Genomic DNA, 107774 nt, shown 5'->3' with positions numbered 1-107774 from the left:
AAATCTGCCGGCACTGCCTTCGATGGTTCGAATCCGTCTCCCTCCACCATATTCTCCTTAATTGGAAAATCGAAAAGCCAACTCATTGAGTTGGCTTTTTTCGTTTCTGCCGTTCCATATCTCTCAACGTAACTTCGCTTCTAAACATTAGAACACTGCAATACTGATCTTATAGCAAGGTAGTTGATACCCTTGAGTCTACCGATGAATCAATCACTCCAAACTTCTTTATGACGCTTACAAACCAAATAAGCTGCGCAGCCTAAGCAGTTTGTAGAAACCGGTTCTTCGCAATCATCCACTATTTTTTGTTTCTGCTGCTATGAAAGATCAGGCTCTAATATGGGTTCAAAAAACCTCGTCATATCAACTAACTCCTCGGTTTCATTTAGTTACGTAACTAATTAGAAATATTAAAAGTGAGTAACTTGCATTGAGGTTAGCCCACCTTATTCCCAATCCTTCCCTAACTAGAACTCTTCTAGACACTTGCAGACTCAAACGACCAGACACAAACGACCAGACACAAAAAAGCCCCTACAGATTTCTCTGCAGGGGCTTTCAATAATCAAAGTACTGGTTTGCTAACGTCTTCTGTTAGCCATGCCAGAGATTAACCTTGAATACCAACAATCAACCAAGGTGCGTTGTCGGTTGTTAGATCACGCTCTAAGTGCCAGATATCAGTGATGTCTTCTTCGATACCTTCCTCAGAATCACGGTAGCGACCGCTAAACTGTAGGCTTAGCTGTGCTTTGCTGCCGTCATGGTCTGCACGAACGATTTCAGCATCAACGTACATTACGTCTGTGTGCTGATCGCCGTCTAGCTTGCTACGCTCAGCTTTTAGGTCTTCGAAAAGGCTTGGAGACACGTACTCTTCAATCGTGCTTAGCTCGTTGTGGTTCCATGCACCTTGCAGTGTACGGTAGTGCTCACGAGAGCCGTTGATGAATGCCGCTTGATCAAAACCCGGTGGGTAGTTATGTGGAACATCGCTTTGCGCACCAAAACCAAAGCCACCAGCAGTGCCTTGTGATTGAGGTTGTGCTTGCTCGAAGTTATGAACATTTGGCTGTTGCGTTGGTTGTTCAAACTTATTTTGTCCCATACCGCCGAATGCTGGCTGTTGGCCTCGTGCATTCTGCTGATTCATCGAACCCTGCTTCGCGCCAAGCATGCCACGTAGGAACTTAAACGCTAGGAAAGCAATCAGACCCATAATCAGAATATCCATGAACTGGATACCTTCAAATGCGCCACCGAAGAATGCTGCTAGTAGACCACCTGCAAGTAAACCGCCTAGCAGACCGCCCATAAGGCCTTTCTTGCTAGAGTTAGCCGCTGTGTTCTTACCGGCTTGATCTTGTCGGATTGAATTCGTGTTCTGTTGTTGCTGTTTGGGTGCAGGAGCCGTTTTGAAACTCTTACCAAAAGACTTGCCACCACCAAACTTTTTCGCTTCCGCGATTGGTGTCACCGCGACTGATACCATCAGAATCGCGATTAGTGAGAAAAATCGTTTCATTATTATCCTTTATAGGTTTCTTTATCTTTCGACACCTTAATCATACTCGTTAACAAAGCACAATGAAATATTCACTGTGTTTACACATGTTTCATAATATTGCGGCGATTAGTTGATTACTAAACTAGCGAAGGGATTGACGGCACTCAGGGGCAGCATTAAAATATTGAACGATGTTCATTTACTAGAAACTACTCATGGCACGCAGAAACGACCACACTCGAGAACAATTGATCCAGCTGACTTTAAATACAGTGACAGACTTTTTAGAGCAGCACTCCTATCACGAGTTGAGCCTACGAAAAATCGCGAACATGATTGGTTATGTACCAAGTACCCTGGTAAATGTATTCGGTAACTACAATCTTTTGCTTCTTCATGTCGTAGCCAAAACGCTAGATGAACTCGCCGCTGAATCTGCAGCTGCCGTTGAACAATCAAGCAATGCGCAACAAGCGTTATTTAATCTTGCTTACTGCTACCATGACTTTGCGCAAAAGCACCCACACCGGTGGCAGCTTATCTTTGAGCACAACATGAACGGTGAAAACCTACCTGAATGGCAATCCAACCGTATCGATAAGATGACGGGCATGCTCGAGCAATTGTTAATCGCAATTGCACCTGAACATACGGAAAGCGAAGTTGTTAAAGCGAGCCGCGTATTATGGTCTGGCGTGCACGGAATTACACTTCTCAGTGTTGACGATAAGTTTTTCGCATCTGAGCCTATCGATGGTAAAGAGTTGATTAATAACCTAGTCTCAAACTACTTAACCAACTGGTAAGCATTCAAGGAAAGACAATGAACAACAGCAGCCAATCTTCGCTGTTAACGCAAAAAAGGTTCCTACCCTACTTTATTACCCAGTTTCTGGGAGCCTTTAACGACAACATCTTCAAAAATGTTCTATTGCTGTTTGTTGCTTTCGCAAGCGTAGACACACTACCTATCTCCAGCAACCTATTCATAAACTTGGCGGCTGGCTTATTTATTCTGCCCTTCTTCCTTTTCTCTGCTTTGGCTGGCGTACTGGCTGACAAATACGAAAAATCTTGGTTTATCCGTAAAGTGAAGCTGCTTGAAGTGGTGATAATGTCGCTGGGTGCGATTGGTTTTATCTACGAAAGCTACGGGATCTTACTTCTACTTCTGTTTCTAATGGGAACACAGAGTGCCTTCTTTGGACCAGTAAAATACGCCCTACTACCCCAGCAACTAGAAACTAAAGAACTCGTTTCAGGTAACGCTTTAGTTGAGACTGGTACATTCCTAGCCATTCTAATTGGTACTTTGGGTGCCGGTATTATTGCATCGGAAGAGAGCGCGAAGTTGGTTGCAGCAATTTGTATAGTGTCATTTGCTGTACTTGGCTATGTATCAAGCTGCTTTATTCCTGAAGCACCAAGCAATGCGCCAGATCTTAAAGTGAAATGGCAGCCAATCAAGCTAACCAAAGCAACACTCGCGATTGCCAAAAAAGACCGACCAACGTTCCAGGCTTTAATGTCTATCAGTTGGTTTTGGTTCCTTGGCGCGACCTACTTAACACAATTCCCAAACTTCACTAAGCTGCATTTGAATGGCACTGAGAGTTCGGTTGCCTTTTTGATGGCGCTATTCTCTGTAGGCATTGCCATTGGCTCTCTAGCCTGTGACAAGCTTTCAAATCACCGAATTGAGATCGGCATTGTGCCAATGGGCAGTTTAGGGATTTCAATCTTTGGTTTTTTGATGGCGACATCCATCCCTGAGTCTTTGCCCGAGTTTGGCTCTTTCCAGCAATTTGTGACTTACTCAGAGCTACGGCCGCTGTTTGCTTATCTACTGCTACTTGGTATCTCTGGTGGTATCTTTATTGTGCCGCTTTATTCACTGATGCAGCTACGCGCGAAACCAGACGAGCGTGCTCAAGTGATTGCAGGGCTAAATATCTACAACTCGCTGTTCATGGTGGGCAGCGCAGTGATGGGCATCATATGCTTAAGCGTGCTTGAATTATCCATTCCACAGCTGTTTGTACTACTGGCTCTGTTGAATACCTTCGTGATGCTTTACCTGTTCTATCAGGTACCCATTTACGCCTTCCGCTTCTTCACTTGGGTCGTCACTCACACCATGTACCGTGTTAAGCACAAGAATCTGCACAACCTACCTGAAAGCGGTGGAGCGTTGATTGTTTGTAACCACGTCAGCTATATGGATGCACTGCTACTCAGCGCGGTTTGCCCTCGCCTGATTCGTTTTGTCATGGAAGAAGACTATGCCAAGCTTCCGCCATTAAGACGCTTCTTGAAAAGAGCTGGAGTCATTCCTATCTCATCCACCAACCGCCGCTCGATTCGCAACGCTTTCAACGAGGTTGAACAAGCACTGCATGAAGGTCATATCGTGTGTATCTTCCCGGAAGGTAAACTCACCTCAGATGGCGAGGTTGCAGAATTCATGCGTGGTATGGAGCTGATTATCCGACGCTCTCCCGTACCAGTCATTCCAATGGCTCTCAAAGGGTTATGGGGCAGCTACTTCAGTCGCTATAAAGGCCGAGCATGCAAAGGGTTGCCAACTCGTTTCTGGACAAAGCTAGAGATCGAAACAGGTGAGCCAATTTCACCGGCCGATGCCTCTTGTGAAACTCTGCGTCAGGCCGTTGCTGATCTGCGTGGCTCTCAAAGATAATTAACATAAAATAAGTCCAAATGCCCCTCCTGAACAGACGTTTAGTTTTTCTTAACGTTTGTTCAATTCATTTAGACTTACTTATCATCAAGTTAAGCGTATAGTCTTCGCTACGCTGCCATAACCAGAAACGATAAAAACAATATAATGAAAATGAATAAGTCCATTCCATTTTATCTCGCTGCTCTATTTTGCTTAACCCCATGGGTAAGTTCACCTACCGCGCTGGTTGTCGGTTTTCTGCTTGCAAGCTTAGGCTTAGTGCCTGAAAACGTAGAGGTTGGCAAAATCACTAAAAAGCTACTGGCCTACTCAATTGTCGGCTTGGGCTTTGGCATTCAGTTTGAGAAAGCACTAGCGGTGACTGGAGACGGTATTGGTTTGATCATTACCACTATCATCGGCACATTGGTTATTGGCTGGTTCTTAGCAAAACGTATGGGGCTGGACCGTACTACCGGTTACCTGATTTCTTCTGGTACTGCCATTTGTGGTGGTAGTGCGATTGCAGCGGTCGCTCCAGCAATCAAAGCAGAAGACGAACAGATTGGTTTAGCATTGGCTACCGTCTTTGTATTGAACTCTGTAGCACTGTTCTTATTCCCGATGATTGGTCATGCGCTTGAATTGAGCCAACAAACGTTCGGTACCTGGGCAGCTATCGCGATTCACGATACTTCTTCAGTTGTTGGTGCAGCATCTGCATATGGTGAAGAAGCACTGACAACCGCGACCACACTTAAGCTCGCTCGTGCACTGTGGATCATCCCAATCGCGTTGGTCAGCGCAATGATCTTCAAGAGTGATCAAAAGAAGATTACCGTGCCTTACTTCATTTTCTTCTACTGCGCGGCTATCGCAGTCAGCGACTTATTGCCACAGTTTGAAGTGGTATACCAAGGCATCTTTGACGTGTCTAAGCGTGCATTAGTTGTGTGTCTATTCTTGATTGGCTGCGGTATCTCTGTAGAAAAACTGAAAGCGGCGGGACCAAAGCCATTGATGTTTGGTATTACGATGTGGGTGATGATCTCTATAGGTTCATTAACGTGGTTGACCCTCGCATAACCTCTAGGGAGTTAAATCTCTAACAAGATCACTAAGCTCGAAGATCGAAACAGGAAATAAAAAGGCAAAGCTCATATGGGCTTTGCCTTTATCGTTTTTGAAACCTTTTAACCAAATCACTATTCAAACAGGGGCTTATCACTCTTCTTGCTCTCTCTTTTCATTAAAACCAATACCACAACTAACACAAATGCAGTAAGTTCAGCTAGCGAACGCGTCAGCCCTGACGATGTGATGGCTTGGCCTATCTGCAGTAATACTGCAATGATGAGGGCAATTTTCATAATAAGACCTTATTCTATAATCCGTTATTTATATGGCTTATTATGATGGATGGTTATAAAGATAATAAATTCTGTTTTGAACTATCTAATTGCTAAATTAACTAACCTAGTTCAATTGCCCTTCTAACCACTTGATAAATGTCCTAACTTTAGGCCGCTTTTCGGTACCGAGCGGGCAGATAAGATCATACCCTTTATCTGTCTCCATGCTTGGGTAAGGCGTAATAAGCTCCCCCGTCTCAATGTATTGCTTCACAAAGTGATAGCGCCCCATCGCAACGCCAATATTGAACAAAGCACTCTTAACGCCCATATCTCGGTGACTCACACAATAAAACTGCTCGAACAGATTTACATCCAAGTTGTTGTGCTTAATCCAGCGCTGCCAAACGTCGGAGCCTAACACATGAATAAAATTAATCCTATGAAGCGAATCCAAACCATCATCAAAGATCTTGTGCTCTGCGGCATAACTCGGCGTACAAACCGGAATGTACTTTTCACCAAAAAGGCGTTGTCGGTGCATATCTTTAAGATCTTCCGCACCGTAATAGATCGCTATATCAAGGTGATTTTGGTGAAAGTCTTGTTCCTCTTGCGAGAAGATATTGAGATTAAATTTAGGGTATCTTTTTTTAAAGTCTGCGAGCCTAGGCAACAACCAGCTGTTAGCAAACGCTGGGCTAGTACCGATATTGATCTGCCCATAGAGATCGGTGTTGGTAATGTCTTCAATCTCACCAAAAATCGAGCTTAACGACTTAGACAAAGTTCGTTGAAAGCGCTGACCTTCTTCGGTCAACTCAAGCTTACGTGTGCCTCGCACAAACAAGTTAAAGCCAAGCTCACCTTCTAACACCTTAATACGATGACTCACCGCTCCTTGTGTTAAATGAAGCTTTTTAGCAACCAGCGTAAAGCTCATTTTCTCTGCTGCGACATTAAAGGTATGAAGATTTCTAAGTAAAGACTGATGGTTTGCCATAAGCACTCATGCATTAAAATTTTTAAATCATAGTACTACCCGTTTCGTTTGTTTGCATTAAGAAATAAGTTTCTAATAGCCGCAGTTACTTAAAATACTGCATTGAACAATATTTGGTTGCAAATAGTGGTGAGCAGAAACATTAAAAAATTAATTTAAAAACTTAGGGGCACGTATGAATATACTTGGGTATATGCAAAAAGTAGGTAAGGCATTGATGGTTCCCGTAGCCACACTGCCAGCTGCCGCAATCCTCATGGGTATTGGCTACTGGTTGGATCCTGTTGGATGGGGTTCGGAAAGTATTTTGGCCGCATTCTTGATCAAATCTGGCGGTGCAATCATTGATAACATGGCAGTTCTCTTTGCTGTCGGTGTCGCATTTGGCTTAAGCCGAGACAAAAATGGCTCCGCGGCGCTATCTGGTTTCGTGATGTTCCTTGTCGTCACCACATTGCTAAACCCAGACTCAGTCGCACAGTTGCTTAATGTTGAGGCAAGTGAAGTGCCAGCGGCTTTTGGAAAAATCAGTAACCAGTTTGTCGGTATCATCGTGGGTATCATCTCAGCTGAGATCTAAACCGCTACTCGACCGTTGAGCTGCCTCAGGCTCTCGCATTCTTCAGCGGTAAACGCTTAGTTCCTATCCTGACTTCGGTTGCAGGTATGGCGCTTTCATTTGCTCTTCTCTACATCTGGCCTGCAGTTTACGACGCACTTATCGTGCTAGGCATCAAGCTAGAGAGCATGGGCGCAGTCGGTGCGGGTCTATTTGGTTTCTTCAACCGCTTGTTCCTATCCGTAGGTATGCACCACGCACTTTACCCAGTGTTCTGGTTCGACGTTGTTGGTATTAACGACATTCCAAACTTCTTGGGCGGCGCGCAATCTATTGCTAACGGCACTGGTATCCCTGGTAAAACGGGTATGTACCAAGCGGGCTTTTTCCCAATCATGATGTTTGGTCTACCGGCAGCAGCATTGGCGATGTACCACTGCTCTGATGCGAAAAATAAGAACCAAGTATTCGCTATCATGCTTGCTGCGGCTATGGCTTCATTCTTCACAGGTATCACAGAGCCGCTAGAGTTCAGCTTCATGTTCCTTGCTCCGGTACTGTTCCTACTGCACGCTGTGCTAACAGGTCTATCACTTTACATTGCGGCAAGCATGGAGTGGATGGCAGGCTTCGGATTCTCAGCAGGATTTGTTGACCTGGTACTGTCTAGCCAAAACCCACTAGCTGTGAACTGGTACATGCTATTGGTGCAAGGTGTTGTGTTCTTCGCGCTATACTACTGCATCTTCCGCTTCGCTATCATCAAATTCAACCTACGTACTCCAGGTCGTGGTGAAGAGATGGAAGCTGAAGGCGAGACTGCTTCTCCAGAAGCACTCGTGAACCTAACTAACAACTACATTGAAGCGATTGGCGGTGTGGACAACATCCTAGAAGTTGATAACTGCATCACTCGCCTACGCCTAACGGTAAAAGACTCTTCAATCGCCGACAGTGACAAACTGAAGAAACTAGGAGCAGCAGGTGTGGTTCCGGTGGGTAAAGGTGGACTGCAAGTTATCATTGGCTTAGGAAAAGTGGATAAGGTCGCAGAACAAATGAAAAAGGCCCTCGCTTAACGCGGCACCTTTAATGACAAGATAAGATAGTAAGAATTTGTGATGGCTTCACCACCATCACAACCCCCTGAAGCGCAATTACGACTAGTCACCGTGTATTGCGCTTCGTTTTATTTAGAATGAAGCTCTTGTAACCACTGCGCCAACCCTGCTCTAGATACCTTGATACCTAATTGTTCTTGCTCTGGCATACGGTAGTAGTCGATAGGGAACTTAAATCGCTCCAGACTTCCTTGTAGCTGTTCGGCAAACCACACTTTGGTTGGCATTTCATCACAGTCAATAATCGCAACGGGTCTAAAGCCAAATTCACTGTCTTCAACGGGTATGATAAAAGCTTGCTTAACCTCAGGCAGCTGACTAAGTGCTCTCTCAATTTCTTCACAGTGAATATTCTCACCGCCAGAAATAAACTGATTATCGGCTCTGCCAATAATCGACACTTGCTCACCATCCCATTGCCCAAGATCTTTACTATCAAACCAGCCATTCTCATCCATTAATGGGGTTAAAGTACCTTGATAGTAGTAACCAGAAGCGAGGGTATTGCCTCCAATATAGATACGTTGGTTTTCAATTTTCAATTGACGATGATTCAGCAAAAAACCGGCAGTGCTGCTCGCATCAACAGGCTTTGCAGTCACCGTTGAGGCCGCTTCCGTCATGCCATAACCAAGCCAAGTCTCAATCCCCATTTGCTGAGCTTCAAGACCAAGCGCTTCTGGAATATGGCTCCCACCTAACAGCACATGAGTTAAAGTAAGTGCTTGCTTACTCTTTGATATCCTATGTAACTGAGTAGCGACCAACGAAGCATGACTACAGCCCTTGATATCGGATTCAAGCTGACCAATGCCCATTTTTATACAGCCACCAGCAACGAGCCAACGATGAACAATCGCCAGCCCCGACACATGGTACATAGGTAAACTCAGTAGCCAAGTATCACTGCCTTTAAATTGGAAGGCATCCAGTAATCCGGAAGCTGAATATAGGTGCTGCTCAAGTGTGTGAGCCACCGCTTTAGGGTTTCCGGTAGAACCTGAAGTAAATACGATACTCGCGAGGTTTTGAGGACTGAAACAGGAAAGTTCTAACGTTGCTGCTAGTTTGTCATCAACATTCAGTTTTTTATCAACATTCAAATCACTCAAACAAGGCAATGTAAGTAACGGAGTGTTTGGTTCAGCAAGGTTTGATTGATTTAAACCACTGCTCTCTAGCAACCATAAATAACGTCTAGCCGACGGCTTATAAAGCGATTCAAGCTTTTGCGTTAAGCGAGCTGAAGGTTGAGGCATGGTGAATGCGCAAAGCACGCCTAGGTTCAGTGCCGCTAGATAAACGGGGATCACTTCGACTTGGTTCTTACCAACAATGGTCAACACATCGCCTTCCGAGAGGCCCTGTTCAGATAACTGTTGTTGGTAATCACTCACTAACGCCACAACTTGCAGCCAAGTATAAGCGCAGTTTGGAGTAACGAATGCTGCTTGATGTGGGTTCTGCTGCGCCCACTGTACCCAGAGCGGGTGATGGTTAGATTGTGGGCGCATCATAAGATAACCAAGTTAAAGATTGAAAACTGATTGAGCCAACCGAACAATCGGGCTATGAAGACCAAATCAGCTGCTGCTGTTCAAGAGTCGCAACAGGAAGTTGGCAACCTGGCCATGGCACTTCAAGCTGTTGTTGATACAAACCAATCGTATCAAGCCCCGGCACTTCATTAGGCAAGTACTGCTGTGCCAATCGCGCAATCTGAGTTAAGCCAAGGCTCGACTCAATACTTGAGCTTAGAACAGGCTTAATACCAAGTTGCTGTGCACGCTCAATAATTGCCACACAACGCTCTACCGAGCCGATTAAGGTTGGTTTAATTACCACAGCCTTAACGCCAGTTAAATCACTTAAATCAAACTCAGGATTGCGCACCGCCTCTTGCAGTGTTTCGTCCCAAGCAATTGCTACGCCATGGTCGATGGCAAAGGCCAAGCTATCTTCTGGCTTTTGGCAAGGCTCTTCAATAAAGCTAATGCGCTGACGAAGTGACGGCGAAATGTATTTAATGAACTGCTTCGCTTTTTCAGGCTTCCACGCTCGGTTAGCATCAAGCCTTAGCGTTAAATCAGGAATCGACTCTAGGAATAAGCTAACTAGCATGCCATCACGGATCGCTTCGTAAAGGCCAACTTTGACTTTAGCGACCTTCTCACCTTCCATCTCATTAAGCACTGGGATCAGTTCATCTGGATCACCGGTACATAGAGGCGCAGCTTGGTAGTTGCCTTCCGCATTGAGATCGCCTCGAAGCTCCATCAACGCCATCGAAAAACCAAACGCCACTGACGGATAAAGCTCATCGAATGGGGTGTTAGGTTTGTTATGACTCCAAAGCTCTAGCTCGTTTTGCAATTGAATACCGGCTTGATCGGCATCTTCTTGGCTAAAGCCCGGTAAAGGTGCGACTTCGCCAAAACCAGACTTACCATCACACTCAAGATGGATAATGTAGCCAACACGTTCGTTCAACTTATTATCACGCAGCACCACGCCACTATCCATAGGTAATTGATAACGATACAGTTTAGCGTGACGCTGGGAATTCATTGAATTCATAAGGTTTCCTAAAAAACGGGAGCATTAAAACAAAACGAGCCGCTATTTAGCGACTCATTCTGAAGAGGATAAAACTATGGGTTACGCGGGAATTTGTCGAAATCAGGTCGACGTTTATCGTTAAACGCATTGCGGCCTTCTTGGCCTTCCTCTGTCATGTAGAACATCATGGTTGCATTGCCTGCTAGCTCTTGCAGACCTGCTTGGCCATCACAGTCAGCATTCAACGCTGCTTTTAGACAACGTAGCGCCATTGGGCTGTGTTGCAGAACTTCACGACACCAACGAACGGTTTCTTTTTCTAGATCAGCGACAGGCACAACCGTGTTCACCAAGCCCATATCCAATGCTTCTTGAGCATCGTAGAAACGGCACAGGAACCAGATTTCACGCGCTTTCTTCTGACCAACGATACGAGCCATATAAGAAGCACCCCAACCGCCGTCGAACGAACCTACTTTAGGACCAGTCTGACCAAATTGAGCGTTGTCTGCTGCAATAGTAAGGTCAGCCATCATATGAAGCACGTGACCACCACCTACAGCCCAGCCAGATACCGCTGCGATTACTGGTTTAGGACAAGTACGGATTTGGCGTTGGAAATCAAGCACGTTTAGGTGGTGTGTACCTGAATCATCTTGATAGCCGCCGTAGTCACCACGAATACTTTGGTCACCACCAGAACAGAACGCCTTCTCACCAAGACCCGTCAAAATGATTACGCCAACTTTCTCGTCATAACGAGCATCGGCCAGTGCATTGATCATCTCTTTTACGGTTTGTGGACGAAACGCATTGTGCACTTGAGGGCGAGCAATCGTGATTTTCGCAATACCGTCATCAGACTTGTGGTATTGAATATCTTCATATTGACTGCTTTCATCGCGCCAGTTAACGGCTGCGTAAAGTTCTTCTTCTGTGATGCCTACTGTTTTAGCCATGGTGATTCCCATTGTTCTATTAGAGAGCGCGACTAGCGTAGAGTCGCGATGGTGTTGCTCTGCTTTCTATAGCGCTTGATACGAGAGACTCGCTCAGTCAGTTCATCAACGACTAGCGATACATTGGATAATCAAGTTTGAAAACATTTCTGGTTGTTCAAAATGAACATTATGACCAGCGTAATCAACCTGACTATATTCAAAGCCACTATTCTCAGCTAGCTCCATGAATTTACGATCTTTTTCACCACACACATAATGCAATTGATGCTCATGAGATTTTAATGTGGCACGTAAATCCGGTTGCTTAGCTAACGAAGTAGATAACAACATATTTGCTACGGATACTCCAAGGTTACCACTACGCTTTATGACCAAAGTTTGTCTTTGCTCATGATTTAGTGAAGAAAAGACGCTTTGTTGATACCAATCGTCTAAAACATCTTCAATCGACTGCTGCGCGAAGCGAACGGCCCATTGCGTATCATGTACTAACCTTTGTGCTCTTTCTTCATCACACTCCAAGCCAAAGTTGCCACCTTCGATGATGACTTTCTCTAGGTTAAGAGTTTCAAAGCAAGGGCTTGTCACCCCATACATTGCAAGTCTTCCCCCCATAGAATACCCAATCACCACGATAGGATAATCGGCAGGAAGATCGTTCGCTGCCAATTGATAAGTGATGCACTGAACTATCTTGGTACAGCAATGATCAAAGCCTACAGGGTCGATAAAGCGGCTTTGTCCGTGTCCGGGCAAATCTATGCAAAGACGAGGAAAATCTTCGAGGAAGGGGTGGCATGCACTCCAATCATCCCCGCTTCCGAGTAAACCATGTAAAAAAACAAGCAAAGGTTTGTCAGAAGGTACTTGTGCAGCTGGGTAGTAATTGGAGTAAAGCATGTAAAGTCCTTAGGCTAATGCCTCGGTGAGCATTGAGCTGAATTGCTTCAGCAAAGTAGACGCTTGTTCGGGAGGCGTCTTAACTTCCACGAGCAAAGTACCTTGACCTTGTTCGAAATGTTTTTCGATGAGCGTTTGATAACAGTTAAGGGTTTCAGGGGCAGCATAATCGAGCTTGAATTGTGCGGCGGCATGCTCAAAGCTGAAACCATGAGGCATCTGATAAAGTGACTGTTTTTGTTGCTCAGGTACCGGCAACAAATCAAAAATCGCCCCACCATCGTTATTAGTAACCACAATAACCATTGGCGTTGTATTATGAGTGAGTAGCGCCAGCGAATTGAGGTCATACAACAAAGAGGTGTCGCCAATCAGCATCATCAAAGGATTCTGGTTAGCTTTTATCACGCCCGCAGCCGTTGCCACCAAGCCATCAATGCCCGACGCACCTCGGTTGCTGTACACTTGAGTCGCAGATATTGATGACAACATATCCACCAGCCTTACCATCAAGCTATTTCCCACAAATAACCCTCTGCCTTTAAGTCTAGACGACAAGTCAACGGCGACGCTCAACTCTGTAAGTTGATCATTATTAGAGATTTGTGCCAATGCCAACTGTTGAACTGTGTTCGCGACTTCCGCCAAAGGTGCCGCCCAACCAGCATGTTCTCCCAACAGCGTCGGTAGATGCTGCTCTGATAACCAATATTCGATATCAGCGACGATGTGAGTTTGAGACAGATGATCTTGATTAATACGATGCGCATCTGGTGAAACAACGATGTACTGCGATGAACAAAATGTAGCAGCTTGCCCTTTTACCCAGTGGTTAAGACGCTTAGAAACGATGCGCTCACCAAACTGGATAATAAAGTCACACTGGCTAAGCTGTGCTTTGGCTGTGTCACTTTGCAACCATAAATCATAGTGCTTCCAGTCACTGCTGACACCCGATTGAGGGTCACAGAGAACTGGCCAGCCCAAAGCTGACGCAAACTGCTTGGCTTTAATTGCAGCTTCATTCTCGATAGAACCAATAATCACCGCGCCTTTACGAGCGACATAATCACTTGCTGAAACAGGCTGAGCGTTTAAATGGCTCGGTAAATAAGTGTTCGAGTAAAGGCTGGTTGAAGCTCTCCAAGCTGCCACGCTCTTTGTATAATCCGCATACATCTCAGCGCTATTAGCGGAATAAAGAGGTTCTGGGAACGGACAGTTGATATGAATAGCCCCACCGACGCTGCGCTGTTTCGCCAGTGCGTTATCAACCGACGTCAAAAGCCAATTCAAAGAAACTTGTGTCGTTGGGCTTGGAAGGTTTAGTGCCGTTTCAACGTGAGACGAAAAGATACCCTGCTGCTGAATCGCTTGGTTAGCACCACAGTCGACTAAATCAATCGGTCGATCAGAGGTAAGCAAGATTAGCTTTTCTCGCGTTAATCCAGATTCAGCGGTCGCTGGTAGAAGGTTAGCTACGGCAGTTCCAGACGTAACAATCACCGCAACTGGCTTGTTGCTCGCTTTAGCTAAGCCTAAAGCCAGGAAGCCAAGCCCACGCTCATCAAAATGCGTGTGTAAGGTTAGCTTAGAGTTAGCTTCGGCTTCGAGTGTTAATGGTGTTGAACGAGAGCCTGGAGCGATGCAAACATGTTCAACACCGCTGCGGACAAGCTCTTCAAGTAATGTGTTACACCAAACTCTGTTTAATACAGCTTGGTCGTGACTCATGATGCCACACCCAATGGTGGGTGATCAGAGATTAGGCTAAGCAAGGTCGACATCTTCTTATTCAGTTCTTGCCACTCATTTTCAGCTACCGATCCAGGCACGATCCCAGCACCTGCAAATAGCTGTACTTGATCGTTTACAACCAATGCACTTCGAATCGCCACACAGAATTCCGCTCGTTGATGACTGATGTAACCGACAGAGCCGGCATACCAGCCTCTAGCAAACGGTTCGTGTTCAAGAATGAAGTCCATTGCTTCTTTACGCGGTAGTCCTGCTACTGCTGCTGTAGGTTGTAAAGCGGCAAGCAACTGAACGCCATTAACGCCGTTATTAAGCTGCGCGTGAATATTGCGTTTTAGGTGCTGCACCTTACGCAGACGAACCAGACGCGCTTCTTTCTCTACGTGTACGGATTGTGAATGAGGCGTTAGACGCTCAATGATATCGTCGACCACATATTGGTTCTCATTGAGGTTTTTAGTGTCTTGAGAAAGCCAATTGGCTAGCTCCATATCCTCGGTCGCGTTTTCACCACGACCAATGGTGCCAGCGAGCGCTTCGGTATCAAGCTCGGTGCCATGACGGCTGTATAAGCGCTCTGGCGTCGAACCAATGAAACTGTGTTTCGAATCCAGTACCAACATAAAGTGAAAACTATGGTGGTTTTGCAGGTAACTAGCCTTAAGGAATTGAGCCGCACAAATAGGTGCATCAAGTTGTAGCGTGGTTTTTCGCGCTAAAACCACTTTCTTGTACTCTTCGTCGCTAATGCCTTTCAGTACTTTCTCAACCAACCCGCCCCACTGTTCTCTTTCTGGAACGTGGTTTATCTGTTCAATATGGGCAGACAAAGGCGCCAATATCGCGGCTTCTACGGATAGCTTATTCAAAGCATTAATAGAAACAACACGATCAGGGGACAAGTTAACCGCCAGCGACCAAGTGTCGTCAAAGCGGATCAATTCAATCTGAGGTAGAAAGAAGAAAGATTCCATGCAGCGGCGATTTTTTTCAGTGTGGCCGTCAAATGAACGTCCACCCCAGATTCGTTGGTCTTCACCTAGAATCGCATACGCGGGTGCTGGATCTGAAAATGTGTGTAACTGGCCAAGCGCAACCACCTCTTCACGAGTGTCGCGTGACTGCCAGTAGAACTTAGGAAAAAGCGGTTGAGCATGAAGCCATTCGATAAATGCAAACGATGGTTTTTGCGTGAGAACTTCAACACAACGAACTTCGCTTGCTTGGGCATTTTGTACTCGCTCAATCAAAGCGGAGATAGTTTGCTGGAAATGTGACAAATCGACCTCGTTCACATCTAAATTCTTATTATATTAGTTTGATACTTTATGGGTAGCACCCACTTAGATCAAGAATGTCCGATATCTTTTCAACATCCCTGTGACTTTAAGCGAGCCCCTCTATCATTTTAGACAATAACCATAAAAGCGATGAATTAAAACTTAGAAAAGGGTGACAACAAAAAGACCAAACGTGACACTGAAATGCGACATTCATCAGATTTTTATTCTATCAAACGTCATTTTGCGGTACTTTAATAAAGTATTTAAATTAATTTCAGGAAATCGGCAATGCAAAATATCGGGATGTCGTCAAAACTCAACAGCGTATGCTACGAAATCAGGGGGCCTGTACTCAAACATGCTAAGCGCATGGAAGAAGAAGGGCATAAAATACTAAAGCTTAATATTGGTAATCCCGCCCCATTTGGTTTTGACGCCCCTGATGAAATCCTTGTTGACGTAATCCGTAACCTGCCGACATCTCAAGGTTACTGCGACTCAAAAGGTATCTATTCAGCCCGTAAAGCGGTTGTTCAACACTACCAGAAAAAAGGCCTACGTAATCTTGACGTAGAAGACGTTTACATTGGTAACGGTGCTTCAGAGCTTATCGTTATGTCTATGCAAGCGCTACTGGATAATGGTGATGAAATCTTAGTTCCCGCTCCAGACTACCCACTATGGACAGCGTCTGTTGCACTTTCTGGTGGTACTCCGGTTCACTACATGTGTGATGAAGATGCAGACTGGTACCCAGATCTGGATGATATGCGCGCAAAGATCTCACCGAAGACTCGCGGCATCGTTCTTATCAACCCGAACAACCCTACAGGTGCGGTTTACAGCCGTGATTTCCTACTGCAAGTTGTCGAGATTGCACGTGAACACGGCCTAATCATCTTCGCTGATGAGATTTACGACAAAGTCCTTTACGACGGTGCTGTACATACCTCTGTTGCAACGTTAGCTGAAGACGTACTGATGGTAACGTTCAACGGCCTATCTAAAGCTTACCGTGTTTGTGGTTTCCGTGGTGGTTGGATGTTCTTGACCGGCCCTAAACACTTAGCCAAAGGTTATGTTGAAGGTTTAGAAATGCTTGCATCTATGCGTTTGTGTGCCAACGTACCAATGCAGCACGCTATCCAAACGGCATTGGGTGGCTATCAGAGTATCAATGAACTGATTCTGCCAGGCGGCCGTCTGCTTGAGCAACGTGACCGAGCATGGGAACTGATTAACAAGATCCCTGGCGTATCTTGTGTGAAGCCAAAGGGCGCGATGTACCTGTTCCCGAAGATCGACACCGAGATGTACAACATTAAAGACGATCAGAAGTTCGTACTCGATTTCCTTAAGCAAGAAAAAGTACTGTTAGTACAAGGCACTGGCTTCAACTGGCCTAAGCCTGACCACTTCCGTATTGTGACTTTGCCACATATTGAAGACCTTGAAGTGGCAATTGGTCGCCTAGAGCGCTTCTTGCAGACTTACAATCAAGACGACCTCATCGAAGGTTAATGAGCACAAGAAAGATGGCTACAATTTGCTGTTTTAAAAGACTTTAACTTGTATTCATTCACTTCTATGCTTAAAAGGCTCCAGTTTAGGAGCCTTTTTTGTATCCGCTGTCTCGTGCAGTTTGTGGCAAACAAAAAGTACGAGTGGAGCACTCTCTAGATAGGACATTTATGAAACAGAGCCATTTCTTCGCCCATCTCGCACGCATGAAGCTTATCCAACGCTGGCCTCTGATGCGCTCCGTCTCAAGCGAGAACATTTCAGAACACAGCCTACAGGTCGCTTTCGTCGCCCATGCCTTGGCGCTTATCAAAAACAAAAAGTTTGATAGCAAACTCAACCCAGAACACATTGCCCTAATCGGGATGTACCATGACACCAGTGAAGTACTGACTGGGGATCTGCCTACACCCGTCAAATACTACAACCCAGATATCGCTCAAGAGTATAAGAAGATAGAAGCAGCTGCAGAGCAAAGGCTACTTTCGATGCTGCCAGAAGAGTTTCAAGATGATTTCGCCCCCTTCTTAATATCCGGCACTGCCAGTAAAGAAGAGCAGAACATCGTAAAACAAGCCGATACTATCTGTGCGTATCTAAAATGTTTAGAAGAGCTCAGCGCTGGCAACCATGAGTATGAGCAAGCCAAACGTCGGCTAGAAGAAACTCTCGCACAGCGAAAAAGCCCGGAAATGGACTACTTTCTCACCACCTTTGCCCCAAGCTTTGAATTATCACTAGACGAGATAAGCTAGCCAGGTATAAGTTGCTTGTAATTAAATAAAATCAATTTGATAGGTGATATTTTGAATTCTCAACTCGAATCCTCTTTTGTACTCGAACAAGAGTGGCAACATCGAAATGACGATGAACACAAAATAAGACGTGATGATCACCGCAGCCCCTATCAGCGAGACCGAGCACGCGTACTGCACTCTGCCGCTTTCCGTCGCCTACAAGCTAAAACTCAAGTGCACGGCACCACGGTTAATGACTTTCACCGCACGCGCTTAACTCATTCGCTAGAAGCAGCGCAGCTTGGCACTGGTATTGTCGCGCAGCTCAAGAAAAAGCAACCTGAGTTTCGAGACCTTCTGCCTTCAGATAGCCTAATTGATTCTTTATGTTTGGCTCACGATATCGGCCACCCGCCATACGGGCATGGCGGTGAAGTTGCACTCAACTATATGATGCGCGGACACGGCGGCTTTGAAGGCAATGCGCAAACCTTTCGCATTGTCACCCAGCTAGAACCTTACACAGAGCACCACGGGATGAACCTGTCTCGACGTACCCTGTTAGGGCTAATCAAGTACCCTTCACTACTCAGTGAAGTGAAGGCAAAAGAACAACCTGAACCCGTTAAGCACCAGCGACAACTTCGTGCCAAAGACTGGATGCCAGCGAAAGGTATCTACGATCATGACGAAGAGTTATTCAACTGGGTACTTGAACCACTCTCAGCGAACGACCAACAGCTTCTCAAACAGAAAAGAAAGTCGCACACAGAGCCACTAGAGCATAACAAGACTAAGTATAAGTCACTCGACTGTTCCATCATGGAGCTTGCCGATGACATCGCTTATGGCGTGCATGATCTGGAAGATGCGATTGTGCTTGGTTCAGTGACTAAAGCGCAGTGGGTTGAATCTGCTTATCCGCAGTTAAAAGAGATGGCTGATCCATGGATTTGTGAACATCTAGATTCCATCACAGAGATGTTATTCTCTGGCGAGCAGTACCGCAGAAAAGATGCCATTGGTGGGATTGTTAACGCGCTGCTGACGAGTATCTCGATTAAGCCTGTTGATGAAAGTTTTGAGAACGCACTGCTTGCCTACAATGCCGTATTGGAGCCAAGCATGGATGCTACCCTCGACAAGCTGAAACACTTCGTCAGCGAATTCGTGATTCAAGTGCCGCAGGTTCAAGTTATTGAGTACAAAGGTCAGCAGATCATCATGGATATGTTTGAAGCCTTCAGCGCCGATCCTGAACGCCTGTTGCCACTGCCCATCAAGAAGCAATGGCTACAACATCAAGATGCATCCAGAAAGATGCGCGTGATCGCCGATTACATCTCATCAATGACCGATGACCTGGCTCAGAAGATGCACCAACAGTTGTTTTCAGCACATACAGAGTTCTAGACTTACTCGCAATACTTAGATAAGTATTAGTGAGATTACGCTAAGTAGTTTTTCTCAAATACGCCCGGCGGCATTTGATTGATTTGAAACTGAATCATTTGGTCAAATGCCGTTAGCAACGGACTGAAATCTCGGCCATCTTCTAACAAGCTCAGTAAATGGTACCCAGCTTCTACAGTCGACAAGCTATTTTCACTTGGCGCTTTACGGATTCGGTAATTACCCTTGAGATCTTTTGGTAAGTGGACCGTGTTCAACGCATGCAAGTTACTCGACACTTGCCACATCTTGAATGCTTTCTTCCACGTCCCATCCAATAAAATCACACGTAGCTTTTTATTAGGGCGTGTTACAGATTCAACTGGCGCAGAGTGTTCACTCGGGTACAAAATCACGTGCTGATATTGCGTATCAGCCAGCATGTCATTCAGTTGTTCATTGTCTGAAAGATCTTCACCGACGATCGTCACACTGTTTTTTAAAGATAACGAGAGGATACGCGCGGTTCCCATCGGACGATGCTCTTCTGATGGGTGCTGAAGAATGATAAGCTCAACGTTCGACTCTAGTGGTGTAACCCAATGACAAATACAAGCTTTCAACGCCTTGCTGCATTGGGGGCAATAACGAGACATGGATGTAATGTGTACCCTGTTTTAATTTTCACTTCACTTTTATGCGTCATATTCAAACTAGAGCCAGTGCAGGCTTGGGTCGTTTGGGATAAAAGTGCGATTGTCGATGGACAATGGTGGCGGATCCTAACAGGAAACTTTTCACATACCAACTACTCACACTTGCTAATGAATCTAGCAGGCTTGTGGATCATCAGTTATCTGTTTCAACCCACGCGAAAACAACTGATCTCTGCGTTAGCTATGATCAGTTTAATCACTGGATTGGCTTTGTTGCTTTCAAGCATTCAGATTTATGTAGGCTTATCAGGAACACTGCATGGATTGTTTGGCTTATTCGCGCTCAGAGAGGCTTTAAACGGCAGGAAATCTAGTTGGCTGTTGGTATCAGGATTAGTCGCTAAAATCGCTTGGGAGCAATTTGTAGGCCCTTCCAGCACGACTGGTGAGCTAATTAACGCGAGAGTGGCTATTGAAGCCCACCTAGCAGGTGCACTGGCAGGCGGCTTCCTAGCTATCATTTCATTGGTATTGAGCAAAAAAACGAACTAAAGCTGTATTCTTTCGCGATTCTTCTCAACCGTTGCTTCACCAATCCCTTTGACACTCACCAAATCGTCAGCGGTAGCAAATGCACCGTTCTCAGTTCTATAGTCGACAATATCTTTGGCTTTCTTATCACCCACACCTACCAGTAACGCTGATAGCTCTTCTGCGGTCGCGGTATTAATGTTTACCGTAACCTCAATGCCATCATAAAGCTCAGCCTTAGTTGGGCTGTCTGCGAGTGCTGTAGGGCTTAAAAACATCAGAAGTGAAAGAAGTAGTGTTGAATATAGAGTGCGCATAATCCATTCCTTTGTGAAAAAAGGTAACTTATGCGTTTACAGCAAGAGATAACATGAGCGCCAGATAAAAATAAAGCGGGTCACCTAAGTGACCCGCTTTGTTATACATCTTATTTTCATCAGCTTGCTTGTTGGCTCACAAATATGAGTTGTGGCTAACTAGCAAGACAATTGATGATTACTGACCTTGACCTACTACGTAGTATTCAACGTCTGCGTTTTTGCGTAGTACGTTTAATACGTTAGTCAGATCTTGCTGGTTACCAACACGCTCCAACTGAGCACCAATTTGAGTGCTGTATGCAGGGTTAATTTCAGCCGTTACTTTAGACAGCTCTACAACAACGATGTTGCCGTTTTGGTCTTTAGACTGGCCGAATACCACTTTGCCTTCTTCTGGCTTCGCTAGAGCAAATACAGAAGCCGCTAGTGGAGAGTTACGGTCAATCGTCTCAAGCTCTGTGAACTCAAGGTTGTTGTCCGCTAGTACTGCTTCGTTACCAGCTTTAAGATCGTTAACTAGAGAAACACCTAGCTCAACAGCTTGCTCTTCCGCTTTTACAGCAGATAGCGCAGCCACAACTTGATCTTTCACTTCTTCAAGAGGAAGAACCGTCTCGTCACGAGTCTCTTCAACACGTACAACAATGACGTGCTCAGGAGCCACTTCGATAACTTCAGAGTTTAGGCCATCTTCTTTCACTTCAGGGCTCAAGATAGCTTGCATAACTGCAGGCGTCATCAGAACTTCTGGAGCATCAGCTTGAGAGATGAAATCAGTTGTTGTGATCTTAGCATTGATAGCTTCTGCAGAATCGTCTAGCGAGTCTGGGAATTCAAACGCTACTTTTTCTAGCTCAGTTTGCATTTCGTAGAACTGGTCTACTGCGTGTTGGTCTAGAAGTTCTTGCTTAATCTCTGCCGCTACTTCTGCGTATGGCTGAGATTCAGGCGCTTTTAGTTCGTCTAGCTTGATGATGTGGTAACCGAAGTCAGACTTAACTAGGCCAGTTGTATCACCAACATTCTGAAGAGCGAAAGCTGCGTCTTCGAAAGCTGGGTCCATCACATCACGCTCGATCCAACCTAAGTCACCGCCAACATCTGCACTGCCGAAGTCGTCAGATTTCTCTTCTGCTAACGTAGCAAAGTCAGCGCCTGCATTTAGCTCGTCTAGGATTGACTGAGCTTTTGCTTCGTCGTCGCCTTCAACAAGAATGTGGCTCACTTTACGTTGCTCTGCCGTTGAGTACTTGTCTAAGTGTTCTTGGTAGTATTTTTGTGCTTCTTCGTCGCTCACTTCTAGCTGTGACTTAAGTGCTTCAGCAGAAAGTTCAATGTAAGACACTTTAGCTTGCTCTGGACGAGTGTACGCTAGAGGGTTTTCAGTGTAGTACTGTTCGATCTGCTCATCAGTTAGCTCAACGTCTTTCGCAAGGTCAGCAACAGAAAGAGTCACTGTGCGAATGTCACGAGTTTGAGCGATTAGCTTGCTTTGTGTGTCGATTTCGCCTTTAAGAACAAATTCACTGCCTTGAAGTGCTGTCACAAGCTGGTTGCGCATTAGGTCACGACGCATGTATTCAGCGAAGCTTTCTGCGCTGAAACCTGCACGGCGTAGTGCTGCTTGGTAAACTTCTTGGTCGAATTGACCCGCAGTTTGGAACTGAGGCATTTCTAGAATCATTGTACGGATTTGAGAATCACTGATTCGTAGGCCTAGAGACTCTGCTTGCTGCTCAAGTAGAACGTCGTTGATCATGCGATCAAGTACTGATTTACGGAAAGACTCTACGTACGCAGGGTCTGCAAGCATTTGAGCGAAGTAATCGCCAAGTTGAGATTGCATGCGATTACGTTCGTTTTGGTAAGCTTGTTCGAACTCACCACGACCGATTTCTGTATTGCCAACTTTAGCTGCTGCGTTGTTACCGCCACCGGTGATGTAGCTGCCTACACCTGCGAATACGAATGACAGGATAATCAACCCAAGGATAATTTTTACCGCGATGCTATTCACGCCTTCGCGTAATCGATCCATCATAATTTAAGTGCTCTCCGGATATGAAGCATTGGCTTCAAAATAAAAATCTATTCACGCGATATTATCAGAAAAAGAAATGCGCATCAGTAGGATGCGCATAATTTAAATTAGTTCAATGTGCTTCGCACATATACTGTTTAAGAATGAAACATCATTTTTCAAACAGTAAACGCATTTTACTGCCTTCCCCTCTTTAAAATCGAGGTTTCAGCAGTAGAAATTAGTTACATGCGTCTTTAAGTGCTTTACCCGCTTTGAAGCCAGGTACTTTAGCTTCTGCGATTTGGATCTCTTCACCAGTTTTTGGGTTACGACCTGTACGAGCAGCACGAGTACGAACACTGAAAGTACCAAAGCCAACAAGTGCAACTTGGTCACCTGATTGTAGCGTTGTGCCAACTGCTTCGATGAAAGCGTCTAGAGCGCGACCAGCTGAAGCTTTAGAGATGTCTGCGTTTTCTGCGATTGATTCTACTAGTTGTGTTTTATTCACTGTTTTTCCCCTATGTGTCATCTGTGACTACTTCTCGATGACTGTACGTTCCATTTTGGTTTTAATTTAGCCGCAACCCTTATTGCAAAAGGGCTGCCGCTTTGATCAATAACTTAGCGTCCAAAAAAAACGCTGACAAGCCTTTTCGGGCCTATCAGCGTAATTCTTTACTTATTTTTGCTATGCATCACTATTTTTTCACGTCAAACTCGACCCCTGACGGATCTCGTTCTAGCGCTACTTTCAGTACTTCGTCAATCCACTGAACTGGGATCACCTTCAAGTCAGCGATTACGTTGTCTGGAATCTCTTCCAAATCACGCTCATTGTCTTTCGGAATCAGTACCGTTTTGATGCCGCCGCGGTGTGCTGCAAGCAGTTTCTCTTTCAAGCCACCGATAGGTAAAACTTCACCACGAAGGGTAATTTCACCTGTCATACCGACCTCAGCTTTCACAGGATTACCCGTTAAACTAGAAACAAGCGCAGTACACATTGCGATACCCGCACTTGGACCATCTTTCGGTGTTGCACCTTCAGGTACGTGAACGTGAATGTCGCGTTTCTCATAGAAATCTGAGTTAATACCCAGTTTTTCTGCACGAGAACGAACGACCGTCATCGCAGCTTGGATAGACTCTTTCATCACATCGCCAAGAGAACCGGTTTGCGTTAGTTTACCTTTACCCGGCATTGCTTCGGTTTCGATAGTTAGCAGATCGCCACCAACTTGAGTCCACGCTAGGCCTGTTACTTGACCAATACGGTTGCTCTCATCCGCTTTACCGAAGTCGTGACGTTGAACGCCTAAGTACTCTTTCAGGTTATCAATGTTAACCGTTACAGACTTAAGGTCGCTGTCTAGTAGGATGTTCTTCACTGCTTTACGGCAGATCTTAGAGATTTCACGCTCTAGGCTACGTACACCCGCTTCACGCGTGTAGTAACGAATAATGCCGATGATTGCAGAGTCTTCAATCTCAATTTCGTGAGGCTTAAGACCATTGCGCTTAACTTGCTTGTCCAACAAGTGGCTCTTAGCAATATTCAGCTTTTCATCTTCTGTGTAACCAGACAGACGAATCACTTCCATACGGTCCAGTAGCGGGCCAGGAATGTCCATCGAGTTAGACGTTGCTACGAACATAACGTCTGACAGATCGTAATCTACTTCTAGGTAGTGATCGTTAAACGCGTTGTTTTGTTCTGGATCCAGTACTTCAAGAAGTGCTGAAGATGGGTCGCCACGCATATCAGAAGACATCTTGTCGATTTCATCTAATAGGAACAGTGGGTTCTTAACACCAACTTTAGACATCTTCTGGATTAATTTACCCGGAAGAGAACCAATGTAGGTACGACGGTGACCACGAATCTCAGCCTCATCACGAACGCCACCTAGTGCCATACGCGTGTACTTACGACCTGTAGCAGCCGCGATAGAGCGACCTAGCGAGGTTTTACCTACGCCTGGAGGACCAACAAGACAAAGGATTGGACCTTTCAGCTTATTGATACGGTTCTGCACCGCCAAGTACTCAAGAATACGTTCTTTAACACGCTCTAGACCGTAGTGGTCTTCGTTTAAGATCTCTTCCGCTTTCGCTAGATTCTTCTTAACTTTTGAGCGCTTAGCCCAAGGAACGCCAACCATCCAATCGATGTAGCTGCGTACTACTGTTGCTTCAGCAGACATAGGCGACATCATTTTCAGTTTTTGCAGTTCTTGCTCGGTTTTTTCACGAGCTTCTTGAGGCATTTTTGACTCTTCAATCTTCTTCTTCAGAGTCTCGAATTCGTCTGGAGCGTCGTCCATCTCGCCAAGTTCTTTCTGAATCGCTTTCATTTGCTCATTCAGGTAGTACTCACGCTGAGACTTTTCCATCTGCTTCTTAACACGCCCACGGATGCGTTTTTCAACCTGCAGGATATCAATTTCTGATTCCATTTGGCCCATCAGGAACTCTAGACGCTCAGTCACATCTAGAATCTCTAGTACGTGCTGTTTGTCTACCAGTTTAAGTGGCATGTGTGCTGCGATGGTATCTGCAAGACGAGCTGCTTCATCAATCCCGTTCAGAGAGGTTAGAACCTCTGGTGGAATCTTTTTGTTTAGCTTAATAAAGCCTTCGAATTGATTGATCGCGCTGCGAACAACCACTTCTTGTTCTTTTTCGTCAAGTTCTGAGGTAACAACGTATTCGGCATCCGCTAGGAAAAACTCACTCTCTTTGAACTCGTGAATTTTTGCACGTTGCTGACCTTCAACAAGTACTTTAACCGTACCATCAGGGAGCTTAAGTAACTGAAGAATGGTAGCGACGGTACCTACTTTAAATAGGTCGTCAATTGAAGGCTCATCAGTGTCCGCTTCTTTCTGCGCAACAAGTAGTACTTGTTTGTTAGCTTCCATTGCCGACTCTAGGCAAGTAATCGATTTTTCACGACCAACAAACAATGGAATAACCATGTGTGGGTAAACCACTACATCACGTAGAGGTAGCACGGGGATTTCGATACGCTCGGAACGTTCCAAGTTCATATATTTCTCTCTTCCGCTTTAACTTATAAAGCAGTATATGGGGCTTAAACGACTGGATTCAATGGAAGAATAAAAAAAAGGAGGTAATTGCTTACCTCCTTTTTCAATTTGAGCGACTTGTCTAAAAAAGACCTACTCTGCACCAGCTGCTTGATTATCTGAGTTGCTGTAAATCAATAGTGGTTCTGACTCACCATTGATTACCGACTCATCAATCACAACTTTGCTTACATCAGTTGAAGATGGCAGTTCGTACATCGTTTCTAGTAGAACACCCTCCAAGATAGAACGTAGACCACGAGCCCCCGTTTTACGGCTCATCGCTTTCTTAGCAATCGCACGTAACGCGTCTTCGCGGAACTCTAGCTCTGTATCCTCTAGCTCAAATAATGCTGCGTACTGTTTAGTAAGTGCATTCTTTGGCTCACAAAGGATTTGGATTAGCGCTTCTTCATCAAGCTCTGTCAGTGTTGTCGTAACAGGCAGACGACCAATGAATTCTGGAATTAGACCGTACTTCACTAGATCTTCAGGTTCTACTTGAGTGAACAGTTCACCAATAGTTTTGGTTTCGTCTTTTGAACGCACTTCAGCGCCAAAGCCGATACCAGAACCTGTTTCTACACGCTGTTCAATCACTTTATCTAGGCCAGCAAATGCACCACCACAGATAAATAGGATCTTAGACGTGTCCACTTGCAAGAACTCTTGCTGTGGATGCTTACGGCCACCTTGCGGTGGAACAGAAGCAACTGTACCTTCAACAAGTTTTAGTAGAGCTTGCTGTACACCTTCACCAGACACGTCACGCGTGATTGATGGGTTTTCAGCTTTACGAGAAATCTTGTCGATTTCATCGATGTAAACAATGCCGCGTTCCGCTTTCGCTACGTCGTAATCACATTTCTGAAGCAACTTCTGGATGATGTTTTCAACATCTTCACCCACGTAACCCGCTTCGGTTAGTGTAGTTGCGTCAGCCATTGTGAAAGGAACGTCTAGGAAACGAGCCAGTGTTTCAGCCAGTAGCGTTTTACCACTACCGGTAGGACCGATAAGAAGAATGTTACTCTTACCTAGTTCTACGCCTTCAGCTGTCGTATCACCATTACGTAAACGCTTGTAGTGGTTATATACTGCAACTGCTAGCACTTTTTTCGCGTATTCTTGACCGATTACATAGTCATCAAGGTGCTCACGAATCTCACGCGGCGTTGGCAGCGATTCAGATTCTTTCTTAGGAAGAACATCTTTGATTTCTTCACGAATAATGTCGTTACAAAGATCGACACATTCATCACAAATGTAAACAGAAGGACCTGCGATTAACTTGCGAACTTCGTGCTGGCTTTTGCCACAGAAAGAGCAGTAAAGCAGTTTACCGCTACCACCCTCTTTGCTTTTATCTGTCATTCGCTAACCTCTTAGCCTTTACTCTCTATGGTTTGAGTGTATATCAATTTGCATCACTTTGCGTCAAACAATTGCCCTGCAATTATTGACCGCGGTGATTAAGAACTGAATCCACTAAACCGTATTCTACTGCTTGATCAGCAGACATGAAATTGTCACGATCTGTATCACGCTCAACAACTTCTAGAGGCTGACCAGTGTGCTCTGCCAATAGTTTGTTTAGCTTTTGTTTGATCGTTAGGATCTCTTGCGCGTGAATCTGAATATCAGACGCTTGGCCTTGGAAGCCGCCAAGTGGCTGGTGAATCATTACGCGTGAGTTTGGAAGCACGTGACGCTTACCTGGAGTACCACCCGCTAGTAAGAATGCACCCATAGAACAAGCTTGACCCATACATACTGTGCTCACGTTTGGCTTGATGAACTGCATTGTGTCGTAGATTGACATACCAGCTGTTACGCTACCGCCCGGTGAGTTGATGTAAAGGTAGATATCTTTGTCTGGGTTTTCAGATTCCAAGAAAAGCAGTTGAGCCACGACAAGATTTGCCATGTGGTCTTCCACTTGACCTGTTAAGAAAATGATTCGTTCTTTTAATAGACGAGAATAAATATCGTAAGAACGTTCACCACGGGAAGTCTGTTCAACCACCATAGGAACTAGTGCGTCCATAATCGATGGCATTGTATTTTTTTCTTGGTAGCTCATATTCTTATGTCCCTAAAATAAATGGCCCGAATGATAAAATCATACGGACCATTGTTAGCAGAATTGCTGACCGTACGTCAACCTTCTACGTCAGATATTACTATATTAAGCAGGTTGCTGATTCATTAGCTCGTTGAAGCTAACTTCTTTATCAGAAACTTGAGCTTTAGCGATGATTGCATCAATAGCTTGCTCTTCTAGAGCAACGTTGCGCATGTTGTTCATCATTTGCTCGTTTTGCTCGTAGTAAGCAATAACTTCAGATGGATCTTCGTATGCTGTAGCCATCTCTTCGATGATAGCTTTAACTTTCTCGTCGTCAGCTTTTAGCTCTTCAGTCTTGATTACTTCACCAAGTAGAAGACCTACAACTACGCGACGTTTAGCTTGCTCTTCGAACAGCTCACGTGGAAGTTGGTCAGCAGCTTCAGTGTTGCCACCGAAACGTTGAGCAGCTTGTTGACGTAGAACACCGATCTCTTGATCGATTAGAGCAGAAGGTACGTCGATGTTGTTTTCGTTAACTAGACCGTCGATAGCTTGCTCTTTGATGCGGTTCTTAACAGCTTGCTTAAGCTCACGCTCCATGTTCTTACGAACTTCAGCTTTAAGACCTTCAACGCCGTCAGTTGCGCCGAATTTAGCAACGAATTCTTCGTTTAGTTCTGGAAGTTCACGAGCTTCAACTTTGTTTACTTTGATTGCAAACTTAGCTGCTTTACCTTTTAGGTTTTCAGCGTGGTAATCTTCTGGGAAGTTTACGTCGATTTCGAATTCCATACCTGCTGTTTTACCAACGATACCGTCTTCAAAGCCAGGGATCATGCGACCAGCGCCCATCTCTAGTGGGAAGTTCTCAGCTTTACCGCCTTCGAACTCTTCACCGTCGATAGAACCAACGAAGTCGATAGTTGCACGAGAACCAGCGTCAGCTGCAGTGTCAACTTCAGTCCAAGTTGCTTGTTGCTTACGTAGAGTTTCGATCATCTCTTCAACGTCTGCGTCTTTAACTTCTACTGCTGGTTTCTCAACAGTGATGTTTTCTAGACCTTTCAGCTCAACTTCTGGGTAAACTTCAAAAGTTGCGTTGAATACTAGGTCAGCGCCTTCGTTGTTTTCAACTGGTGCGAAAGTTGGTGCGCCAGCTGGATTGATTTTCTCTTTAACGATCGCTTCGATGAAGTGACGTTGCATTACTTCGCCCATCACGTCTTGACGTACTGCTTTGCCGTACATTTTAGCAACCATCTTCATTGGCACTTTGCCTTTACGGAAACCATCGAAACGACGGTTTTTCGCGATGTTGCGTAGTTCAGCTGTAACTGCATCTTCGATGTTAGCAGCAGGAACAGTAATATTAAGACGGCGCTCTAGGCCTTCTAGCGTTTCAACAGTAACTTGCATTATATAAACCTCAAAACTGGCTCAGTAATCTGAGCATATGAGCCGTAACTTGGCTTTAATTCAAAAGCCGGCGTTGTTGGCTGCATCCTTGTGTAGTGCTCTATCCGAACACCTAATTTAAAATCGAGCATTGATGTTTGAATTGATCATTCAACCAAACACCAGACTAATCAGCGATATCTTCATCTTCACATACTTGTTAAGAGCTAAGTTTTCACTGGCTAATAAAAAGCAGCGAAGCTTGTTTTCGGAAACAAGAAAGGTATCTCCGATTAGCCTCAGGACAGAAATTTTAGACGCGACATTCTAGCGATCTGTTTAATCTCTGTCGAGCCGTTCACCTCTGCTTGATGATGAATGCTCTAAATTCGTCCAACTAAATGATACAAAAACGTTCAGAACATCACTTAGCACAACAGAAATGGGGACAATAGCGACTTTTTCAAGGGAATCGAGGGCTTTTTTTGCTAAAAACCTTAAAAAGAGATCTTGCTCTTGTTTTACCCCTCAGAGTCGATAACTTTTTCAACAATCTCCGTTACAAAGCCTTAACCTAACTCCATCTACTGGCTCTCTATTTTCAGTAAAAACTACCGCTAATTACTGTGATGAATGAGAGAAAGCAGGCTTTATATTGTCGCCCCCGATTTAGCGGAGAACCAGCATGTTTCAAGCTTCGAGAATTCGTATCCTGTTATTGATCGCCTACAGCGTCTTAATGATCCTTGGTGGTCACTGGGTATGGAATACGAGCCATCAAAGTTTGTTAAATGATCACCAATCTAACTTAGACCGCTTTTCCGTCCACATTGCCAGCCAATTGGATAAGTTTGCCCATATCCCTGAGCTACTTTCGAAGGATAAAGAGCTGGTTGATGCCCTGCACTCACCAAGCAACACTGCTCAAATTGAACTCACCAATCGCTATCTAGAGCACGTCAACACTGTTATTCAGGCGTCTGACACCTATTTATTGGATAGCATCGGTACCACTATCGCAGCCAGTAACTGGAACCTAAAACATTCCTTTGTCGGGCGTAATTTCGCCTTTCGCCCTTATTACCAACAAGCCATTCAAGGGCATGAAAAACAGTACTTTGCTCTAGGTTCTACGTCAGGTAAGCGTGGTTACTATTATTCTTACCCTGTCTCCTATGCCGCTGAAATCATTGGTGTAATTGTGGTAAAAATGGATCTGTCTTCGATAGAAGCAAGCTGGCAAGGCAAACAGAGCTTTTTTGTCGCGGATGATAAAGACCAGATTATCTTTATGTCTAGCAATCCTGAATGGCTATTCAAAAGTCTTCAGCCTCTCGATAATGCACAACAAGCTCGCATTCGGGAGAATCAGCAATATCTCGATACCCAGATTGAAAGCCTTCACTTCTCTGGCGATCTAGAGGGCGCGACCAGCAGCATTCGTTCATCTCATCCTTTAGTTAGAGAAAAGTTTTTTACCTCTTCACGCTTTCTACCTGACCCTGGATTAACGGTCAGGGTCTTCTCCCCTACCTACTTGGTTTGGTGGGATTTGGTCGCCTACATGGTGGTATTAAGCTTAGTATTCGCGATCATTTATCTGGTCATCCAACTTAACCTTCATCGCCAGCACCGACGCGCACAGATAGACCGACTCCAGTCTGAAGCTAACCAAAAGCTTGAGTTTCAAGTGCTCGAAAGAACCTCTGAGCTGCATGGAGAGATCAAGCAACGTATCGAAACCGAGCAAGTATTGAGACATACCCAAGACGAGCTCATCCAAGCAGCCAAGCTAGCGGTATTAGGCCAGATGTCAGCCAGTATTAGTCACGAATTGAATAACCCACTCGCTGCCATTCGTAGTTATGCAGACAATGGGCGATTGTTTCTGGCCAAAGAGAAAACAGACCGAGTCGATGACAACTTATCACGTATCTCAGCACTCACCGATCGCATGGCGAAAATCAGCCACCAGCTTCGTTCATTTGCTAAAAAGTCGACTGCGGAAGAGCTGCATACCTTACAAATATTGCCCATTCTTCACTCCTCTAAAGAACTGATGAAGCCACAGTTCAAAAGCGAGCGAATTAACCTTAATGAGCTACCCGAAACCTTCGATGCCTGTGTACTCGCTAACGCCATTCAACTGGAACAGGTGATTATCAACTTGCTCACCAATGCTGTTCAGGCAATGGAAGACCAAGACGATAAGCAATTAGCCATCTTGTTAGAAATCAAAGAAACGGATGAGGCTCAAGATAACACGCTGCTGATTCACATCGATGACAACGGGCCTGGCTTTACGTCTTCATCAAGCGGTAACTTTTTCGAGCCTTTCCATACCACCAAGAAGAACGGGCTTGGGTTAGGTTTATCCATATCTCAGCAAATAATCAGTGGGATCAACGGCAAGCTCACGACAGGGACCAGTCCACAAGGTGGCGCTCGATTTAGCATCGAATTACCGCTTATCGAGCAATAGCAGCAAAGACGAAAAGAATAAAAACCAACATACTAAATAAAAAACAGACTGAGTGAGTCCGTTCAAATACGGGCTAACAAACTCAGCGATAATCAGCATAAAAGAGTAAAGGAATAACTATGTGTCACGTCTATTTCATTGATGATGAATCCGAACTAAGAATAGCGAATGAGCAGAGCTTTGAGCTCGCGGATATTGACGCCGAATTCTTTCCCGATGCGGAATCAGCTTTGCTCGCGATTCAAGAGAACGGGTTACCTCATGTGATCATTACCGATATCTGTCTACCCGGTATCTCTGGCCATGACTTGCTCAACACTGTCATGCATAAAGACAAAGAGATTCCCGTCATCATGATCACAGGGCATGGTGACATCTCGATGGCAGTGCAAGCGATTCAAGACGGCGCCTACGATTTTATCGAGAAGCCTTTTGCCAATGAGCGCTTAATCGAGACCACCAAACGCGCCATTGAAAAGCGCCAGCTGACCTTGGAAAACCTTGAACTCAAACGCTCACTCAAAGCCAGTAAAACCCTTGGACCAAGAATCATTGGTGATACTCAGTCCATGACTGAGCTTCGCTCTGTGATTACCCATGTCGCTGACACCAACGCCGATATCTTGTTATTTGGAGAGACAGGCACTGGTAAAGAGCTGGTCGCGCGCTCCCTGCATGAGCAAAGCAGCCGCAGAGAACAAAACTTTGTCGCTGTAAACTGTGGTGCCGTTCCTGAAAACCTAATTGAGAGTGAGCTCTACGGCCATGAAAAAGGCGCATTCACAGGTGCAGAGAGTAAACGCGTGGGTAAGTTTGAGTTTGCTCAGGGCGGAACCCTATTCTTGGATGAAATAGAATCTATGCCGATGCAAGCACAGATACGCCTACTACGTGTGTTGCAAGAACGCGTTATCGAAAGGGTGGGCTCAAACGGTTTGGTACCTCTGGATATCCGCGTCATTGCGGCCACTAAAGTCGACCTAAAGAAGGCTGCTGAAGAAGGCACTTTCCGCCAGGATCTCTATTATCGACTTAACGTTGTGACCTTAGATTTGCCACCATTAAGAAGCAGACAAGAAGACATCCCTGCCCTGTTCCATCATTTCTTGTTGGTCGCTGCCGCTCGCTATGGCAAAACCGCCCCTGCTCTACCACAAAGTGAATTACACGCCCTTTTAGCGCATGATTGGCCGGGAAATGTGCGTGAATTACGTAATACTGCAGAACGTTTTGTCCTTTTAGGTAAGATTTCTCACCTATCAGACAACGCTAATACAACCGCCAAAGAAATGTCTTTGGCCGAGTTAGTATCAGAATTTGAAAAAAACACGTTAAAGCAAGTGCTTATCGAATGTAACGGTAGTATCAAAGAGACAATGGAAAGGCTGCAGCTACCAAGAAAAACCCTCTACGATAAGATGCAAAAACATCAGCTATCTAAAGAGTCATTTAAGGTAGAATCAAACTAAATTAGATTTGCGAGCAAGATCACCTATACTTAATTCAATAACAGGACGTTATGCAATAAATGTAATAAGGATATGGCTATGGGTGAGAAAACTAGAGTTCCTTCGATTAGCGATACTTTCGAGATAGATGGCATTTACTATACCGATGAACATCTCGACTTAAACATGCCAGAATTAGAAGCAAAAAGAGCGCTATACGAACAGATCAATCCTCATGTTAAGCGAGGAAGACATATAGATGAGGAGGTCTAACGACCTCCTCTTTTTTATGAATTAAATTCCATTCTAATAAAAAGCTAAAACAACTACTTAGTGATTATTTCCGGTCCCATCAAGGTGGTTGGTAACCATGTCGATACCCAAGGCACGTAAGTTACGATTATCAAGAACAGGAACATTACGCCAACCCAAGGCAGCGCCGCTTTGACCACATTCATCATCGACATCTTGGCGACACCCGCGGTCACAAATAGGTTAAGCCCAACAGGCGGTGTTATCATCCCTATTTCCATGTTCACCACCATCATGATACCAAGGTGAATTGGGTCAATACCGAGTGCTATAGCAATTGGGAATACTAGCGGAGCAACGATGATCAGAAGGCCTGATGGCTCCATGAACTGACCACCAATCAAGAGCAGTACGTTCACCACAATCAAGAAGGTGATCGGCCCTAAGCCCGCCGATAGCATAGATTCGGTAATCATCTGAGGAATACGTTCTTCTGTCAGCACGTGCTTCAAAATCAGAGCATTAGCAATGATAAACAGCAGCATGATCGTCAGCTTACCCGCATCATAGAGTGTGTCTTTGGTGTCTTTATGAAAGAAGGTTTGGAACACTTTAACCAGCGCTGGCTTGGTGTTGCTCTTATCCGCAAACGGCCCCATGTCTTTATAGATAAAGTTGGCAATAAAAAAGGCATATACCGCCGCTACTGCTGCTGCTTCTGTCGGGGTAAAGATACCACCGTAGATACCACCAAGAATGATGACGATCAGTAGCAACCCCCAGCTTGCGTCTTTAGCGGCTGCGAACATCTCACCCCAACCCACAAATGGTTGCGCTGGAATCTTCTTAATACGTGCTGCAATGTAGATAGCGATCATCAACATCACACCAGCCAACAAACCCGGGATCACGCCACCAAGGAACATACGACCTACCGATACATCGGTTGCCGCCGCGTATACCACCATTACGATCGATGGCGGGATCAAAATACCCAAAGTACCTGCATTACAGATAACCCCTGCAGCAAACTCTTTCGAATAACCGTTTTTGATCATACCTGCGATAACGATACTACCGATCGCCACTACCGTCGCAGGTGAAGAGCCAGACAACGCTGCGAACATCATACATGCCACAACCGACGCCATCGCCAAGCCACCGCGGAACCAGCCAACCATCGCGATCGCGAAACGAATAATTCGTTTCGCTACGCCACCAGTAGACATAAAGCTCGAGGCCAAGATAAAGAAAGGAATCGCTAACAATGTGTAGTGGCCAGCAAAGGCGTTAAACAGAGTTTGTGCGACCGATGCCAATGACGCATCTGAATGCATCAACAAAAACAGGATGCTTGATAAACCTAAGGAAATCGCAATTGGCACACCGACCAACATAAAAGCAATTACCATCAAAAATAGAAATAACATTGCCATGATTAGTCTTCCTTACCGTTAGGCTTTGTACCCGACGCGCTGGTCTTGTTGTTCGTAGTCGAATCCAATACTGCAGTCGCGTCTTCGTCAGAACCCGCAAGTACATCCGCTTTCAACGCATCCAACTCTTCTTCGGCTTCATGACCTGCAATCATGCGGTCGAGTTTGCCCGTCACAACTTGGTAAGCAACTTGAATGAATCGGAACGTTAGTAATGCCATACCAATCGGCAACGCCATGTAAGGGATAAAGCGTGGTAGTTTCTCGTATCGCTCACCTTCATTCAGCCAGTCAGCTAAGAACTGCAGCATCTCTGGCATTGGGATATCATCGGTTTCATACCATGCGCGATCAGTCGCGAATGGGTACCAATAATTCCATGAACCGATGAGAAGTAAGATTGAAAAGGCAAGACAGCTAGTGACGGCAATTAACGCGTACACTTTGCGTAGCTTTTCAGGGGCAAGGTTGATGATGACATCAACACCAATGTGAAAGTGTTTTTTAACGCCGTAAGAAGCGCCAACCAGTACCATCCATGCAAACATGAATACCGTCAGTTCCAATGCCCATAAAATGTTGTCATTGAACGCGTATCGAAAGACCACGTTCGCAAAAGTTAGTAGGGTCATTGCCCCCAGAAAGAAGGCTATTAAAGACTCTTCAATTAAATCGGTGACTCTTCCGACTTTGGAAAATAAAGACTGTTCCATTTGAGACTGTTCCATAAAATGCTCCGCTTATAATTGTTTTAATAAAGGGCAGCGGTAGGGAGCCGCCGCCCTATAGCGGTGTTATTGGTTTGAAGCTAATGCTGCATCGATAAGATCTGAACCGATGTCTTTTTCAAACTTCTTCCATACTGGTTGAAGTGCTGTTACCCATGCTTGACGCTGTTCAGGCGTCAACGTACGAACCTCACCACCAGCTTCGATGATGTTGTTTTTGTTCGCTAGGTTAACTTTTGAAGATTCAGCGTTACGAGTTTCAGAGACTTCTTGGACGATGGTGCCAAGCTGTGTACGTACATCTTCAGGTAGGTCTTTCCAGAAGTCGTTTGACGTTACCACTAGGTAATCCAAAATGCCGTGATTGGTTTCAGTCACGCCGTCTTGTACTTCGAAGAACTTCTTACCGTAGATGTTTGACCAAGTGTTCTCTTGACCATCGATAACCTTAGTTTGCAGGCCGCCATATACTTCTTTGAACGACATTTTCTGAGGGTTAGCACCTAACTGCTCAAACTGAGCTACCAATACGTCAGATGCTTGAACACGGAACTTCAAGCCTTCTGCATCTTCTGGGCTGATAAGCGGTTTGTTTGCAGACATCTGCTTCATGCCATTGTGCCAGAATGCCAAACCTTGAAGACCACGACGCTTCATTGCGTTCTTCAGCTTTTCACCAGATTCTGAGTTTTGGAAACGGTCAACGGCTTCTACATCTTCAAACAGGAACGGAAGGTCGAAAATGCGGTATTTCTTAGTGAACTTCTCAAATTTAGACAACGAAGGTGCCGCCATTTGAACATCACCATTTAACAGGGCTTCCAGTACCTTGTTATCATCGTAAAGCGTCGAGTTAGGGAAAACTTGCATACAAGCTTTACCATTCATTTCCGTGTTTACTCGCTCTTCAAGTAGAGAAGCAGCGATGCCTTTCGGGTGCTTATCCGTGTTAGTTACATGACTGAATTTAATCACGATTTCACCTGGGTCACAGTTTGCAGCAGCATTAAAACTGGTGAGTGCCAGAGCAGATACAGACAGCAGGGTAAGAGGCTTAAACATTATTATTCTCCTTAGTAAACAAAACAGCCCTTCAATGGGAACTGCGTGCTTTCACTAAGGCAATTAGCGCGCCATATTGACACAAATCATTAACAACCCTTTAACCATAAGGCTTGGTAATATCGAGCCGCTCATCAGGGAGCTCAGCCAATAATATTAATGGGTGGGAAATGACCCATAGAATATTTATAAATGGGTGAGAGTTGACCAAACTATCAATGATGAAATAGAGATTTAGAGGACAAATAGAGGTAAGGAGGAAAAATAAAGGCCACCACTTCGGTAAACAAAATGGCAGCCTTATATAGAGATTCTTTAGAGCTGGTTATCTCAATAGGATATTGAAATATTATCTGGAACAGATGATTACAAGTTCTGCATACGCTTTTTAAGTCTTGCTAAATCAATAGCACTTGAGCGTACTGTCAGCTTAATGCACTCGTAGTCGTACTCTTCCTTCACCACACTCATATTAGAGCGGATCTCACCGATGATGCCTTGTCCAGAATAAGGAATCGTAATCTCTTCTTCGATCATTCCTTGCTCAGCCACACCCACGATGTACTTGTGCAGTTTAGTGATATCGAGCGGGTCACGAGTCGAGGTCAGCATTGCATCAGGGAATTCGTCCATCAACGCAAGCTGCTGCTCTTCACTCAATCTATCGCACTTGTTGAGTACCAAGAGTTTTTCACTGCCTTCAACACCCACTTGCGCTAATACTTCATGTACCACATCAAGCTGTGCGCGGAATGAAACGTCAGAAGCATCAACCACATAAAGCAGTAGTGACGCGTCGTGTGCTTCTGCAAGCGTTGAGTGGAATGAAGCAACCAGATCATGTGGCAGCTTCTTGATAAAACCAACCGTATCTGACACTAGAATACGCGGCTGAGTGATCGGCTGAAGTGCACGAACTGTGGTATCTAGGGTTGCGAACAGCTTGTCTTCACCACTCACTTCGGTTGCGGTCATTGCACGCATCATAGAAGATTTACCCGCGTTGGTGTAACCAACCAGAGCAACAGTGAAAAGTTCCGAACGCTGTGTGCGTCGGTTCTTCATTTCATCTTGTACACTTACCAGCTCACGCTTAAGCGCAGCAATTTGGTCTCGAACTTTACGACGGTCAAGCTCTAGTGAGGTTTCACCAGCACCCTGACCCATTTGACGTTCTTTGTCACCGTCGGCTGTTTCACGAAGTCGAGGTACTAAGTAATTTAGACGAGCAATTTCTACTTGCAGACGTGCGGTACGAGTGCGAGCGTGGCGACTGAAAATTTCGATGATGATACCGGTGCGGTCAAACACTTCGACACCTAAGTGAGCCTCAACATTGCGTAGTTGAGATGGGCTCAAATCACAGTCAAATACCACAACATCAGCAGTACCAAACTCCACCTCTTCAGATGGCAGGTCATCAAAATCGAGTTCATCAATACCAGCATGAAAATCAAAAGACTCATCAATGAAGTCTTCGTCTTCCACTTCTTGAATCGAACCTTGGTAACCGGTTAGGTGAGCAATTTCTGCAAGCTTACCGGCACCCAATACGTTTTGTCGTTGGGTTGAACTGTGGTGTTGTGACTGAGTACCGACCACTTTAAACCCTAGGGTTGTCACTAATCGAGCAAGTTCAGCAAGAGACTCTTTTGCTTCGTCACCTTTAAAATCAGGTGTCGTAATAGAGATAAGTAGAGCGTTACTAGCGGAGGGTTTTGCTGTTAGTTTCATGTTTTATTCTGTCTATGCACAAAAGTGCACCTAGTATTAGGTCTAAAGTAGGGCGATCCTACGCTGTTCTCAGTCCGCTTTATAGAGCTAACCGTGACTAATTGGCGATATTATTTCAGTTAATCTACTTATCTCGTTTATCCCTCTGTTTTCATGAGGAAATAAAACGAGCTAAAACAACAAAAAGGCAGCATCACATTATCAATTACGAATTGGTGATACTGCCTTGCTCTAAGCTTAGCCTTTAATTGATCGACTGACTCAAAAACTAGAAATCAATTCTCGCTTCGGTCTGCGCATCAAAGAATACCGCCTTTGATAAGTCAAAATGCAGCGGTGCCATCTGCCCTACCGACACTTCAAATTCCGGCGATAAGCGACACGCCACTTCTTGGTCGTTCACCTTAACCATCGCAATCGTATCTGGCCCTGTCGGTTCTAGCACTTCCAATTGCAAATCCAGTTTAGTGGTTGCAGACAGATCATCGCCTTGCTGCTCAGTAATGTGCTCTGGACGCAGGCCAATCACAACTTCTTTGCCGTCTTGTTCACGCATGCTTTGTGGCAGACGAATATGGTGCTCCTGATCAGCCGTACCAATAACCTTGATTATCGGGTTCTGCTCTTCGTCGAGATCCACCATAGTCTTGATAAAGTTCATCGATGGTGACCCCATAAAGCCTGCCACAAACATGTTGCTTGGCTTAGTGTAGATCTCTTGTGGTGTGCCTAACTGTTGCAGCTCACCATCTTTCATTACTGCGATACGATCAGCCAGCGTCATTGCCTCGATTTGGTCATGGGTTACATAAACAATCGTAGTGTTGAGCTTTTGATGAAGGCGCTTAATCTGGTGGCGCATTTCCACACGCAGCTTGGCATCCAAGTTAGAAAGCGGCTCATCAAACAAGTACAGCTTAGGACGACGCGCCAGTGCTCGTCCCATCGCTACGCGCTGACGCTGACCACCCGATAGCTGCGATGGTTTACGATCAAGCAGTTGTTCGATTTGCAACATTTCAGCGACGCGATTCACTTCAGCATCGATCTCGTCCTTCGGCATCTTGCGGATCTTCAAGCCGAAGGCGATGTTGCCGCGTACCGTCATGTTTGGATATAGCGCATAGGATTGGAACACCATCGCGATGTCGCGGTCTTTAGGTTCAACCTGAGCCACGTCGACACCATCAATCACTATCTCACCCGAGCTAATGTTTTCTAGCCCAGCAATGGTATTCATTAGGGTGGATTTTCCACACCCCGAAGGGCCGACAAGTATCAAAAATTCCCCCGAATCGATACTGATGTCGATGCCCTTTAACGTTTCGTTGTCCGCGTTGCGATAGGTTTTACGGATCTGTTTTAAATCTAATGTTGCCATGGGTAATTATCCTTTTACTGATCCTGCCGTTAAGCCACGAACAAAGTATTTTCCTGCGAAGACATACACCAACAATGTTGGCAGTGCGGCGATGATCGCTGCAGCCATATCGACGTTGTACTCTTTAACGCCTGTGCTGGTGTTGACTAAGTTGTTTAATGCTACGGTGATTGGTTGAGTCTCTGAGCCTGAGTACACCACCCCGAACAAGAAATCGTTCCAGATTGCAGTGAACTGCCAGATCACCGTCACCATGATGATCGGTGTTGAGATCGGTAATAAGATCTTGAAGAAAATGGTGAAGAATCCTGCACCATCCAGTTTTGCCGCTTTGATCAATTCATCAGGAATCGAGATATAAAAGTTACGGAAGAACAGCGTCGTAAACGCCATGCCGTAGATAACGTGCACAAGTACCAGACCAACAGTGGTGTTTGCTAAACCCATCTTGCCCAGTACGGTCGCCATAGGTAACAACACCACTTGGAATGGAATGAAGCAACCGAATAGCAGCAAACTAAAGAACAGGTTTGAGCCACGGAACTGCCACTTAGTGACTACATAACCATTGAATGCACCCAGTAGCGTTGAGATAGCGACCGCAGGAATTACCATTTGGAACGAGTTCCAGAAGTAGCCTTTTACCCCTTCGCACTTCACGCCAGTACACGCGCTGTCCCATGCTTTGTACCAAGCATCGAACACCCACTCTTTGGGTAAACTCATCAAGTTACCCGCCTTAATGTCTGGCAAGGTTTTGAATGAGGTCAGTACCATGACGAACAGCGGCATTAGGTAAACCAAGCAGAAAAAAAGCAGCGCCGAATAGATAAACATTCGAGCGAAGTTGATGTTATTCATCATGACTTTTTCTCCCTAAGCTCTGAGTAAAGATAAGGCACCAGAATCGCTAAAATACCGGCCAGCATCATCATGGCACTGGCAGCACCTAGGCCGATTTGTCCACGTGTAAATGAGTGTGCATACATAAATAGCGCCGGAAGATCCGAGGAATACCCTGGTCCACCTGCTGTCATCGCCGTCACAAGGTCGAAGCTCTTAATCGCAATGTGAGAAGTTATGATCACCGCGCTGAAAACCACAGGTCGCAAGCAAGGTAAAATGATTTTGAGATAAATAGTGGGTAAGCTTGCCCCATCAATTTGTGCGGCTTTAATGATGGAGGAATCGATACCACGCAGGCCAGCTAAGAACATCGCCATCACAAAGCCTGACGACTGCCAAAGCGCGGCAATCACTAAGGTGTAGACCGCCATTTCAGAGTCGACCAACCAGTCAAATTTAAAGTCGGTAAAGCCCCAATCTTGCATCAATTTCTCAATGCCTAGGCCCGGATTCAAAATCCACTTCCAAGCGGTACCCGTCACGATGAATGACAGCGCCATTGGATATAAATAGATGGTACGAATCGCGCCTTCTTGACGGATGTTTTGGTCAAGCAAAATCGCCAAACCGATACCCAAGACGATAGCAATCACCATGAATAGGATCCCGAACACACCGAGGTTGGTGATTGAGGTGATCCAGCGATCGTTCTCCATCAGCTTTTCATATTGAGTAAAGCCAACAAAATTGAAGCTCGGTAGAAATCGAGAATTAGTAAACGACAGCGCTGCCGTCCAGAATATGTAGCCGTAGATACATACCACGGTCACCAACGCGGTCGGTGCCAACACAATCTTAGGTAACCAATGTTGTAACCTGTCAGCAAAACTGGGCTTTGGTGCAGGCTGGCTCCTTGTCGGTTTTGGAGTCGACTCAGTCAAAACATGCTCCATAACTTTTCCTTGTTGCACAATTGAGCCAATGGCTTACCTCTCGGCACCACATCAGCATCACGCATATCAGAATTGAGGTGAAGAGCGGATAGGCTCCCTACGAACCTACCCACCCTGGGGGTTTGCTACTAGACCAAATGAGATTAGATAGCGGCTTTTACTGCTTTCGCTAACTTAGCTGCTGCCTCTTTAGGATCAGCATCTTTCTCATTGAAGAAGTTGGTCACAACGTCATAGATAGCGCCTTGAGCATAGCTTGTCGTTGCTAGGCCGTGAGCCATACTCGGTACAAGGTCGCCAGATTCCGCACTCGCTTTAAAGGTTGCCATTGAATCCAACGCACATTGGTCGAACTTAGACATGTCCATATCAAGACGTACTGGAATCGAGCCTTTGTTTAGGTTGAAGACCTCTTGGAAGTCTTTAGTAAGAATAGTTTTCGCAAGATCTTGTTGCGCTTTTTGATTCTCTTTATCGCCTAGCTCGAAGAAGGCAAAACTATCGATATTGAAGGTAAATTGGCCGTCAGTGCCCGGAGCTGGTGCACAGATGTAGTCTTTACCTGGCACTTTACCTGCCGCTGTAAACTCGCCCTTCGCCCAGTCACCCATGATTTGCATTGCCGCTTCACCATTGATAACCATTGAGGTTGCTACGTTCCAGTCACGACCTGGAGAGTTGCTGTCAATGTAATCACGCATCTTTTTGAACTTGGTGAACACTTCCACCATTTTGTCGCCAGATAACACGTCCATATCCAAATCAACGAACGCTTTGTTGTAATCTTCACTGCCAAGTACATCAAGTGCCACGCCCTCGAAGACTGTCGCGTCTTGCCAAGGTTGACCGCCGTGCGCTAGAGGGATGAAACCTGCTGCTTTGATCTTGTCTGCAGCGACAAAGAACTCATCTAATGTGGTTGGAACCGTCACACCTGATTTTTCGAGCACTTCTGGGTTTGCCCAAAGCCAGTTAACACGGTGAACGTTCACAGGAACTGCTACATATTCGCCGTCCCATTTCATCACTTTGGTAACAACAGCGGGTAGTAAGTCATCCCATTTTTCTTGTTTCGCGGTTGCATCGAGAGACGTTAGAAAACCTAAACCACCCCACTCCTGAATATCATGACCTTTGATCTGCGCGGCAGATGGTGGATTACCAGATACTGCTCGTGTTTTTAAAACGGTCATCGCACTTTCACCGCCGCCACCAGCAACAGCGAAATCTTTCCAAGTATGACCTTGTTCTTCAATCATCTCTTTAAGTACTGCTGCGGATTTAGCTTCACCACCAGCAGTCCACCAGTGAAGCACTTCCACTTCACCAGCTTGAGAAAATGTTGAGGCAGCAAGAAGAGATAGAGTAAGTAGGGTTTTATTGATTTTCATTATAATCTTCCATGTTTAGCGGACTCGACGCCCGGTTCAATAAAGAGTCTACTTATTCTGATTTATAAGATTGAAACAAAAGGTAAGCCCAATGTAACACAATTGTTACATTAAACTTCTAGACCGCGTGGGATATAGACTTTGGCTTCTAAGCCACCCTGAGGAGAGTTGCGAATAATGAGATCTCCGCCGTGTCCGTGTAGGATATTTCGACAAATACCTAGCCCTAAACCGTGTCCTTGGTCGTCGGTCGCAAGCCTAAAGTATGGTTCAAACACCAACTCAAGTTTATCTTCTGGGATTCCTTTGCCGCGGTCCTGAATCGTCACGATAACCCACACAGAATCGCTACTGATATTAACTTTAGCGGATGTGCCATATTTCACCGCATTGTCGATAAGGTTGGTCAGCACACGTTTAATCGCTAGTGGCTTAGCGACTAACGGTTCAACCACAATAGGTTCAAATTCCACTAAAGTTTGATGCTGGTTATGCGATTCAATAACCGAAGCAACCATGTCATTGAGGTCGATAATGGCGTTGTTTTCGTGAAGGTCCGTATCTCTTACCGCTTGCAGAGCACCTTTGACCATCATCTCTAGCTCATCCAAATCCTTGTTGAACTTCTCTTTCTTAACTTCGCTTTCCAACAGCTCAGCTCTCAGCCTAAGCCGAGTTATGGGTGTCTTTAAATCATGAGAGATAGCAGAGAAGAGATGCTCCCTATCGGCCACATAACGACGAATACGCTGCTGCATGCGATTAAACGCGCGAGTCGCCGTGACCAGTTCAGTCGCCCCCTCTTCGTTAAGTGGCGGCTGCTGAATATCCATACTCATTTCATTGGCGGCCCTTGCTAATTTTTTAAGCGGGCGTACTTGGCGGCGAATCATTAAGTAGGTCAATACCAGTAGAATCAGCGTTGAAGAGAGTAAGAATATCACCTGCTCACGACCGAGAATGGTGTCATCAAGTTTTACATAGGGTGCAGGTAACAGTGCTGCAATGTAAACCCACTCATGGCTGGCCAACTCAATCTGAACAACCAGAATCGGCGGATTAAGAGGCTCTAAGGTTAAGGTATGATGCGCCCACGATCGCGGGAGATCGCTCAAGTAGATGTCATTTTTCAGTAATCGAAGATGCTCTGGCCGAGAGAAATCAACGCGTACCGACTCCACCTTGTTGAGCTTGCTACTCAAGACACTCTCTATCGCTTCAATCGATGCGGTTTTTAAGCGGGTATCGGGGATCGGCTCAACAATCAGCGCCTCTTTATTGAAAGAGACGAAGAAACGTGTGCCACCCATGTTTCGAATTTGGTCTAAAACGATATGGCGATATTTGACGGGCAGAGACTGGAAGAAAGTCACTGTTGAGGCAAACATGTTCGCCATGCTCGATGAAGCGGAGCGAATACCCTCTAGTTCTTTTTGTTTGGATTCGCCATACCAAATCGACGTTGCAATGCCCTGAGCGATGACGACGGCTAGCAAGGTCAAAAGCAAGGTTCGAGCAACCAAGGAATTTGGCTTTAAACTTCTCAACCACTTCATACGGACTTCTTACTCAGTGCTCATACTGAACAGGTACAGCCAAGATATAGCCGTTACCACGCATGGTTTTGATGTAGTGCGGGTATTTAGCGCTATCTCCTAACCTGCTTCTCAAACGGCTTAACTGAACATCAATGCCACGCTCAAAAGGCAGTGCTTCACGTCCTCTGGTCGCAAAAGAAATAGTATCTCGGTCTAACACTTCGTTTGGGCGCGTAAGGAACAGCATTAACAGTGAGAAGTCACTGCCTGACAAATCCATCTCTTCAGCGCTTTCGTTGTGTGAAATTCTATGAGCGAGTGTATCAAGCGTCCAATCACCAAAGATGATCTGTTTAGGCAATGCATCACTAGGCTTGTCCTCCGTCACTTGAACACGTCGTAACAAGGCTTTAATTCGTGCCATTAATTGGCGGGGACTAAACGGCTTAGCGATATAGTCATCGGCACCAATTTCCAAGCCAATGATCTGATCGGTTTCATCCGACACTGCAGTCAGCATAATGATGGGCACATTGGAGTTTCTACGGACGCGCTGACACAGGGTAAAACCATCATCACCGGGAAGCATCACGTCAAGAAGTATCAGGTCAGGGTAACCTTGGCTCTTTAGGTGAGTTTCTAGTTCAACCCCATCTCCAACCGAAGAGACGTCGAAACCCGATTTTGTAAGGTACTCTTCCAGCAACTCGCGGATTTCTTGATCATCATCCACCACGAGAATTCGAGTATTTGTTGGCATCGCCCAAACCTATAAAATTTACAACTTATTCACATAGTGTATAGGCAGGTCGAGTATTTGATTATTGATATGTTTGTAAAATTAGAAGAACAAACAGATAGAGATCACAACTAAGCGACCGCTATCTGTTGGTTTTGTACTGGTAAGCCAATTTAAGACGAGCAACTAATCTCCATACCTTTGCCCCATTCCGGTGGTAAAGCAGCTAAGTATTCGTAATCAGGGTGCTCCGCATATGGGTCTGCGAGTACTACCATCAGAGCATCAACATCACTACTATCACCACGTTCGGCCTTTTCAATCGCAAGTTGAGCCAAATAGTTTCTAAGAATGTATTTAGGATTTACCTGCCTCATCTTTTCGCAGCGCTCTGTAGCTGAACTCTCCTCAAATTCACAACGTTGCAAGTAGTTATCCAACCATAGCTTCGCTGCATCACGATCGATGACCAAATCAATGACTTCCTGAGCAGGCAAAGTGTCTAGGTTCGACAGAGTTCTAAAGAACCTTGGGTAATCGACTTTGTTTTGCGACATCAATTCGAACATAGACTCAAACAAGCGGCTGTCACCTTCTTGCTTGGAAAGCAGACCAAGCTTTCGACGCATCAGTTGGCTAAAATAACCGTTCATTTGTGGCTCGTATTGTTCCAATGCCGCCTCTAAATCAGCCCTTTCCACCAGCGGTGACAACGAGTGTGCCAATGCCGATAAATTCCACATCCCGATTCTTGGTTGCTGATTGAACGCATAACGCCCTTGGTAATCAGAGTGATTGCAGATCAAGCGGGGATCATACTCATCAAGGAAGGCAAACGGGCCGTAATCGAAGGTTTGTCCAATGATCGACATGTTATCCGTGTTCATCACCCCGTGAGCAAAGCCATTTGCTTGCCACAACGCAATCATCTCTGCGGTGCGATCAACAATTTGATTAAACATAGCAGCGTATGGCTTTTCTTCATCTAGGCACTCAGGGAAGTGCCACTCGATGACTTTGTCGGCCAACAATTTATGTTCAACCAACTGATTTGTGTAAAACAAGTGCTCAAAGTGACCGAAGCGGATATGTGATTCTGCAGCACGCACCAGCAGTGCACCCCATTCTTGCTTCTCTCGGTAAACCGGCGTGTCACTGGTCATCATTGCCAATGCACGAGTCGTTGGGATATTAAGCCCCGCCATCGCTTCACTGCACAAATACTCGCGCACAGTCGACCGGATAACCGCGCGCCCGTCACCCATGCGCGAATACGGTGTTTTCCCCGCACCTTTTAGGTGTAAGTCGAACGTTTCGCCACTTTTAGCGACAACTTGAGCTAACAACAATCCTCTTCCGTCGCCCAAATCAGGGTTATAAGCACCAAACTGATGGCCTGCGTATTTCATCGCTAACGGAGAAAATTGCTCTGGTTCCACATTGCCAGATAAGGTATCCAGTAATTCTTCTGAAGCGCTCTCAAATGACGGAAAGCCGAGTTCAGTCGCAAGGTTTTGATTCCAGGCGAGCCATTGGACATTGCTTAACGGAGTTGGTTGGATTGGGGTATAGAACAGTCGAGGTAATGCAGTAAATCGATTGTTAAATGAAATAGAATCCCAGACAGACATGAGAGATACACTGTAAATAAAAGATAATTTAAGATTATCACAGTTTAGTAACAACTTCAGATGAGGTTACACGATTAGCTTTGTGCGAAAGTTGGCTTTGTTGCCCTATGAAATGTAATTTTACTAAGAAGAAGGACGCGTTTAGGAAAAGGTTAAGTGGCTAAGCTGGTGAGAAAAGCCACATTTATAGGAGGAAGAGTTCTAACTTTAAAAACTTTTTTACAAATATGTTCATAATGAAAAGTGGAACTATAGAGCCATTTAGCTGACTACATTAGAGCAAGAATACCCACTAGAGAAAGGGTAGAGAAAATCCAAGTACGGCTGATAACGCCAAAATTACTGTGTTGAATCATTTCTTGATGCTGCATATGCCTCTCCTTGAGAACGTGATGGTGTAACTACAATATATCGGCTTTTTGTTAAAAGCAGCAAGCATATTAATGTTAACCTTTTATGACAGCACCAAGAAGTTTCTGTAACTATTCACCCCTTTGATAAATCATAGATTTAAGCTCGACTTGTCGTTGAAAGCAACGCTCCAGCTCCAATAAACACGCCCCCTGTCACACGATTGAAAACCTTAGCTCGGCCTTTCGCGAACAACCAATTCGACGACTTTGCGCCTAAATACGCGTAGACCAATAACCAAGACAACTCCATCACAGCAAAGGTTAAAGCAAACACAGCAAACTGCGGTAATAGCGCGAGTGATGGGTCAATAAACTGCGGGAAAAGTGCGGTAAAAAACAGAATCGCTTTAGGATTACTGGCACCGACAATAAAGCCACTTACGTAGTGAGAAACGATACTCTCTTTAACGACTTTAGAGTCTGATTGCTGACTCGGTAGTTGGTCATAATCTTGCTGACTCGAGCGCAACGATTTCCATCCGAGGAAGATAAGATAAGCCGCCCCCGTCCATTTAATGACATTAAATACCACTTCAGAAGAGGCAATAATGACTCCGAGTCCCGTAAACGATAGCGTGAGAATTCCGGTAATCGCCGTTAGGCTACCTAAAGCAGTAAATATCGATAATTTGAAGCCCGATTGCACACCTTTGGTCATGCACAATAAAGAACTTGGGCCTGGGGATGCCGTCAAAATCAGCACGGCTAACAGATAGTAGATCCATGTATCAAAGCTCATCGTGAATTCTCCTTAACTCACTAAAACGACTAAATATTAAACACCAATATGTAATAAGCCCTCATATTAATCAACTAAATATTGCACTTAACGTCTTCGATATGAATACAAACATCTTTAATCTAGGCAATAAAAAACGCCATGCAGCAATGCATAGCGTTTAAACAAAACGTTTCAAATCGAACGTCTTACTAGATTTCAGGTTCTAAGCTTACAGCCCGATGACCGGATCATTCGCCTAATAGCTACCAACTAGTCTTTGTAGATAGAGAACTCATCAGCGCAAGCAACAAGCTGCTCACGAGTGATCATGAATACACCGTGACCACCATTAGAGAATTCAATCCAAGTGAATGGAATCTCTGGGTACTGATCCATCATATGAACCATTGAGTTACCTACTTCACAGATAAGAATACCGTCATCAGTTAGGTAGTCTGGCGCGTTAGCTAGGATACGGCGAACCAGTTTCAGGCCGTCAGTACCCGCAGCTAGACCAAGTTCTGGCTCGTGAGTGAACTCATCTGGCAGGCTGTTCATATCTTCCTCATCCACGTATGGTGGGTTAGATACGATCAGGTTGTATTTCTCTTTTGGCAGGTCACGGAACAGATCAGAACGGATTGGGAACACTTGTTGCTCCATGCCGTGATCTTGAACGTTCTGCTCTGCAACTTGCAATGCATCAGTAGAGATGTCAATTGCGTCAACTTCTGCTTCAGGGAATGCGTGTGCACAAGCGATAGCAATACAGCCACTGCCCGTACAAAGGTCCATGATGCGAGTCGGATCTTCAGTTAACCAAGGTTGGAATTGAGCTTCAATTAGCTCACCAATTGGAGAACGAGGCACAAGAACACGCTCATCAACGAAGAACTCAAGGCCACAGAACCAAGCTTTGTTCGTTAGGTAAGCCGTTGGTGTACGATCATTGATACGCTTGATTACACGCTCAACAATACGTAGACGCTCGCTGCTCGTTAGACGAGAGTTCAATACATGTGAAGGAACATCAATCGGCAGATAAAGAGTTGGTAAAATAAGTTGTACCGCCTCATCCCACGCATTATCAGTGCCGTGACCATAAAATAGGCCCGCTGCATTGAAGCGGCTAACAGTCCAACGAATCACATCTTGAAGCGTGTGTAGTTCTGATACCGCTTCTTCTACAAAAATCTTATCCAAAATTGTCTCCGAAAAGCGCTACAATACTGCTAATTACGTTTCAAATTAGAATTCATAACCTGATGAGCAAAAAAGACACCGATTTCGATGACGATTTCGCCCTGTTCAGCGATGCAGTAAAGGGCGTTAAAAAGTTGCAACAGGATACCATAATCCAGCAGCCAAAAAGAAATGCCAAACAAAAAGAAATTACTCGAACGGCAAGACAAGCCAGTGACAGCGAGTTTTATTTCTCAGATGAGTTCATTCCGCACCTTAGCGAAGAGGGTCCAACACGCTATGCGCGTGACGATGTCTCCAAGTATGAAGTGAAACGACTTCGTCGTGGTGTCTATGTACCAGACGTCTATCTGGATATGCACGGCATGACGCAGCAAGAAGCCAAACGCGAGCTTGGCGCTATGATCGCACATTGTGTGAAAGAAGGTGTCGCGTGTGCCTGTGTTCAACACGGCATCGGTAAGCACATCTTAAAAGAGAAAGTGCCTTTGTGGCTGGCTCAGCATCCGGATGTGATGGCCTTTCACCAAGCACCTCTTGAATTTGGCGGCAATGGTGCACTGTTAGTGTTGCTCTCTATCCCAGAGAAATAGAACGAGTCGTAAGCACATCACACCAAATAACAAAGGGCACCTCAATTACTGAGGTGCCCTTTTCTATTCTGGCTGTAGCTCTATGTTCTCTCAAACCCTAAGTTATGGGTTGATGTTCCACAGCAGCTCACCTTTTTGTGTCTCAAGGTCGAATTCAATACACGCTAAACCTGATGTTGGGAACATCGGCGGCGCCATACCGGTTGCAAATTCTGCTGTTAAATAGCCCACTAGAGGTAAATGAGAAACAAATAAAATGGTCTCTAGCTTTTCTACTTCAGCCATTGCCAAGGTCAAATCAAACACATCGTCAGACATTCCATAAGGCGTGATGTCATCACAGGTTTCCACTTTCTTTCCAGAAAACGCCTGAGATATCTCTAACCACGTTTCTTGCGCCCTCAAGTATGGGCTCACAAGCACTTTGTCAAACTGGCTAATGCCCTGCTCATGTGCAGCTTGAGCCACCGCAAGAGAAGCCATTTTACCGCGCTTAGTTAACGCTCGTTCTGCGTCCGAGTTAGCAAAATGCTCTGCTTCACCGTGGCGCATTATGAATATTTTCATGTTCTGTCCTGTCTACGTAACATTTCGAAAGTCGATATATCCCATATCAGCGATACGCTACTTAGCGTTTGGCCCTCAATCCAGAGGGAGCCGCAGTCTATATAAATAATTATATCAAGTCACTTGCTAAAGAGTTCGACTTTCTTAACAATCTTGTTAAAAGAAAATAAATCACTGATAAAAATCGATAAAAGTGATGTAGAAGTCGCCAAAAAAGCACTTCATATCCCAAAATATGATCACGAGGTTTGCACGCCGAACCATCGGGTACATAATTTAAAAACCACCTTCTTTGGAGATGCTCCAGTGCATTTAAGCCCCAACGATGAACATCAATACCGTTACCTCACCTTACATAACGGATTGCGAGTGCTTTTGGTTCAAGACCATTGTGCTCAAAAAGCCGCAGCTGCACTCGCCGTTAATGTCGGGCACTTTGATGATCCTGCCGACCGAGAAGGTTTAGCGCATTACCTAGAGCATATGCTATTTCTAGGAACTGAAAAGTATCCAAAGGTCGGAGAGTTTCAGAGTTTTATCAGCCAACATGGTGGCAGTAACAATGCTTGGACCGGAACAGAGCACACCTGCTTCTTTTTTGACGTCGAATTGAATGCCTTCGAGTCCGCTCTAGATCGCTTTAGCCAATTCTTTACCGCCCCTCTATTTAACGAAGAAGCACTAGATAAAGAGCGCCAAGCCGTTGATTCTGAGTACAAGATGAAACTCAACGATGATGCGCGACGCCTATACCAAGTTACCAAAGAGTTGGTTAATCACAACCACCCATTCTCGAAGTTTTCTGTCGGTAATATCGATACGTTAGGTGACAGAAATGGCGTTACTATTCGCGAAGAAATTCTCACATTCCATCAGCAACAGTACTCCGCCGACCTAATGACCCTAACGCTGTCCGGCAATCAATCATTAGATGAGATGCAAAGCTGGGTTGAGGAGCGCTTCAACTCAATCCCCAATCACAACCTTCAGGGCAAAAAGGTTGAGGTGCCCATTGTTGGCGAATTGAGCACTGGAGTTCAGGTACACGTAGAACCGGTTAAGGATGTCCGCAAACTGACCTTAACCTTCCCTATGCCGAGCATGGATGAACACTACGGTGTCAAACCGCTGTCATTCTTCGCACACCTATTAGGTTACGAAGGAGAAGGCAGTTTGATGATGCAGCTCAAAGAGAAAGGCTGGATAACATCACTCTCTGCTGGCGGTGGCGCAAGCGGCAGTAACTACCGCGATTTCACGGTGAGTTGCTCACTAACTATCGAAGGCTTAACCAAAACAGATCACATCATCCAAGCGGTGTTCCAATATATCAAGTTGATTGAACAACAAGGGATTGAAGAGTGGCGTTACCTTGAAAAACGTGCCGTTTTAGAATCCGCTTTCCGTTTTCAAGAGCCAGCAAGACCGCTCGATGTCGTCAGCCATTTGGTTATCAACATGCAACACTATCAAGAACAAGATGTGGTGTATGGCGACTATAAAATGTCGCATTTCGACGAAGATCTGCAACGTTCACTGCTTCCTTACTTAACCGTCGACAATATGCGTGCGACCATTATTGCTAAAGGTTTTGAATATGACAGAGAAGCAAAATGGTACTTTACGCCTTACTCGGTGACTCCTTTCACAGCTGAGCAAATTCAATGCTTTACCTGCATTAACCCCGGTTGGCAGTTTGAGCTACCCGGTAAGAACCCGTTTATTTGCTATGACTTAGACCCAGCAGAACTTGAAGGTGACACTGAGCATCCACAGCTGTTACAAGAGCTAGATGGTTTTAAGTTATGGCACCTGCAGGATCACCAGTTTAGAGTTCCTAAGGGTGTGGTGTATATCGCCATCGATAGCCCACACTCAGTAGCCAGCCCAAGAAACATCGTAAAAACACGCTTATGTGTTGAGATGTTCTTAGATTCTCTTGAAAAAGAGACCTATCAAGCTGAAATCGCGGGCATGGGTTACAACATGTACACCCATCAAGGTGGCGTGACACTGACACTCTCTGGATTCAGCGAAAAGCAACCACAACTGCTCAATATGATCCTAGAGCGCTTTCAGGCACGAGACTTTAGTCCAACACGCTTTGAAACCATTAAGCATCAACTTCTCAGAAACTGGAATAACGCGTCGCAAGACCGCCCAATTTCGCAACTGTTTAACGCAATGACGGGTATTTTACAGCCTAACAACCCACCATATGCGGTGCTCATTGAAGCGCTAGAAACGATTGAAGTCGATGAGCTCTCTTCATTTGTTCAATCTATTTTGGCCGAGATTCATGTTGAAATGTTTGTGTATGGCGACTGGAGACAAGCTGATGCACACAAGATGGCTGAAACACTCAAGGATGCCCTACGAGTTAAAGACCAGGCTTATGAAGAGTCACTGCGCCCATTAATCATGCTGGGTGAAAACGGTAGCTTCCAGCGTGAAGTAGTCTGCAATCAAGATGATTCAGCGATCGTGGTTTATTATCAATGCCCTGATATTTCGCCAAAGAATATTGCGCTGTATTCGTTAGCCAACCATTTGATGTCTGCGACATTCTTCCATGAAATACGCACCAAGCAGCAACTGGGCTACATGGTTGGTACCGGCAATATGCCGCTCAATCGACATCCCGGCATAGTGCTTTATGTACAATCGCCGAATGCTGCTCCTGCTGATTTACTAGTCTCAATCGATGAGTTTCTCAACGCCTTTTACATGGTGTTGTTGGAACTCAATGACTACCAATGGCACAGCAGTAAACGAGGCCTTTGGAATCAAATATCAACACCAGATACGACATTGCGAGGACGTGCTCAGCGCTTATGGGTTGCGATAGGTAATAAGGACTTGGAGTTCAATCAGAGAGAACGAGTACTAGAAGAGCTCAAAGGGCTCACTCGCTCAGATATGATGCGTTTTGTGGTTAGTCAGCTTAAGCCACGTACTGCTAATCGACTGATTATGCACGCACATGGTAACGCTCACAGCGAGGAAGAGAAACTATCCGCTGGTGTGGAAATAGGCTCTATTGATGAGTTTCAATTGCGCCCGAAAGATACTGAGCTTGGCTAATTAATAGGCTAACAATTCAAAAGGTTGATGTGAAAGCATCAACCTTTTTTATTGGATGAAGCACAAAATCAGATCTCCTATTACGCTCCTCCGTCGCTTTAGGAGATGACGTTAGTTTTGATTGAGATCTGTTTTACCACCTGCCTTATCAACGAAATAGCTGTACTTTCTACCTCTCTATCGTCATTCCCAAGAGGGAGGAACGGACGAGTCGGGAGTCTCCCATACCGTTCAGCTCTTCCAAACAGAACGCATGACTCCCTTGTAACTCTCGAGAAGGAAAAATGACTGAGTCGAGAATCTCCCATCCCGATCAGCTCTTACAGACAGACCCCACCTCTCCCCGTCATTCCCGAGAAGGAGGAACGACTGAGTCGGGAATCTCATATATTCCAAACTGCCCAGAAACAAAAAGCCCGCATCAACTGCTTGATACGGGCTCAATATTTAGCTGACTAGAGAATTACTTGTAGAAAGATTCATCCAGACCAGCTCGTGTCAGTAGGCCATCACATGGTGCGAAGCGATCGCCATACTTAACAGCAAAGTCGTTCATCATCTCAACCAGTGACTTAATACCAATTTGGTCCATGTAACGGAACGGACCGCCCAGGAATGGAGGGAAACCAATACCGAAGATAGCACCAATATCGCCATCACGAGGGCTGCGGATAATGCCTTCATCTAGACAACGAACCGCTTCATTCAGCATAGGCAACACACAACGCATTGCGATGTCGTTATCACTTAGCTTCGGCTCAGGTTGCAGCTTAAGTAGCTTGTAAACAGACTTATCGACTTCCTTCTTCTTACCTTTGTAAGTGTAGAAACCTTTACCGCTCTTACGGCCTTTACGGTTGTCATTCAGAAGAATGTCGAACACATCAGGGCCTTGGAAACGGTCACCTAACTCATTGACTAGAATCGGGATGATCTTAGCACCAATATCCACACCGACTTCATCTAGCAAGGTAATTGGGCCAACCGGGAAGCCAAAATCTAGCAGTGCACTATCCAGTTTTTCAATCGGCTCATTCGCTAGTAGCAGATGTGCCGCTTCATTCATGTACGGAGCCAGAATACGGTTCACATAGAAACCTGCCGTGTCTTTAACAACAATCGGCGTTTTGCCTTGCTTCTTCGCCAATGCTACTACCGTCGAGATAGTCTCTTCTGACGTTGTTTCATGAGGGATAACCTCAACTAGCGGCATTTTCTCTGCAGGACTGAAGTAGTGAAGGCCTACCACGTTTTCTGGACGCTGAGCCTTCTCTGCAATCTTATGGATTGGCAGTGATGAAGTATTCGTCGCGAAAATAGTTTCTGGCTTCGCATTTTGTTCAATGTCTGCAACCATAGACTGCTTCAGGTCTAGATCTTCAAACACCGCTTCAATCACTACGTCTGTGTGATTGAAGCTAGTAAAGTCGATACCACCAGAAAGCTGAAGCATCTTACTTTCAAGACCGGCACGGCTCAGAATACGACGTTTGCGCTGCTTATCGAATAACTTGTAGTTGTAGTTAAGCGCGTTTAGGACACCGTCATTTGATACATCTTTAATACGAACCGGTACTTTTGCTTTCGCTACACTCACATGGCTAATACCTGCGCCCATCAATCCGCCGCCTAAAACACCAACGCGCTTAACCGCTTTTGGCTCTGCATCTGCACCGTGTTCCTTCTTCATTTCAGTAGTAGCAAAGAAGATAGAACGAAGTGCTTTTGACTCAGAAGTCATTACTAGCTCAGAGAAACGCTTCGCTTCATACTGAAGACCTTTTTCAAAGCCATTCTCTAGGCCATAACGAATCACATCCAGAATCGCGTCAGCTGCTGGGTAGTTACCACGAGTTTTCTGATTGGTCTTCTTCGCAGCTTGTTCAAAAATCACTTTACGACCAAGGCCGTTGCGAGAGATAAGTTTCTCTTTCGTCGAAGCTTGGCTCTTAGAAGCAAGGCGCTTGCCTTTTTTGCTACCCGTATTCTTTTCAACGTAGCTTTTCGCTACTTCAAGCAAAATCGTATCTGGGACACAAGCATCTACAACACCAAGCGATTTCGCTTTCTTAGCACGCAGCTGCTTACCAGTAAGAATCAGGTCGAGTGACGGTAGCAAACCAATTAAACGAGGCAGACGTTGCGTACCACCAGAACCTGGTAGTAAACCTAGCTGAACTTCAGGCAGACCAAGACGAGTCTTATCTGAATCGGTACACACACGGTAGTCACACGCTAATGCGAGCTCTAAACCACCACCAAGACATGGACCATGAATTGCAGCAACAACTGGGTAAGGAAGATCAGACAATGCTTGGAACATCTTCTGACCTTGGCGTGCTAGAGATTGTGCTTCATCAGCGGTTTTACACGCATCCAGCATTCGAACGTCTGCACCCGCGATAAAGTTATCTGGCTTAAGAGAGTGAACAATTAGGCCTTTAACGCGGCTTTGTTTTTCTTTTAGCTGTTCAAAGATCGCTTTCATCTCTTCAGCAAAAGCCGCTTGTAGCGTGTTCATTTTCTCACCTGGTACATCAATCGCTAGCCAAGCAATGTCTTGGTCGTCGATGTTAAGAGAGAATGCGGTCGCTTTCTTTTTCGGTGCTTCAGTCACTGGAGTTGACTCCGCGTTAGTGACTACTTCTTTTTCTGTTGTTGCATCAAGAGTCGTAGACATTATTCTACCTCCAAGATCATTGCTGCACCTAAACCACCAGCTGCACACGCTGTATTCAGTGCCAAGCCGCCACCGCGACGTTTTAATTCACGTAATGTTTGAGTCATCATGCGCGCGCCAGTTGCTGCAAACGGGTGACCGTAAGCAATTGAACTACCCAGCACGTTGAACTTATCCATATCAATCTCACCGATCGCTTTATCACGGCCAAGATTCTTCTGTGCGAACTCATCACTAGCAAACATCTTCACATTCGCTAGAACTTGAGCTGCAAAGGCTTCATGCATCTCGATAAGCGTAAGGTCCGATAGCTCTAAACCAGTGTTTTTCAATACTTGCGAGGTCGCGTAAGTCGGGCCCATTAGCATATCCGTTTCAACACCAATCGCTGAGAACGCATAGCCACGAATATAACCCAGCACTTCTAAGCCTAGTTCTTTCGCTTTGCCTTCGCGCATCAACATCACAGCTGCACCGCCATCAGTCAGCGGCGTTGCATTCGCAGCAGTCACACTGCCGTATTTTCTATCGAACGCAGGGCGAAGCTTTGCGTAACCTTCAACCGTAGAGTCATGACGAATGTTGTTATCTTCCGCTAGGTACTTTTTGTACGGTGCCGGAAATGCCGTCATTACTTCATCTTTAATCTTGCCGTCTTTCCATGCTTGAGACGCCAAAGAGTGAGAACGGTGAGCAAGTGCATCTTGAGCTTCACGAGTAATACCGTGTGTCTTTGCCATCTGCTCAGCGGTTTGGCCCATCGATAAACCAGTCGAGTATTCAGCAACTGCAGGCGGCACTGGCATCAAGTCCTTTACTGAAAGTGTTTTGAGGATTTTCAGTTTTTGGCCCATGGTTTTCGTTTTGCTCAGCGCTAGCAAGTTAGCGGCAAGCTTTTTAGAAACGCCAATCGGCAATACAGAAGAAGAATCTGCACCACCAGCAATGCCGACATCAATCGTGCCAGCCATAATGCTTTCGGTCACATTAACTGCAGCTTGGAAACTGGTCGCACACGCTCGAGTCACACTGTAGGCATCAGTATTAATATCCATGCCTGTGCCCAACACGATTTCACGCGCGATGTTCGGTGCTTCTGGCATTTGCACTACTTGGCCGAACACGACTTGTTCGATAAGCGCAGGATCGACATCAGTTCTTGCAAGCATTTCGCTCACAACCATTTTGCCTAAGTCGACCGCAGGCACTTGACTAAATTCTGTGCTCTGGCGAGCGAATGGGGTTCGTAATCCAGCGACAACGGCAACACGTTCTCCAGAACGCGTTTTGACTTCCTGTTTGCCCATGGTTTCTCCTTAAAGTTAAGAGGTCTGACCTGAAGCATTGTAAAGAAGTTGTTAATTAAATCAAACGAGCGTTTAAATAAACGTGATACGAGTATCTCACTGTCTGAAAATATAACTGCAAATTCAGGCGAACCTTTTGGGGTGAAGGGTTGTCCTAAGATACTAAACTATTGTAAGTAAAGACTGTTATAGCGATGTAGGAGATTGGTTTTCTTGAGGCAAAAAAAACCACACAATACTGTGTGGTCGGAATGTGTATAAAGCAATTAACTTAACGCCAATTGAAATAATCAGTTTCCTGATTAGGAGAAAGTAAAGTCAGCCTTCAAAAGGAAGTGCCGTCTTGCTCAACATGCTAGCCACGAATGACTAACTAGACGACAAGGTGTACTATAACTTTTTCAGGGTCTTAGATTTTGAAGTAGATCAATTTTAATGTGATTTTACGATTTCCTGCCGCTCGTTCGCTCTAAAGACGAAACAGACTATAAAACGAAGCACAACGTATAGAGGACAGCTATACGCAGAGCAATTATGGAGGCTCGAGTGTCAATAATAAAAATGTTTGGAAAGAAAAAAGCCAAACGTCCGGTCAACTCTGATATGGACAAACAAAGAAAATATGAAGCACTCGTACGTGCCTATCACCGTGACCTCTTCCGCTACGCCTATTGGTTATGCAAAGACAAAAGCATTGCCGAAGATTTAGTGCAAGAAACTTGCCTTCGTGCTTGGAAATCACTCGATAGCCTACAAGATGAAAAAGCCGCGAAGTCTTGGCTGATTACTATCTTGCGCCGCGAGAATGCTCGACGTTTTGAACGCAAACAATTTGATCTGGTTGATATCGACGATCATGGTAACGATGCCAGTGTCAGTGATGACCCGCACCATCAACACCAATGGTTGCAAGTCCAGATAATGAAACTTGAAATTGATTACCGTGAACCTCTCTTCTTACAAGTGATTGGTGGTTTTAGTGGTGACGAGATCGCGGATATTCTCGATCTCAACAAAAACACGGTGATGACACGTTTATTCAGAGCTCGAAACCAATTGAAAGAGATGCTGGATACAGAAGAAGCAGAGAGGGGGCAACATAATGGATGATTTAGAATTTCGTCGTCGTGTATTGTCGGAACCTAAACAGCGCACACAAGATATTGTTGATGCAGCCGCGAGCAGTGAAGCTAACAGTCACTTTTTAGATGACGTACTATCGCTTGATAAGCAGATCCACTCTGCAATGAATGTAGATGTGCCAGACGATCTTGCCGATCGCATTCTGTTCAATCAAACCTCAAGCGAAGAGAGCAAAGTCGTAAGGCCTACGTTTGCGAGACGTGCAATGGCAATGGCGGCTTCTGTAGCGTTTGTTGCTGGTCTATTAGTGGGCCAAGTAAACTGGGGGAATGCATTAGTATCTCCAGCACAAGCAAGCTTGGCTGATACGGCGATGCAGCATGTTATCGATGAAAAAAGCTTTGTGAGTACTATCGATGAACAAGTTACATCACAGCAAATCAATGCAAAAATGAACCCATTTGCTTTTCAGTTTGATGAAGCCTTCCCATACCACGTCTATTACCTGAACCATTGTGGTTTTGGGAAGTCTAACGCAGTGCACATGGTATTCCAGGGTGAAAAAGGCAAAGTTACGCTATTTCTAACTAGCATCCCGACAGACAAACCGGTCGACTTTGACGAAAAAGGGATGTCAGGTTCGGTAATGCCGATTGATAACAGCAGTTTGATACTCGTCGGTGAAAATGGCGAGGATGTTTCTAAAATCTCAGAAAAGCTGACGAAAATGATCAAACCGATGAGCTAATCAGCTCTCAAAGCCCCTCAATAAAAGGCCCAGCAATATACTCTTGATATTGCTGGGCTTTATTTATAAATAAAACACCAATCCATTCACAAAACCAATAACTCTAGAGTTAAAACTCTAAAAAACAGCATTTCGCACCATTTTCGTGCCAGATAGGCGTCATTTCCATAATTTTCCACTCAAATTTTCCAATGGTCGGATTTGTATATCGTATACTTGCGAATAGGATCAGCCACCATTGAGCAATTGCTCAAATTAATCGCCCTGTAGAGGCGGATATATAAAGGAATAAATGAATGACTACCAACAACACGCGTCTGTTTAAAAAGTCTCTTTTAGCAGTAACAATTACACTGGCGTCTTCGCAAGCGATGGCAGCAGGTTTCCAACTTAACGCACAATCAGCAACCGGCATCGGTCGTGCTTTCGCTGGTGATGCAGTAATCGCAGATAACGCGTCAGTAATGGCACGTAACCCTGCGGCAATGGCACTATTTGACAAAACTGAGCTATCTCTTGGTTTTGAAAGCATCACTTCTATGATTGAAGTTAAAGACGCTGAATACAAATCTCTCGGAACTCTAAACCAACCTGTATCAGTTGCAGATACTGACGACGTTGGCGATACTTCAATTGCACCAAACATCCACCTTATCGTTCCAGTAAACGAAAAGTTTGCTTGGGGCGTGAACGCTTACTCTAACTTTGGTACAAAAACTGAGTTTTCAGACGATTACGTTGGTACTGAGTATGGTGGTTTGACTGATGTAATGAGCATCAACTTCGGTTTAGCTGGCTCATACCGCTTGAACGAGCAATGGAGCTTTGGTGCTGGTTTAGACCTAATCTACGGTCAAGGCACAATGAAGCGTACTGGTAGTCAGACTCTTCCAGGATTAGCAGGTGTAGATCTAGTAAACGTAGACGAAGCTGATGGTTGGGCTGTTGGCTTCAACGTAGGTACGGTTTACGAGCTCGATGAGAATAACCGCTTTGGTTTATCTTACCGTTACAGCCCTGAAATCACAGCTAAAGATGACAAGGGTCAAGAGATCACTCTTCCTTTACCAGATATGGCTGAATTCTCTGGTTACCACAAAATTGAAGACACCAAGTTTGCTGTCCATTACTCTGTTCAATGGATCGGCTGGAGTGCATTTGATCAAATCGACTTTGAAAACCTACAAGGTTCGCCTCTTGGCTCTAGTTACCAAAAACAATACCAGTGGCAAGATGGCTGGCACTATGCGGTCGGTGGTACATACTACCTAAATGATACTTGGACACTGCGTACAGGTTACATGTATGACACAAGTGCACAAGATGAGCTAACTTCAATCTCAGTTCCAGATTCTGACCGTCAATGGCTATCTGCTGGTTTCACTTACCACATCGATGACAAGTCTAACGTTGACTTCGGTTTCACATACCTACTTGGGGATGACGTAAAAGTTAACGAGTCAACAGTAGTTGCAGGGCCAGGTGGCACTCCAATCGAAGCTTCTTCTATCAGTGCAACAACACACGCTGACGCAATCCTGCTAGGTCTACAATACAGCCGCAGCTTCTAATATAAGCTGAGTTATAAATCTCAAAGGGTCGCGTTATGCGACCCTTTTTTATTGCCTAAACTACTGACCAACATCAATTTAAGCTTACAGCTGTAGCCTACACAGGTCATATCTAGCTACAAGTGTACGCTCAAATTCGATCACACACTCGAAACATTCAGACTATTAAGCTAATAATCAGTCATATTTTATCATTTAATCGCTAAAACACTGTTTTACTCGAATTTCATTTTTAAAGTAATAACTCTAAAAGTAGAATCGTGACACTAAATACTTATAATTCAGCGAACATAATAATGAAAATGAATAAGACTCTTCTATCTACTGCAGTGGCAGTTGGACTACTTTCAACTTCTACGGTGACTCAAGCGGCGGGCTTTCAACTAGCAGAATACTCAGCAACAGGCCTGGGCCGAGCTTACGCTGGTGAAGCAGCAATGGCTGACGGTGCAGACGCACAATGGCGTAACCCTGCAATGCTGACTTACCTAGAAGGCACTCAAGTTTCAGTTGGTGCTATCTATGTAGATCCAAACATTGACATTGACGGCACCTCTACAACACCTCGAGGTACAACGAGCTCAAACTCTAGTGACTTCGCCCACAGTGCAGTAATTCCAAACTTTTATGTTTCTCATAAGTACAACGACAAATTCGCGTTAGGTTTTGCGGCTGGCACGAACTACGGCATGGAAACTGACCTAGGTACAGACTTCGGTGGCGCAAACCACGGCAACGAAGCAAGCGTTAAAACCATGGAGCTAAACCTTAACGCCGCTTACCAAGTACTTGAAAGCGTATCTATTGGCGGAGGTATTCGCTACGTAATGGCTGAAGGCAGCTTTGGTGCGGTATCTACTGCGAACTCTTTAGCTCCACTGCAACCAGGTACTGCTCTGAAATATATGGAAGGTGATGATACTGCGTGGGGTTGGCAAGTAGGTACAGCTTGGCAAATCAACGAAAATAACCGCCTTGGTTTTACCTACAAATCAGAAGTAGATCTAACCCTTGAAGGCCACGCAAATGGCGCTGCTTTCGATAAGGCTGCAGCTGAAAGCGCTGGATTAGGTGCTATAAAACCAAAATATAGTGGCTCGATGGAACTAGCTTTACCAGCTACAGCAGAACTGGCAAGTTTCCACCAACTTACCAACAAAGTAGCGGTTCACGCGAGCGTTAACTGGACAAATTGGAGCAGCTTCAAAGAGCTTGTGGCAGATATTCCTGAGTTTGGCTCAAAACGTACTCAAGATATCAAAGAAGAAAACTGGAAAGACAACTACCGCTTTGCTATCGGTACAACTTACCAAATGACACCTAAGCTTGCCCTACGTTCTGGTATCGCATACGACACTTCAGCGGTAAGCGAAGAACACCGCACAGCAACGATTCCAGAAACAGACCGTACTTGGCTAAGTATTGGTGCTGGCTACCAGTGGTCTGAGCAACTGACTTTAGATGCTGGCTTCACTTACATCCTAGCGAAAGACGCAAAAATGGTTGAAGATGACGCAGCTTCTGCACCATTTGGTGGTAACTTCGAAGGTGAAGTGACTGGTAGCATCTGGCTAGTTGGTGTACAAGCTAACTACCGCTTCTAATCTACTGATCTAAAAGTAGAAAGCATTAAAAAGGCTCGATGTTGTTTTCAACATCGAGCCTTTCTTTTATCGGTTTCCTAAATCGAGTTTCTAGTAGTCTTCTAGATAACCATCGATGAAATCTTCTTCTTCAAGATCCACCTCTTCTGGTTCAATCTCAGCTTTAAAATCACGACGTTGGATGTAGACATCACGTGTTAGCGCGTATGGATCTGGAGAGTCATCTAACAAGGCTTCTTGAGATACTAACTGAGCACGTGTTTCCATCCCTTCAAAGGCCCACTTGCCCAGACCGGCCCAAATGTTCAACAAAGACAGAGGCACATAGAGGCTGTCCACCTGACTCGTCACTTCACGAGTCGTGACAGGACCGTAACCTGGCACCATAAAATACGGCCCATTTCCTACACCGTAATGACCAATTGCATCAGAGAAAGATTTATCATCATATTTGGTGATCCCGGCTTCGCTAGCAATGTCAATCAAACCTAACAAACCAAACGTCGAGTTAATCCAAAAACGATTAAAATGGTCAACTGCTTTTCTGCCATTACCCATAAGTAAGTTATTCACCATACTGGCTGGTTCGTCTAAATTGGCGAGAAAATTGGAGATTCCTGTGCGAATGGGGGCAGGTGTGTAATCAACATAAGCGACAGACACCGGCCGAACCAAATAAGGATCTAAGTAGTCATAATTGACCGTCCACATCGCTCGGTTGAAACCTTCAAAAGGATCATTCGGGTGGGACTCTTCGACGTATTCAGAGGTTTCAAGATTATTATTGCTTTCATCTGGCGCACTAGAGCAGCCCACCGTAAGGCTTGCGATAAAGAGTAAACTCGAGAGTCTTAAAACACTGACAGACATATCACCTTTCCATAAGGAATAATAAAAAGGCCAGCAATCGCTAGCCTCAATTGTTGGCGTAAGTCTATACCGTTTATATAAAAATCGGAATAGCTACCCCCTATGCAAAATGCCAATTAATATTGCTTATTGATGTTAATTGTTACTGGCGTACCCAACTCCACCACTTTACTTTCGCCATACCAATCACCATCTCGGGTTGAGACATTACCATCAGAATCAAGCCTCGCTCTCACCATCAAAGTATCAAGACTAGACAATTTTTGACCTTGGATCATGCTATTACCGTCATCAAGTACAACTGTACGAGGGAATGAACCCAGCGGATAACGTGCCGCAGCAATGGGCATACGTGAGCCATCCGCTCGGTGCACAGAGACAACGAGCACTGACTTAGGGTCCGCATCCACCTCCGCGGATAGTTTAAGTGTTACTGCCACACTTTTGCCTTGGTCAACACCCATCACGTCGCCCATTTTCTTCTGAGCGCTTTCGATGCTGCGAGAAAGCATTTCATAACGGCTGTCTTGTGGACCAATCATCTGTTGCATGATGCTCCAGTACTTAACCGCACCCGGGTAATCTTGACGCTCAAATGCATCGAATGCGAGTAGCGAGAACACACGAAGATCAACGTAATCGTTTTGAACCAAACGACTTAGAAGCAAGCGAGCTTGGTTTTGCTCTGCCTCATCTGGAGACAACATCAGTGCTTGTGCAAAGCCAAGTTGAACGTCTTCGTCTTTAGGCTCTAACTTATAAGCACGCTCCATCGCATCAATCGCGGTTTGTGCATCACGGTTAGCTAGCGCAATACGACCCAGTAGCAACCAACCCGTTGAATCTTTTGGTTGGTAATGCAAGCGAGTACGTAGTGCTAGTGTCAAATCTTCCAGTTCATCATCAGTTAGCGTACCGCCTTCTGATGACATTAGCTTTTTAGATAGCTCAGGAAGGTTATTGCTGACTTCTTGCCAATGTTGAACCTTGTCTAACGCACCAAACTTAAAGTACATACCGTAAGTAACTGCAACAACCAAAATGATTGACGGAACAACCACGCCAAGCGTTGAGATATGAGTCTTTTTCATCTCTTGCTTAGCAGGGACATCGTCAAGCAGAGATTGTTTCAAATCAGCGATCAGCTCCTGTTGGTTATCAACAAGACCTTCTTCTGCTTCTACTTCTAACTCATCAAGACGGTCTTTGTAGAATGCTTTGTTCAATTCATCGCGAAGCACATCATCGTTGTTTGCCTTTTTATTAATAAAAGGCAGAACAATCATCAAGATTGCTGCTAGCGAAAGAATAATGGTCGAAACCCAAAATAGAGTCATTACTGTTTATCTCCGTCGTTCTCTTCATCGAGTAACGCTTTTAAACGTGCTTCTTTGTCTGCATCCCAGTCTTTATCTGACTCTGTTGCCGCTTGTGATTTTGACTTTCTGCTTCGTACAATGATCAAGCCAAATCCAAACACAACCACTGCAAATGGACCGATCCATAGGATCGACGTCGCAAGTGTTAGTGGCGGATTGTAAGTCACGAAGTTACCGTAACGGGCAATCATGTAATCAATGATGTCTTGCTTCGACTTACCTTCTTTTGTCATCTCGTACACTTTTTGGCGCAAGTCGACCGCTAATTCAGCATTCGAGTCACCAATTGTGTTGTTCTGACATTTAGGACAACGCAGCGTGTTGCTCAGCTCTTTAAACTGCTGTTCTTGGTCAACGTTATCGAATTCATGAAATTCGATAGGCGCTGCAGACACAGTCGCTGAAATCGCCAACGTAGCAAATAAAGTAATCAGAGCCTTCTTAATCATTTCGCTTCCTCCAACAACTCGTTATACATCGGCTCAAGCGTCGATGCCCAGTTCGTTGGGTTCACATCCCCCACATGGCGATAACGAACAACGCCATTGGCGTCGATTAGGAAAGTCTCCGGAGCACCATAAACGCCAAGATCTAGGCCTAACATGCCGTTACCATCGAATAGGCTTATCAGATATGGGTTCCCCAACTCTTTTAACCACCCCACAGCCTTATTACGTTCGTCTTTATAGTTTAAACCAATAATCTTAACGCCCTTGTCAGCAAGCTGATTTAAGTAAGAATGCTCTGCATAACAAGTGGGACACCAAGTTGCCCAAACATTTAGTAACAGCGGTTCGCCTTTAAAGATAGCTTGGTCATGAAGCTTGCCTGGTTGCTCTAAGTCTTCTAAATCAAATTTGGGTACAGGCTTACCAATTAACACTGATTCAAGTTTAGTCGGGTCATCACCCGACTGGTTGCGCATCAATTGTGTTGCAAATATTCCGGCTAGAACCATGAATGCAATTAATGGAATGAATAAAATCTTTTTGCTCATTCGAGTTAAATCTCCTGCTCTTTAGCCGACTTTTTGGATGGTTTACGGAAGCGGTAACGACGATCACTGATAGCAACAATACCACCTATTGCCATGATCAAAGAGCCCGCCCAAATCCAGCGCACAAATGGTTTGTAGTAAATACGAACAGCCCAAGATTTGTTGTCGTCTAAACGTTCACCCATTGCGATGTAAAGGTCACGAGTTACCCCGCGGTCAATTGCTGCCTCAGTCATCATAGACTTGGCAGTGCTATAAAAGCGTTTTTCTGCATGAAGTGTGTTGACGTACTTACCTTGTTTTGTGATTTCAAAGTCAGCAATGTAGCCATCGTAGTTTGGACCATCTTTATCTCGAACACCCGTGAATAAGAAATCGTATCCTTCAAGCTGATAACTCTGCCCGGGCTCTAGACGAACATCACGTTCGATACTGTAATTCTGTACCATCGCGATACCAATTACAGTGACCGCTAAACCAATGTGACCACACACCATAGCCCAGTGACTGCGTGGTAGCTTGGTCAGCCCCTTCATGAACGTGTGGCGGTGAGTCGCACGCTCGTGCAGTTCGAAGCCATGCATGAAGATGATCCAGAATGCCATCACCCAGCCTGCAAACGCAGTACCACTGAAACGATCGGCCAGTACCATCACCAAAAGCGCACTCAAGCCCAACGAGAATACACCTGAAATAACCATCGGCTTAACGAGCTTAGATAGGTTGTCACGCTTCCAACGGATAAGAGGACCGATACCCAACAGGAACGAGAACGGAATCATTAACCAGAAGAACAACATGTCGAAGAATGGCGCACCGATAGATACCGAGCCCAAACCTAACTGTTTGTGGACGAGTGGTAGTAGAGTACCAACTAACACCACTACTAGAGCAGCAATCAACAGGATGTTGTTACCTAGTAGTGCGTTTTCACGTGAGACTAGATCGAAGTTACCGCGAACACGTACTGACGCACCTTTCACTGCGAACAGCAATAGTGAACCACCGATAACAAAGACTAAGAAGCCTAGGATGAACATACCACGAGCCGGATCCGACGCGAACGCGTGAACCGATACCAAGATACCCGAACGCACTAAGAAAGTACCTAGTAAGCTCAACGAGAATGCAGAGATTGCAAGTAGTACTGTCCAAGCTTTAAAAGTACCGCGCTTTTCTGTAACCGCAAGCGAGTGCATTAGCGCTGTACCTGCCAACCAAGGCATGAAAGATGCGTTTTCTACTGGATCCCAAAACCACCAGCCACCCCAGCCAAGTTCGTAGTAAGCCCACCAAGAACCTAGAGCGATACCAATTGTTAGGAATAGCCAAGCCGCAATTGTCCAAGGACGAGACCAACGAGCCCAAGCCGTATCCAAACGACCACTCATTAGAGAAGCGATAGCAAAAGAGAACGCTACTGAGAACCCTACATAACCCATGTAAAGCATCGGCGGGTGAATAATCAAGCCCGGATCTTGCAGTAGCGGGTTCAAGTCACGGCCATCAACAGGGAAGAAAGGCAGTGTACGTAGGAATGGGTTAGACGTTACGATGATGAACAGCAAGAAGCCGACACTGATCAAGCCCATGATAGCCAATACGCGAGCCACAGACTCTTGAGGCATACCACGGCTGAATGTCGCTACTGCTACCGTCCAACCTGCTTGGATAAGTACCCAAAGCAACAATGAACCTTCGTGTGCACCCCAAACAGCCGTAATTCGGTAGTACCAAGGTAGTTGGCTGTTTGAGTTACTTGCAACGTATTGAATCGTAAAATCATTTGTGTAAAACGCGTAACACAAGATAAAGAACGAAATCACTAAGAATCCGAACATACCCCACGACAAAGGTCGTGCGCTGTTCATCAGTAATGTGTTATTTCGAGCGGCTCCATACAGTGGGAGCACGCTTAGCAGCAATGCAAGTCCCAAGGACAGGATCATCGCAAAATGGCCGATCTCGGCTATCATTGAGCTTTTCCTTCTTTTTGTTCAGTCGTGTATTGCAAAGGCTCATGTGTTTTCTTCATTGCTTCCGCAACTTCAGAAGGCATGTACTCTTCATCGTGCTTTGCCAACACCTCAAACGCTTCGATTGTCGTTGCGTCTTTTAAGACACCTTGAGCAACAATACCTTGACCTTCACGGAAAAGATCAGGAAGGATACCATCGTATAAGATTGTTACTTTTGGGCCGACATCAGCTAAATCGAAGCTAACTCGCAATGACTCGTTATCACGGCTCACAGAACCAACGACAACCATTCCACCAATGCGTAGGCGTTGACCAACTTCAGGTTTCTTACCATCTTTACCATTAACAAGCTCAGTTGGTGTGTAGAACAGATCCATGTTCTGGTTAAGTGCATAAACAATCAATCCAACAGTTGCACTGATACCAAAAAAGATCGCTAAGACAATGCCCAGCCTCTTTTTGCGTCTTGGGTTCATAGAGTGTTCTCCATATTTTTTGCTGCATCGATACGAGCTTGACGGCCAACCTTAGCTTGTACTTCAGTTAGTAATTGCTTACCACGACGAACGCTTACCACGAGTAAGATGATCATCGAGAGAAATGTGATTCCAAATGCGCTCCATACGTATGAGGCGTAACCACCCATGGCAAAGAAATCACTCAAAGATTCAAAATACATAATTACCTACCCTACTACGCTTTATCAGCCGCAAGCTTGCGAACCCATGGACGATGACTTTCTTTGCTAATGATTTCGTTACGGAAACGAATCATGGTCAGAGCGCCAAAGAAAAAAGCGAAACCGAAGATGTTGAGAAGAAGCGGCCATAGCATGTCACTTGAAATCGAAGGTTTTGCGAACTTGGTGATCGTTGCGCCTTGATGAAGTGTGTTCCACCACTCTACCGAGAAGTGAATAATAGGGAGGTTAATCACGCCGACGATAGCCAAAATACCCGCCGCTTTTGCTGCTGTTTTTTGGTCATCAAACGCGTGGTGCAGTGCAATTACACCTAGATATAAGAATAGAAGAATCAGCTCTGAGGTTAGGCGTGCATCCCAAACCCACCAAGCGCCCCACATTGGCTTACCCCAAACGGCACCCGTCAGCAGTGCGATAAAGGTAAATACCGCTCCAATCGGTGCCATCGCCAACGCCGCCATGTCAGATAGCCTTACCTGCCATACCAATCCAATGAATGCAGCGATCGCCATCGACATGTACACACCCATCGACCAAATGGCAGAAGGAACGTGAATGTAGATAATTCGGAAACTATCACCCTGTTGATAATCAGAAGGTGCGAACGCAAGGCCCCACACCGTACCAACGGATAGACACAATAGCGCTAGGATTGAGAACCACGGCAGAAGTTTACCAGCAAGCTGGTATGACGTTTCTGCTTTGGCATAGGGATGGAGCCATTTCCACATGTTGTAATCTCACTCTTACTTCATATTGCTTACAGCTACTAAAGCTATAATTATAATAATATATTTGTTCTGCTTTCTGTTTTGCTGACTCTATGAGTCTCATCGAACACTTTGGTTCACTTTAGCTATACGATACTGATACCGTTATCAGTTCACACTCACACGAAGTGCGGCACTGATCGCAAAAGGAGTTAGCGTCATCGCGCCCATCAACATGGCGCCAAGGATCGCTAATTGACCATTGTATGCAACACCCAACGCCGCAGCGTCAATCGCTGACGTTGCGAAAATCAAAATAGGGATGTACAGCGGCAAAATCAGCAGGCTCAGTAACACCCCGCCCTTCTGCAACCCAACCGTCAAAGCAACACCAATCGCCCCAATAAAGCTCAAGGCAGGCGTTCCGACAAGCAAAGTCATCACAACAGAGAGCCAAGTGTCAAAATCCAATGACAACAAAACAGCCAACAATGGGCTAATTAAAATTAATGGTAACCCAGTCAATAGCCAGTGTGCTATGACCTTGGACAATACTACCAACTGCAACGGGATGGGCATCAGCATCATCTGTTCAAGGGCGCCATCTTGAAAATCATCACGAAATAGGCGCTCAAGAGAGAGCAATGCTGAGAGCAACGCGGCAACCCAAACAATACCCGCAGCAATACGTGCAAGTAGGTTTGGCTCTGGGCCGATACTCAAAGGGAAAAGCGTGATAACAATAATGAAGAACCACAGCGGATTAAAGATATCCGCCTGACGTCGAAAAGCGATAAGTAGTTCACGTCGGATAATGGTGGTCATTGAAGAGATCATATTACTCACCCAACTTTATTTTTCTTAGTTTCGGGCTATCAGCAAACATATCTTGGTGGGTAGTGAGTAGCACAATCCCACCGTTATCCGCATGCTGAGAAAAAAGCGATTCTAGAACCTTAACGCCCTGCTTATCAATCGCAGTCAACGGCTCATCGAGAATCCACAACATCTGCTTACTTAACCAAAGGCGAGCTAAAGCAACGCGACGTTGTTGGCCAGCAGACAATTGACCCGCAGGCACATCTTCTCGTCCGGCAAGCCCTACCTGAGCAAGCGCTTGGTAAAGCTCTTCCTTGTTCGTTTCGCCACAATGAATTGACTGGTAGAAACTGAGGTTCTCATAAGCGCTAAGCTCACGTTTTACGCCAGTTTGATGGCCAAGAAAAAGCAGATTTTGATGATACACATCTCGACTTGATTCGATTGGCTCGCCATCCCAAGAGATAGTGCCTTCGTCACGATCACCTAAACCAGTGATAATCCTAAGGAGTGTCGTTTTTCCTGTGCCGTTTCGACCTTCAACTTGAACCAGTTCTCCTGGCTTCAATTGAAAAGACAACGATTCAAACAGAACCCTTTCGTCACGAATAGCAGTTAAATTTGAGACTTCTAGCATAGGTAAATTTAGTCGAGTAATGAGAGGGGTATAGTAGCACACCAATATGGTGACAAAACAGGACTAGGCGTTTTCAGTAGAACAAAGTCGGTAAGAAACTGTTACTACTGCATCACAATTTACACATTTTGACCAAAAATGAGATATTGCAATACTAACAAGCACTTATAAATATCGTTCTATAAACAGTTACTCAGGCATAAAAAAAGAAGCCGAAGCTTCTTTTTAGAGGAGTGTGTAACAAACAGAATTTGTTTATCACGAGTAGCGCTCAATTTAACGGCGTCGAGGTGGATCCCTGCGATCACGAGAGGCGGCGGGATGCCCATCAAACGAGGAAGGGTCGCTTCTTAATGAAGGAATTTTCTCTTTACCCGCAAGCTTGTTCTGCAGAGACATCATCAGCTCAGCTTCAGCTTTAGGTAATTCACATTCTTCAATTAACTCGTTAATCCCAGCGCCAAGCTGAACCATTTTCGTTGCACGAGTGTACAAGCGTCCATCGGTATCCGCATGTTCCAGTTCGACAATACGTTCATTCAGGTGTTTGATTAGATCTTGTTGTTCAGTCACTTTCTGGCCAAGGCCAACCACAACAGATCGAACTTCAAGCAATTGCTTACTCGATTTTTGCAGCTCTTTGTCCAAGTTTCGGACTTGCAGACGTGACTGATCCAATTGCTTTTGAGTCGCACTTTTTACTTTGCTTATCAAAATCAATATGAATAACGTAAAAACCCCAACTCCAGCAATCAGTGCAGCAGGGCTTAAAGGAAGCGCTTCAAACATTATAGGTGAGCCATCTCATCCCATTCGTCTTCGCTTAGTAGTTTGTTTAGATCTACTAAGATAAGCAGCTTGCCATCGCGGTTGCTAACGCCTTGGATGAACTTCGCGCTTTCGTCAGTACCAACACTTGGTGTTGTATCGATTTCAGAAGAACGTAGGTAAACCACTTCAGCAACGCTATCAACCAGGATGCCAATAACTTGACGCTCAGATTCAATAACGATGATACGAGTGTTATCCGTGATTTCACCTTGCATCAAACCAAAGCGAGAACGAGTGTCGATAACAGTAACAACGTTACCACGTAGGTTAATAATACCTAGAACGTAGTCAGGAGCACCTGGTACCGGAGCAATCTCACTGTAACGCAGTACTTCACGAACTTGCATTACATTGATGCCGTAAGTTTCTTCTTCTAGCTGGAATGTTACCCATTGAAGTACTTCGTCATTCGTTTGATCTTTTCTTACTTCAACTTCACTCATTTGAGACATAGATAATCCTCTTGCCGTCGTTACCGACCACTATTATTAACTTGATGCTTTTGTTGTACCAATCTTGGTACTAGCTCAATGCTTTTACATCTAGCCCTGCATTTAGCATGGCGATTAATGCTTCGACATGGATCAAAGCACACATTTTCTCTTTTACCATACCAGCGAGCCATGGGCGTTTTCCTGCCATTTCTCGCCAACGTACTTTATCAGTATTAAGCAGCTCGGTGCCTTTAAGCTCTGTGCTCGCAAGCCCCCACAAGCTTTCTCCAAGCATCACTATATATTGATAGTTTTCTTTGTATTCGTCACTGGCTAACTTCTCGGCCATCACCCATTTTGCGGTGTCGACCACATCTAGCTGACTGTCTCGGTTGGTTTGTAACCCCAAATACCAAGATGGTTTGCCAATAATGTGATTGACCTCTTCAAGGCGGTGGATACCACCCAGTTCATCCAGTGGTACTGCAAAGGTCACACCATTGACATCAAAATACAAAACTTGGAAGTCTTCTGTTCGAGCCGTACTTTCCCAAGAAGTAAACTGCCCTGCACCACCCGCTTGTGTTTCTGGCTCAATAGCGGCCTCAATGTCAGGAACATCGGCTTCGATCTCAGAGACTGGTTGCTCAACCGTTGGAAGCTCAGCTTCTACTGTTGATTCTTCAATTGGCTGCAGTTCAACCAAAGGTTCTGCCGCTATCGATAAATCAGATTCAGGAAGGTTCCAATCTTGAATCTCTGGCTCTAGCGAGACTTGAACCGACTCAACCGCAGCATCAAACATTTGCATGTCTGCTTGCTGAGCGATTTTCTGCGTGTTCTGGTCCATCAGTTCGTCAAGATTCAGGTCCTCAACAACATTGGTTGCCTCTAATCGGCTCAGTAGTTTCTGAACGTCCTCTAGGTTAGGTACTTCAAACTCAGCTGCACGTATTTCGGCGTAGCTTGAGTGATGACTCGCTACTTGACGCTCTGGCTCTGGCTCTGGCTCTGGCTCTGGCTCTGGCTCTGGCTCTGGCTCTGGCTCTTCAGATTGTGACTCATCATCAGACTCGTCAACTAAAAATTCTTCAGTTTCAAAGCTTTCATCACCTAATAGCGCAGTAAAATAGTCATCCAGTGCTTGTTCACTTGATAGGCCTGGTCGCGCTATTGTTGAATCTTTATTCTCGCTCATTTATCGCCAACCTTTCGAGATAAATAAGCAGCTGTTTATAAGCAAATACACCACGGCTTCCCGATGCAAAGTGAGAGGCAGGCAAGCGCTTTAAGCTTGCGTCTCTAAACTTGGTATCAATCGGTACCGCTGAGGTCCAAACTTGGTTTGGGTAGTCCTCTTTCAGCTGCGTAAGTGTTTGCAGTGATGCCTTGGTTCGCTTGTCGTACATGGTAGGGACAATCGTCACCTTAAACGGTGTTTTGCGAGATTTTTGCATGATGGTTAGTGTACGAATCATACGCTCTAGCCCCTTCATCGCCAGAAACTCAGTCTGTACCGGAATCAAAATACGGTCACTCGCTGCCAATGCATTCACCATCATCACACCAAGAATTGGCGGACAGTCGATCAACACATAGTCGTAATCTTCTTTCAACGCCGCCAAAGCACGCTTCAAGATCAACCCCATGCCGCTTCGATTTCCCATCACACGGTCAAGAGTTGCCAGTGACATATGTGCAGGAATGATATCGATGCCTTCGACTTCGGTTTGTAACGTCAGTGGTCTTACCGTCTGCGCAGAAAACTCACGAAGCTGAAACAGATCGAACAAGCTAGACTCCACCGTATCTGAGTCGTAACCCAGATAGGTGGTCAGTGATGCATGTGGGTCAGTATCAACCAACAACACACGGTGCCCTTTTAGAGCAAGCAAGCCTGCTAAGGTCACTGTCGTGGTTGTTTTACCAACACCACCTTTTTGGTTTGCAACACTCCAAACAATCATCTCGACTTACCTAAGCTAACCCAACTTCAACCAAAATCCTTTCCGCAATGCGGTCCAGAGGTAGGTCTTCTGTAGAAATGCCAGCTTTTGCTACAGCTTGAGGCATACCATATACAACGCAACTATCTTCATCTTGTGCCCAGACTGTCGAGCCTGCGGTTTTCAACATGCGTGAACCTTCACGACCATCTGCGCCCATGCCTGTCAGTATCATAGACAACACTTTGTCGCCGTAGATCTTCGCAGCAGAGCCGAAAGTCACATCCACACAAGGTTTGTAGTTCATGCGATCGCCGCCATCGATGATTCTTAGGCGAGCCGATCCAGCACGACCATCAACCATCATCTGCTTGCCGCCTGGAGCAAGATAAGCAACGCCAGGCTTCAACACGTCTCCGTCTTGAGCTTCGCGAACTTCGATCTTACACAAGGTATTCAAGCGGCTAGCAAAAGCCGCTGTGAAAGTCGCAGGCATATGTTGAACTAGCACAATAGGGTGCGGGTAGTTCGCAGGGATACGCGTTAAAATCTTCTGCAGCGCAACCGGACCACCAGTCGACGTACCAATTGCCGTTAGCTGATACTTCTTACCCGAAGCTCTGAATTTCGCAGCGGATGCGACCGCAGGTCTAGCGGCTGGAGTAGCATTAGAAACCGGTTGACGCAATGACGTGGATGTTGAAGTCGTTGCTGTCGCCCTCGGTGCAATTGGTGCACGGCGCATAAAAGCACGTTTAGCCGCAATCTGAATCACACGCTGTTGAAGTAACGCAACGGCATCATCGCGGTTACGTGCAATGTCTTCGAACTTCTTAGGTAGGAAGTCTAAAGCACCCGCATCTAGAGCATCTAATGTCGCTTTAGCACCGTCATGCGTTAGCGATGAAAACATCAAAATAGGCGTTGGAGACGCCGCCATAATTTCACGAACGGCTGTGATACCGTCCATGACAGGCATTTCGATGTCCATGGTAATCACGTCAGGTCTTAGCTGCTTCGCTTTCTCTACCGCTTCTTTACCATTTACCGCAACATCGATGACTTCTAGGCGAGCCTCTGAATTGATGATCTCGCTTACTCGACGACGAAAAAAGCTCGAATCATCAACGACTAATACTTTAATCGCCATATTTATCCTTAAATTAAATTCTTGACGCAGCTGCGTACTGCTTCAACAAGTCCGGCACATCTAAAATCAATGCAATGTGACCATCACTCGTAATTGTTGCGCCTGCCATGCCTGGCGTACCTTGCAACAATTTATCCAGCGGCTTAATCACCACTTCTTCTTGACCGATAAGCGTATCAACAACAAAGCCAACACGTTGGCTGCCAAGTTGTACGATAACCACATGACCATGCCCTTTACGTAGCTCAACATCACCGGCTTTCGGTGCAAGCCAGTTTTGCAAGTAGAACAGTGGAATCGATTTATCGCGAACGATGATCGTCAACTGACCATCAACCACGTTGGTACGGCTTAGATCTAAGTGGAAGATCTCGTTAACCGAAGCCAAAGGCAGCGCAAATGGGTGACCAGAAACACCAACCATCAAGGTAGGTAGAATCGCTAGTGTCAGTGGAACCTTGATCGTAATCTTGGTGCCTTGTCCCATCTCAGAATCGATATCAATTGAGCCATTCAGTGTGTTGATCGCCGTTTTCACAACGTCCATACCTACACCACGACCAGAGATATCAGAGATCTGCTCTTTACTTGAGAAGCCTGGCGCGAAAATTAGGTTGAAACACTCTTTGTTTGATAAACGAGAAGCAGCATCTTCATCCATCAGACCACGTTTAACCGCAATAGCACGAAGCTTATCGGGGTCCATACCGCCACCGTCATCAACGATAGCCAGCTCAATGTGATCACCCTCTTGAGAGGCAGACAGAACCACTTTACCGGTTCTTGATTTACCCGCCATCACTCGGTCTTCAGGCATTTCAATACCGTGGTCAACTGAGTTTCTAACCAAGTGAATCAGTGGATCAGCAAGTGCTTCTACTAAGTTTTTGTCTAGATCCGTTTCTTCACCACGCATCTCAAGAACGATGTCTTTTTTCAGGCTACGTGCAAGGTCGCGGACAACTCGAGGGAAGCGACCAAATACTTTCTTGATCGGCTGCATACGAGTCTTCATTACCGCACCTTGTAGGTCTGCAGTAACAACATCTAAGTTAGAGACAGCTTTCGACATTTCTTCGTCGTTACTGTTCAAGCCAAGGCTAACGAGTCGGTTACGAACCAATACCAATTCGCCAACCATGTTCATAATGGTATCCAGCGTAGAAGTATCAACACGAACGGTTGCTTCCGCTTGCTGCTTCTTAGCCGGCGCTTTCACTTCCGCTTTTGCCGGTGCACTTGGTGCAGGTTCAGCTTTTACAGCAACTGGCGCTGCGGGTTGCGGCTTAGGCGCAGCTTGAGGTGCAACGGGCTTACTTTCAGCAGGCTTAGTCGCGGCATCGAGTTCTTCAACTGATGGACCATTGCCAGAGCCGTGTAACTGATCAAGTAGCTTCTCAAACTCTTCATCAGTCATCAGATCGTCGCCTTCAGACATCGCCGAAACTGGAGCAACAGGAGCAACAGGAGGAGCTGGCGGTGGAGGAGGCGTCGAACCCGCACTTGTCGGGCTGTTACCCGCACCATGCAGTTCGTCCAATAACTTTTCGAATTCGTCGTCAGTGATATCACCACTATCAACCACAGGTTGTGGTGCAGCTGGTGCTGGCGGTGGTGTTGGAGCCGCAGATGACGTTGGTGAACCACCTTTACCATGAAGTTCATCAAGCAGACGCTCAAATTCATCTTCAGAGATATCGTCTACTGAAGAGGCGCTGATGCTCGGACTTTCGACAACCGGTTCAGGCTCAACAGCGATAGGCTCAGGGATAACAGGCGCAGGCGCTTCCACTGGTGCAACTTCATCCGCTGACTCTGGCTTACAGAGACGGTGAAGCTCATCCAATAATGCTTGATCTGCTGGCACTAAAGGTTCCTGATCTTGCACGGCTTGGAACTGTGTATTAACAGTGTCTAGAGCCTGCAGCATGGTATCCATCAAGCCTGATGTTACGCTGCGTTGGCCGTTGCGTAGAATGTCAAACACATTCTCGGCACCATGACAAGTATCCACCAGCTCAGTTAATGCTAGGAAACCAGCACCACCTTTTACTGTATGGAAACCACGGAAAATAGCATTTAATAGGTCTTTGTCGTCAGGGTTATTCTCAAGTTCTACCAGCTGCTCTGATAGAAGCTCAAGGATCTCTCCTGCTTCGACTAAAAAGTCCTGAAGAATATCTTCGTCTAAATCGTAGCTCATACGTTACCTTTAAAATCCAAGACTGGATAACAAATCGTCGACTTCATCCTGAGAAGCAACAGCGTCTTCGCGCTCTTCTGGATTCATGATTGGCCCTTCTGGAGCAATCGATGCTTTCTTCTCTGATGTTGGAGTTGGCTCAACCTGATTCGCACCAAATACGGTGAGAATCTCGACTAAGCGCCCTTCAACCTCATTCACCAAGGTAATAACTTTGCTAATAATCTGCCCAGTTAAATCTTGGAAATCCTGAGCCATCAAGATTTCAGTCAGTTGCCCACGTAGTTCGGTACTATCGCCCTCTACTTGGACAAGCAATCCATCAATGCAGTGACATAAAGCTTTAAATTGTGCCAGCTCAATGCGGCCATGCATCAGTTCATTCCATTGAGGCCTTACTTGAAGTAAACACTCGTGTAGGTTGTCTGCGATTGGCATACAGCGATCGACAGCGTCCATCGTTTTATTTGCCGCAACTTCCGTTTTATCAATGACATACTGAAGGCGATCCCTTGCATCAGGGATTTCATCATTTGCGATAACGCTAATGCGCTCGTCAAAGTTGAATTGTGTCAAAGAGTCATGGAGGTCGCGAGTCAGACTACCTATTTCTTGAAGCATTGGATTGTCTTGAAGATTAAAGTTGTCTTCATAAATGCTTCTAACAAGAGAATCAGCATCTTGCTGCTCATCGTTTTCAAGCAACTCTACTAATTTTTTTGCTTGTTCTAATGAAATCATCCTGAATTCGGCCTTACTCCGCATATTTGTGACGCTTCAACGTTTGAGAGAAACGGAAACTAAAAAGTTAATGTCTCTCTAGAAGCGCCTAAAACAGGTTATTTTTAATGCTTATAAGCGCTCAAAAATCTTATCTAGTTTCTCTTTAAGAGTTGCGGCAGTGAAAGGCTTCACAATGTAACCATTAACACCCGCTTGCGCAGCTTCGATGATCTGCTCACGCTTCGCTTCTGCTGTGATCATTAGCACTGGAAGGTGCTTAAGTTCAGCGTCTGCACGAATGTGTTTTAGCAGGTCGATACCTTGCATGCCCGGCATGTTCCAGTCAGTTACCACGAAATCAAATTCGCCTTTTTTCAGCATAGGTAACGCGGTCAAGCCATCGTCTGCTTCTTGTGTGTTGTTGAAACCTAGGTCGCGAAGTAGGTTTTTAACAATTCGGCGCATCGTTGAAAAATCATCAACAATGAGAATTTTCATGTTTTTGTTCAAATTAGCCTCCACTGAATAAAAATCAGTGTTGTTAGTCGTTCTGTGTCCAAGCACTTAATTTAGTGCGTAAACGCTGCATAGATTGGCTCAATATTTGGCTGACACGAGACTCGCTTACACCTAATACTTCCCCAATCTCTTTTAAATTGAGTTCTTCGTCGTAATAAAGCGAAAGCACTAAGCCTTCTCTTTCCGGAAGCTGTTTTATCGAATCGATCAAAGCTTGGCGGAATGACTCATCAGCAACCCCTTGAAAAGGCGCGTTATCTTGAGAGTCTTCATTCGGAGATATTACATCATCTGAGACGCCTAAATCTTCGATCCCGACCAGTCTTGAGCAATTAATATCAGTTAAAGCACTATGATACTGCTCTAAACTGAGTCCCATATGCTTTGCCACTTCGGCATCGCTTGGGTCGCGGTTGAGAGTGCTTTCTAATTCCGCAATTGCACTGCTGATTTCTCGATTGTTTTTATGAACCGATCTCGGCACCCAATCTCCTCGGCGAATGTCATCCAACATTGCACCACGGATTCGAATACCGGCATACGTCTCAAAGCTTGCGCCTTTGGTACCATCATAGTTTTGTTGCGCTTCAATCAAGCCAATCATGCCAGCTTGAATCAAGTCATCAACCAATACATTAGGCGGTAATCGCCCCAACAAGTGATGAGCGATACGTTTAACCAACACAGAGTACTTCTCAAAAAAAGCCTGTTGGCTATTGTGATTAGCGTGTTGGTCGTAGGTAAGCGCTTTATTCACCAAATGGTTCCTCTACAAATTCAGTACGGTTCAGCAGCCTTTCAACAAAGAACTCCAAGTGTCCACTTGGTGTTTTTGGTATTGGCCAGGTCAATGCTTTGTTTGCCAATGAGCTGATTGCCAATGCAGCTGGAGAGCGAGGAAACGCGTCGACTACGATTTTCTGTCTTTTGACTGATTGACGTACTTTATCATCTAAAGGAATACATGCTACGAGTTCGAGGCTCACATTCAAGAAGCGCTCTGTGACCAAAGTCAATTTTGCAAATAATTCTCGGCCTTCACGGTAGCTTCTGACCATATTTGCGACAACTTTAAATCGCTGAACTTGGTGCTCTCTGCTCAAAAGCTTAATCAACGCATATGCATCTGTGATTGAGGTAGGTTCATCACATACCACAACCACCACATCTTGTGCCGCTCTTGAGAAACTGATCACCATGTCCGAGATACCAGCTGCGGTATCTACTAGCAAGATGTCCATCTCGTCTTCGAGTGTACCAAATGCGCGAATCAAACCAGCGTGTTGTGCGTGCGATAGCTCTGTCATGCTCTGAGTGCCTGAAGTCGCTGGAATAATTTTAATTCCGTGCGGACCTTCCACAATCGCATCTTTGAGTTCACACTCACCCGCTAACACATGTCCAAGGTTTCGCTTAGAGCGAATACCCAGCATGATATCGACATTCGCAAGGCCTAAGTCGGCATCAAGCACCATGACTTTTTTACCTTGGCGCGCCATACAAATAGCCATACCTAACGTCACATTAGATTTACCAACGCCGCCTTTACCGCCCGTTACCGCAATAACTTTGGTGATTGAAGGCTTGGTTAAGCGACGGAGGCCGCTAGCTTGATCGTGTATCATATTTTCATTCATATTTATCCGCCGCCTAGAGCCCTTCAGAATCGCTATTCCAGTAATGAGGTTCATTCTCTGTAGATTTCTCTAATAGCTCATTTGCCTTAGCAATCATGTACTTTGGTTGAGCTATAACGATATCTTCAGGAACTCGTTGACCATTTGCTATGTAAGCAACTGGTAATGCATTTTGTATTACGACACTGATGAATTCACCAAGACTGAGGGATTCATCCAATTTAGTCATGATGCATCCCGACAACGGGATTCTTCTAAAGTGTTCAATTGTTTCTTGTAGTACTTTGCGTTGCGCTGTAGCCGGCAAAACAAGGTAGCTATTGATAACGGAACCACTCTCTTGCATCAATGTGTCTAACTGTTCAGATAGGCGAACATCTCGTTGTCCCATACCTGCAGTATCGACCAGAATCAGGCGACGATTACGTAACTGATATATTACATCGGCCAGTTCGCTAGAATCTTTAGCAACTCTTACAGGACACCCCATAATTCGACCATAAATCGATAACTGCTCATGTGCACCTATACGATATGTATCCGTTGTCACTAGTGCTACGTTGTCTGCTCCATATTCCATGGCAGCGCGAGCCGCAAGCTTTGCAACCGTCGTCGTTTTACCCACGCCGGTTGGGCCAAGTAGAGCAACAATTCCGCCGCGTTTTAAAATATCTTTCTGTGTCACGGAGATCTGGTCAGCAACCAAGGCTAACAACGCCTTCCATGCACGAGCTGGTTTGGTATCTTCTGGAATGTAACAAGCCATCTGATCAGCAAGCTCTGCTGACACGCCCATACGTTCAAGACGCTTGATAAGCATGGCTCTTAGCGGTTCGCGACGCTCAACTTCTTGCCACATCAGTCCTGACACTTGATGCTCTAACAGACGGCGAATTGAGGTCATCTCTTCGCGCATCGTTTCCATTTCAGTATCAGAGCCTTTGGATTGACCACTGTCACGACCGCGATCATAGCGAGTCGGATCCAAGCGAGGCGAAGGGCGCTCAACTCGGCGATCTTCAGCAATCAATTTAGAAAGACCGGTTTCGCGAGCAAATGCTGAATCTAAACTACCGCTCGATGGATGGCTGTTGTTCGACAAGTGGCTATTGCTAGATTGGCGATTGAGTAATGCAGACAGAGAGTCTTCGTTTTCAGCGCGGTGCTGAGGTTCATCGTCCGTACCATGACTGTATTGCTTAAGCATGTTTGCAAAGCGCTTCGTCATTGAGCGTCCACCTTCAGAACTTGACTGAAGGCTTACCTTGTCATCATCTAATTCGCGGCGTCCAGCCGGAGCTGAAGGAGCGGCCATTTGCGTGTATTGGCTATGCACAGGCTGCTGAGGTTTGTTGAGTCTTGGGCTCGCTGTTGACGGGCTAGATTCGCCATCAATAGCGGCAACAATTTCCACGCCACCTGCGACCTTTTTGTTAGACATGATCACAGCGTCTGAACCAAGTTCTTCTTTCACTTGGAGCAGAGCAGTCCGCATGTCTTTTGCAAAAAATCGTTTAATTTTCAATTCGATTGTCCGTTCTAATTAGGCGGCTTAATTACCAACAGCTTGTACTATACGTATCTGCTTTTCATCCGGTATTTCTTGGTAAGACAGCACTCTCAAGCTTGGGATCGTGTTCTTCACGAACTTAGCTAGAGTCGAACGTAATACGCCTGAAGTCAGTAGCACTGCAGGCTCCCCTTTCAGCTCTTGCTCTTGAGTCGCTTGGCTAAGAGAGGTCTGTAAACGTTCCGCTAAACCAGGTTCAATACCAGCAGATTCTCCGCCGGATGCCTGCATGGTTTGATGCAAGATTTGTTCCAGCTCAGGGATTAGGGTTATTACAGGTAACTCTGGCTCTATCCCATTGATTTCCTGAACAATTAGTCGTTTCAATGAGATACGAACTGCCGCCGTTAATATGTCAGGTTCTTGACTCTTGCTCGAGTACTCCGACAAAGTTTGGACTATGGTTCGGATATCACGGATTGGGATGGCTTCATTAAGCAGATTTTGTAGCACTTTCACTACCACACCAAGCTGCAGTTGATCCGGTACAAAACCTTCAACCAACTTAGGAGTTGAGCGGCTAAGCATCTCAAGTAGGTTCTGAACCTCTTCATGACCAATAAGCTGCGACGCATTGTTAGTAAGCAGCTGGCTGAGGTGGGTTGCTAACACGGTCGACGAATCAACTACGGTGTAACCGAGAGCCTGAGCATGTTCACGTTGCTCCTCACGAATCCACACCGCTTCAAGACCAAATGCTGGATCGATAGTCGGCTCACCGTCGATCATCCCGTACACTTGACCCGGGTTAATCGCGAGCTCCATATCCGGCTTTATCTCAGCCTCACCCACCGCAACGCCCATCAAGGTGATTCGGTAGCTGTTTGGTGTCAGTTCTAGGTTGTCACGAATGTGTACTGCAGGGATCAAGAAGCCGAAATCTTGAGACAACTTCTTACGTACACCTTTAACGCGCTCGAGTAATTCTCCGCCTTGGTCTCTGTCTACCAAAGGAATCAAGCGATAGCCTACTTCAAGGCCAATAATATCAACAGGTTGAACGTCATCCCAAGAGAGCTCTTTTTGTGAACCGGTCTCGCCACTGGCCTCAACAGCCGCAGGAAGGCTCGGCTCCAAAGCCTTCTTCTTCTGTTTCTTATCGATGTAATAAGCCGCACCACCAGCAACCGCAGCTAAGCTCAAAAACGCGAAGTGTGGCATGCCAGGGACAATACCCATCACGCCGAGAATCGCCGCAGTGATCATCAAGGCTTTTGGATTGTCGAACATCTGGAAGATGAGCTGCTGGCCCATGTCTTCATCGGTATTTTGACGCGTTACCATCATCGCAGCAGCGATCGACAGTAATAAAGATGGAATTTGTGCAACCAGACCATCACCGATAGTCAGTAGCGTGTAGATTTCGATAGCCTCACCGAAACCCAAACCAAACTGCGCCATACCGATGCTCAAGCCACCAATGATGTTGATGAACAGGATCAAAATACCCGCTATCGCATCACCTTTAACGAACTTCGAAGCACCATCCATCGAGCCGTAGAAATCGGCCTCTTTGGTTACTTCAAAACGTCGCAGACGAGCCTGATCTTGGTCGATCAAACCCGCATTCAAATCGGCATCGATTGCCATCTGTTTACCCGGTAACGCATCCAAGGTAAAACGCGCACTTACTTCCGAGATACGGCCTGCACCTTTGGTAACAACCATGAAGTTAATGATCATTAAGATCAAGAACACCACTAAACCAACCGCGTAGTTACCACCGATAACTACGTTACCGAAGGCTTCAATCACGTTACCCGCAGCATCGCCACCTTCGTGACCGTGCAGTAGAACTACACGAGTAGATGCAACGTTCAAAGCCAATCGAAGCAGAGTCGCAATAAGAAGAACGGTCGGGAAAGCGGCGAAATCTAAAGGTCTTCGAGTGTAAACCGATACCAGTAACACAACCATAGCGAGTGCGATGTTGAAGGTGAAGAACATATCCAGCAAGAACGCAGGAATCGGCAACACCACCATCGCCAGCGTGGCAAGTACCATAACAGGCGCACCAATTGCAGGCATGGCACGGTTAGGGATTTTTGGTAGCTTGTCCGCAAAAGGCAGGGAGAATTTCATAAATCTAGATAGTTTCGCTATGTTGTAGCCTCTCGCCAACAAGTCGGGCTCAGGGCTAAGCTATGTTGCCAACGTTTTAGCAACAAGGTTTATAGTGATCAGGTCTACCATGACCGGCTTATAATGTTCGGGATTGATATAGCAAACACTGTACCAATATCGAACGTCAATTTATCAGCGCTTTGTTGGCAAACAGAAGCTAATTAATGCCTCTATTATCAAGCTTCATAAGGCTGAGCTCAAGTAATTGATCTAATGACGTAAATCAGGTGGGATCGGCATATTAGAATCTTGCAGCTTTGGCCTCTCACCACCACGTTTTCGATACTGTTTTAGCTGGAACACATATGCAAGCACTTGAGCGACAGCGGTAAACAGACCGTCAGGAATTTGTTGTTCGAGCTCAGTGGTGTGATACAGCGCCCTCGCAAGCGGTGGTGCAGGAACAATATAGATATCATGTTCTCGGGCGATTTCACGGATCTTCATCGCCATGTGATCAACACCTTTCGCAACCACGATTGGCGCTTTATCTTGATTCTGCTTATAGCGCAAAGCCACCGAGAAGTGTTCCGGGTTGGTGACAATCACGTCCGCTTGAGGCACATCTGCCATCATACGGCGCTGAGCTGCTTCTCTTTGCAACATACGAATTCTTCCTTTCACTTCCGGCTTACCTTCAGTGTCTTTAAATTCGTCTTTAACTTCTTGCTTGGTCATCTTCAATTGATCGGCGTGTTGCCAAATCTGGAATGGGATATCGATGGCCACCACAATTAGCAGAGAGCAACTTATCAGGAGAATGAAGTTAAGTAAGATATCCAAGGCGTGAAAGATATTCTGTGGATAGACATCCATGCTGAGCTGCATTAAGTCATGTTGAGAGGCTTGAATCAGATAAACCGCCATCCCCGATACCAGCGCCACTTTCAAAATCGATTTAATCAGTTCAACCCAGCTTTGTAGGCCAAACATACGCTTGATACCACTGAGTGGATTGAGCTTAGACGCCTTTGGCATCGCAGCTTGCATCGAGAAATTAATCCCGCCAACACCTGCTGCGCCAATAACAGCCGCAATAAACAAGGTGATCAGAATTAAGAACAGCGGAAACAGCAAGTTCACCAATGAACCACCAGCAATTTCCAGTAGTTTATTGGTATCAAAGATTTCATCGCGGCTTAAAGAAAACAGGCGTTGCATGGCCTCGAACAGCGCCTTCGCCATCGATTCACCAAACCACATTAGTGCAACGGCACCGACAATTAATACCGATGCTGACGCCAGCTCTTTTGACCTTGCAACCTGCCCTTTCTCTTTGGCCTGTTGCAAGCGTCTGGGCGTGGCGTCTTCTGTGCGTTCTTGACCGTCTGACTCTGCCATTTCAGTCTCCTAGCAATCTAACCGGATTAGACGACATATCTGTTGCTCGCCTTGCATCCAAAATAGCTCATAGTGACTATATAAGCCGCCAAGGACGTACCAACAAAGTAACAGACCCACGAGTAGCGCAAATGCAAAACCCAAAGAAAAGATATTTAACTGAGGCGCGGCACGCGTCATTACACCGAATGACAGGTTTATCGTCAGCAACGCGATAATACCCGACAATGACATCGCCAATGCCGCTTTGAACATGATGCCGAGCCATAATGCCAGCTCGCGAAAATCGACCGAGGTCAGAGACCCACTGCCAATCGGCAGAGTTTTAAAACTGAATACCACCAACTGCAACATCTTCAAGTGACCATCGGTCGCCAAGAAGAACATTGTGGCAAGTAGCATGAAGAGCTGACCCAATACCGGCGTGTTCTGACCGTTTGCCGGGTCGACCATAGAGGCGAAACCCAAGCTCGATTGCATACCAAGGATCTGACCGAGCATAACAAAGGTTTGAATCATAAACTGAGTGACAAAGCCCATCGCCACACCAATCACAATTTGTTCAAAGACAGTTAGGAAGCCTTGGAAAGAGAGCAATTCAATCTCTTTGGGAACTGCGGGAATTGCAGGCATTACTGCGAAGGTAATCGCCAAACCTAAATACAGACGAATACGCGGCGACACAAAACGTGCACCGGTGACCGTCATCACCATCAGCATGGCTGAGATGCGAGTGTAAGGCCAAAAATAATTGGCTAACCACTCTAGTACAAGGCTCGTTGGGTATTCCATATCAGTTTAATACAGAACTTGAGGTAAACGTTCGATGAGTTCAAAAAAGAACTCCATCATCATCTGAGTCATCCAGTGCGCAAACAGCATCAAGGCCAATAAGGTCACGATCAAACGCGGCAGGAAACTCAATGTTTGTTCATTGATAGAGGTCGCTGCTTGGAAAATAGCGACGACCAAACCAATAAGCAGGCTGGGAATAATGATGGCGCAAACCATGATTAACACCATCCAAAGTGCGTCTCGGAACAACTCTACGAATATTTCAGGATTCATGATGTCCCCCAGCTACAAGGCAAAACTGCCGGCGAGTGTAGAGAGTATCAGGTTCCAACCATCAACAAGAACGAACAGCATCAGCTTAAACGGCAGCGATACGATCATTGGTGACAACATCATCATACCCATCGCCATCAATACCGACGCCACCACCAAGTCGATAATCAAAAACGGCAAGAACAGCATAAAGCCAATCTGGAACGCGGTTTTGAGCTCAGAGGTGATAAACGCAGGGATCAGCACTGCCATTGAAACATCTTCAGGGTTGGTCACCTCCGCTCCAGAGATCTCAACAAAGGTCTCCAGATCTTTAATTCGAGTCTGCTTGAGCATGAATGATTTGATCGGCCCTTGGGCAACATCAAATGCTTGTCGTGCCGTGATCTGTTCATTCAGATAAGGTTGAACCGCCTGCTCATTCACCTGATTGATCACCGGTGACATGATGAAGAAGGTCAAGAATATTGCGATACCAATGATGACTTGGTTCGATGGCGTTTGTTGCAGACCCATTGCCTGACGCAGAATAGACATCACCACCACAATACGGGTGAACGAAGTCATCAGAATGACCATTGCCGGTAAAAAACCAAGCATAGTCATCAACGCAAGAATTTGCAGGTTGATCGAGTAGTCTTCACCACCGTTAGCATTGGTCGTCATGGTGAAGGCAGGAATGCCGCCCCCGTTACCCGTCAAGCTACCGGTAGTCATGGTGGTCGATTTGGCTTGGTCTTGTTCCATCGTGCTGATGGTGACCGACTCTGAGCCCGCGGTGTTAGCGGGAATAACAGTGCCGTCTTCAGCCTGTGCAAATACCGACACACTAAACAAAAGGGTACAGAGAAGAGTAAGCTGAACCAGCAGCACTTTCACCACACGGAAAGCTCCGGTTTGGTAAAAGTAAAATGAGTTCAAAAGTCCGTTATTTGTTTGCATCTTTTTTCATGAGCTGGGAAAGCTGACTTGAGAATGTACTTTTTTCCAGCATCTCCTGAGTAAGAGGTTTATCAAGCTTAGAGATCAGCTGAATAGATTGAGTGGTAATGCCCACCAAGAACTGCTCATCGCCCGCTTGCACAATAGCGATACGCTCTTTTGTGCCCACAGGGATTTGTCTAACAATCGCTAAACCTTGTTGATTGGACATCGCTGGCACTTGCATGCGCTTAAGCAACCAAGCAATAAATAAAATGAAGGCTATAACGAAAATTAGCGACCCAAAAGTGGTCGCTAAATCAAGAGAAGGTGGGGTTGCTGCAAAGGCAACAGAAGGAATAGCAAACAGCCCTACTCCAACTATTGCTCGAGATAAGCTCTTCAGCCCTTGAGGTAAACTCGTCAACCTTAGAGACGATAAGCGCATTAACGTAGCTTCTTAATACGTTCTGTTTGGCTAATTACGTCGGTCAAACGAATACCAAATTTGTCGTTCACCACAACCACTTCACCGTGAGCAATCAGAGTACCATTAACCATCACATCCAGTGACTCACCAGCAATACGGTCTAACTCTACAACCGAACCTTGGTTCAATTGCAGAAGGTTACGGATACTGATCTGAGAGCGGCCAACTTCCATAGAAATAGTGACTGGAATATCCATAATGGTATCCAGCTTGCGGCGCTCGTCTTCAGAAATCGGAGACGATGAATCAGTTAGCTCATCAAGTGGTGCCGCAAGCACATCGTCAACATCAATTGACGGTGCAGAAGGGTCTTCACCAAGCGCTGCAGCCCATTCGTCTGCTAGCTTTTGATCTTCACTAGGTTCCATTACCAATTCCTATACTTTTATCTATTTTGCTATTCGTTATCATCGCTGTTTTCTAGTTCAGACATTAAGTCTTTGCCTAGGAAAGCGAGATCAGTTTTGACCACATGAGGTCTTTGAATTTTTTCAGAAATCTGTACCGCGAGTTTTTCACCCGAGCGCCCCATTTTTACACGGTAGGTCGGTAACTCTTCTACGAACATGGTCGCGTGCTCAGGCATGTTCATTGGAATGACATCACCAGGGCGCAGCTCCATTAAGTCACGTAGTGAGATATCTTGCTCTAGAAGGTTAACGCGGAAGTTAACAGGCACATCCATGATTTCATCACGCAGTGCCGTGCTCCAACGAACATCGGTTTCCATTTTGTCTGATTGAACGCCCGCATCAAGCAGTTCACGGATCGGCTCAACCATGGAGTAAGGCATGACTACGTGGAAGTCACCACCGCCGCCATCCACTTCAATATGGAATGAGCTCACAACGATCACTTCGGTTGGACTCACAATGTTCGCCATACTCGGGTTCACTTCAGAATCCAAGTATTCAAACTCAACCCCCATTACTGGTGACCAAGCTTCTTTGTAATCTTCGAATACAATCTTCAGCAGCAGCTGGATAATACGTCTTTCCGTTGGCGTAAACTCACGGCCTTCAATCTTGGCGTGGAAGCGACCATCACCACCAAAGAAGTTTTCAACAAGAATGAAAACAAGACGAGCTTCCATGGTGATCAGCGCCGTACCTTTAAGCGGACGGAAACGCACCATGTTTAAACTGGTTGGTACGTACAGGGTGTTTTGGTACTCACCAAATTTCATCATCTGTACGCCGTTAATCGACACTTCAGCCGTTTTACGCAACATATTAAATAAGCTAATTCGCATATGACGTGCGAAACGCTCGTTAATAAGTTCAAGGGTCGGCATTCGACCACGGACGATTCGATCTTGAGAGGAGAAGTCAAAATTGACCGCACTGTCATTGTCGGTCTCTAAGACATCTTCAACTTCTTCAACATCGTCAACGCCGTGTAACAGCGCATCAATTTCGTCTTGGCTTAATAAATCGGTCACAAATTACCTATTGAATTACGAAGTCAGTGAATAACACTTTTTCAATCACAGGCTGGCCAACAGCTTGAGCCAGACTTGCTTTAATATCTTCTGTCGCTTTATCACGCAGTTCCACTCGCCCTGTTGGTGAGCGAAGTTGGTCAACCGTTGCCGAAGCGAACGTTGCGAGCAATGTGCTCTCTACTAGTGGAGAGTGGTAACGCGCCAGGTCTTCATTCTTGCTACCACGCACCATCAGCTGTGCCTTTATCTGAACTAGGCGATCTTTTTTATCACCTGTTACATTGAACAAGAAGGGCTGAGGAATATTCACATACATAACAGGCTCTGCTGCAACCACAGCTGTTGCTGGCTGAGACTGAGATTCTGAGGCACTATCATCGGAGCCTAAGAAAAAGAACAGCGCACCACCGATACCAAGCAGTAAAACAACGACCGCTATAATGATAATAAGGAGCTTACTCTTTCCTTTAGGTGCATCTTGTACTTCTGCCATACTTTACTCTAACTTCCTGTTCTTTCGATTAACTGACGGTTCTTTCTATCAGCTGGTTCTATCTATCAATTAAATGCGCTCAGCCTGATATTAGGCATAATAACTAATTCCATCACGCTTTGATGCGACATTCAATTCAAGATTGCTGCCACTATCAAGGTTTTCATCACCTTGGGTATCATTTGTGCGGTTAGAGCCTGTTTGTTGCTCACCACTGTTGTATCTGTCTTGCCCCTGACCTGAACTTTGCTGTTGAACGGATGAATCGGCAAGCTGCATACCCTGTTGAGCAAGCATCTCTCTCAATCTAGGTAAGGTTTGTTCAATTACATCCCTCGCCTGTTGGCTGTTCACCGTAAAATGCACGTTCGCCACGTCATTGTTCATAGTCATACGGATCTTCATCTGACCCAACTCTGGTGGGTCGAGTCGAATGTCTAAGTTCTTAAGGTTTTTAGACATCATCATTTGTACTTTTTCAGCGACCTGTGCGTTTGCTAGCTCTTTAGTCAGCTGCAACGGTGCCTGTTGAGCGGCTTGAATCTCGGCTCGTGTTGGTGCCGAACCTGCGTTCGCTCCGCCTTGCACGCCAGCCGCAGAAGCGATCTGCTGAGCAAATGTGGTGTCTTTCGAATCTTCCTTAGTTCCGGCTTTGCCAAGACCGGAAAGAGCAGCTGCTCCTGCACCGGCCTTAAGTAACATATCTGTTGAACCCGCTTTTGTCGCGGCGGGTGCTGCATTCAGCGCCACACCTTGCGCGGTTAACGCCGGATCCAACGCAGCTTGTGGCTGTTGTGCTGTGACATTAGCTTGTTGAGCAGCTGCCTGTTGGGCTACATGCGTATTATTAGCGTGCAACATTGCTGCTTTATCCGTCGCTGCATGAGTGGTAGCCGAATGACTTGCAGATTGCGCTGCAGCTTGTGCCGTAGTTTGCTGCGCAGCTGTCGCAACCGCTGCTGTTGAAGCTGCCGCTGCTAAAGCTTTGGCTTCATTTGAATCTGTATTATCCCAATCAATCGCAACAGGCTCAGCAGAGGCATTGTTTGCGCCCGGAGCTTGGCTCAATAAAGCCGTTGCTTGTTGCTGAACGTTTACGAGTTGTTTATCCAAAACGTCTAACTCAGCGGTCGTTTTAGCCAGCATCGCTTGTTCATCTGTTGTCAAACTTGCGCCACTTTGCTGCTTCTGCAGTAGACCATTAACAACAGACTGTTTTGACTCAATCTGAGCATTCAGTTGATTGAGTGCTTTGGTGTGTGCATCTACCTGTTTTGCCAACTCAATATCTGCTGGAGACAGTGCTTGGCTTTGTCCTGCAACTTCTGCTTGTGCCGCATTTTTCTGGCTGAGATCTCGGCTCATGCTTGCTTCAATCTGCTCTGGAGTAACGCCTTTATCCATCAACTGACGAATTTCATCATCTGTTAATTGGGAAACGCCTTTCCCGCCAGTCAGCACAGCAATTTCAGAGTCCACTTCTAGCGCGCTACCTTGATTCGCTGAGTGAGTTTGCTGGAGTTGCTTACCCACTTCACCTGCAGCAGATAAGCCTGCAACAGAAGCTCCTGGAGTATTACCTTGAGCTTTATCGAACGGAGCCTGTTCTAACTGAGACTGTTGTGGCAAGGCTTTGCCGTTTGGAGTCTGATTCAGCGTTTTATTTGCCTCATCCAACTGACCTAATAACTTGTTTCCTTCATTCATCGCAGCCGCCGCTTGCGATGCTTGAGTCGATTCGTCTACCGCTGATGAAGCTTGGCCTTTAGGTTGCGCTACCGGTTCTATAGAGTCGTTGCTCTTAACCGACTCATCTTTCCCATCCGCCTTGTTAGCGATAGCTGCATCATCGGTTGAATTTGCTTTGAGCTGTGGCTCTGAGCTGGACACAGCCTCTACAGTGGTTTTCTCGCCCTCGACTTCTGAAGCCACTTGCTCGCTTTTCGCCTTACTCACTTCATCTGTAGAGTCAGGTGTCTTCACTTCAGCTGATGCTTCACCTTCCTTAGCCGCTTGCTTAGCATCAGATTTCTCAGCACTTTCTGTGCCTTTCACCTCAGCTTTTTTATTGCCACTTTCTTCAAAGCCAATAGCTTCTTTGAAAGATTCAAAGAAACCTTTTGAGTCGCCGGTTTCCTCTACCTTTGAAGCGGCAGAACCGGTGTCCAACAACGAAGACGTTGTGTTGGTCGCTGAATTTGAAGAAGGACTAACGTTCATATATACAAGCTCTATCTACTAGCTTTGCCACCATAAACAGGCAACAAAAAGAAAGTCGGATGCTTTTCATACCTTTGCCAGGCACAAGGCGCAATTTTATATAAAACAGAGCAAGAAACATGCCTAGAAAACTCGGCTAATCACCATGTGAACAGCGCCAGTAGGATTCATGGCTCGGGATCACATCTTCTTACGGCTATAAAGCAAAGTCGAAAACTCATCCATCTGCTTTTGTTCTCTTTGATCCTGCAGTTTGGCTTTCTCTTTCTGCTTCTTCTCCATCAACCACTCATAGGATTTACGTTTCTTCCGCAGTTCCATCCAGTAGTTTTGGCAGTTATCGACCTGATTTTTAAAGTGATGCTCCGCTTCTCGCTGTTTAGAAAGCGTTTCATCCAATTGAGTTAAGAAGCGATTCAAATGCCCATATTGACTGGCAGTTAGCCCTGCCTTGCCTCTATCAACAAGTTGCTGACAATAATCCAGTCGATACTTTTCAATCTGCGCAACCTGTTCGTAATAACCTTGCAGCTCCGCATTCGCTTTGTTGAGCGCTAATACCGCTTGGTTTTCTTGGTCTTTTGCTTGGTCGAGAAGAAACTCTAATGCGTTATCCATGACTAACCTTAATCACCTGTTAGCCACCCAGTACATGTTTCAACATGTTGACGCACATGTCGTATGGCACTGTTTCTTTCATCTTCTGCTGCAAGTACTCATCTAACTTCGGCTTCAAGGTGAAGGCGCTATCAATCGCGGGATCGGTCCCCGGCTTGTAAGCACCAATCGACACCAAGTCTTGGTTCTTACGGCAGATAGAAAGCACTTGTCTTACGGCTTTCGACATCAACACATGTTCTTCGGTGGTGATTTGAGGCATTACACGGCTGACAGATTTCTCAACATCAATCGCAGGATAATGACCCGCATCTGCCATTTCACGCGACAACACAACGTGGCCATCGAGGATCGCCCGTGAGGCATCGGCGATTGGGTCTTGTAGATCATCGCCTTCGGTTAATACTGTAAAAAAAGCCGTGATCGAGCCTTGCTCATCATTGCCGTTACCCGCACGTTCAACCAGCGCTGGTAACTTAGCAAATACCGATGGCGGATAACCTTTGGTTGCTGGCGGCTCGCCAACAGATAGTGCGATTTCACGCTGAGCCTGTGCAAAACGGGTCAGTGAGTCCATCAAGAGCAGGACATCTAAACCTTGGTCACGGAAATATTCCGCCACCGTTAGCGCCGTTTGACAGCCTTTCAGTCGCATCAATGGTGATGAATCGGCAGGCGCAGCAACTACAACCGATCGCTTACGGCCGTCTTCACCAAGAATCTCTTCGATAAACTCTTTTACTTCGCGTCCACGCTCACCAATCAAGCCCACCACAACCACTTGCGCTGTGGTACCTCGAGTCATCATACCTAGTGTTACGGATTTACCAACACCAGAACCTGCGAACAGACCGATACGTTGCCCTTTACCTACCGTCAACAAACCGTTAATTGCTTTCAAACCAACATCAAGTGGTTCAGAAATTGGCTTACGAGCCAAAGGGTTAATCGGTTCGGCACTGAATGATGCGCGTTGCTCAGTATAGATAGGACCAAGCCCATCCAATGGGTTGCCCACACCGTCGATAACACGGCCAAGCAGTTCCATACCCACCGGAATACCACTTTCAGAGGTCATAGGGGTGACACGAGCACCAGGTAAGATCCCTGTGATTTGTTCACTCGGCATCAGAAATAGGTTATCACCAGAGAAGCCAACGACTTCAGCTTCCATCTGACCAGACATGGTTTCAACTAAACACAGACTGCCGATCGGCGCTTTGCAGCCGGTTGCTTCAAGGGTTAGTCCGACTACCCGCACCAACTTACCAGAAGCAACGGGACGTGATTTTAGCCCTTCGACTTTGTATTGGCTGAGACGATTTGCTAACTCAAGCATTACGCATGACCTTGATGACGATTAGCACCACAGAAGCTCTGGATAACGTTCTTCACACGCTCTTCCATTCGATAATTCACACTCGATTCACCCGCTTCAATCTGTACATCGCCACGGTTAAGTGCTGGTTCTGAAACTAATGTCCAATTGCGACAATCCAGTTCCGTATCCCCATACGCAGAGCGAATGATCGTGACGTCTTCCGGGTTAAGCTTCAAGGTAATAGCGTGGCCAGAGATCGGCAGCGATTCGACTGATTCTTTCACGGTATCTAGGATGATTTGTGGATTAGTCTGAACTTCAACGTGCACCACCTCTTTAACCATGGTCAGCACCATATCCACCAGCTGCTTTTCAACCTGAGCGTTCATCAGCTCCAAAGGTTGAGCAAACTGGTTTGCGAGCCCCATAAAGATAGCGACTTGTTGTTGAATGTACTCTTGACCAGCGGTAACGCCTTCGAGCTTACCTGCTTCATTACCTTCGGCATGGCCCGCGGCAAAACCTTCTTCTTTGCCTTTTTCGTAACCTTGCTTGAAGCCAGCTTCCTGACCTTGATGCAAACCTTCTTGATAAGCGCCTTGCTTGATCAGTTCGATTTGTTCTTCGGTCAGAATCAGCTCTTCTTCTTCGATCGCTTCTTCAACCGTTGGCATCCAACCCGGATCGTAGTTAAATGCCGTTTCTTTGGCTTGTTTACTCACATCAGAGGTGTAATCAGGTAGCCCCCATTTCTGAGGTTGGGCAACCGTATTATCTTCTTCAGGGCGAAGGAAGCCGCGTTTTCTATCACCTGACATATCAGTACCTATTTCTGAGTGAGTCCAACTGCTTTCAAATTCAGGCAGTTAAACTGTAATTAATCTGTGGTTCGAGGTTGGATAAAGAAAAGCCCCAACGGTGTGGGGCTTTTGAGGTTTCTGTATTAAAGGAACTCGTCGGCGCCACCAGACAGCATAATCTCGCCACTGTCTGCCATCTTCCTCGCAATACCCAAAATTTCTTTCTGAGCCGCTTCTACGTCAGAGACTTTCACTGGCGGCATCGCCTCAATATCGTCTCTCATCATATCGGCAGCACGTTTAGACATGTTCTTGAAGATCTTCTCACGCAGGCCTTCATCAGCACCTTTAAGTGCTTTCTGTAGAACGTCTTGTGGTACGTCACGTAGCAGTTTCTGAACGCCTTGGTCATCCACTTCAATAAGGTTTTCAAAGACAAACATAAGATCTTGAATCTGCGTTGCCATGTCTTCGTCTTGATCGCGGATTTGATCCATCAAGACACCTTCTACGTTGTTGTCCATGTAGTTCATGATCTCTGCCGCTGCTTTCAGGCCGCCAATTTTGGCCGCTTGCGCACCAGCTTGACCCGCGAACTGTTTCTCCATGATTTCGTTCAGCTCAGCAAGCGCCGAAGGTTGAACTTCTTCAAGGTTAGCAATACGCATCATCAAATCTAGACGTACACGCTCAGGGAACTGGGACAAAATCTCAGCAGACTGATCGGCTTCTAGGTAAGACAACACGATGGTTTGAATCTGCGGGTGCTCGTTGATGATGATACTTGCCACCTGACGAGGATCCATCCACTTAAGAGAATCCAAGCCTTTTGAGCCGGTTCCCAGAAGGATTTGGTCAACAAGGTTGTTGGCCTTGTCTTCACCCAGAGCAGCCACCAGTGCATTACGCATGAAGTCTTCACTGCCCATACCGATGTTGGTGTACTTCTGAATATCATCTAAGAAAGCACGGTGCACTGCGCCTACTTTTTCTTGAGACAAATCTGTAGCTCGCGCCATTGCACTACCCACACGTTGAACCTGCTTAGGTTCTAGGTGGCGAATAATGCCGGCCGCGTCTTCTTCGTTCAAACTTAGCAATAAGATCGCAGCGCGCTCATCGCCTGAGATAGAGCCGATATCCACACTTGAGACATCAAGCACTTCACCGCCTTCAGCTTGTTGTGGAACAATTTCGTTAGCCATCTGCCATCCAATTCTTAACTACTTGAGCTGCTAGCTCTGGTTCATTCGCTACAAGTGCACGTACTGCTTTCAGCACGTCTTCATCTTTATGAAGGTTCGGTAAGTCAATGCTTGAACCAAATTCAAACAGCTCGCCGCCTTCAATGTCACCACCAATTAGGCTGGTCTCGCCATCGGCACCAATTGGCATGCCGTCTGGGCCGTACATTTGGTCATCATTGTCTGCGGCTGGGTTAAGCAGTTTCTTCATCGCAGGGCGAACAAGAACTAACACCACAACAATAATAACCAACGCGCTCGCAAACCAACGTACCCAATCATTAAAGTTAGGGTGCTCCCAGATTGGCACATCAGGAACCACATCTGTGATTTGTGGTGCGAATTGCATGCTTAATACATTCAATAAGTCACCGCGGCTTTCATCAAAACCGACCGTACCAATCAGCACTTGGCGAATCGCGTTGATTTCGCTAGCTGGGATTGGCGTGTGCACCACTTCACCCGTATCTGGGTTGATGGATTGACGGTCTTTAATCGCTACCGATACTGTTTGACGGTTCACCGTTCCAGTCTGCTTACGTTCGTGACTGATGGTGGTATCTAATTCGAAGTTTCGCGTTGCTTCTTTGTGAACCGAGCCCTGCCCAGTCATGGCGCCATCTTTCATCTGAGCGACATCTTGAGGGATAGACGCATCTGATGGAGGTTGGTTACTCAGCGCCCCAGGAATACCAGCGACAGTATTGCCGTTATTGTAATCTTCTAAGGTGTATTCGCTTCGCGTTGCCGGCGTGTTAGGATCAAAACGTTTTCTGGTTTGTTCTACCGCACTAAAGTCGAGCTGAATATCAACTTGAGCTGTGTAGTTTCCAAATCCAAGAATAGGAATAAGGATAGAGTCAATTTTCTCACGCAGTGCTTGCTCTTGATTACGCTCTAGCTCGTGCTCTTTACGACGCGCCGCTGACATAGGGTCTTGAGAGCCGGAGCTCAGCAGTCGGCCATGTTGATCAGTCACGGTAATACGCGACGTTTTCATTCCCGGAACGGCACTCGCCACCATATCGACAACAGAGTCAACCTCTTGCTGCTTAAGGTTAGTACCCGTTTTGAGGGTTAGAAATACAGAGGCAGAGGCTTCTTGATTATGACGAACAAAAACACTTTGCTTCGGCAGCGCCAATAAAACCTGCGCTTTACGCACCTGCTTCATCTGCTCAATGGCTTTCGCAAGCTGTCTTTCGCGGCTTAATTTGAGGCGTTCTTGCTCTAAACGTTGTGATACACCAAAACCCATGTCTTGCATGAGGATGTCATCACCTGCGTTTCGCTCTTGGTTCAAACCAGCGCGAACCATATTAAGCTTCAAGGAGTTATATTCACTTGCTGGCACCGAGATGGTATTACCCTCAAGCGAGTACTCGATCTTTTGCTGATCTAAGTAATCCAGAACAGGGATCAACTCTTCTGTTTCATAAGCCCCTAATGGACGCATTTCTGGCTCTTTAACCCAGAAAAACAGCATCACAATAAGCGCGACACAGATTGAGATAGACAGCACTAAGACGACCTGACGAAGTAAATCGAGGTCACCTACGGCCATATCAAATTTAGATGAACTACGTTCACCTAGATCCGGATTTTGCCCTTCTCCGTCCAGCTCAGCACCCGCAATGAGTGCGTGGTCGTTACCATCGCTCACGGTTAAATCTGTTGTTTGACTATTATCTGCCACTACTTAACTACCCAACTTATACCGGCATATTCATCAGCTCTTTGTATGACTCAACCAACTTATTTCTAATTTGGATTGTCGCTTCAAAGGCCACACTAGATTTATTACGAGCAATCATCACATCAGACAGCGACACACTTTGGTCACCGCTATCAAAACGAGTTTGTAGATCCCCTGAGGTCTTTTGCAATGAGTTCACATTGTTGATGGCTTTCGTCAGCATGTTGCCGAAGTCTGCACCGACCGTTTGCCCTGTCGCAGCAGGACGCGCGCTCGCAGCTTCAACCATCATTGCCTGCATTTCGCCTTGTAAACCATCTATTCTCATTTACTACCTCAAGGAGTCAAATTTATGACTATCTATTTTGCTGTATTATTGACAGAGCAATTAGCGTGCCATACCTAAAAACGACTAGATATCGTATTACACTAGTCAGAAAGCTGACACTACTAATCTGTGCTTAGTTTGGGATATCTATTCCAGCATCGCGCATTTTTGCTAACTTATAGCGCAATGTGCGAGGGCTAATACCTAGTTTCTCAGCCATATCTTTACGTCGGCCGTTACATGCGATCAAAGTTTCAAGGATGATCGCATACTCTTGATCTCTAAGCTCATTCCCCAGACCTTCACTGCTTGAAGCGATTTTGTTGATTGGGTTTGCTTCCGCAATAGGCTTGATATCTGGCGTTGCCACATCGCTACCTTCCACAATCTGCTGTAGGCCGCTGGCGTCTTGCCAATCCACCCCTTCAAGTAGGATATGCTCACCAGAAATTTTTTCTTCTTCGCTCAGAATCAACGCACGCTGCACGACATTATCAAGTTCACGCACATTACCCGGCCACGGATAATTGACGAGTTTTCTGATCGATTGAGGTGACATAACCGGAACTGGCATACCCAGTTTGGTACAGTGGCGCTCAACCAAGTGCTTCGCCAAAGGCTCAATATCACCTTTACGTTCACACAGTGGAGGCCAAGAGATTGGGAAAACATTCAAACGGTAGTACAAGTCTTCACGGAAATTACCCTCAGATACATACTGCTTGAGGTCTCGGTTACTGGTGGCGAGTACACGAACATCGAGTTTAATGCTCTTACGGCTACCTAAACGCTCAACTTCACGCTCTTGCAGCACACGCAGTAACTTAGCTTGTAAGCCGAGGTCCATTTCACTGATCTCATCGAGTAAAATTGTACCGCCTTGAGCTTGTTCAAACTTACCCGGACACGCCTGAATAGCGCCAGTAAATGCACCTTTCTCATATCCAAATAGAGTCGCTTCCAACATATTGTCAGGAATTGCCGCACAGTTAATCGCGACGAACGGACCATCTTTACGGTTTGAGGCGTTATGGATGTAACGCGACATCACCTCTTTACCAGAGCCGCTCGGGCCCAAAACCATGACATTGGCGTCCGTTTTTGCCACTTTATCGGCCAGCATCATTAGCTTAATGCTTTTTTCATCGGCAACGATGGCATCACCATTGTCGTCCGATTTTACGGGAGCATAACGGCTCACCATGTTTAGCAGTACTTCCGGCGCAAATGGCTTTGCCATATAGTCGATAGCGCCCTCTTTCATTGCAGCGACGGCGTCTTCGATGTTGGCATAAGCTGTCATCAACAATACAGGGAGATTTGGCCAGTGCTGCTTGATGTTTCTTAACAGCGCTAAGCCGCCCATGCCTGCCATCTGAACGTCAGAGACAACGATATCAACGGAGTTCGCTTTTAGTTTGACCAGAGCATCTTCTGCGCAATCTGCTTCTAGCCATTCATAGCCAGCAAGCGCGAGTGTATCGACAAGGGCCTCGCGTAGACCTTCATCATCTTCGACGATTAACACTTTGCTTTGAGCCATAGGATTCTCCAGTGTAAATTCAGTTAAAACTTATTAGCCTTCAATAGAAGCGCTTCTTTCTAGTGGCAAGCACATGGTAAAGCATGCGCCATCACCTTCTTCTGATATCAATTCCAGTCGACCTTCATGTGCTCGACATACCATTTGTACAACCGCCAAGCCTAAGCCTGTCCCTTGCGAGCGAGTGGTAAAGAATGGTTCCATGATTTTACCTTGAAGCTCTTTAGGTACGCCGGGACCACTGTCTTGTACTGATATCTTAAGCTCGCCGTTTACCGGCCTAAAAAATACATCTATCTGTGATTCTTTGCCGGCAATTTGAACCGCGTTCAAAACTAGATTGCTTAAAGCAGAGGCAATCGCGTTGGCATTGCCGAACATTTGAGTCTGTTCGCCTTCCACTTCTTGGCAGTAATCAATTTGGTTCGATTTCAACGCCGCTTCGACCATTGGCTGAAATTCTGTGATCAACTCAGCCACAGTAAAAGGTTTCACCACCTTATTATCGCCGCCCTTAGCAAACAGCAGCATGTCATTAACTTGCTTCTCTAAGTCATGAAGTCTATCCATAAGCTTAGATTGAAAACGTGTCTTCGTTGCCGATGGTAGATTCGGAGCGGCAAGGTTTGACGCATACAACATTGCACTAGAGAGCGGTGTACGAACCTGATGAGCAAGTGACGCCACCATTCTACCTAATGACGACAGACGCTGGAGATCACTAACTCGTGATTGCAGCAAACGCGTCTCGGTCAGATCGGTAATCAAAATCAGCTGACCCGTAGTCGAAGCAGAAATCGCCAAACGTACCTTTCGACCGTTCTTTAATGAGATCTCGTGACCATCATCGTCTTTGGGATCAAAAGCACTTTGGATAACAGAAAACCACTTCTCTCCAACCAACTCGACGCCAAGAATACGGTGCGCTTCGGGGTTTGCTTCTCTTACTTCACCATGGGTATCTAACAAGATGACACCAGCAGGCATAACATCGAGCACTTGCTTATAGCGCTCAACCTGTTGTTCAACTGAATCTAGGTGTGATTGATTTTCTGGTTCGTTAGATACGTGCATGTCAAAAATTTGCCTCAAATACTAAAACAGCCTGACACGCACAAAACGAGTCAGGCTATTTGCTATATTTATCACATAGTTAAGCAAGCAACAACTCGACTATGGTTTATCTTATCGCTTAGCTAAAGTGAACGATTAGCTAAAAATTTAGTGTTTGTTTTTCCGTTTCTCGAAAAGCAGAACACTAACGCTGCAAATTGTATTTACGCATTTTCTCAACCAGAGTGGTTCTGCGCATGCCTAACATGTCTGCCGCTCGAGCAACAATACCGCCCTGCGCTTCCAAGGCTTGATTGATCATATTCACTTCCATATCAGCGAGCAGCTCTTTCAGGTTAACCCCTTCTGGTGGTAATTCCTGAGGTGCATTCGCGTTGTCAGTCATATCATCTTGCTGATCGAAGCTGAAATCTTCCGAGAACAAGTCAGCCAAAGCGTCACGCTCTTGCTCTTCCTCAGACACAAAGCTATTAAACTCTGGTTGGAATTCAGGGATATCACTGTATCGATACTTAGTTGGCAGGTGGTTTACGTCCACTAAGCTATTCGGATAAAGAATAACCATGCGCTCCACTAAGTTCGCCAATTCACGTACGTTACCTGGCCAATCGTGTTCCATCAAAGAATTAATCGCTCGAGGCGTAAAGCAGATAGGCAAACTACCTTCCGCTTCCATTCTCGTCATAAGCTCCTGAAGTAAAAGAGGGATATCTTCTTTACGCTCTTGTAAGGCCGGCATTTCAATCGGGAACACATTCAAGCGGTAATAAAGATCTTCACGGAATGAATCATCGTCGATCATATCTTCAAGGTTACGGTGTGTAGCCGCAATCACTCGAACGTTCGCCTGAATAGTACAATTACCACCTACGCGTTCAAAACAGCGCTCTTGTAGTACACGTAATAGCTTAACTTGCATAGCCATTGGCATATCGCCAATCTCATCAAGAAACAATGTACCACCTTCAGCCAATTCAAAGCGGCCTTTACGTGCAGTAATCGCACCAGTAAATGCGCCCTTCTCATGGCCAAACAGTTCACTCTCAAGCAAATCTGGTGGGATTGCGCCACAGTTGACTGGAACAAACGGGCCAGAGCGGCGCTTTGAATGGTAATGAATGTTACGTGCAACCACCTCTTTGCCGGTACCAGATTCACCAAGAATCAGTACGTTGGCTTCGGTAGAGGAGACTTGTTCAATTAGGTGACGAACTTCTTGAATACCAGCACTTTGACCCACTAGGCTGCGAAACAGTGTGTTCTTGCGCGCTGAAGAGACAACTTGAACCCCTTTGCGACCTAGGAAATCTTTACAGTGCCTTAATGCGTCGCTTAACTGGGGGTAGTTTAGGGGCAGCTCGAGTTCGCCAACAAAATTGGTGAGCTCGTCAACAGGATGGTTGTTTTTGCCAATCACAAGCAGAGGGATGTGATTCGCGTGAATAAGCTTGTCATTCAGTAATGCGTTGAAGCCTTTACCTTTTATTGAGCCGATAATGCAACCAGCCCACTGTAGTGACCAGTCGACTTTGCGCGCTTGTTCAGAGCTGATAACTTCGCAGCTCTCTCCTACAAACTCTAATATTGTGCTTAAATTGTGACGATCTTGAGCGTTATCGTCGACGACAAGCAGTTTTGCCAAACCTTGCATAAGTAGGAATTATTGCCTTTATTTTGGTGCGATGCGGAAAAACGGTGAGCAACGTAATCCATAAAATTTAGAATTCTATCTGTGATTATGGTTTACGAGGACAAATTTATGAAATCAGCAACGAAAAAAGCCATTAGGCTATCTAATGGCTTCTATTTTATTTGATTAAAAAAATAAGGCAACCAACCAATTAGCGGATCTAAGGTTGGCTAAAACAGCAATTTTTCTTTAAATACCGACTTCAGCAGACGTCAAGTTGTGATATTCATTCGGAATTTGGTCCCAAGCGCTCTTAATTTCGCGAATAATATCGATAACATCATCAATAGGCTGAGGGTCATTTTTGTGATTTGCCGCAGAAATTTGCGTGATCATGAACTCATAAAGTTGATCTAGGTTTTTCGCAATATCACCACCATCGTCCATAGAAAGACAGCTGCGTAGGCTAATAATGATGTCTAGAGCCTTACCTAGTCGCTCACCTTTCACCGGTATATTGCCCGCTTGCATTGCCGCTTTACCTTGGATCAAACGCTCGATAGCGCCAGCCATTAGCATTTGCACAATCTTATGCGGTGAGGCAGCCGTTAGCTGACTATCCACTGATACCTTTTTATATGCCTGTAAAGAACCGCGCATAGTAAACCTCTTCTATAAAAACTTTTTGTATTGTTGAACTGACTTGGCACCATGTCGGTACTTGTGCAGGGTTTTCCCTACCCGGCCAGTTTCAGACTGCATCAATTCGACTAATTTTCGTGTTCTCGAAATGGCTTCAAACCACTCCGAACTTTGCTTAACGTCAGGGTGTGAATCGATGAATTGAAGCACGTTTTGCAATAACTGTTCTCTGTTATCGACAAGCGTCGCTATTTCTTCAGCATTAATTTCGCTAAATTCGAGTTTAGAGATAATTAATTGATCTAGTTCACAAAGCTCTTGAAGCTGACTGGTCATCTATTAACCCAACGCATTCATCATGCTGCCAAGCTGAGACTGCATCTTACTGGTTGCATCTTGCATGGCGGTGAACTTAGAGTGAGTACGACTTTCAAGACTATCCATTCGGCGGTCTAAGGCGTTTTGGTCGTCCGCTAAACGGTAGTTTTGCTCAACCAGGCTCTTTTCTCGAGTACGGATTGAGCCCGTAATACCAGTGATACCCTGAATCGCATCTTCGACCTTTTTAGCAAAGCCATTATTGCCGCCAAAGAACTCGCCCAGCTTATCAAAGTTATTGTTTAGCTGTCGGTCCAACATGTCGTAGTTGATCTCTAATGAGCCTTGTCTGGTGGTCGTGATACCAAACTCAGTTAAAGACTTGAGGTTTTCAGGTGCCCCTTCGATGCTTGAAGAGAATACCCCTTTCAATCGTGAGTCGGCGTTGCGAACCGTACTATCACCAGAAAGCGGGCCTTTTTGTCCGGTCGCAGGATCAACACCCGCCAAGTTTTTAGACACTTGGTAAAACTGGTTGTAAGAATTCACAAAGGCTTCAATGTCTTGGCGAACACTATTACGGTCGTACTCAACACCAATTTCTGCCGGCGGCTTATCTTTTGGCGTCTTTCCTTTCACCGTAATATCAATGCCTTCAACAGCATCTTCAATCACGTTGTTATTGCTAGAGAGCTGAGCGACACCATCCAGAACGACCATTGAGTCTTGGCCAGCTTGAACTTCGGTCATGCCGCTGTAACTATCAAAAGATTGCTGAGCAAGCGCCAAATCAGCTTGTGCCTTATCGACTTTCTCTAAGCGCTCTCGCTCTTCAGGCTCTAATTTGGCACGCTCGATATTTTTCGCTTGCTCTGCGGTCAATTCACCGTTTTCTACTTTCTTGGCCAGATCCGCTTTTTCTTGAGCGATCTTTTCTTCGATACGTGCTTGTTCTGCCTCAAGCTTTTGCTGGGCTTCTTTCGGTGTCACATATGAATCAGTTAAGGTACCAGAGGCCGTGTTCGACCAACCAGGAACATCAGGCGCTTTCTCGATGGCTTTTTCGTCAAGCTCAAGTTCTGGTGTGTAATAAGAATCTAAAAGCGTGCCAGAAGCGGTTTCCGTCCAACCTGGGATATTGTCTTCAGGCATGACAGATTTTGCCGCTTGAGCGGCGTCTAAGGCAGCTTGACCATCTGCAGCGGCTTGTTCACCGTAGCTAAGGCTTTGAGAGCCATCTTCTGCAGGAGACGTTGAGCCCGCTTGAGAACCTGGAATGATATTGCCGTCTTCGTCGACAGCTTGATCAGCTTTCGGATCATCATCAGAGATAGCCTCATCGATAAGATTAACGGCTTTTCCAGCAGGTGTGAGACCAAGTACGTCTTGAGCGGCAATACGAGCTTTCTCTAGCGCTTCAACACGTTCTTCAAAGGTTTTGTATTCGAGTTTTTTGAGAGGGTTAGACGCATCAGAGTCGACACTGATACTGATCTGTTGATCGGCACCCGATTGGTTGGAGGCGACGATAAGTCTTGGGCCTTCGACATCATTGATAATAGATGCACGAACGCCTGGGTTTCTATCTGCACCGTTTATGCTGCGAACAACATCGATTAGCTTTGATCTGTCGCCAACTTGCACATCAAAGCTATCATCACCAAGCGAAACCTGCAGCTTACCTGGGCCAAATTTCATGTCATCAGATAGAACATCTGACGCTACTTTATGACTCTGGGCAAGCTGCAACACATCGATGGCATATTTGCCAGCGATCGCTTCAGTAGTCGCGGTTGCAGAAACAAGCTCTTCATCAGTACTTTCTACTGTACGTACAGCGAAAGCTTTTTCCTGACGAAAGTTTGTCATCAGGTTTTTCATCGAATCGAGAGATTCTCTGAGTCTTCCATAGGCACTAATGCTGGTATCGATTCGCGCTCTTTCATTGTCGATTCGTTGCTGTTTAGGTACACGCTCCGAATCCACAATTTTGCTGACCATGGAATTGATATCCATGCCAGACGAAATCCCCATTGGGCCAAAACTCATTAAACCACCTCAATAATACGACTTAGACCTTCACCTCAAATATTCTACTATTCGAGTTTTGGGCTGCTAGGCGTCTTAGAATTTCAAGCATTTCTTCATCAGGTATCTGACGAATAATATCGCCGGTTGTGGTTTCATAAATAGTCACCACATCCCTTCCCGATTCTTCATCGACCTTAAAGGCAACCCCCTTATTGAGAGAGGAGATAAACTCGTTTACCTTCTCCACCATTTTGACTCGCTCTTCATCATTCAACTCTTTTCTCTCTTGAGCTAATTGAATCGCAGCTTCGGTAGCTTCTTCTTTCGATTTCTCTACCTTGCTATAAGAGGTTGCTTCTTTCAGGCGTGAAATACTCGACGCACTACTACCTTCATCGCTTGCAATTTTAATGCCATTAGGTGAGCCATAAGGCTGGATGTTCGATGCGTTAGATGGTATTTCCATAACACTCTCCCTCCCTCCTTCATGAGCCAACAGTAAAACTCCACATAAAGCGGAGTTTACCGCTACTTACCGAGGTAAGTTTAGCCCAATAAGCTTAGAGCTGCTGATGGTGATTGTTTTGCTTGAGCTAGGATAGAAGTACTCGCCTGTTGTAGGATTTGAGACTTCGTCATTGCCGTTGTTTCTTTCGCGTAATCGGTATCTTTGATACGGCTCTTAGAAGCATTAACGTTTTCGTTGATGTTTTCTAAGTTGCTGATTGCATGGTCAAAACGGTTTTGGAAAGCACCAAGAGATGCACGTTGGCTATCTACAGATTTTAGAGCGCCATCGATGATAGATACCGCTTCGTTTGCACCCGCAACTGATGTTACGTCGATGTCGTTTACGGTTACATCTTTACCTGCGCCAATACCTAGCTCACTTGCAAGGCTGCCACCAAACTCCACATCACCTTCAACTTTTTGGCTAGAAGCGAAAAGTTGTAATTTACCGCCTTCACCTACAGACGCTTTAACGTCTTGGCTTTGACCGTTGATGTAAGTTGCTAGCTCTTCGATATCGTTGCCTTCTTTAGCAGAGATAGATAGCTCTTGAGCTTCGCCAAACTTATCGTTGTATTTGATAGTCAGATCAGCGCCAGCGCCTACACGCCAAGATGCATCTTTACCTTCAGTAACACCGTAGCTCTTACCACCCATTTCTTGAGTGTCGGTACGCATGTTGCCCATAGATAGCATTACCGCTTCACCTGAGTCAGCACCGATTTGGAAAGATTGGCTACCGTAAGTACCGTTTAGAAGCTTGTTACCACCAAAAGAGGTTGTTTCAGCGATACGGTTAAGTTCTGTGTTAAGAGCAGATACTTCTTCTTGGATAGCAACACGCTCAGACTTGCTGTTTGAACCGTTTGCAGATTGAAGAGAAAGGTCACGCATACGTTGCAGAATGTTGGTTGACTCATTCATCGCACCTTCAGCTGTCTGTGCAATAGAGATACCGTCATTCGCATTTTTCACAGCCATATCTAGGCCGCGGCTTTGTGACGTTAAGCGGTTAGAGATTTGTAAGCCTGCAGCATCATCTTTTGCGCTATTGATTTTATAGCCAGAAGACAAACGCTCCATTGATTTTTGAGTACCTTCAGCCGCGTTATTTAGGTAACGCTGAGCCGTCATTGCAGACACGTTAGTGCTTACATTAATCGCCATAGTTGATCTCCTTTAGGCATTTTTTAATGCACTCATGTGACTCTCACCTCACACAAATACATATCAATTTGTTTACGCACCACTGTCTCTCTCACCTTACATTGGTACATATCATTTCTCTCAATCCCTTTAACGGCGCCTTAATTAGAAGCTTTAATAAAAAATGTGTTTTTTTTCGCATTATTTTCAATAACAAAGAAAAGTGTGATCGCCATTCAATTAATAGGGCGACATTCGCTAAAGTTGCCCCGTTATTTAAGTTAATGAGCGTGGTGTTGAATATAAAATCAGAAGAGATCCCTGATATCTCGTTCTACTCGATTCTGGGATGACGAATTACTGTTTTAGTCCTTTGAACAACTTATTCCCTAGGTAACCCAATATTTCTTATAGTGGCAAACAAAAACTAAAGAAATCACTTCCTCAAAAAACTAGATTCCTGATACCTCGTTCTACTCAGTTCTGGAATGACGGCTAATTACCTCACCGACTTACAGATAGCTCTTCATTTCTGATAGTGGTAAACCAAAACTAAAAAATCACCTCCTCTAAAAGCTAGATTTCTGCTTTCTCACTCCACTCGGTTCTGGAATGACGATAAAATATTTGTTCTAAATGAGTCGTTACTTACTCTAGCCATGTGTATTGCTAATAAAGAAATGCTGGGATCATCATCGTCCGATTCCCGTCATTCCCTACAGGGAGGGACGACCGTGATAGGGAATCTCGCTTATCATCCACGATCCAAATTAGGCATACCCCCATACACTTTTACAAACCGCAGAAAAGCAAAAACCCAGCCGAAGCTGGGTTTGTTTAGCGCTCATCTCTCACCACGAGCTAATTTGTGGAGGCCTTACGTCAACGCTTTGTCTCAACGACGCTTATAGTCAACGTGGCTTTTTAATCGATTAACCTAATAGGCTAAGTGCCGAGTTCGGCGCTTGCTTCGCTTGAGCAAGAATCGAGCTTGAAGCTTGAGAAAGGATCTGAGACTTAGTCATCTGAGTCGTTTCTTTCGCGA

At 45.6% G+C, this 107774-nt stretch carries 95 protein-coding genes and 2 pseudogenes; 17 read left to right on the top strand and 80 right to left on the bottom strand.

What is annotated here, in order from left to right; translation table 11 throughout:
* Positions 1-613: 613 nt before the first annotated feature.
* Positions 614-1528, bottom strand: a complete 915-nt coding sequence (locus JC606_RS05760; protein ID WP_198778204.1) for a Tim44 domain-containing protein — start codon at positions 1526-1528, stop codon at positions 614-616.
* A 197-nt stretch (positions 1529-1725) separates the two neighbouring features.
* On the opposite strand from JC606_RS05760, the gene JC606_RS05755 reads away from it, so the two are divergent.
* From JC606_RS05755 to JC606_RS05745, 3 genes are all read left to right on the top strand, one after another.
* Positions 1726-2316 carry a TetR/AcrR family transcriptional regulator gene (locus JC606_RS05755; protein WP_008220667.1) on the top strand — a complete coding sequence of 197 codons (591 nt, stop codon included), beginning with the start codon at positions 1726-1728 and terminating at the stop codon, positions 2314-2316.
* 17 nt (positions 2317-2333) lie between these two features.
* Positions 2334-4208, top strand: a complete 1875-nt coding sequence (locus JC606_RS05750; protein WP_198778203.1) for an MFS transporter — start codon at positions 2334-2336, stop codon at positions 4206-4208.
* A gap of 147 nt (positions 4209-4355) precedes the next feature.
* Positions 4356-5276 carry a YeiH family protein gene (locus JC606_RS05745; protein ID WP_198778202.1) on the top strand — a complete coding sequence of 307 codons (921 nt, stop codon included), beginning with the start codon at positions 4356-4358 and terminating at the stop codon, positions 5274-5276.
* Between the two features lie 119 nt (positions 5277-5395).
* On the opposite strand, the gene JC606_RS05740 is transcribed toward JC606_RS05745, so the two are convergent.
* Positions 5396-5560 (bottom strand): hypothetical protein, encoded by a 165-nt coding sequence (locus JC606_RS05740; protein ID WP_008220662.1) that lies wholly within the window; start codon positions 5558-5560, stop codon positions 5396-5398.
* A 106-nt stretch (positions 5561-5666) separates the two neighbouring features.
* Complete coding sequence (locus tag JC606_RS05735; RefSeq protein WP_198778201.1) at positions 5667-6545, bottom strand: LysR substrate-binding domain-containing protein; 879 nt, start codon at positions 6543-6545, stop codon at positions 5667-5669.
* Between the two features lie 193 nt (positions 6546-6738).
* On the opposite strand from JC606_RS05735, the pseudogene nagE reads away from it, so the two are divergent.
* Positions 6739-8183, top strand: a pseudogene (gene nagE / locus JC606_RS05730) (N-acetylglucosamine-specific PTS transporter subunit IIBC).
* 110 nt (positions 8184-8293) lie between these two features.
* On the opposite strand, the gene menE reads toward nagE, so the two are convergent.
* The 6 genes from menE to JC606_RS05700 form a co-directional block, all read right to left on the bottom strand.
* Positions 8294-9742 (bottom strand): o-succinylbenzoate--CoA ligase, encoded by a 1449-nt coding sequence (gene menE / locus JC606_RS05725; RefSeq protein WP_198778200.1) that lies wholly within the window; start codon positions 9740-9742, stop codon positions 8294-8296.
* A 52-nt stretch (positions 9743-9794) separates the two neighbouring features.
* Positions 9795-10802, bottom strand: coding sequence for an o-succinylbenzoate synthase (gene menC, locus JC606_RS05720; protein WP_137407329.1), 1008 nt, complete (start codon positions 10800-10802; stop codon positions 9795-9797).
* A 74-nt stretch (positions 10803-10876) separates the two neighbouring features.
* Positions 10877-11743, bottom strand: a complete 867-nt coding sequence (gene menB / locus JC606_RS05715; protein WP_137407328.1) for a 1,4-dihydroxy-2-naphthoyl-CoA synthase — start codon at positions 11741-11743, stop codon at positions 10877-10879.
* A 105-nt stretch (positions 11744-11848) separates the two neighbouring features.
* On the bottom strand, positions 11849-12646 hold the full coding sequence (menH, locus tag JC606_RS05710; protein WP_102423833.1) for a 2-succinyl-6-hydroxy-2,4-cyclohexadiene-1-carboxylate synthase: 798 nt from the start codon (positions 12644-12646) through the stop codon (positions 11849-11851).
* Between the two features lie 9 nt (positions 12647-12655).
* Positions 12656-14380 (bottom strand): 2-succinyl-5-enolpyruvyl-6-hydroxy-3-cyclohexene-1-carboxylic-acid synthase, encoded by a 1725-nt coding sequence (gene menD, locus JC606_RS05705; RefSeq protein ID WP_198778199.1) that lies wholly within the window; start codon positions 14378-14380, stop codon positions 12656-12658.
* On the bottom strand, positions 14377-15699 hold the full coding sequence (locus JC606_RS05700) for an isochorismate synthase (protein ID WP_443083678.1): 1323 nt from the start codon (positions 15697-15699) through the stop codon (positions 14377-14379). The genes menD and JC606_RS05700 overlap by 4 nt, the downstream gene beginning before the upstream one ends.
* 276 nt (positions 15700-15975) lie before the next feature.
* Here JC606_RS05700 and JC606_RS05695 point away from each other — a divergent pair, with 276 nt between their 5' ends.
* The 3 genes from JC606_RS05695 to JC606_RS05685 all read left to right on the top strand — a co-directional run bounded on the left by JC606_RS05695 (position 15976) and on the right by JC606_RS05685 (position 19358).
* On the top strand, positions 15976-17208 hold the full coding sequence (locus JC606_RS05695; protein WP_004739935.1) for a pyridoxal phosphate-dependent aminotransferase: 1233 nt from the start codon (positions 15976-15978) through the stop codon (positions 17206-17208).
* 170 nt (positions 17209-17378) lie between these two features.
* Positions 17379-17963 (top strand): 5'-deoxynucleotidase, encoded by a 585-nt coding sequence (yfbR, locus tag JC606_RS05690; protein ID WP_137407326.1) that lies wholly within the window; start codon positions 17379-17381, stop codon positions 17961-17963.
* Between the two features lie 51 nt (positions 17964-18014).
* The gene (locus JC606_RS05685) at positions 18015-19358 is read left to right on the top strand and encodes an anti-phage deoxyguanosine triphosphatase (protein ID WP_198778198.1); all 1344 of its coding nucleotides are present in this window, start codon (positions 18015-18017) and stop codon (positions 19356-19358) included.
* 35 nt (positions 19359-19393) lie between these two features.
* Here JC606_RS05685 and JC606_RS05680 read toward each other — a convergent pair whose 3' ends face one another.
* On the bottom strand, positions 19394-19993 hold the full coding sequence (locus JC606_RS05680) for a tRNA-uridine aminocarboxypropyltransferase (RefSeq protein WP_137407324.1): 600 nt from the start codon (positions 19991-19993) through the stop codon (positions 19394-19396).
* 9 nt (positions 19994-20002) lie between these two features.
* On the opposite strand from JC606_RS05680, the gene rrtA reads away from it, so the two are divergent.
* Positions 20003-20545: a rhombosortase gene (gene rrtA, locus JC606_RS05675; protein ID WP_198778197.1), complete on the top strand. Its 543-nt coding sequence runs from the start codon at positions 20003-20005 to the stop codon at positions 20543-20545.
* Here the strand turns inward: rrtA and JC606_RS05670 are convergent.
* The 8 genes and pseudogenes from JC606_RS05670 to JC606_RS23585 form a co-directional block, all read right to left on the bottom strand.
* Positions 20542-20841, bottom strand: coding sequence for a ComEA family DNA-binding protein (locus JC606_RS05670; protein WP_061033659.1), 300 nt, complete (start codon positions 20839-20841; stop codon positions 20542-20544). The two genes, rrtA and JC606_RS05670, sit on opposite strands and share 4 nt — an antisense overlap.
* A gap of 178 nt (positions 20842-21019) precedes the next feature.
* Entirely contained in the window at positions 21020-22885 is a 1866-nt protein-coding gene (gene ppiD / locus JC606_RS05665) for a peptidylprolyl isomerase (RefSeq protein ID WP_137407322.1), read from the bottom strand.
* A gap of 220 nt (positions 22886-23105) precedes the next feature.
* Positions 23106-23399 carry an HU family DNA-binding protein gene (locus JC606_RS05660; RefSeq protein WP_012604504.1) on the bottom strand — a complete coding sequence of 98 codons (294 nt, stop codon included), beginning with the start codon at positions 23397-23399 and terminating at the stop codon, positions 23106-23108.
* A gap of 169 nt (positions 23400-23568) precedes the next feature.
* The gene (gene lon / locus JC606_RS05655; protein WP_137407321.1) at positions 23569-25920 is read right to left on the bottom strand and encodes an endopeptidase La; all 2352 of its coding nucleotides are present in this window, start codon (positions 25918-25920) and stop codon (positions 23569-23571) included.
* Between the two features lie 132 nt (positions 25921-26052).
* On the bottom strand, positions 26053-27333 hold the full coding sequence (gene clpX / locus JC606_RS05650) for an ATP-dependent protease ATP-binding subunit ClpX (protein WP_137407320.1): 1281 nt from the start codon (positions 27331-27333) through the stop codon (positions 26053-26055).
* Positions 27334-27415: 82 nt separating this feature from the next.
* Positions 27416-28042, bottom strand: a complete 627-nt coding sequence (gene clpP, locus JC606_RS05645) for an ATP-dependent Clp endopeptidase proteolytic subunit ClpP (protein WP_004736080.1) — start codon at positions 28040-28042, stop codon at positions 27416-27418.
* Between the two features lie 105 nt (positions 28043-28147).
* Positions 28148-29446, bottom strand: a complete 1299-nt coding sequence (tig, locus tag JC606_RS05640; protein ID WP_004739926.1) for a trigger factor — start codon at positions 29444-29446, stop codon at positions 28148-28150.
* A gap of 318 nt (positions 29447-29764) precedes the next feature.
* Positions 29765-29947: pseudogene (locus tag JC606_RS23585) on the bottom strand (hypothetical protein); the annotation flags it as partial.
* A 163-nt stretch (positions 29948-30110) separates the two neighbouring features.
* Between JC606_RS23585 and JC606_RS05635 the strand changes: the two are divergent.
* The 3 genes from JC606_RS05635 (at position 30111) to JC606_RS05625 (ending at position 33628) form a co-directional block, all read left to right on the top strand.
* On the top strand, positions 30111-31907 hold the full coding sequence (locus JC606_RS05635) for a sensor histidine kinase (protein WP_137407319.1): 1797 nt from the start codon (positions 30111-30113) through the stop codon (positions 31905-31907).
* A gap of 119 nt (positions 31908-32026) precedes the next feature.
* A complete protein-coding gene (locus tag JC606_RS05630; RefSeq protein WP_198778196.1) occupies positions 32027-33376 on the top strand; it encodes a sigma-54-dependent transcriptional regulator in 1350 nt (449 codons plus the stop codon).
* Between the two features lie 78 nt (positions 33377-33454).
* Entirely contained in the window at positions 33455-33628 is a 174-nt protein-coding gene (locus JC606_RS05625) for a hypothetical protein (RefSeq protein ID WP_170222435.1), read from the top strand.
* A 53-nt stretch (positions 33629-33681) separates the two neighbouring features.
* Here JC606_RS05625 and JC606_RS05620 read toward each other — a convergent pair whose 3' ends face one another.
* The 13 genes from JC606_RS05620 to prmB all read right to left on the bottom strand — a co-directional run bounded on the left by JC606_RS05620 (position 33682) and on the right by prmB (position 49383).
* On the bottom strand, positions 33682-35043 hold the full coding sequence (locus JC606_RS05620; RefSeq protein WP_008218377.1) for a TRAP transporter large permease: 1362 nt from the start codon (positions 35041-35043) through the stop codon (positions 33682-33684).
* 2 nt (positions 35044-35045) lie between these two features.
* Entirely contained in the window at positions 35046-35771 is a 726-nt protein-coding gene (locus JC606_RS05615; protein ID WP_061033665.1) for a TRAP transporter small permease, read from the bottom strand.
* 66 nt (positions 35772-35837) lie between these two features.
* Entirely contained in the window at positions 35838-36833 is a 996-nt protein-coding gene (locus JC606_RS05610) for a TRAP transporter substrate-binding protein (protein ID WP_128161586.1), read from the bottom strand.
* 366 nt (positions 36834-37199) lie between these two features.
* The gene (gene hflX / locus JC606_RS05605) at positions 37200-38567 is read right to left on the bottom strand and encodes a GTPase HflX (protein ID WP_137407318.1); all 1368 of its coding nucleotides are present in this window, start codon (positions 38565-38567) and stop codon (positions 37200-37202) included.
* A 268-nt stretch (positions 38568-38835) separates the two neighbouring features.
* On the bottom strand, positions 38836-39948 hold the full coding sequence (locus tag JC606_RS05600) for an ABC transporter ATP-binding protein (protein WP_137407317.1): 1113 nt from the start codon (positions 39946-39948) through the stop codon (positions 38836-38838).
* 6 nt (positions 39949-39954) lie between these two features.
* Positions 39955-40812, bottom strand: a complete 858-nt coding sequence (locus JC606_RS05595; RefSeq protein ID WP_008218366.1) for a carbohydrate ABC transporter permease — start codon at positions 40810-40812, stop codon at positions 39955-39957.
* A complete protein-coding gene (locus JC606_RS05590; protein ID WP_137407316.1) occupies positions 40809-41747 on the bottom strand; it encodes a carbohydrate ABC transporter permease in 939 nt (312 codons plus the stop codon). Before JC606_RS05590 ends, JC606_RS05595 begins: the two co-directional genes overlap by 4 nt.
* Positions 41748-41890: 143 nt before the next feature.
* Positions 41891-43138 (bottom strand): ABC transporter substrate-binding protein, encoded by a 1248-nt coding sequence (locus JC606_RS05585; protein ID WP_198778195.1) that lies wholly within the window; start codon positions 43136-43138, stop codon positions 41891-41893.
* A 110-nt stretch (positions 43139-43248) separates the two neighbouring features.
* Positions 43249-44694, bottom strand: coding sequence for an ATP-binding protein (locus JC606_RS05580; RefSeq protein ID WP_198778194.1), 1446 nt, complete (start codon positions 44692-44694; stop codon positions 43249-43251).
* 13 nt (positions 44695-44707) lie between these two features.
* Positions 44708-45436, bottom strand: coding sequence for a response regulator (locus tag JC606_RS05575; protein WP_137407313.1), 729 nt, complete (start codon positions 45434-45436; stop codon positions 44708-44710).
* A 152-nt stretch (positions 45437-45588) separates the two neighbouring features.
* The gene (locus JC606_RS05570) at positions 45589-47046 is read right to left on the bottom strand and encodes a protein adenylyltransferase SelO (protein WP_198778193.1); all 1458 of its coding nucleotides are present in this window, start codon (positions 47044-47046) and stop codon (positions 45589-45591) included.
* Positions 47047-47556: 510 nt separating this feature from the next.
* Positions 47557-48198, bottom strand: coding sequence for a LysE family translocator (locus JC606_RS05565; RefSeq protein WP_061033673.1), 642 nt, complete (start codon positions 48196-48198; stop codon positions 47557-47559).
* Positions 48199-48450: 252 nt separating this feature from the next.
* The gene (prmB, locus tag JC606_RS05560; RefSeq protein ID WP_137407311.1) at positions 48451-49383 is read right to left on the bottom strand and encodes a 50S ribosomal protein L3 N(5)-glutamine methyltransferase; all 933 of its coding nucleotides are present in this window, start codon (positions 49381-49383) and stop codon (positions 48451-48453) included.
* A 62-nt stretch (positions 49384-49445) separates the two neighbouring features.
* On the opposite strand from prmB, the gene smrB reads away from it, so the two are divergent.
* A complete protein-coding gene (gene smrB / locus JC606_RS05555) occupies positions 49446-49976 on the top strand; it encodes an endonuclease SmrB (protein WP_061033674.1) in 531 nt (176 codons plus the stop codon).
* A gap of 102 nt (positions 49977-50078) precedes the next feature.
* On the opposite strand, the gene sixA is transcribed toward smrB, so the two are convergent.
* The gene (sixA, locus tag JC606_RS05550) at positions 50079-50543 is read right to left on the bottom strand and encodes a phosphohistidine phosphatase SixA (protein ID WP_137407310.1); all 465 of its coding nucleotides are present in this window, start codon (positions 50541-50543) and stop codon (positions 50079-50081) included.
* A gap of 306 nt (positions 50544-50849) precedes the next feature.
* On the opposite strand from sixA, the gene JC606_RS05545 reads away from it, so the two are divergent.
* Positions 50850-53627 (top strand): insulinase family protein, encoded by a 2778-nt coding sequence (locus JC606_RS05545; protein ID WP_198778192.1) that lies wholly within the window; start codon positions 50850-50852, stop codon positions 53625-53627.
* A 463-nt stretch (positions 53628-54090) separates the two neighbouring features.
* Here JC606_RS05545 and fadJ read toward each other — a convergent pair whose 3' ends face one another.
* Complete coding sequence (gene fadJ, locus JC606_RS05540; protein WP_198778191.1) at positions 54091-56307, bottom strand: fatty acid oxidation complex subunit alpha FadJ; 2217 nt, start codon at positions 56305-56307, stop codon at positions 54091-54093.
* The gene (gene fadI, locus JC606_RS05535; protein ID WP_004739896.1) at positions 56307-57614 is read right to left on the bottom strand and encodes an acetyl-CoA C-acyltransferase FadI; all 1308 of its coding nucleotides are present in this window, start codon (positions 57612-57614) and stop codon (positions 56307-56309) included. The genes fadJ and fadI overlap by 1 nt, the downstream gene beginning before the upstream one ends.
* Positions 57615-58175: 561 nt before the next feature.
* On the opposite strand from fadI, the gene JC606_RS05530 reads away from it, so the two are divergent.
* From JC606_RS05530 to JC606_RS05515, 4 genes are all read left to right on the top strand, one after another.
* Entirely contained in the window at positions 58176-58724 is a 549-nt protein-coding gene (locus tag JC606_RS05530) for a sigma-70 family RNA polymerase sigma factor (protein ID WP_004739895.1), read from the top strand.
* The gene (locus JC606_RS05525) at positions 58717-59445 is read left to right on the top strand and encodes a DUF3379 domain-containing protein (RefSeq protein WP_198778190.1); all 729 of its coding nucleotides are present in this window, start codon (positions 58717-58719) and stop codon (positions 59443-59445) included. The genes JC606_RS05530 and JC606_RS05525 overlap by 8 nt, the downstream gene beginning before the upstream one ends.
* Positions 59446-59741: 296 nt before the next feature.
* Complete coding sequence (locus JC606_RS05520; protein WP_198778189.1) at positions 59742-61016, top strand: outer membrane protein transport protein; 1275 nt, start codon at positions 59742-59744, stop codon at positions 61014-61016.
* A 296-nt stretch (positions 61017-61312) separates the two neighbouring features.
* A complete protein-coding gene (locus JC606_RS05515) occupies positions 61313-62620 on the top strand; it encodes an outer membrane protein transport protein (RefSeq protein ID WP_198778188.1) in 1308 nt (435 codons plus the stop codon).
* Positions 62621-62710: 90 nt separating this feature from the next.
* On the opposite strand, the gene JC606_RS05510 is transcribed toward JC606_RS05515, so the two are convergent.
* The 46 genes from JC606_RS05510 to JC606_RS05285 form a co-directional block, all read right to left on the bottom strand.
* On the bottom strand, positions 62711-63490 hold the full coding sequence (locus JC606_RS05510; RefSeq protein ID WP_198778187.1) for an MlaA family lipoprotein: 780 nt from the start codon (positions 63488-63490) through the stop codon (positions 62711-62713).
* Positions 63491-63606: 116 nt separating this feature from the next.
* Positions 63607-64827, bottom strand: a complete 1221-nt coding sequence (ccmI, locus tag JC606_RS05505; protein ID WP_198778186.1) for a c-type cytochrome biogenesis protein CcmI — start codon at positions 64825-64827, stop codon at positions 63607-63609.
* Complete coding sequence (locus JC606_RS05500; RefSeq protein WP_105024524.1) at positions 64827-65318, bottom strand: cytochrome c-type biogenesis protein; 492 nt, start codon at positions 65316-65318, stop codon at positions 64827-64829. Before JC606_RS05500 ends, ccmI begins: the two co-directional genes overlap by 1 nt.
* Positions 65315-65866, bottom strand: coding sequence for a DsbE family thiol:disulfide interchange protein (locus JC606_RS05495; RefSeq protein WP_063523599.1), 552 nt, complete (start codon positions 65864-65866; stop codon positions 65315-65317). The genes JC606_RS05500 and JC606_RS05495 overlap by 4 nt, the downstream gene beginning before the upstream one ends.
* 5 nt (positions 65867-65871) lie before the next feature.
* Entirely contained in the window at positions 65872-67842 is a 1971-nt protein-coding gene (locus tag JC606_RS05490; RefSeq protein WP_198778185.1) for a heme lyase CcmF/NrfE family subunit, read from the bottom strand.
* Positions 67839-68321, bottom strand: a complete 483-nt coding sequence (ccmE, locus tag JC606_RS05485; protein WP_004739883.1) for a cytochrome c maturation protein CcmE — start codon at positions 68319-68321, stop codon at positions 67839-67841. Before ccmE ends, JC606_RS05490 begins: the two co-directional genes overlap by 4 nt.
* On the bottom strand, positions 68318-68524 hold the full coding sequence (gene ccmD, locus JC606_RS05480) for a heme exporter protein CcmD (protein WP_198778184.1): 207 nt from the start codon (positions 68522-68524) through the stop codon (positions 68318-68320). Before ccmD ends, ccmE begins: the two co-directional genes overlap by 4 nt.
* 14 nt (positions 68525-68538) lie before the next feature.
* Positions 68539-69279 (bottom strand): heme ABC transporter permease, encoded by a 741-nt coding sequence (locus JC606_RS05475; RefSeq protein ID WP_004739880.1) that lies wholly within the window; start codon positions 69277-69279, stop codon positions 68539-68541.
* A gap of 147 nt (positions 69280-69426) precedes the next feature.
* The gene (gene ccmB, locus JC606_RS05470) at positions 69427-70095 is read right to left on the bottom strand and encodes a heme exporter protein CcmB (RefSeq protein WP_004739878.1); all 669 of its coding nucleotides are present in this window, start codon (positions 70093-70095) and stop codon (positions 69427-69429) included.
* A 1-nt stretch (position 70096) separates the two neighbouring features.
* Positions 70097-70714 (bottom strand): cytochrome c biogenesis heme-transporting ATPase CcmA, encoded by a 618-nt coding sequence (ccmA, locus tag JC606_RS05465; RefSeq protein ID WP_004739877.1) that lies wholly within the window; start codon positions 70712-70714, stop codon positions 70097-70099.
* A gap of 276 nt (positions 70715-70990) precedes the next feature.
* Positions 70991-71503 (bottom strand): DUF2802 domain-containing protein, encoded by a 513-nt coding sequence (locus JC606_RS05460; protein ID WP_198778183.1) that lies wholly within the window; start codon positions 71501-71503, stop codon positions 70991-70993.
* Complete coding sequence (locus tag JC606_RS05455; RefSeq protein WP_004739873.1) at positions 71503-71997, bottom strand: chemotaxis protein CheW; 495 nt, start codon at positions 71995-71997, stop codon at positions 71503-71505. Before JC606_RS05455 ends, JC606_RS05460 begins: the two co-directional genes overlap by 1 nt.
* Before the next feature lie 70 nt (positions 71998-72067).
* Entirely contained in the window at positions 72068-73177 is a 1110-nt protein-coding gene (locus JC606_RS05450) for a chemotaxis protein CheW (protein ID WP_198778182.1), read from the bottom strand.
* Positions 73164-73946 carry a ParA family protein gene (locus tag JC606_RS05445; RefSeq protein ID WP_198778181.1) on the bottom strand — a complete coding sequence of 261 codons (783 nt, stop codon included), beginning with the start codon at positions 73944-73946 and terminating at the stop codon, positions 73164-73166. The genes JC606_RS05450 and JC606_RS05445 overlap by 14 nt, the downstream gene beginning before the upstream one ends.
* A gap of 10 nt (positions 73947-73956) precedes the next feature.
* Complete coding sequence (locus tag JC606_RS05440) at positions 73957-75075, bottom strand: protein-glutamate methylesterase/protein-glutamine glutaminase (protein ID WP_102424813.1); 1119 nt, start codon at positions 75073-75075, stop codon at positions 73957-73959.
* 13 nt (positions 75076-75088) lie between these two features.
* Positions 75089-77278 carry a chemotaxis protein CheA gene (locus JC606_RS05435; RefSeq protein WP_198778180.1) on the bottom strand — a complete coding sequence of 730 codons (2190 nt, stop codon included), beginning with the start codon at positions 77276-77278 and terminating at the stop codon, positions 75089-75091.
* Positions 77279-77287: 9 nt separating this feature from the next.
* The gene (locus JC606_RS05430) at positions 77288-78019 is read right to left on the bottom strand and encodes a protein phosphatase CheZ (RefSeq protein ID WP_198778179.1); all 732 of its coding nucleotides are present in this window, start codon (positions 78017-78019) and stop codon (positions 77288-77290) included.
* A gap of 111 nt (positions 78020-78130) precedes the next feature.
* Positions 78131-78499, bottom strand: coding sequence for a chemotaxis response regulator CheY (gene cheY / locus JC606_RS05425; RefSeq protein WP_008218307.1), 369 nt, complete (start codon positions 78497-78499; stop codon positions 78131-78133).
* Between the two features lie 43 nt (positions 78500-78542).
* On the bottom strand, positions 78543-79277 hold the full coding sequence (locus JC606_RS05420; protein WP_004739861.1) for an RNA polymerase sigma factor FliA: 735 nt from the start codon (positions 79275-79277) through the stop codon (positions 78543-78545).
* Positions 79270-80157, bottom strand: coding sequence for a MinD/ParA family protein (locus JC606_RS05415; protein ID WP_008218303.1), 888 nt, complete (start codon positions 80155-80157; stop codon positions 79270-79272). The genes JC606_RS05420 and JC606_RS05415 overlap by 8 nt, the downstream gene beginning before the upstream one ends.
* Before the next feature lie 13 nt (positions 80158-80170).
* Positions 80171-81682, bottom strand: a complete 1512-nt coding sequence (gene flhF, locus JC606_RS05410; protein ID WP_137407295.1) for a flagellar biosynthesis protein FlhF — start codon at positions 81680-81682, stop codon at positions 80171-80173.
* A gap of 27 nt (positions 81683-81709) precedes the next feature.
* A complete protein-coding gene (gene flhA / locus JC606_RS05405; protein WP_004739857.1) occupies positions 81710-83809 on the bottom strand; it encodes a flagellar biosynthesis protein FlhA in 2100 nt (699 codons plus the stop codon).
* Between the two features lie 252 nt (positions 83810-84061).
* On the bottom strand, positions 84062-85192 hold the full coding sequence (flhB, locus tag JC606_RS05400) for a flagellar biosynthesis protein FlhB (RefSeq protein ID WP_004739856.1): 1131 nt from the start codon (positions 85190-85192) through the stop codon (positions 84062-84064).
* A 9-nt stretch (positions 85193-85201) separates the two neighbouring features.
* Entirely contained in the window at positions 85202-85984 is a 783-nt protein-coding gene (gene fliR, locus JC606_RS05395) for a flagellar biosynthetic protein FliR (RefSeq protein WP_137407293.1), read from the bottom strand.
* Between the two features lie 6 nt (positions 85985-85990).
* Positions 85991-86260: a flagellar biosynthesis protein FliQ gene (gene fliQ, locus JC606_RS05390; protein ID WP_004739854.1), complete on the bottom strand. Its 270-nt coding sequence runs from the start codon at positions 86258-86260 to the stop codon at positions 85991-85993.
* A 12-nt stretch (positions 86261-86272) separates the two neighbouring features.
* Entirely contained in the window at positions 86273-87202 is a 930-nt protein-coding gene (gene fliP, locus JC606_RS05385; protein ID WP_198778178.1) for a flagellar type III secretion system pore protein FliP, read from the bottom strand.
* Complete coding sequence (gene fliO / locus JC606_RS05380) at positions 87189-87629, bottom strand: flagellar biosynthetic protein FliO (protein WP_008218293.1); 441 nt, start codon at positions 87627-87629, stop codon at positions 87189-87191. The genes fliP and fliO overlap by 14 nt, the downstream gene beginning before the upstream one ends.
* Positions 87629-88039: a flagellar motor switch protein FliN gene (fliN, locus tag JC606_RS05375; protein ID WP_004739851.1), complete on the bottom strand. Its 411-nt coding sequence runs from the start codon at positions 88037-88039 to the stop codon at positions 87629-87631. Before fliN ends, fliO begins: the two co-directional genes overlap by 1 nt.
* 29 nt (positions 88040-88068) lie before the next feature.
* Positions 88069-89112 carry a flagellar motor switch protein FliM gene (fliM, locus tag JC606_RS05370; protein ID WP_004739850.1) on the bottom strand — a complete coding sequence of 348 codons (1044 nt, stop codon included), beginning with the start codon at positions 89110-89112 and terminating at the stop codon, positions 88069-88071.
* A 7-nt stretch (positions 89113-89119) separates the two neighbouring features.
* Positions 89120-89608, bottom strand: coding sequence for a flagellar basal body-associated protein FliL (gene fliL, locus JC606_RS05365; RefSeq protein WP_004739848.1), 489 nt, complete (start codon positions 89606-89608; stop codon positions 89120-89122).
* 90 nt (positions 89609-89698) lie between these two features.
* Positions 89699-91828 carry a flagellar hook-length control protein FliK gene (locus JC606_RS05360; RefSeq protein WP_198778177.1) on the bottom strand — a complete coding sequence of 710 codons (2130 nt, stop codon included), beginning with the start codon at positions 91826-91828 and terminating at the stop codon, positions 89699-89701.
* 180 nt (positions 91829-92008) lie between these two features.
* Positions 92009-92446, bottom strand: a complete 438-nt coding sequence (gene fliJ, locus JC606_RS05355) for a flagellar export protein FliJ (RefSeq protein ID WP_008218280.1) — start codon at positions 92444-92446, stop codon at positions 92009-92011.
* A gap of 19 nt (positions 92447-92465) precedes the next feature.
* Positions 92466-93785 carry a flagellar protein export ATPase FliI gene (fliI, locus tag JC606_RS05350; RefSeq protein WP_061033695.1) on the bottom strand — a complete coding sequence of 440 codons (1320 nt, stop codon included), beginning with the start codon at positions 93783-93785 and terminating at the stop codon, positions 92466-92468.
* The gene (gene fliH / locus JC606_RS05345; RefSeq protein WP_004739840.1) at positions 93785-94585 is read right to left on the bottom strand and encodes a flagellar assembly protein FliH; all 801 of its coding nucleotides are present in this window, start codon (positions 94583-94585) and stop codon (positions 93785-93787) included. Before fliH ends, fliI begins: the two co-directional genes overlap by 1 nt.
* 125 nt (positions 94586-94710) lie before the next feature.
* Complete coding sequence (gene fliG / locus JC606_RS05340; protein ID WP_004739838.1) at positions 94711-95772, bottom strand: flagellar motor switch protein FliG; 1062 nt, start codon at positions 95770-95772, stop codon at positions 94711-94713.
* Entirely contained in the window at positions 95765-97507 is a 1743-nt protein-coding gene (gene fliF, locus JC606_RS05335) for a flagellar basal-body MS-ring/collar protein FliF (RefSeq protein ID WP_102423452.1), read from the bottom strand. Before fliF ends, fliG begins: the two co-directional genes overlap by 8 nt.
* A gap of 16 nt (positions 97508-97523) precedes the next feature.
* Entirely contained in the window at positions 97524-97835 is a 312-nt protein-coding gene (gene fliE, locus JC606_RS05330; RefSeq protein WP_137407291.1) for a flagellar hook-basal body complex protein FliE, read from the bottom strand.
* A 133-nt stretch (positions 97836-97968) separates the two neighbouring features.
* Positions 97969-99378: a sigma-54-dependent transcriptional regulator gene (locus tag JC606_RS05325; RefSeq protein WP_137407290.1), complete on the bottom strand. Its 1410-nt coding sequence runs from the start codon at positions 99376-99378 to the stop codon at positions 97969-97971.
* A 33-nt stretch (positions 99379-99411) separates the two neighbouring features.
* The gene (locus JC606_RS05320) at positions 99412-100452 is read right to left on the bottom strand and encodes a sensor histidine kinase (RefSeq protein ID WP_198778176.1); all 1041 of its coding nucleotides are present in this window, start codon (positions 100450-100452) and stop codon (positions 99412-99414) included.
* 184 nt (positions 100453-100636) lie between these two features.
* Positions 100637-102103, bottom strand: coding sequence for a sigma-54 dependent transcriptional regulator (locus JC606_RS05315; RefSeq protein ID WP_198778175.1), 1467 nt, complete (start codon positions 102101-102103; stop codon positions 100637-100639).
* A gap of 228 nt (positions 102104-102331) precedes the next feature.
* A complete protein-coding gene (fliS, locus tag JC606_RS05310; protein WP_008218262.1) occupies positions 102332-102742 on the bottom strand; it encodes a flagellar export chaperone FliS in 411 nt (136 codons plus the stop codon).
* A gap of 12 nt (positions 102743-102754) precedes the next feature.
* A complete protein-coding gene (locus tag JC606_RS05305) occupies positions 102755-103060 on the bottom strand; it encodes a flagellar protein FliT (protein WP_004739828.1) in 306 nt (101 codons plus the stop codon).
* A 3-nt stretch (positions 103061-103063) separates the two neighbouring features.
* A complete protein-coding gene (fliD, locus tag JC606_RS05300) occupies positions 103064-105091 on the bottom strand; it encodes a flagellar filament capping protein FliD (protein WP_198778174.1) in 2028 nt (675 codons plus the stop codon).
* Positions 105092-105113: 22 nt separating this feature from the next.
* A complete protein-coding gene (flaG, locus tag JC606_RS05295) occupies positions 105114-105539 on the bottom strand; it encodes a flagellar protein FlaG (RefSeq protein ID WP_137407286.1) in 426 nt (141 codons plus the stop codon).
* Positions 105540-105619: 80 nt separating this feature from the next.
* The gene (locus tag JC606_RS05290; protein WP_008218254.1) at positions 105620-106750 is read right to left on the bottom strand and encodes a flagellin; all 1131 of its coding nucleotides are present in this window, start codon (positions 106748-106750) and stop codon (positions 105620-105622) included.
* A 911-nt stretch (positions 106751-107661) separates the two neighbouring features.
* A partial coding sequence (locus JC606_RS05285) for a flagellin (RefSeq protein ID WP_259397661.1) occupies positions 107662-107774 on the bottom strand: 113 nt, incomplete at its 5' end.

This window comes from Vibrio sp. IB15, assembly GCF_016406055.1.
In the GTDB taxonomy this organism is placed as follows: Bacteria; Pseudomonadota; Gammaproteobacteria; order Enterobacterales; family Vibrionaceae; genus Vibrio; species Vibrio chagasii.
The sequence above is the reverse complement of the archived record's forward strand: the minus strand, read 5'-3'. Positions and strand labels throughout refer to the sequence as shown.

Bases quoted from the DNA above. Each gene is read 5' to 3' on its own strand.
- JC606_RS05760 (WP_198778204.1), bottom strand. From the start codon at position 1,528: ATGAAACGATTTTTCTCACTAATCGCGATTCTGATGGTATCAGTCGCG.
- JC606_RS05755 (WP_008220667.1), top strand. From the start codon at position 1,726: ATGGCACGCAGAAACGACCACACTCGAGAACAATTGATCCAGCTGACT.
- JC606_RS05750 (WP_198778203.1), top strand. From the start codon at position 2,334: ATGAACAACAGCAGCCAATCTTCGCTGTTAACGCAAAAAAGGTTCCTA.
- JC606_RS05745 (WP_198778202.1), top strand. From the start codon at position 4,356: ATGAAAATGAATAAGTCCATTCCATTTTATCTCGCTGCTCTATTTTGC.
- JC606_RS05740 (WP_008220662.1), bottom strand. From the start codon at position 5,560: ATGAAAATTGCCCTCATCATTGCAGTATTACTGCAGATAGGCCAAGCC.
- JC606_RS05735 (WP_198778201.1), bottom strand. From the start codon at position 6,545: ATGGCAAACCATCAGTCTTTACTTAGAAATCTTCATACCTTTAATGTC.
- menE (WP_198778200.1), bottom strand. From the start codon at position 9,742: ATGATGCGCCCACAATCTAACCATCACCCGCTCTGGGTACAGTGGGCG.
- menC (WP_137407329.1), bottom strand. From the start codon at position 10,802: ATGAATTCAATGAATTCCCAGCGTCACGCTAAACTGTATCGTTATCAA.
- menB (WP_137407328.1), bottom strand. From the start codon at position 11,743: ATGGCTAAAACAGTAGGCATCACAGAAGAAGAACTTTACGCAGCCGTT.
- menH (WP_102423833.1), bottom strand. From the start codon at position 12,646: ATGCTTTACTCCAATTACTACCCAGCTGCACAAGTACCTTCTGACAAA.
- menD (WP_198778199.1), bottom strand. From the start codon at position 14,380: ATGAGTCACGACCAAGCTGTATTAAACAGAGTTTGGTGTAACACATTA.
- JC606_RS05695 (WP_004739935.1), top strand. From the start codon at position 15,976: ATGCAAAATATCGGGATGTCGTCAAAACTCAACAGCGTATGCTACGAA.
- yfbR (WP_137407326.1), top strand. From the start codon at position 17,379: ATGAAACAGAGCCATTTCTTCGCCCATCTCGCACGCATGAAGCTTATC.
- JC606_RS05680 (WP_137407324.1), bottom strand. From the start codon at position 19,993: ATGTCTCGTTATTGCCCCCAATGCAGCAAGGCGTTGAAAGCTTGTATT.
- JC606_RS05670 (WP_061033659.1), bottom strand. From the start codon at position 20,841: ATGCGCACTCTATATTCAACACTACTTCTTTCACTTCTGATGTTTTTA.
- ppiD (WP_137407322.1), bottom strand. From the start codon at position 22,885: ATGATGGATCGATTACGCGAAGGCGTGAATAGCATCGCGGTAAAAATT.
- JC606_RS05660 (WP_012604504.1), bottom strand. From the start codon at position 23,399: ATGACACATAGGGGAAAAACAGTGAATAAAACACAACTAGTAGAATCA.
- lon (WP_137407321.1), bottom strand. From the start codon at position 25,920: ATGAACTTGGAACGTTCCGAGCGTATCGAAATCCCCGTGCTACCTCTA.
- clpX (WP_137407320.1), bottom strand. From the start codon at position 27,333: ATGACAGATAAAAGCAAAGAGGGTGGTAGCGGTAAACTGCTTTACTGC.
- clpP (WP_004736080.1), bottom strand. From the start codon at position 28,042: ATGAGCTACCAAGAAAAAAATACAATGCCATCGATTATGGACGCACTA.
- tig (WP_004739926.1), bottom strand. From the start codon at position 29,446: ATGCAAGTTACTGTTGAAACGCTAGAAGGCCTAGAGCGCCGTCTTAAT.
- JC606_RS05635 (WP_137407319.1), top strand. From the start codon at position 30,111: ATGTTTCAAGCTTCGAGAATTCGTATCCTGTTATTGATCGCCTACAGC.
- JC606_RS05630 (WP_198778196.1), top strand. From the start codon at position 32,027: ATGTGTCACGTCTATTTCATTGATGATGAATCCGAACTAAGAATAGCG.
- JC606_RS05625 (WP_170222435.1), top strand. From the start codon at position 33,455: ATGGGTGAGAAAACTAGAGTTCCTTCGATTAGCGATACTTTCGAGATA.
- JC606_RS05620 (WP_008218377.1), bottom strand. From the start codon at position 35,043: ATGGCAATGTTATTTCTATTTTTGATGGTAATTGCTTTTATGTTGGTC.
- JC606_RS05615 (WP_061033665.1), bottom strand. From the start codon at position 35,771: ATGGAACAGTCTCAAATGGAACAGTCTTTATTTTCCAAAGTCGGAAGA.
- JC606_RS05610 (WP_128161586.1), bottom strand. From the start codon at position 36,833: ATGTTTAAGCCTCTTACCCTGCTGTCTGTATCTGCTCTGGCACTCACC.
- hflX (WP_137407318.1), bottom strand. From the start codon at position 38,567: ATGAAACTAACAGCAAAACCCTCCGCTAGTAACGCTCTACTTATCTCT.
- JC606_RS05600 (WP_137407317.1), bottom strand. From the start codon at position 39,948: ATGGCAACATTAGATTTAAAACAGATCCGTAAAACCTATCGCAACGCG.
- JC606_RS05595 (WP_008218366.1), bottom strand. From the start codon at position 40,812: ATGATGAATAACATCAACTTCGCTCGAATGTTTATCTATTCGGCGCTG.
- JC606_RS05590 (WP_137407316.1), bottom strand. From the start codon at position 41,747: ATGGAGCATGTTTTGACTGAGTCGACTCCAAAACCGACAAGGAGCCAG.
- JC606_RS05585 (WP_198778195.1), bottom strand. From the start codon at position 43,138: ATGAAAATCAATAAAACCCTACTTACTCTATCTCTTCTTGCTGCCTCA.
- JC606_RS05580 (WP_198778194.1), bottom strand. From the start codon at position 44,694: ATGAAGTGGTTGAGAAGTTTAAAGCCAAATTCCTTGGTTGCTCGAACC.
- JC606_RS05575 (WP_137407313.1), bottom strand. From the start codon at position 45,436: ATGCCAACAAATACTCGAATTCTCGTGGTGGATGATGATCAAGAAATC.
- JC606_RS05570 (WP_198778193.1), bottom strand. From the start codon at position 47,046: ATGTCTGTCTGGGATTCTATTTCATTTAACAATCGATTTACTGCATTA.
- JC606_RS05565 (WP_061033673.1), bottom strand. From the start codon at position 48,198: ATGAGCTTTGATACATGGATCTACTATCTGTTAGCCGTGCTGATTTTG.
- smrB (WP_061033674.1), top strand. From the start codon at position 49,446: ATGAGCAAAAAAGACACCGATTTCGATGACGATTTCGCCCTGTTCAGC.
- sixA (WP_137407310.1), bottom strand. From the start codon at position 50,543: ATGAAAATATTCATAATGCGCCACGGTGAAGCAGAGCATTTTGCTAAC.
- fadJ (WP_198778191.1), bottom strand. From the start codon at position 56,307: ATGTCTACGACTCTTGATGCAACAACAGAAAAAGAAGTAGTCACTAAC.
- fadI (WP_004739896.1), bottom strand. From the start codon at position 57,614: ATGGGCAAACAGGAAGTCAAAACGCGTTCTGGAGAACGTGTTGCCGTT.
- JC606_RS05530 (WP_004739895.1), top strand. From the start codon at position 58,176: ATGTTTGGAAAGAAAAAAGCCAAACGTCCGGTCAACTCTGATATGGAC.
- JC606_RS05525 (WP_198778190.1), top strand. From the start codon at position 58,717: ATGGATGATTTAGAATTTCGTCGTCGTGTATTGTCGGAACCTAAACAG.
- JC606_RS05520 (WP_198778189.1), top strand. From the start codon at position 59,742: ATGACTACCAACAACACGCGTCTGTTTAAAAAGTCTCTTTTAGCAGTA.
- JC606_RS05515 (WP_198778188.1), top strand. From the start codon at position 61,313: ATGAAAATGAATAAGACTCTTCTATCTACTGCAGTGGCAGTTGGACTA.
- JC606_RS05510 (WP_198778187.1), bottom strand. From the start codon at position 63,490: ATGTCTGTCAGTGTTTTAAGACTCTCGAGTTTACTCTTTATCGCAAGC.
- ccmI (WP_198778186.1), bottom strand. From the start codon at position 64,827: ATGACTCTATTTTGGGTTTCGACCATTATTCTTTCGCTAGCAGCAATC.
- JC606_RS05500 (WP_105024524.1), bottom strand. From the start codon at position 65,318: ATGATTAAGAAGGCTCTGATTACTTTATTTGCTACGTTGGCGATTTCA.
- JC606_RS05495 (WP_063523599.1), bottom strand. From the start codon at position 65,866: ATGAGCAAAAAGATTTTATTCATTCCATTAATTGCATTCATGGTTCTA.
- JC606_RS05490 (WP_198778185.1), bottom strand. From the start codon at position 67,842: ATGATAGCCGAGATCGGCCATTTTGCGATGATCCTGTCCTTGGGACTT.
- ccmE (WP_004739883.1), bottom strand. From the start codon at position 68,321: ATGAACCCAAGACGCAAAAAGAGGCTGGGCATTGTCTTAGCGATCTTT.
- ccmD (WP_198778184.1), bottom strand. From the start codon at position 68,524: ATGTATTTTGAATCTTTGAGTGATTTCTTTGCCATGGGTGGTTACGCC.
- JC606_RS05475 (WP_004739880.1), bottom strand. From the start codon at position 69,279: ATGTGGAAATGGCTCCATCCCTATGCCAAAGCAGAAACGTCATACCAG.
- ccmB (WP_004739878.1), bottom strand. From the start codon at position 70,095: ATGATCTCTTCAATGACCACCATTATCCGACGTGAACTACTTATCGCT.
- ccmA (WP_004739877.1), bottom strand. From the start codon at position 70,714: ATGCTAGAAGTCTCAAATTTAACTGCTATTCGTGACGAAAGGGTTCTG.
- JC606_RS05460 (WP_198778183.1), bottom strand. From the start codon at position 71,503: ATGTTTGAAGCGCTTCCTTTAAGCCCTGCTGCACTGATTGCTGGAGTT.
- JC606_RS05455 (WP_004739873.1), bottom strand. From the start codon at position 71,997: ATGTCTCAAATGAGTGAAGTTGAAGTAAGAAAAGATCAAACGAATGAC.
- JC606_RS05450 (WP_198778182.1), bottom strand. From the start codon at position 73,177: ATGAGCGAGAATAAAGATTCAACAATAGCGCGACCAGGCCTATCAAGT.
- JC606_RS05445 (WP_198778181.1), bottom strand. From the start codon at position 73,946: ATGATTGTTTGGAGTGTTGCAAACCAAAAAGGTGGTGTTGGTAAAACA.
- JC606_RS05440 (WP_102424813.1), bottom strand. From the start codon at position 75,075: ATGGCGATTAAAGTATTAGTCGTTGATGATTCGAGCTTTTTTCGTCGT.
- JC606_RS05435 (WP_198778180.1), bottom strand. From the start codon at position 77,278: ATGAGCTACGATTTAGACGAAGATATTCTTCAGGACTTTTTAGTCGAA.
- JC606_RS05430 (WP_198778179.1), bottom strand. From the start codon at position 78,019: ATGATTTCATTAGAACAAGCAAAAAAATTAGTAGAGTTGCTTGAAAAC.
- cheY (WP_008218307.1), bottom strand. From the start codon at position 78,499: ATGAAAATTCTCATTGTTGATGATTTTTCAACGATGCGCCGAATTGTT.
- JC606_RS05415 (WP_008218303.1), bottom strand. From the start codon at position 80,157: ATGAATGAAAATATGATACACGATCAAGCTAGCGGCCTCCGTCGCTTA.
- flhA (WP_004739857.1), bottom strand. From the start codon at position 83,809: ATGAAATTCTCCCTGCCTTTTGCGGACAAGCTACCAAAAATCCCTAAC.
- flhB (WP_004739856.1), bottom strand. From the start codon at position 85,192: ATGGCAGAGTCAGACGGTCAAGAACGCACAGAAGACGCCACGCCCAGA.
- fliR (WP_137407293.1), bottom strand. From the start codon at position 85,984: ATGGAATACCCAACGAGCCTTGTACTAGAGTGGTTAGCCAATTATTTT.
- fliQ (WP_004739854.1), bottom strand. From the start codon at position 86,260: ATGAATCCTGAAATATTCGTAGAGTTGTTCCGAGACGCACTTTGGATG.
- fliP (WP_198778178.1), bottom strand. From the start codon at position 87,202: ATGCAAACAAATAACGGACTTTTGAACTCATTTTACTTTTACCAAACC.
- fliO (WP_008218293.1), bottom strand. From the start codon at position 87,629: ATGCGCTTATCGTCTCTAAGGTTGACGAGTTTACCTCAAGGGCTGAAG.
- fliN (WP_004739851.1), bottom strand. From the start codon at position 88,039: ATGGAACCTAGTGAAGATCAAAAGCTAGCAGACGAATGGGCTGCAGCG.
- fliL (WP_004739848.1), bottom strand. From the start codon at position 89,608: ATGGCAGAAGTACAAGATGCACCTAAAGGAAAGAGTAAGCTCCTTATT.
- JC606_RS05360 (WP_198778177.1), bottom strand. From the start codon at position 91,828: ATGAACGTTAGTCCTTCTTCAAATTCAGCGACCAACACAACGTCTTCG.
- fliJ (WP_008218280.1), bottom strand. From the start codon at position 92,446: ATGGATAACGCATTAGAGTTTCTTCTCGACCAAGCAAAAGACCAAGAA.
- fliI (WP_061033695.1), bottom strand. From the start codon at position 93,785: ATGCTTGAGTTAGCAAATCGTCTCAGCCAATACAAAGTCGAAGGGCTA.
- fliH (WP_004739840.1), bottom strand. From the start codon at position 94,585: ATGTCAGGTGATAGAAAACGCGGCTTCCTTCGCCCTGAAGAAGATAAT.
- fliG (WP_004739838.1), bottom strand. From the start codon at position 95,772: ATGGCTAACGAAATTGTTCCACAACAAGCTGAAGGCGGTGAAGTGCTT.
- fliE (WP_137407291.1), bottom strand. From the start codon at position 97,835: ATGAGAATAGATGGTTTACAAGGCGAAATGCAGGCAATGATGGTTGAA.
- JC606_RS05325 (WP_137407290.1), bottom strand. From the start codon at position 99,378: ATGGCTCAAAGCAAAGTGTTAATCGTCGAAGATGATGAAGGTCTACGC.
- JC606_RS05320 (WP_198778176.1), bottom strand. From the start codon at position 100,452: ATGCACGTATCTAACGAACCAGAAAATCAATCACACCTAGATTCAGTT.
- JC606_RS05315 (WP_198778175.1), bottom strand. From the start codon at position 102,103: ATGCAAGGTTTGGCAAAACTGCTTGTCGTCGACGATAACGCTCAAGAT.
- fliS (WP_008218262.1), bottom strand. From the start codon at position 102,742: ATGCGCGGTTCTTTACAGGCATATAAAAAGGTATCAGTGGATAGTCAG.
- JC606_RS05305 (WP_004739828.1), bottom strand. From the start codon at position 103,060: ATGACCAGTCAGCTTCAAGAGCTTTGTGAACTAGATCAATTAATTATC.
- fliD (WP_198778174.1), bottom strand. From the start codon at position 105,091: ATGAGTTTTGGCCCAATGGGGATTTCGTCTGGCATGGATATCAATTCC.
- flaG (WP_137407286.1), bottom strand. From the start codon at position 105,539: ATGGAAATACCATCTAACGCATCGAACATCCAGCCTTATGGCTCACCT.
- JC606_RS05290 (WP_008218254.1), bottom strand. From the start codon at position 106,750: ATGGCGATTAATGTAAGCACTAACGTGTCTGCAATGACGGCTCAGCGT.